This is a genomic window from Mycetocola manganoxydans, from assembly GCF_003667545.1.
Taxonomy (GTDB): domain Bacteria; phylum Actinomycetota; class Actinomycetes; order Actinomycetales; family Microbacteriaceae; genus Mycetocola_A; species Mycetocola_A manganoxydans.
The window spans coordinates 56,453-171,201 of record NZ_RCUV01000009.1; the positions used below are offsets into that span (position 1 = coordinate 56,453).

106 protein-coding genes, 3 tRNA genes, 1 other RNA gene, 1 pseudogene and 2 riboswitches (1 of these 113 cut by a window edge) are annotated in these 114,749 nt (G+C 65.5%); of the genes and pseudogenes, 47 read left to right on the forward strand and 64 right to left on the reverse strand.

The genetic code is table 11. The annotated features are described in order from the left end of the window. Positions 1–15: 15 nt before the first annotated feature. Positions 16–91 (reverse strand) — tRNA-Lys (locus D9V29_RS09545). 125 nt (positions 92–216) lie between these two features. Between D9V29_RS09545 and D9V29_RS09550 the strand changes: the two genes are divergently transcribed. The 3 genes from D9V29_RS09550 (at position 217) to D9V29_RS09560 (ending at position 2,589) form a co-directional block, all read left to right on the forward strand. After that, the gene (locus D9V29_RS09550) at positions 217–1,011 is read left to right on the forward strand and encodes an inositol monophosphatase family protein (RefSeq protein WP_121673191.1); all 795 of its coding nucleotides are present in this window, start codon (positions 217–219) and stop codon (positions 1,009–1,011) included. A 61-nt stretch (positions 1,012–1,072) separates the two neighbouring features. Then, positions 1,073–1,849: a lysophospholipid acyltransferase family protein gene (locus D9V29_RS09555; protein ID WP_121673099.1), complete on the forward strand. Its 777-nt coding sequence runs from the start codon at positions 1,073–1,075 to the stop codon at positions 1,847–1,849. Next, on the forward strand, positions 1,846–2,589 hold the full coding sequence (locus D9V29_RS09560) for an alpha/beta hydrolase (RefSeq protein ID WP_229790508.1): 744 nt from the start codon (positions 1,846–1,848) through the stop codon (positions 2,587–2,589). The genes D9V29_RS09555 and D9V29_RS09560 overlap by 4 nt, the downstream gene beginning before the upstream one ends. 19 nt (positions 2,590–2,608) lie before the next feature. On the opposite strand, the gene D9V29_RS09565 is transcribed toward D9V29_RS09560, so the two are convergent. Together D9V29_RS09565 and ssrA are read right to left on the reverse strand one after the other, a co-directional pair. Then, positions 2,609–2,896, reverse strand: coding sequence for a hypothetical protein (locus tag D9V29_RS09565; protein WP_121673100.1), 288 nt, complete (start codon positions 2,894–2,896; stop codon positions 2,609–2,611). A 99-nt stretch (positions 2,897–2,995) separates the two neighbouring features. Continuing rightward, positions 2,996–3,371, reverse strand: a transfer-messenger RNA (tmRNA) gene (gene ssrA, locus D9V29_RS09570). Positions 3,372–3,532: 161 nt separating this feature from the next. Here ssrA and D9V29_RS09575 point away from each other — a divergent pair. Then, positions 3,533–4,207: an SIMPL domain-containing protein gene (locus D9V29_RS09575; RefSeq protein ID WP_121673101.1), complete on the forward strand. Its 675-nt coding sequence runs from the start codon at positions 3,533–3,535 to the stop codon at positions 4,205–4,207. A gap of 18 nt (positions 4,208–4,225) precedes the next feature. On the opposite strand, the gene smpB is transcribed toward D9V29_RS09575, so the two are convergent. From smpB to prfB, 4 genes are all read right to left on the reverse strand, one after another. Further along, positions 4,226–4,702 carry an SsrA-binding protein SmpB gene (gene smpB / locus D9V29_RS09580; protein WP_121673102.1) on the reverse strand — a complete coding sequence of 159 codons (477 nt, stop codon included), beginning with the start codon at positions 4,700–4,702 and terminating at the stop codon, positions 4,226–4,228. 112 nt (positions 4,703–4,814) lie between these two features. Then, complete coding sequence (ftsX, locus tag D9V29_RS09585; protein WP_121673103.1) at positions 4,815–5,729, reverse strand: permease-like cell division protein FtsX; 915 nt, start codon at positions 5,727–5,729, stop codon at positions 4,815–4,817. Beyond that, positions 5,726–6,766, reverse strand: coding sequence for a cell division ATP-binding protein FtsE (gene ftsE / locus D9V29_RS09590; protein ID WP_121673104.1), 1,041 nt, complete (start codon positions 6,764–6,766; stop codon positions 5,726–5,728). Before ftsE ends, ftsX begins: the two co-directional genes overlap by 4 nt. A gap of 73 nt (positions 6,767–6,839) precedes the next feature. Continuing rightward, positions 6,840–7,949 carry a peptide chain release factor 2 gene (gene prfB / locus D9V29_RS09595; RefSeq protein WP_121673105.1) on the reverse strand — a complete coding sequence of 370 codons (1,110 nt, stop codon included), beginning with the start codon at positions 7,947–7,949 and terminating at the stop codon, positions 6,840–6,842. Between the two features lie 62 nt (positions 7,950–8,011). Between prfB and D9V29_RS09600 the strand changes: the two genes are divergently transcribed. After that, positions 8,012–9,256 carry an MFS transporter gene (locus tag D9V29_RS09600; protein ID WP_121673106.1) on the forward strand — a complete coding sequence of 415 codons (1,245 nt, stop codon included), beginning with the start codon at positions 8,012–8,014 and terminating at the stop codon, positions 9,254–9,256. Here D9V29_RS09600 and D9V29_RS09605 read toward each other — a convergent pair. From D9V29_RS09605 to D9V29_RS09650, 10 genes are read right to left on the reverse strand one after another with little or no spacing between them, the layout of a single operon-like run. Continuing rightward, positions 9,253–9,591 (reverse strand): hypothetical protein, encoded by a 339-nt coding sequence (locus D9V29_RS09605; protein ID WP_121673107.1) that lies wholly within the window; start codon positions 9,589–9,591, stop codon positions 9,253–9,255. The two genes, D9V29_RS09600 and D9V29_RS09605, sit on opposite strands and share 4 nt — an antisense overlap. Then, positions 9,588–10,385 carry an SDR family oxidoreductase gene (locus tag D9V29_RS09610; protein ID WP_121673108.1) on the reverse strand — a complete coding sequence of 266 codons (798 nt, stop codon included), beginning with the start codon at positions 10,383–10,385 and terminating at the stop codon, positions 9,588–9,590. The genes D9V29_RS09605 and D9V29_RS09610 overlap by 4 nt, the downstream gene beginning before the upstream one ends. 56 nt (positions 10,386–10,441) lie before the next feature. Beyond that, positions 10,442–12,073 carry a S8 family peptidase gene (locus D9V29_RS09615; RefSeq protein ID WP_147436252.1) on the reverse strand — a complete coding sequence of 544 codons (1,632 nt, stop codon included), beginning with the start codon at positions 12,071–12,073 and terminating at the stop codon, positions 10,442–10,444. A 43-nt stretch (positions 12,074–12,116) separates the two neighbouring features. Then, positions 12,117–12,563, reverse strand: a complete 447-nt coding sequence (locus tag D9V29_RS09620) for a pilus assembly protein TadG-related protein (RefSeq protein WP_121673110.1) — start codon at positions 12,561–12,563, stop codon at positions 12,117–12,119. Further along, positions 12,560–13,048, reverse strand: a complete 489-nt coding sequence (locus tag D9V29_RS09625) for a TadE family protein (RefSeq protein ID WP_121673111.1) — start codon at positions 13,046–13,048, stop codon at positions 12,560–12,562. Before D9V29_RS09625 ends, D9V29_RS09620 begins: the two co-directional genes overlap by 4 nt. After that, the gene (locus D9V29_RS09630; protein ID WP_121673112.1) at positions 13,020–13,415 is read right to left on the reverse strand and encodes a TadE family protein; all 396 of its coding nucleotides are present in this window, start codon (positions 13,413–13,415) and stop codon (positions 13,020–13,022) included. Before D9V29_RS09630 ends, D9V29_RS09625 begins: the two co-directional genes overlap by 29 nt. Positions 13,416–13,418: 3 nt before the next feature. After that, positions 13,419–13,604 carry a hypothetical protein gene (locus tag D9V29_RS09635; protein ID WP_121673113.1) on the reverse strand — a complete coding sequence of 62 codons (186 nt, stop codon included), beginning with the start codon at positions 13,602–13,604 and terminating at the stop codon, positions 13,419–13,421. Between the two features lie 33 nt (positions 13,605–13,637). After that, positions 13,638–14,576: a type II secretion system F family protein gene (locus tag D9V29_RS09640; RefSeq protein WP_121673114.1), complete on the reverse strand. Its 939-nt coding sequence runs from the start codon at positions 14,574–14,576 to the stop codon at positions 13,638–13,640. Further along, a complete protein-coding gene (locus tag D9V29_RS09645) occupies positions 14,573–15,439 on the reverse strand; it encodes a type II secretion system F family protein (protein ID WP_308428571.1) in 867 nt (288 codons plus the stop codon). The genes D9V29_RS09640 and D9V29_RS09645 overlap by 4 nt, the downstream gene beginning before the upstream one ends. Next, a complete protein-coding gene (locus D9V29_RS09650; RefSeq protein ID WP_121673115.1) occupies positions 15,436–16,665 on the reverse strand; it encodes a TadA family conjugal transfer-associated ATPase in 1,230 nt (409 codons plus the stop codon). Before D9V29_RS09650 ends, D9V29_RS09645 begins: the two co-directional genes overlap by 4 nt. 115 nt (positions 16,666–16,780) lie before the next feature. On the opposite strand from D9V29_RS09650, the gene D9V29_RS09655 reads away from it, so the two are divergent. Beyond that, positions 16,781–16,862: transfer RNA gene (locus D9V29_RS09655), tRNA-Leu, on the forward strand. A 55-nt stretch (positions 16,863–16,917) separates the two neighbouring features. Beyond that, positions 16,918–17,676, forward strand: coding sequence for a DedA family protein (locus D9V29_RS09660; RefSeq protein WP_121673116.1), 759 nt, complete (start codon positions 16,918–16,920; stop codon positions 17,674–17,676). An 11-nt stretch (positions 17,677–17,687) separates the two neighbouring features. Here D9V29_RS09660 and D9V29_RS09665 read toward each other — a convergent pair whose 3' ends face one another. The 5 genes from D9V29_RS09665 to murI form a co-directional block, all read right to left on the reverse strand. Continuing rightward, positions 17,688–18,596 (reverse strand): cation diffusion facilitator family transporter, encoded by a 909-nt coding sequence (locus tag D9V29_RS09665; RefSeq protein WP_121673117.1) that lies wholly within the window; start codon positions 18,594–18,596, stop codon positions 17,688–17,690. 85 nt (positions 18,597–18,681) lie between these two features. Beyond that, positions 18,682–19,695 carry an LLM class flavin-dependent oxidoreductase gene (locus D9V29_RS09670; protein WP_121673118.1) on the reverse strand — a complete coding sequence of 338 codons (1,014 nt, stop codon included), beginning with the start codon at positions 19,693–19,695 and terminating at the stop codon, positions 18,682–18,684. A gap of 109 nt (positions 19,696–19,804) precedes the next feature. Then, a complete protein-coding gene (gene rdgB, locus D9V29_RS09675) occupies positions 19,805–20,410 on the reverse strand; it encodes an RdgB/HAM1 family non-canonical purine NTP pyrophosphatase (RefSeq protein ID WP_121673119.1) in 606 nt (201 codons plus the stop codon). Then, positions 20,407–21,150, reverse strand: a complete 744-nt coding sequence (rph, locus tag D9V29_RS09680) for a ribonuclease PH (RefSeq protein WP_121673120.1) — start codon at positions 21,148–21,150, stop codon at positions 20,407–20,409. Before rph ends, rdgB begins: the two co-directional genes overlap by 4 nt. A 42-nt stretch (positions 21,151–21,192) precedes the next feature. Continuing rightward, positions 21,193–22,041, reverse strand: a complete 849-nt coding sequence (gene murI, locus D9V29_RS09685; protein ID WP_121673194.1) for a glutamate racemase — start codon at positions 22,039–22,041, stop codon at positions 21,193–21,195. A 42-nt stretch (positions 22,042–22,083) separates the two neighbouring features. On the opposite strand from murI, the gene D9V29_RS09690 reads away from it, so the two are divergent. Beyond that, the gene (locus D9V29_RS09690) at positions 22,084–23,418 is read left to right on the forward strand and encodes a nicotinate phosphoribosyltransferase (RefSeq protein ID WP_259462894.1); all 1,335 of its coding nucleotides are present in this window, start codon (positions 22,084–22,086) and stop codon (positions 23,416–23,418) included. Between the two features lie 4 nt (positions 23,419–23,422). On the opposite strand, the gene D9V29_RS09695 is transcribed toward D9V29_RS09690, so the two are convergent. Genes D9V29_RS09695 through D9V29_RS15135 form a run of 3 tightly spaced genes read right to left on the reverse strand, consistent with a single transcriptional unit; the run spans position 23,423 to position 27,890 of the window. After that, positions 23,423–23,713 carry a DUF3039 domain-containing protein gene (locus D9V29_RS09695; protein ID WP_121673121.1) on the reverse strand — a complete coding sequence of 97 codons (291 nt, stop codon included), beginning with the start codon at positions 23,711–23,713 and terminating at the stop codon, positions 23,423–23,425. Positions 23,714–23,751: 38 nt separating this feature from the next. After that, complete coding sequence (locus D9V29_RS09700) at positions 23,752–25,323, reverse strand: hypothetical protein (RefSeq protein WP_229790507.1); 1,572 nt, start codon at positions 25,321–25,323, stop codon at positions 23,752–23,754. Further along, entirely contained in the window at positions 25,299–27,890 is a 2,592-nt protein-coding gene (locus tag D9V29_RS15135; RefSeq protein WP_229790506.1) for an ATP-binding cassette domain-containing protein, read from the reverse strand. Before D9V29_RS15135 ends, D9V29_RS09700 begins: the two co-directional genes overlap by 25 nt. Before the next feature lie 257 nt (positions 27,891–28,147). Here D9V29_RS15135 and D9V29_RS09710 point away from each other — a divergent pair, with 257 nt between their 5' ends. From D9V29_RS09710 to D9V29_RS09725, 4 genes are all read left to right on the forward strand, one after another. Next, entirely contained in the window at positions 28,148–28,840 is a 693-nt protein-coding gene (locus tag D9V29_RS09710; RefSeq protein ID WP_121673122.1) for a phosphocholine cytidylyltransferase family protein, read from the forward strand. Between the two features lie 66 nt (positions 28,841–28,906). After that, the gene (locus tag D9V29_RS09715) at positions 28,907–29,719 is read left to right on the forward strand and encodes an ABC transporter permease (protein ID WP_121673123.1); all 813 of its coding nucleotides are present in this window, start codon (positions 28,907–28,909) and stop codon (positions 29,717–29,719) included. Then, positions 29,719–30,456 carry an ABC transporter ATP-binding protein gene (locus D9V29_RS09720; RefSeq protein WP_121673124.1) on the forward strand — a complete coding sequence of 246 codons (738 nt, stop codon included), beginning with the start codon at positions 29,719–29,721 and terminating at the stop codon, positions 30,454–30,456. Before D9V29_RS09715 ends, D9V29_RS09720 begins: the two co-directional genes overlap by 1 nt. A gap of 91 nt (positions 30,457–30,547) precedes the next feature. Further along, positions 30,548–31,384, forward strand: coding sequence for a hypothetical protein (locus tag D9V29_RS09725; RefSeq protein ID WP_308428570.1), 837 nt, complete (start codon positions 30,548–30,550; stop codon positions 31,382–31,384). On the opposite strand, the gene D9V29_RS09730 is transcribed toward D9V29_RS09725, so the two are convergent. The 7 genes from D9V29_RS09730 to D9V29_RS14940 form a co-directional block, all read right to left on the reverse strand. Further along, positions 31,385–32,725 carry a hypothetical protein gene (locus tag D9V29_RS09730; protein WP_121673125.1) on the reverse strand — a complete coding sequence of 447 codons (1,341 nt, stop codon included), beginning with the start codon at positions 32,723–32,725 and terminating at the stop codon, positions 31,385–31,387. A gap of 18 nt (positions 32,726–32,743) precedes the next feature. Beyond that, positions 32,744–33,619 (reverse strand): glycosyltransferase family 2 protein, encoded by an 876-nt coding sequence (locus D9V29_RS09735; protein ID WP_121673199.1) that lies wholly within the window; start codon positions 33,617–33,619, stop codon positions 32,744–32,746. Further along, positions 33,612–34,427, reverse strand: a complete 816-nt coding sequence (locus D9V29_RS09740; RefSeq protein WP_121673126.1) for a CDP-alcohol phosphatidyltransferase family protein — start codon at positions 34,425–34,427, stop codon at positions 33,612–33,614. Before D9V29_RS09740 ends, D9V29_RS09735 begins: the two co-directional genes overlap by 8 nt. Then, positions 34,408–35,496: a glycosyltransferase family 2 protein gene (locus D9V29_RS09745; protein ID WP_229790505.1), complete on the reverse strand. Its 1,089-nt coding sequence runs from the start codon at positions 35,494–35,496 to the stop codon at positions 34,408–34,410. Before D9V29_RS09745 ends, D9V29_RS09740 begins: the two co-directional genes overlap by 20 nt. A gap of 114 nt (positions 35,497–35,610) precedes the next feature. Then, positions 35,611–37,215, reverse strand: a complete 1,605-nt coding sequence (locus D9V29_RS09750) for a S1C family serine protease (RefSeq protein WP_121673127.1) — start codon at positions 37,213–37,215, stop codon at positions 35,611–35,613. 153 nt (positions 37,216–37,368) lie between these two features. Beyond that, positions 37,369–38,169 (reverse strand): hypothetical protein, encoded by an 801-nt coding sequence (locus D9V29_RS14935; protein WP_183084971.1) that lies wholly within the window; start codon positions 38,167–38,169, stop codon positions 37,369–37,371. Next, entirely contained in the window at positions 38,145–38,717 is a 573-nt protein-coding gene (locus D9V29_RS14940; protein ID WP_183084972.1) for a hypothetical protein, read from the reverse strand. Before D9V29_RS14940 ends, D9V29_RS14935 begins: the two co-directional genes overlap by 25 nt. 113 nt (positions 38,718–38,830) lie before the next feature. Between D9V29_RS14940 and D9V29_RS09765 the strand changes: the two genes are divergently transcribed. Then, positions 38,831–40,036, forward strand: coding sequence for an aminotransferase class I/II-fold pyridoxal phosphate-dependent enzyme (locus D9V29_RS09765; protein WP_121673130.1), 1,206 nt, complete (start codon positions 38,831–38,833; stop codon positions 40,034–40,036). A 4-nt stretch (positions 40,037–40,040) separates the two neighbouring features. Here the strand turns inward: D9V29_RS09765 and D9V29_RS09770 are convergent, their stop codons facing one another. Beyond that, entirely contained in the window at positions 40,041–40,868 is an 828-nt protein-coding gene (locus tag D9V29_RS09770; protein WP_121673131.1) for a carbon-nitrogen hydrolase family protein, read from the reverse strand. An 82-nt stretch (positions 40,869–40,950) separates the two neighbouring features. Here D9V29_RS09770 and D9V29_RS09775 point away from each other — a divergent pair, with 82 nt between their 5' ends. The 5 genes from D9V29_RS09775 to D9V29_RS09795 all read left to right on the forward strand — a co-directional run bounded on the left by D9V29_RS09775 (position 40,951) and on the right by D9V29_RS09795 (position 44,588). After that, positions 40,951–41,277 (forward strand): DUF7882 family protein, encoded by a 327-nt coding sequence (locus tag D9V29_RS09775; protein ID WP_121673132.1) that lies wholly within the window; start codon positions 40,951–40,953, stop codon positions 41,275–41,277. 534 nt (positions 41,278–41,811) lie between these two features. Beyond that, complete coding sequence (locus tag D9V29_RS09780) at positions 41,812–42,933, forward strand: M23 family metallopeptidase (protein WP_183084973.1); 1,122 nt, start codon at positions 41,812–41,814, stop codon at positions 42,931–42,933. A 158-nt stretch (positions 42,934–43,091) separates the two neighbouring features. Then, a complete protein-coding gene (locus tag D9V29_RS09785; protein ID WP_229790504.1) occupies positions 43,092–43,469 on the forward strand; it encodes a DUF7882 family protein in 378 nt (125 codons plus the stop codon). 133 nt (positions 43,470–43,602) lie between these two features. Next, complete coding sequence (locus D9V29_RS09790; RefSeq protein ID WP_121673134.1) at positions 43,603–43,830, forward strand: hypothetical protein; 228 nt, start codon at positions 43,603–43,605, stop codon at positions 43,828–43,830. Continuing rightward, the gene (locus tag D9V29_RS09795; protein ID WP_121673135.1) at positions 43,827–44,588 is read left to right on the forward strand and encodes an SDR family NAD(P)-dependent oxidoreductase; all 762 of its coding nucleotides are present in this window, start codon (positions 43,827–43,829) and stop codon (positions 44,586–44,588) included. The genes D9V29_RS09790 and D9V29_RS09795 overlap by 4 nt, the downstream gene beginning before the upstream one ends. 89 nt (positions 44,589–44,677) lie before the next feature. Here the strand turns inward: D9V29_RS09795 and D9V29_RS09800 are convergent. The 4 genes from D9V29_RS09800 to D9V29_RS09815 form a co-directional block, all read right to left on the reverse strand. After that, positions 44,678–44,751: transfer RNA gene (locus D9V29_RS09800), tRNA-Met, on the reverse strand. Positions 44,752–44,833: 82 nt separating this feature from the next. Then, entirely contained in the window at positions 44,834–45,736 is a 903-nt protein-coding gene (locus tag D9V29_RS09805) for a class I SAM-dependent methyltransferase (RefSeq protein ID WP_121673136.1), read from the reverse strand. A 22-nt stretch (positions 45,737–45,758) separates the two neighbouring features. After that, a complete protein-coding gene (locus tag D9V29_RS09810; protein WP_121673137.1) occupies positions 45,759–48,668 on the reverse strand; it encodes a UPF0182 family membrane protein in 2,910 nt (969 codons plus the stop codon). 69 nt (positions 48,669–48,737) lie between these two features. Further along, a complete protein-coding gene (locus tag D9V29_RS09815) occupies positions 48,738–49,835 on the reverse strand; it encodes a YlbL family protein (RefSeq protein WP_121673201.1) in 1,098 nt (365 codons plus the stop codon). Positions 49,836–50,024: 189 nt separating this feature from the next. On the opposite strand from D9V29_RS09815, the gene D9V29_RS09820 reads away from it, so the two are divergent. From D9V29_RS09820 to D9V29_RS15140, 3 genes and pseudogenes are all read left to right on the forward strand, one after another. Further along, on the forward strand, positions 50,025–51,389 hold the full coding sequence (locus tag D9V29_RS09820; RefSeq protein ID WP_373294826.1) for a zinc-dependent metalloprotease: 1,365 nt from the start codon (positions 50,025–50,027) through the stop codon (positions 51,387–51,389). Between the two features lie 145 nt (positions 51,390–51,534). Beyond that, positions 51,535–53,508 carry a cell wall-binding repeat-containing protein gene (locus D9V29_RS09825; protein ID WP_121673138.1) on the forward strand — a complete coding sequence of 658 codons (1,974 nt, stop codon included), beginning with the start codon at positions 51,535–51,537 and terminating at the stop codon, positions 53,506–53,508. Between the two features lie 376 nt (positions 53,509–53,884). Then, a pseudogene (locus D9V29_RS15140) lies at positions 53,885–54,322 on the forward strand (TOMM precursor leader peptide-binding protein); the annotation flags it as partial. Here the strand turns inward: D9V29_RS15140 and D9V29_RS09835 are convergent. Then, entirely contained in the window at positions 54,258–56,000 is a 1,743-nt protein-coding gene (locus D9V29_RS09835; RefSeq protein ID WP_121673140.1) for an ATP-dependent helicase, read from the reverse strand. The pseudogene D9V29_RS15140 and the gene D9V29_RS09835 overlap by 65 nt on opposite strands. Then, complete coding sequence (nudC, locus tag D9V29_RS09840; protein ID WP_229790503.1) at positions 55,997–56,938, reverse strand: NAD(+) diphosphatase; 942 nt, start codon at positions 56,936–56,938, stop codon at positions 55,997–55,999. Before nudC ends, D9V29_RS09835 begins: the two co-directional genes overlap by 4 nt. A 145-nt stretch (positions 56,939–57,083) precedes the next feature. Here nudC and D9V29_RS09845 point away from each other — a divergent pair, with 145 nt between their 5' ends. Next, positions 57,084–58,430: a phosphotransferase gene (locus tag D9V29_RS09845; protein ID WP_229790502.1), complete on the forward strand. Its 1,347-nt coding sequence runs from the start codon at positions 57,084–57,086 to the stop codon at positions 58,428–58,430. Here the strand turns inward: D9V29_RS09845 and D9V29_RS09850 are convergent. Next, the gene (locus D9V29_RS09850; RefSeq protein WP_121673143.1) at positions 58,334–61,609 is read right to left on the reverse strand and encodes an ATP-dependent helicase; all 3,276 of its coding nucleotides are present in this window, start codon (positions 61,607–61,609) and stop codon (positions 58,334–58,336) included. The two genes, D9V29_RS09845 and D9V29_RS09850, sit on opposite strands and share 97 nt — an antisense overlap. After that, positions 61,606–64,722 carry a UrvD/REP family ATP-dependent DNA helicase gene (locus D9V29_RS09855; protein ID WP_229790501.1) on the reverse strand — a complete coding sequence of 1,039 codons (3,117 nt, stop codon included), beginning with the start codon at positions 64,720–64,722 and terminating at the stop codon, positions 61,606–61,608. The genes D9V29_RS09850 and D9V29_RS09855 overlap by 4 nt, the downstream gene beginning before the upstream one ends. 170 nt (positions 64,723–64,892) lie before the next feature. Here D9V29_RS09855 and D9V29_RS09860 point away from each other — a divergent pair, with 170 nt between their 5' ends. After that, on the forward strand, positions 64,893–65,117 hold the full coding sequence (locus D9V29_RS09860) for a DUF3107 domain-containing protein (RefSeq protein WP_121673145.1): 225 nt from the start codon (positions 64,893–64,895) through the stop codon (positions 65,115–65,117). Positions 65,118–65,127: 10 nt separating this feature from the next. Next, on the forward strand, positions 65,128–65,415 hold the full coding sequence (locus tag D9V29_RS09865) for a hypothetical protein (RefSeq protein WP_121673146.1): 288 nt from the start codon (positions 65,128–65,130) through the stop codon (positions 65,413–65,415). A gap of 30 nt (positions 65,416–65,445) precedes the next feature. Here D9V29_RS09865 and D9V29_RS09870 read toward each other — a convergent pair whose 3' ends face one another. Beyond that, the gene (locus tag D9V29_RS09870; protein WP_229790500.1) at positions 65,446–66,162 is read right to left on the reverse strand and encodes a ferritin-like fold-containing protein; all 717 of its coding nucleotides are present in this window, start codon (positions 66,160–66,162) and stop codon (positions 65,446–65,448) included. A 118-nt stretch (positions 66,163–66,280) separates the two neighbouring features. Here D9V29_RS09870 and D9V29_RS09875 point away from each other — a divergent pair, with 118 nt between their 5' ends. Further along, positions 66,281–67,723 (forward strand): DEAD/DEAH box helicase, encoded by a 1,443-nt coding sequence (locus tag D9V29_RS09875; RefSeq protein ID WP_121673147.1) that lies wholly within the window; start codon positions 66,281–66,283, stop codon positions 67,721–67,723. Positions 67,724–68,269: 546 nt separating this feature from the next. On the opposite strand, the gene D9V29_RS09880 is transcribed toward D9V29_RS09875, so the two are convergent. Next, entirely contained in the window at positions 68,270–69,145 is an 876-nt protein-coding gene (locus tag D9V29_RS09880; protein WP_121673148.1) for a PHP domain-containing protein, read from the reverse strand. A 72-nt stretch (positions 69,146–69,217) separates the two neighbouring features. Here D9V29_RS09880 and D9V29_RS09885 point away from each other — a divergent pair, with 72 nt between their 5' ends. Both D9V29_RS09885 and D9V29_RS09890 read left to right on the forward strand, forming a co-directional pair. Next, positions 69,218–70,246: an endonuclease/exonuclease/phosphatase family protein gene (locus D9V29_RS09885; RefSeq protein WP_121673149.1), complete on the forward strand. Its 1,029-nt coding sequence runs from the start codon at positions 69,218–69,220 to the stop codon at positions 70,244–70,246. Between the two features lie 38 nt (positions 70,247–70,284). After that, the gene (locus D9V29_RS09890) at positions 70,285–71,730 is read left to right on the forward strand and encodes an aminopeptidase P family protein (protein ID WP_121673150.1); all 1,446 of its coding nucleotides are present in this window, start codon (positions 70,285–70,287) and stop codon (positions 71,728–71,730) included. Between the two features lie 31 nt (positions 71,731–71,761). On the opposite strand, the gene D9V29_RS09895 is transcribed toward D9V29_RS09890, so the two are convergent. Further along, positions 71,762–72,259, reverse strand: coding sequence for a YflT domain-containing protein (locus tag D9V29_RS09895; protein ID WP_229790499.1), 498 nt, complete (start codon positions 72,257–72,259; stop codon positions 71,762–71,764). Positions 72,260–72,345: 86 nt separating this feature from the next. Between D9V29_RS09895 and D9V29_RS09900 the strand changes: the two genes are divergently transcribed. From D9V29_RS09900 to D9V29_RS09915, 4 genes are read left to right on the forward strand one after another with little or no spacing between them, the layout of a single operon-like run. After that, positions 72,346–73,632, forward strand: coding sequence for a magnesium transporter MgtE N-terminal domain-containing protein (locus D9V29_RS09900; protein ID WP_121673152.1), 1,287 nt, complete (start codon positions 72,346–72,348; stop codon positions 73,630–73,632). Then, positions 73,625–74,143: a DUF1003 domain-containing protein gene (locus tag D9V29_RS09905; RefSeq protein ID WP_121673153.1), complete on the forward strand. Its 519-nt coding sequence runs from the start codon at positions 73,625–73,627 to the stop codon at positions 74,141–74,143. Before D9V29_RS09900 ends, D9V29_RS09905 begins: the two co-directional genes overlap by 8 nt. Continuing rightward, complete coding sequence (locus D9V29_RS09910) at positions 74,130–75,290, forward strand: P-loop NTPase (RefSeq protein WP_121673154.1); 1,161 nt, start codon at positions 74,130–74,132, stop codon at positions 75,288–75,290. The genes D9V29_RS09905 and D9V29_RS09910 overlap by 14 nt, the downstream gene beginning before the upstream one ends. Positions 75,291–75,297: 7 nt before the next feature. Next, positions 75,298–76,158: a hypothetical protein gene (locus D9V29_RS09915; RefSeq protein WP_121673155.1), complete on the forward strand. Its 861-nt coding sequence runs from the start codon at positions 75,298–75,300 to the stop codon at positions 76,156–76,158. A 2-nt stretch (positions 76,159–76,160) separates the two neighbouring features. Here the strand turns inward: D9V29_RS09915 and D9V29_RS09920 are convergent, their stop codons facing one another. Next, positions 76,161–76,625, reverse strand: coding sequence for a twin-arginine translocase TatA/TatE family subunit (locus tag D9V29_RS09920; RefSeq protein WP_121673156.1), 465 nt, complete (start codon positions 76,623–76,625; stop codon positions 76,161–76,163). Positions 76,626–76,708: 83 nt separating this feature from the next. On the opposite strand from D9V29_RS09920, the gene D9V29_RS09925 reads away from it, so the two are divergent. Next, a complete protein-coding gene (locus tag D9V29_RS09925; RefSeq protein WP_121673157.1) occupies positions 76,709–77,338 on the forward strand; it encodes an O-methyltransferase in 630 nt (209 codons plus the stop codon). 81 nt (positions 77,339–77,419) lie between these two features. On the opposite strand, the gene D9V29_RS09930 is transcribed toward D9V29_RS09925, so the two are convergent. The 3 genes from D9V29_RS09930 to dapE form a co-directional block, all read right to left on the reverse strand. Next, positions 77,420–77,593, reverse strand: a complete 174-nt coding sequence (locus tag D9V29_RS09930) for a DUF3117 domain-containing protein (RefSeq protein ID WP_090712530.1) — start codon at positions 77,591–77,593, stop codon at positions 77,420–77,422. Between the two features lie 94 nt (positions 77,594–77,687). Further along, entirely contained in the window at positions 77,688–78,911 is a 1,224-nt protein-coding gene (locus D9V29_RS09935; protein ID WP_229790498.1) for a putative hexosyltransferase, read from the reverse strand. Further along, the gene (gene dapE / locus D9V29_RS09940) at positions 78,904–80,007 is read right to left on the reverse strand and encodes a succinyl-diaminopimelate desuccinylase (RefSeq protein WP_121673158.1); all 1,104 of its coding nucleotides are present in this window, start codon (positions 80,005–80,007) and stop codon (positions 78,904–78,906) included. Before dapE ends, D9V29_RS09935 begins: the two co-directional genes overlap by 8 nt. A 76-nt stretch (positions 80,008–80,083) precedes the next feature. Here dapE and dapD point away from each other — a divergent pair, with 76 nt between their 5' ends. After that, positions 80,084–81,046 carry a 2,3,4,5-tetrahydropyridine-2,6-dicarboxylate N-succinyltransferase gene (gene dapD / locus D9V29_RS09945; RefSeq protein WP_121673159.1) on the forward strand — a complete coding sequence of 321 codons (963 nt, stop codon included), beginning with the start codon at positions 80,084–80,086 and terminating at the stop codon, positions 81,044–81,046. A gap of 33 nt (positions 81,047–81,079) precedes the next feature. Further along, on the forward strand, positions 81,080–83,623 hold the full coding sequence (locus tag D9V29_RS09950; protein WP_183084974.1) for a penicillin acylase family protein: 2,544 nt from the start codon (positions 81,080–81,082) through the stop codon (positions 83,621–83,623). 42 nt (positions 83,624–83,665) lie between these two features. Here D9V29_RS09950 and D9V29_RS09955 read toward each other — a convergent pair whose 3' ends face one another. From D9V29_RS09955 to D9V29_RS10010, 12 genes are all read right to left on the reverse strand, one after another. Beyond that, positions 83,666–84,523 (reverse strand): hypothetical protein, encoded by an 858-nt coding sequence (locus D9V29_RS09955; protein ID WP_147436255.1) that lies wholly within the window; start codon positions 84,521–84,523, stop codon positions 83,666–83,668. Positions 84,524–84,526: 3 nt separating this feature from the next. Beyond that, complete coding sequence (locus D9V29_RS09960) at positions 84,527–85,834, reverse strand: citrate synthase (RefSeq protein ID WP_121673161.1); 1,308 nt, start codon at positions 85,832–85,834, stop codon at positions 84,527–84,529. Positions 85,835–85,978: 144 nt separating this feature from the next. Beyond that, the gene (dapC, locus tag D9V29_RS09965; protein WP_121673162.1) at positions 85,979–87,091 is read right to left on the reverse strand and encodes a succinyldiaminopimelate transaminase; all 1,113 of its coding nucleotides are present in this window, start codon (positions 87,089–87,091) and stop codon (positions 85,979–85,981) included. 3 nt (positions 87,092–87,094) lie between these two features. Beyond that, a complete protein-coding gene (fdxA, locus tag D9V29_RS09970; RefSeq protein WP_121673163.1) occupies positions 87,095–87,412 on the reverse strand; it encodes a ferredoxin in 318 nt (105 codons plus the stop codon). 38 nt (positions 87,413–87,450) lie between these two features. Then, entirely contained in the window at positions 87,451–87,918 is a 468-nt protein-coding gene (locus D9V29_RS09975) for a hypothetical protein (RefSeq protein WP_121673164.1), read from the reverse strand. A 44-nt stretch (positions 87,919–87,962) separates the two neighbouring features. Next, positions 87,963–88,277, reverse strand: coding sequence for an AzlD domain-containing protein (locus tag D9V29_RS09980; RefSeq protein ID WP_121673165.1), 315 nt, complete (start codon positions 88,275–88,277; stop codon positions 87,963–87,965). Further along, the gene (locus D9V29_RS09985; protein ID WP_121673206.1) at positions 88,274–88,996 is read right to left on the reverse strand and encodes an AzlC family ABC transporter permease; all 723 of its coding nucleotides are present in this window, start codon (positions 88,994–88,996) and stop codon (positions 88,274–88,276) included. The genes D9V29_RS09980 and D9V29_RS09985 overlap by 4 nt, the downstream gene beginning before the upstream one ends. Positions 88,997–89,122: 126 nt before the next feature. Then, complete coding sequence (gene typA / locus D9V29_RS09990; RefSeq protein WP_121673166.1) at positions 89,123–91,030, reverse strand: translational GTPase TypA; 1,908 nt, start codon at positions 91,028–91,030, stop codon at positions 89,123–89,125. Positions 91,031–91,224: 194 nt separating this feature from the next. After that, complete coding sequence (locus tag D9V29_RS09995; protein WP_121673167.1) at positions 91,225–92,973, reverse strand: dipeptide ABC transporter ATP-binding protein; 1,749 nt, start codon at positions 92,971–92,973, stop codon at positions 91,225–91,227. Beyond that, a complete protein-coding gene (locus tag D9V29_RS10000) occupies positions 92,970–93,917 on the reverse strand; it encodes an ABC transporter permease (protein WP_121673168.1) in 948 nt (315 codons plus the stop codon). Before D9V29_RS10000 ends, D9V29_RS09995 begins: the two co-directional genes overlap by 4 nt. After that, positions 93,907–94,836, reverse strand: a complete 930-nt coding sequence (locus D9V29_RS10005) for an ABC transporter permease (protein ID WP_121673169.1) — start codon at positions 94,834–94,836, stop codon at positions 93,907–93,909. The genes D9V29_RS10000 and D9V29_RS10005 overlap by 11 nt, the downstream gene beginning before the upstream one ends. 125 nt (positions 94,837–94,961) lie before the next feature. Further along, positions 94,962–96,584: a peptide ABC transporter substrate-binding protein gene (locus tag D9V29_RS10010; protein ID WP_121673170.1), complete on the reverse strand. Its 1,623-nt coding sequence runs from the start codon at positions 96,582–96,584 to the stop codon at positions 94,962–94,964. A 229-nt stretch (positions 96,585–96,813) separates the two neighbouring features. Between D9V29_RS10010 and D9V29_RS10015 the strand changes: the two genes are divergently transcribed. The 4 genes from D9V29_RS10015 to D9V29_RS10030 all read left to right on the forward strand — a co-directional run bounded on the left by D9V29_RS10015 (position 96,814) and on the right by D9V29_RS10030 (position 101,118). Continuing rightward, positions 96,814–97,581 (forward strand): CPBP family intramembrane glutamic endopeptidase, encoded by a 768-nt coding sequence (locus tag D9V29_RS10015; protein WP_121673171.1) that lies wholly within the window; start codon positions 96,814–96,816, stop codon positions 97,579–97,581. Positions 97,582–97,680: 99 nt separating this feature from the next. Next, on the forward strand, positions 97,681–98,031 hold the full coding sequence (locus D9V29_RS10020) for a DUF485 domain-containing protein (protein ID WP_121673172.1): 351 nt from the start codon (positions 97,681–97,683) through the stop codon (positions 98,029–98,031). Continuing rightward, positions 98,028–99,608, forward strand: coding sequence for a monocarboxylic acid transporter (locus D9V29_RS10025; RefSeq protein ID WP_121673173.1), 1,581 nt, complete (start codon positions 98,028–98,030; stop codon positions 99,606–99,608). Before D9V29_RS10020 ends, D9V29_RS10025 begins: the two co-directional genes overlap by 4 nt. 226 nt (positions 99,609–99,834) lie before the next feature. Beyond that, on the forward strand, positions 99,835–101,118 hold the full coding sequence (locus tag D9V29_RS10030; protein WP_147436256.1) for a CAP domain-containing protein: 1,284 nt from the start codon (positions 99,835–99,837) through the stop codon (positions 101,116–101,118). A 142-nt stretch (positions 101,119–101,260) separates the two neighbouring features. Here the strand turns inward: D9V29_RS10030 and gcvP are convergent, their stop codons facing one another. From gcvP to gcvT, 3 genes are read right to left on the reverse strand one after another with little or no spacing between them, the layout of a single operon-like run. After that, positions 101,261–104,122 (reverse strand): aminomethyl-transferring glycine dehydrogenase, encoded by a 2,862-nt coding sequence (gcvP, locus tag D9V29_RS10035; protein ID WP_121673175.1) that lies wholly within the window; start codon positions 104,120–104,122, stop codon positions 101,261–101,263. After that, positions 104,122–104,496 carry a glycine cleavage system protein GcvH gene (gcvH, locus tag D9V29_RS10040; protein ID WP_121673176.1) on the reverse strand — a complete coding sequence of 125 codons (375 nt, stop codon included), beginning with the start codon at positions 104,494–104,496 and terminating at the stop codon, positions 104,122–104,124. The genes gcvP and gcvH overlap by 1 nt, the downstream gene beginning before the upstream one ends. Positions 104,497–104,499: 3 nt before the next feature. Further along, on the reverse strand, positions 104,500–105,621 hold the full coding sequence (gene gcvT, locus D9V29_RS10045; RefSeq protein WP_121673177.1) for a glycine cleavage system aminomethyltransferase GcvT: 1,122 nt from the start codon (positions 105,619–105,621) through the stop codon (positions 104,500–104,502). Between the two features lie 68 nt (positions 105,622–105,689). Further along, a riboswitch (glycine riboswitch) is annotated at positions 105,690–105,786 on the reverse strand. Position 105,787: 1 nt separating this feature from the next. Continuing rightward, a riboswitch (glycine riboswitch) is annotated at positions 105,788–105,877 on the reverse strand. A gap of 148 nt (positions 105,878–106,025) precedes the next feature. Between gcvT and D9V29_RS10050 the strand changes: the two genes are divergently transcribed. Genes D9V29_RS10050 through D9V29_RS10070 form a run of 5 tightly spaced genes read left to right on the forward strand, consistent with a single transcriptional unit; the run spans position 106,026 to position 111,554 of the window. Beyond that, positions 106,026–106,739, forward strand: coding sequence for an NUDIX hydrolase (locus D9V29_RS10050; RefSeq protein WP_121673178.1), 714 nt, complete (start codon positions 106,026–106,028; stop codon positions 106,737–106,739). After that, positions 106,736–108,034, forward strand: coding sequence for a quinolinate synthase NadA (gene nadA / locus D9V29_RS10055; RefSeq protein ID WP_121673179.1), 1,299 nt, complete (start codon positions 106,736–106,738; stop codon positions 108,032–108,034). Before D9V29_RS10050 ends, nadA begins: the two co-directional genes overlap by 4 nt. A 1-nt stretch (position 108,035) precedes the next feature. Next, positions 108,036–109,556, forward strand: a complete 1,521-nt coding sequence (nadB, locus tag D9V29_RS10060) for an L-aspartate oxidase (protein ID WP_121673180.1) — start codon at positions 108,036–108,038, stop codon at positions 109,554–109,556. Beyond that, a complete protein-coding gene (gene nadC / locus D9V29_RS10065) occupies positions 109,550–110,413 on the forward strand; it encodes a carboxylating nicotinate-nucleotide diphosphorylase (RefSeq protein WP_121673181.1) in 864 nt (287 codons plus the stop codon). The genes nadB and nadC overlap by 7 nt, the downstream gene beginning before the upstream one ends. A 1-nt stretch (position 110,414) precedes the next feature. Next, positions 110,415–111,554, forward strand: a complete 1,140-nt coding sequence (locus tag D9V29_RS10070; protein WP_121673182.1) for a cysteine desulfurase family protein — start codon at positions 110,415–110,417, stop codon at positions 111,552–111,554. A 34-nt stretch (positions 111,555–111,588) separates the two neighbouring features. On the opposite strand, the gene D9V29_RS10075 is transcribed toward D9V29_RS10070, so the two are convergent. Beyond that, positions 111,589–112,413, reverse strand: a complete 825-nt coding sequence (locus D9V29_RS10075; protein ID WP_121673183.1) for a hypothetical protein — start codon at positions 112,411–112,413, stop codon at positions 111,589–111,591. Positions 112,414–112,566: 153 nt separating this feature from the next. Between D9V29_RS10075 and D9V29_RS10080 the strand changes: the two genes are divergently transcribed. The 4 genes from D9V29_RS10080 to D9V29_RS10095 form a co-directional block, all read left to right on the forward strand. Beyond that, positions 112,567–112,914, forward strand: a complete 348-nt coding sequence (locus D9V29_RS10080) for a LysR family transcriptional regulator (protein ID WP_121673184.1) — start codon at positions 112,567–112,569, stop codon at positions 112,912–112,914. A 92-nt stretch (positions 112,915–113,006) separates the two neighbouring features. Then, entirely contained in the window at positions 113,007–113,480 is a 474-nt protein-coding gene (locus D9V29_RS10085; protein WP_121673185.1) for a DoxX family protein, read from the forward strand. Positions 113,481–113,536: 56 nt separating this feature from the next. Next, a complete protein-coding gene (locus tag D9V29_RS10090) occupies positions 113,537–114,187 on the forward strand; it encodes an alpha/beta hydrolase family protein (protein ID WP_121673186.1) in 651 nt (216 codons plus the stop codon). Positions 114,188–114,290: 103 nt separating this feature from the next. Then, on the forward strand, positions 114,291–114,749 hold the 5' portion of the coding sequence (locus D9V29_RS10095; protein ID WP_147436257.1) for a DUF1877 family protein. 24 nt of this gene lie beyond the right edge of the window; 459 of the gene's 483 nt are visible here — the first part of the coding sequence; the start codon lies at positions 114,291–114,293; its stop codon lies off the right edge, out of view.

The window sequence follows — 114,749 nt, forward strand, 5'->3', positions numbered from 1 at the left end:
AGTTTCGTGAGAATGTGGTGCACCCCCCGAGACTTGAACTCGGAACCCACTGATTAAGAGTCAGTTGCTCTGCCGATTGAGCTAGAGGTGCGTTTCCTGGCCAACCGATTGCGCGGTGAACCGTGGAAAACTTTAGCATGCGTCTTGCAGGAATCGCGAATCGAGACACCGGCCGGCCGGCCAGCGCACGGAACCCTCGGCACTATCGTGGAAAGCATGACGACGCCCCTTTCCTCCCTGGCGGATGACCTCGCTCTCGCCCTTCGACTGGCCGATGCGGCTGACGCGATCTCGCTGGCCCGATTCCGTTCGGGAAACCTCGAGATTTCGACGAAGCCGGATGCCACGCACGTCACGGACGCGGACCTCGCGGTCGAGCGGGCACTCCGCGAGATCCTGCAGACCGAGCGCCCGGACGACGGCATCCTCGGCGAGGAATATGGCACAGGCGGCTCGACCCAACGTCAGTGGATTCTCGATCCCATCGATGGAACGGCGAACTTCCTCCGTGGTGTACCCAACTGGGCGACGCTGATCAGCCTCGCCGTCGACGGCGTTCCGGTCGTCGGCGTCGCGAGCGCCCCTGCCTTCCGTAAACGGTGGTGGGCAGCCGAAGGCGCTGGAGCGTGGCTGGCGGAGGATGGTCTCGACGCCCGCCGCCTGCAGGTGTCAGGTGTGGAGAAACTCGAAGACGCCTCGCTGAGCTTTCAGAGCATCGCCCAGTGGGACGAAGCCGGGTACCTCGACCGACTCATCGGCCTTGCGCGCTCGGTGTGGCGTGACCGCGCATATGGGGACATGTGGTCGTATGGTCTGCTCGCGGAGGGACTTATCGACATCGTCGGGGAATTCGACGTCAAGGAGTACGACATCGCGCCCTTCGTCATCCTCGTGCGGGAGGCCGGCGGCCGATTCAGCGCGATCGATGGAACGGACACCATCGCGGGCCGGAGTTCGCTCGCGACCAACGGCATCCTGCACGATCAGGTTCTCGGAGCGCTCGCCCGCTGACTCGCCTATCACACGGGAACATATGCTCGTACCTCACAGTGAGCCCCTCTAACATTCCAGTATGAGCACACGCCCCAGTGAACCCGTGTACAGCACCGCCATTGCAGCGGGTCGCACTTTGTTCGGCGGTCTCGGCATCAAGCAGATCGTCACCGGCGCGGAAAACATCCCCGCGACAGGAGGCGCCGTTCTCGCTATCACGCATTTCGGTTACATGGACTTCGCGCTGACCGAGTGGATGGTGTGGGGTCGCAACCGCCGCCGCATCCGGTTCATGGCGAAGAAGGGTGCGTTCGACAAGCCCGTCGTCGGCTGGCTCCTGCGGGGAATGCGTCACATCTCGGTCGACATGAAGGCGGGCGCCGAAGCGTTCTCCCAGGCGATCGTCGCTCTGCGCAAGGGAGAGATGCTCGGCGTCTTCCCCGAGGCAGGGGTGAACCGGTCGTTCACCGTACGGGAGTTGAAGACAGGCACTGTGCGGATGGCGGCGGAAGCCGGCGTCCCGGTCATTCCGATCGCGGTATGGGGTGGCCATCGTCTGTTGACGAAGGGCCGCAAGCCGTCCCTCCGTGAAGCCTTTCGTACGCCCGTAAGTTTCGCGGTCGGTTCCGCTTTCCTGGTCGACTCGACGGCGGACGCGAAGGAGAGCACGATCGCCCTCCGGAAGACTCTTGAATCTCTGCTCGAATCGGCGCAGGCCGCCTATCCGGTGGATGGCCGCGGCAAGTGGTGGCAGCCCGCTCATCTGGGTGGTGCGGCGCCGACGCCGGAAGAGGCAGCTGTCATGGAAGCGGAGCGTCAGCGCCAGAAGGCCGCCGCCGAAGCCGAATCCAGGTGAGCGGCAGCGGCCGGCGTACCCGGACAGCTTTCCTCTGGGTGGTCTCGATCGTTCTCCTCGTCGTCATCGTGGGAGCGGTCTGGATCAACCAGGTGATGCAGGGAGAGCGGGACGTTGCCCTCGAAGTGTGGCGAAACGACGCCATCACGGTCTCGGACACCGGGAATGCCGTCGTTCTGGAACCCGCGGACGACGGCTCGGGCATCGGCCTGGTCTACGTGCCGGGTGCGAAGGTCGACCCGTACGCCTACATGTACAAGCTCTCAGCCATCGTCGAGGACGGCTACACCGTCGTGATCACCAAGCCGACACTGAACCTCGCGCTCGCCGACCTGCGACCACTTGACGACTTCACGGGTTCCGTTCCCGGGATCTCCCGGTGGGTCGTCGGCGGTCATTCCCTCGGCGGGGTGAAGGCCTGCCAGTATGCGAACGAGAATTCGGTCGTGGGCCTCGCATTGTTCGGGAGTTACTGCGCAACTGATCTCTCGGCAAGCGGCGTTCCCGTCCTGAGCTTCGAGGCAGCCAATGACGGCCTCAGCACTCCGCAGAAGATAGCGGATGCCGCCAGCTCGCTTCCGGAAAGCACCGTCAGGGTTCGCCTCGCGGGAGCGAACCACGCCGACTTCGGTGACTATGGTGTTCAGCCGGGTGATGGCGAATCGCGGGCCGACGACGCTGATATCCGTCGTCAGTTCGCCGAGTCGTTCCGCGCCTGGGTGGTGTCGATCGAGAACTGACGGCACGGCATCCGATCGTTCAGCGCGGAACGGTGTCCAGTTTGCCCGGACCGACCGGAAGCCACGGCGCCCGATAGCGCAACGCCACGGGTGAACCCGGCTCGAGAGTGATCTCCGCGTAACCGAATTTCCACAACCGGTTGAACAGGAAAACGGAGACGACGGTGGACTCTCCCGATGGCACCTGCCACGTACCGGTCCCCCACTGCGCCGGCTGTCCACGACCCCCGAAGACAACGGTGGGCTTCGGGAACCAGCCAACGGGTGGCTTGGTCAGGGTGAATTCGAGACGCGTCGGGTCGGCCATCGCCCCAGCTAACCATGAAGAGATTCAGCTCCAGAAATGCAAGGGAGGCCGCCCACTGGGCGGCCTCCCTTGCGAACGTCACGGTGTGACAGCAACCGATGGTGGAGATGCGGGGAATTGAACCCCGGTCCACTGCTGTGGTCATGTGCCTTCTACGGGTGTAGCCAGTGCAGACGTTCTACTCGGCTCCGGAATTTGCCACTGGCACCTACTCCGACAAGCCCAGCCCGAGTTAAAGTCCCTCTACGCCCTCAGACACAACGCAGAAGCAATCTCTCTAAATGGCGCCAGGGTCCGGGTAGAGAGCATTCCCGGCCTGACGGACTTCTTTAGTGCGCTCGCTTAGGCAGCGAGGGCGAAGTCAGTGCGCTTTGAATTGGCACTTATTGTTTTCCAGAGATCGTTAACGAGATAACCCTGGATCCTCGACCCGCTTCTCACAGTTGCGCAGGCAGTGTCGAAACCGATCATCCCCATGCACACCCTTAAGAGAGTGGGTTGCTGTCACACTGTGAAGTTACCAAACCGGCGAACCGGCATCCGGGCCTCACGACCCAGCTTTTCAGTATACGTGCTCACCGGCCGTTCCACCAGAGCGGGGCCCCGGCGAGGGCGCGCATCCTCTAAGGTCTCAGCATGACCGAACACTCCCCCGCAAGCGATGTCGTGATCTCCGTCCGCGGACTCGCCCATGCCGAGGCCCCGGCGGAAGAGGCGACCGTGTCGCTGTCCATCGTCTTCGATGGCGACAACAGGAACGACGTCCGTAACCGGTCGGCCGCTGCCCTCGCGCTGTGCGTGGATTCGATCGCCGGGCTGCACGATCCCGCAGAAGGGCCGGTCACCGAGTGGAGCGCGAATGACGTTCAGATCTGGGCGGATCGGCCCTGGAACAGCGACGGGGCTCAGCTGCCGCTCGTCTACCACTCCCGGGCATCCGTTTCAGTGACGTTCAACGACGTGCCCCGGTTGAGTGTCTGGCTGGAGGAAAGTTCAGCCAGGGAGGGAACGACCATCGAAGGAATCGAGTGGGCGGTGACGGATCTGACGCGCAGCGAGCTCGAGTCGCGTGCCCAGAGGGATGCCGTCGCGCACGCGCTCGAGAAGGCATCTGTTTACGCAGCGTCGCTCGGGCACGCCGCACCACGACCGCTTGAGTTGAGCGAGCCATCGGTCTTCAGTAGCGCGCCCGCAACACACGACGGTGCGCGGATGTTCGCCATGGCGGGGGCTGCACCCGTGGATCTGTCGCCGTCACCGGTTCGGATCACCGTCGAAGTGCACGCGCGCTTCACCGCTTCACCGGCCTGACGGCGGGTATCGCACCGACTACTCGCCGAGGTGGTTCCTCGCTGAAACCGCACGGGCCGCCTCACGGGTCGCTTCTCGCTCGCGCAGGGTCTGCCGCTTGTCGTACTCTTTTTTACCCTTTGCGATGGCGATCTCGACCTTGGCCTTGCCATCGCTGAAGTACAGCTTCAGGGGGATGATCGTGTAGCCCCCGGGGGCGACCTTGTGACTGATCTTGAGAATCTGCGCTTTGTGCAGGAGGAGTTTACGCTTGCGCCTCGGCGGGTGGTTGTTCCACGTGGCGCCGGTGTATTCGGGGATGTGCACAGCATCGAGCCAGGCTTCGCCGCTCTCGATGTACGCGTACCCGTCGACGAGCGATGCACGCCCGGCACGCAGTGACTTGACCTCCGACCCGCTCAGGACGAGTCCCGCTTCGTAGGTGTCTTCAATGAGGTAGTCGTGGCGCGCTTTACGGTTGGTCGCTACGACGTTCTCGCCACGTTCCCTGGGCACGGTTTCGCTCCGACTCTCGATTTCGCGGCCCTGTGCCGCTGGTGTTGGATGCCGCACCGGCGGCACGGCATCCCATCAGTCTAACAACACGGATGCCGCGCGCGCGGCTGTCCTAGATCTTCAGGTAGCGCTTGATCGCGAAGTTCGCCGAGAAGGCAGCGAGAACCATGCCGACGAGGATGAGAACAGGCACCACGACGAACGCGTCGGAGATGTTGACGAAGTTGACGAACGGCATCCGCGGGGCGAGGTATCCGGTGATGAAGTAGTGAACGATGCCGATCACTGCGGCTCCCGCCAGGATGGAGCCGATCACCGCCGAGAAGACACCTTCGAGGATGAACGGGGTCTGGATGAACCGGTTCGATGCTCCAACCAGTCGCATGATCCCGATCTCCTTGCGCCTCGAATACGCCGACAGACGAATGGTCGTCGCGATGAGGAGGACGGCAGCCACGAGCATGAGCCCGGCGATACCGATGGCGGTGTAGCTCGCGACACTCAGCACCTGGAAGATGGCATCGAGGTATTGGCGCTGATCCGTCACCTCTTCCACTCCAGGCGTCGCGGAGAACGCTTCGACGAGAACCTCGGATTGTGATGGGTCGACGAGGTTGACCCAGTAGGTCTCGTTGAGCTGCTCGGGCACGACGAGGCTGGCGAGTTCGTTGCCCTCGAACTGCTTCTGGAAATTCTCGTACGCGAGCTGGTGGTCCTCGAAGTAGAACTCGTCGATGAACGGGGCGAGGGTTTCGCCCTCCAGCTGGCTGGTGATGCTCGCTTTTTGATCGTCGGTTGCCGCTCCCGCAGTGCACGTCTCGGTCGGAGAGTCTGCCGTACAGAGGTAGACGGCTACCTGCGCGCGGTCGTACCAGTAGTTCTTCATCTCCCCGATCTGCATCTGCAGCAGGACGGCAGTGCCGACGAAGGTCAGCGAAATGAAGGTGACGAGGATGACCGAGATCACCATCGAGACGTTGCGGCGAAGTCCGGTGGTCGCTTCCTGCCAGATCAGTGACAATCTCATCGAACCGGCCCCACACTCTGCTCGTCGTCGGTATCCGGTTGGTCGTCGGCGGCCCGCAGGCCCAGGCGTTCGGCGAGCGACAGGTGGTCGGTGACGTCGCCGAGTTCACCGGACGACGGGAGAGAGATGGCGCCCGTTGCCCCCGTTGGGAGAGGTTCGACTTCGCCGGTTGGAACCGGAAGCGTCCTGCGCGACGTCGGAGCGGGTTCAGGTCGCGGGGCTGGATTGGCGATGAGAACCTGGTGAGCCTGCGTCTCGGCATCCGCCTGCGCCGCTGCTTCGGCAACTTCTTCGCGCGCCGTCTTCGCGGACTGGCCTTTGGCGACCGCCGGTTTCAGTTCCGGGACGATTCCCGTCGTGCCGTAGCCTCCCTCGAGTTCATCGCGCACAATGATGCCGTCGACGAGTTCGATCACCCGGCGCTGCATCTTGTCGACGATGCCGGCTTCGTGGGTGGCCATGAGAACTGTCGTTCCTCCGGCGTTGATGCGTTCGAGAATTTGCATGATCCCGGCGCTGGTCGCCGGATCGAGGTTTCCCGTCGGCTCATCGGCGAGAAGGATCTGGGGTTTGTTGACGACGGCGCGTGCGATGGCGACGCGTTGCTGTTCTCCACCGGAGAGTTCGTGAGGCAGCCGGTCGGCCTTGTTCTCGAGCCCCACCATTTTCAGCACGTCTGGAACGGCTTCCTGAACGTAGCCCCGTGATTTTCCGATCACCTGGAGCGTGAACGCCACATTTTCGAACACCGTCTTGTTCGGGAGGAGACGGAAGTCCTGGAACACGACCCCCAGATTCCGCCGGAAATAGGGGATCTTTCGGCTGGAGATCGACCCGAGGTCGTTTCCGAGCACGAAGATCGATCCCTTCGACGGCTTCTCCTCTTTGAGGATCAACCGGAGGCAGGTCGATTTTCCTGAGCCCGACGCGCCGACGAGAAAGACGAACTCTCCCCTGGCTACCTCCAGGTTCATTTCGTTGATCGCCGGGCGCTTGGTGCCGGAGTATTTTTTCGTGACGTTCTCAAACCGAATCATGACGGTTCGAGCCTAGGCAGCAGCGGCTGTGTTCTGGCCGTGACACGCCTACGCCCGCAAGGTTGGGCCGGCCTCAGTCGTCGGTGGGCTGTTTCCGCCAGCGAATACCAGCGGCGATGAACCCGTCGATGTCGCCGTCGAAGACGTTCTGCGGGTTGTTGACCTCGTGTTCCGTGCGCAGATCTTTCACCATCTGGTACGGAGCGAGAACGTAAGACCGCATCTGGTCACCCCAGCTTGCGGTGATGTTCCCGGCGAGTTCCTTCTTCTTCGCGTTCTCCTGCTCGCGCTGGACGAGGAGGAGCCTCGACTTCAGAACGCGCATGGCGGCGGCGCGGTTCTGGATCTGGCTCTTCTCGTTCTGGCAGCTGACGACGATGCCTGTCGGAAGGTGGGTGATGCGCACCGCGGAGTCGGTCGTGTTGACGGACTGTCCACCGGGGCCAGACGAACGGAACACGTCGACCCGGATGTCGTTGTCGGGAATGTCGACCTCTTCGGTCTCGGGCATGAGCGGAACCACCTCGACGGCCGCGAAGCTCGTCTGCCGTTTGCCCGCCGAGTTGAACGGGCTCATCCGCACCAGCCGGTGAGTTCCGGCCTCGACGCTGAGGGTTCCGAAGGCGTATGGCGCGTCGATTTCGAACGTCGCCGATTTGATCCCGGCCTCTTCGGCGTAGCTCGTGTCCAGAACCTTCGCCTTGTACTTGTGCTGCTCAGCCCACCGCAGGTACATCCGGAAGAGCATGTCGGCGAAGTCGGCGGCGTCGACCCCTCCCGCTCCCGCACGAATGGTGACGACGGCAGCCATCGGGTCGTACTCACCGTTGAGGAGGGTCTGTACCTCCAGATCGCCGATCTGCTTTTGCAAGTCGATCAGCTCAGAGCGGGCCTCGGCAGCGGACTCCTCGTCACCCTCGGCAATCGCGAGACCGACGAGAACCTCGAGGTCGTCGAGCTGGTTCTCGATCGCGGTGATCCGGGCGAGTTCCGATTGACGGTGGCTCAGGTCGCTCGTGATCTTCTGCGCCTTGTCGGTGTCGTCCCAGAGGTCCGGCACTCCCGCCTGCTCGCTGAGGTCAGCGATCTCTGCACGCAGCCGGTCGATACCGACCACTTCGCGGATGTCAGCGAAAGTCGTGCGGATGGCTGCGATCTGGTCGTTCAGGTCTAGATCTAACATGTCTTCACCAGCTTACCGTCCGGCGCGTCACGCCCGCGGGTCGCAATAGACTCGAAGCCACCATGGCAGACGGCAAACAGGACTTCAGCATCCGCTCCGTTGCCATCGTCGTCTTCGTTCCGACACTGTTGTTCTCCATCGGCGAAGGCGCGCTCATCCCGCTCATCCCGATCGCGGCGACGAACCTCGGTGCCAGCCTCGCGATCGCAGGGGTGATCGCGGGCATGCTCATGATCGGAGAGCTCGCCGGTGACATCCCGAGCGGCTGGCTCGTGAGCCGCATCGGCGAACGCACCGCGATGATCGGGGCCGCCTTCCTCTCCATCCTCGCCGCGCTTGGCGCCGTTCTCGCCCCGAACCCGTGGGTGCTCGGAGCATCCGTTTTCGTCCTCGGGCTCGCGACGGCGGTCTTCGCCCTCGCGCGCCACGCTTTCATGACGAGTTACGTGCCCATTCGATACCGGGCACGGGCGCTCTCCACTCTCGGCGGGGTGTTCCGTGCCGGCCTGTTCATCGGCCCACTGATCTCCGTCCCTGTGATCCACGTCACCGGCGGAGCCCAGGGCGCCTTCTGGATCATGGCGGCGACCTGCCTGGCAGCGGTGCTGATTCTTCTGCTCATGCCGGATCCTGAGTCGCTGTTCGGCCGTGTCGATCGATCCCGTCGCGGCGCGAAAGCCGAACAGCCGGCCGACACGTCCCATGGTTTGTTCCGCACCCTGTGGTCCTTCCGCGGCGTGCTGGCCCGGATGGGGTCCGGTGCGGCACTGATCGGTGGGATGCGCGCTGCGAGAACGTTGATTTTGCCGCTCTGGGCGGTGAGCCTGGGCGTGAGCGAAGCGAACACTGCCCTCATCATCGGCCTCGCGGGCGCCCTCGACTTCGCGTTGTTCTATGTGAGCGGTCAGGTGATGGACCGGTTCGGCCGGAGCTGGAGCGCTGTACCGTCCACGCTCGGACTCGGTCTCGGGATGCTGCTCCTCGCCTTCACGCACGACATCCCGAATGCTGTGGTGTGGTTCATCGTCGCCGCCGGGGTGCTCTCGGTCGCGAACGGGCTCGGAAGCGGAATCCTCATGACCCTCGGCGCCGACCTCGCTCCCCCCGGCCGCCCGGCACCTTTTCTTGGCGCGTGGCGCTTCACCGCCGACGCTGGTTCAGCGACTGCCCCACTCGTGGTGTCGGGTCTCACAGCACTCGTGTCCGTGTCGTTCGCGGCGGGAACGGTCGGGATATTCGGCATCCTCGGCGCCGTTCACCTCGCCCGCATGATCCCGCGGTACATTCCCGCTCGTCCCGGTCGTTAGCGCAGCGATTCCCAGGCTGTCCCGCTGAGGATGACGACGCAGATCAGTGTGACTGCCGCGATGCCGGCGAAGCAGCTCGCCATGACCACCAATCTGCGACGACCGGCGGATGTTGTGAACCGGGCAACGACGAGCGCCACGAAGAGCAGCGCCACGAGAACGAGGCCGATCCACGCGACCGCCGGATTCAGCGGAACCAGCGCGAGCAACACCCCGACGCAGATGACGGTGAGGATGGCGCCAAGCACGATCCAGATGGAACCCGACGACGTGGTGAGCGCTGGTTGATTTCGGACCCGGGTCGGGTCGTCGGTCTCGTTACCGCCGGGGGTCATCCTTCCCGCCAGTCGTTGCTCGTGATGTGGGAGCCGCCCTGCGGACCCATCTGGAGCATGCCCCCGTCGACCGCCCACGACGCCCCGGTGACGTATGCGGATGCCGGTGAAGCGAGGAACGCGATGACGGCCGCGACCTCGCGGGCGTCTCCCGGCCGCCCCAGCGGAACTCCTGGGCGTTCCTCGCTGCGCGGGTCCTCATCGGTCTGACCCGTCATCGGAGTGGCGATTTCGCCGGGAGCGACCGAGTTCGCCGTGATCTGGTGTTCGCCGAGTTCCAGAGCCACGGTCTTGATCAACCCGCCGAGCCCGTGCTTCGCGGCGTCGTACGCGCTCGATCCGTAGCGGGGCTGGTGTTCGTGGACGCTCGTCACGGCGATGATCCGGCCACCATTGCCAGCCGCGATCATCCGCTTCGCCGCGCGCTGGATGCAGACGAACGCACCGTCGAGGTCGGCGGCGACGGTGTGACGCCACTGGTCGAGTGTCATCTCGACGAGGGGAACGTTGTCTCCTGTCCCGGCATTGTTGACAAAGACATCGAGGCCACCGAGTTCGTCCGCGAGGCCGTCGAGTGCGTCGCCGCAACCGTTCAGGTCTGTCGTGTCGAGCTGCGCAACGACGGCGTTCCGCCCGAGAGCCCTGACCTCCTTCGCCGTGTTTTCGGCGCCCTCCTTGTCGGTGTGCCAGGTCACGCCGATGTCCATTCCGGCTTCGGCGAGCGCCACTGCTGTGGCTCGACCGATCCCTGAATCTGAACCGGTGACGATGGCGAACTTCGGGTCGAATGTCATGGGAAACCTCCGGAGTTGAGTTGGTTTCCCTACGCAACACCAGCCGGTCAGGCGGCTCAAGTCCCTTGACAGCCGGTCACGAAGGTCGAAGCGAACTGCGGCGAACAGGCGCGCATGTCGGGCCACGCCGCCTGTGTAGCGGAACCGTCCACGCGCTCGCGGGCGAGAAGTTCGCCGGTGAACGCCGGAGAGTCGGCGAGGTGGAAGGCGAGCTCTCGCTCGAAGCGTCCGACCACCGTGTCGACCTCAGCCTCGGGGATCGTCAGTCGCCGTGTGAGGCCCCGCGCCAGCTCGCTCGGGTCCGCATCGACCATGGCGCTGAGCCGCGTCACCGGCGACACTCCACGCTGTGTGTTCCCGTCGAGTTCCGTCTCCGCCGGCAGTGGCGCAGCGAGCAGCGCCCCGGCGTCGACGATCCCCGCGCCGTATGCGTCGGCATCCCACCCCTCCGGAACGCGGGAGCCTGCGGCGCGCAGCAGGAACAGGAACACCTCCTGCACGCGAGCCCCGTAGCGTTCCCGCAGGGCGTCCGCACCGTGGTGCGCCAGCCACAGTGCCGCCACCCCTGCGAGATGCGTCGCGGCATACGACGATCCCGAGGATCGCGCCACCCTCGGCGTCGGGATATCGTCCTCCCACGTGAAGTCCGCGACGTGAACGCCCCACCCAGGCGCGCTGACGTCGACCGTCCGCCCCCGCGATGACAACGGCCACGTCAGATCCTCAGGCCCGGTCGCGGCGGCGGCGAGGCAATTGGCATAGGACGCGGGTGCGACGACGACGCGAACGTTGTTGCCCGCGGCCGCGACCACGATCATGCCGGCGGCTACTGCCCGGTCGATGGCGGCGCGGAGCCCGAAGAATCCGAGACCTCCGACGCTGATCGACGCCACGTGGCATCCCGAGATCCGAGCATGTTCCACCGCTCGAGCGACATCACTGTCGAAGAATTGCACAACGCTCTCGACCGCGCGGAGGGGCACAACCGTCGCGCCGGGTGCCACCCCGACGATCCCGTCCCTTTCGTTTCCCCGCCCGACCATCACGCTCGCGGTCGACGTACCGTGCCCGGGGAACGACGACGGCAGGGGAAGGCTGCCCGGATCGAGCAGTGGGTCGAGGGCATCGTCATTTCCGTCGAGGAAGTCCCTGTCGATCGTGAGGTCGAGTGCATCGGCGCCGAGGTTCGGGTGGAGCGTGTACCCGGTGTCCGGGTGGGCGATCCGGATGCCTGCTCCTCGCGCCGGCGAGATCGCCCAGGCCGCGTCGCACCGGATCGCATCCCGCGCCCATCGCGCGTGCTCACTCCCCGGCGGGTGATCCGAGAGCCCGAGAGACACCTGTTCGGGATTCTCGACAGTGGAGCTCGAGACGATCGACGGAACGTCAGCCTCGGCGTGCTCCACCTGGCCGGAATCGATCAGGTCCTGCGCGAGCGAGTGAGCCCGGCGTGCGTACTCCGGCGTACCCACTCGCTCCTCGGCGGGACCGGTAACGAGCCACATCCCGTCCGCGTCCGCGAAGAGCGGGGCCGCCGTCCATCCGGGGAGCGCGTCGTTCAGGATGCTGGCGAGCGGAACGTCGTCCACTGGCTCGGTGGCGCAGCGCACCCCGATCCGGATCTCGCTCGCTCCCGGCTCCCTCGGTAGCTTCTCCCCTCCCACCTCGCCCCCGCTCTGTCGCTCCACGCCACGTAGCCGGAGCCTAGCGACGCACCGCACCGCTCGGCAATCACTGGAATACGGAGCGCGCGACCGCCGTCACTTCGAGCCGAATCCCGCCGGGAACGAAGAGTGCAAGGACGGGAGGTCGCCACGCGGATGACACGGTGACTGACGCACTCTTACCATCGGGCGAGGCGGCGTCCTCGAGCCTGAGCGCATCGAAGCTTCCGGCCGGATTCTCCTCGAGAAACTCCGTGACTGATGCCCGTACCGCGGGTGACCGGAGGGTGAGCGTCGGCTCTCCGGCATCCAGATCGACCGACGACAGCTCGAACGCTTCAGCGCCCACGAGCGCTGCAGCGTCGGCGAGACTGTAGAGCCGTTTCCGCTCGAGGTAGAGCGAGGTGGCCGCCGTGACCACGAGGATCAGCGAGAGCGACAGTGCGCCGTAGAAGATCGCGAGCAGCAGGGTCGACCCCTCCTCGTCACGCGCGCGCAGCAGCATCCGTCTCATGGCTCAGCCCAGAACCGGGAAACCTGCTGGCGTGCCGTTGCCTCAACGGGGATGGTTGCCGCCCGGTCCAGATTGAGGACGTCCGGCACGAGCGGCAGAGGGACTTCGACTCTCACGGTGATGGTGACGACCGCGTTGCGCGCGGGACACGCGCGTGCCGGTTCGCTGCACGACACGGAAACGGACGCGGAGTCCGCGGGAATCCCGTAATCGGACAGCCCGAACTCGATCGCTCGCGCGGCGCGTTCCTCCGCTTGCCCAGGGTCCTGCGCCTGGACGAAAACCCGTGCTGCCTGCCTCGCCGCTCCCTCGACGGCGAGGGCACCGCCCTGAACGGCGGCGAGCGTGACGACAAGATATACGAGGGGAACGAGGAGGATGAGACCCGCGGTCACGAACTCGAGGGCGGCAGACCCCGCGTCGTCGCGGGCATACCGTTGAACGAGCCGGAGTGGTTCAGTCCTCGAGCGTTTCAACCGCGGCATGCCCGCTCACCTCCAGACCGTTCTCGACGCCGATCAGACCCAGCACCGGGAGTTTGGTCACGACACGGATGTCGATGCTCGGATGGCCGAGGAATGTCCCGGATCGCGCCGTCACGTCACCCGCATAATCCGGTCCGATCGCGGTCGTGATGAGTTCTTTCGTTCTCGCTACCCCGTCAGCAGGTTCGTTGTCGGCGAGGGCCGCGAACCGGGCACCCTCCGCTGCTGCGTCGATGATGGTGTTCCGGATGTGTAGGGCCAGTCCCAGTTGGAGCACCGAGAGTGTGAGCGCGGTGAGGAGCACGGCGACGAAGGTGAATTCGACGACGGCGGACCCGTCGTCGCGCTCCCAACGCTCCCGGAACATCCGTCACATCCCCGACACCCTCGCGATGGCCTGCTCGAAGATCTGACTGAGAGCCGGACCGGCGAGACTCCAGATCAGCACGACAAGACCCGCTGTCATCAAAGTGATCAGCACCCAGCCAGGCACGTCTCCGTCGTCTTCGCTCACACGGGTGGTCAGGTACCGACGCCAGGTAGTGAGGCTGTTCATGGGATGCTCCTTCTTATCGTGGAGGGATAGTGGTCAGAATCCGGACTGCAGGACGAATACGCCGGGATAGATCGCGAAGAGGATGGATAGCGGGAGGATGAGGAAGACGAGCGGCACGAGCATGGCGACTTCTTTCTTGCCGGCGACCTCGAGCAGACTCCTTTTTGCTTCGTCACGAGCGTCCTGAGCCTGCGCACGCAGAACTTCCGCCAGTGGGGAGCCACGTTCAAGGGCGGCCGAGAGTTGCTCGATGCAGCGGGTCAGCGCAGGGAGATCGACCCTCCTCGCTAGTTCGTCGAGCGCTGTTGCGACGGGGATGCCGGTGTTCACCGCCCCGACGACCTCACGGAACTCACCGCTCAGCTCGCCGGATCCGACCCGTCCGACGCGGCGAAGGGAATCGAGGATGCCTTCACCGGCAGACAAGCTCAGGCTCAGGAACTCGAGAACGGTGGGCAGCTCCGCGGCAATCCGGCTCAGCCGTGCTTTGGCAGCGCGTTTCACCATGCTGTCGCGTGCGACAGCTCCCGCCAATGCGCCCAGAAAGGGAGCGGTCGCGATCACACCACCCGGGAGCGTGCCGTTCACTGCTCCCAGCGTGGACACGAAAACTCCAGCCGCCGCTCCTCCGAGCGCACAGGCGAGTTGCTCTCCCCGGAACCGGTGGACGTTCGCGGCGCTTCCGGCTTGCGCGAGCCGGTGCTCGATCACCGCGTTGCCGCCAAGAAAGCGCGCCAGCAGTTCAACCACTCGGTGCGCGGTCGGTGCCAGCAGCGTGCCGAGGATCGGAAGGGGGTCCACCATCTTCTTGATGGTGAACAGCCGCGCCGCTTCCGAGACATCGACGATGTAAGGAGCGACCCGATCGGCAAGGGTGGGACCGCCCATCCTCGGCAGGACGGCGACCACAGACCAGACGCCGACTCCGAGAAGCACCCCGAAGACGATCCCCCATGCGACGGTTGCGCTCACTGGAACCACCGCCTCTCCTGAGGCAGCCGGCCGACAGAAAGCATCACACGATACGCGACGACGGAGACCGCTGCCCCTCCAGCGATGAGGACCGCGCCGCCGGACGAGTTGTACGCGATGGCTGCCTCGGGTCGGGTCGCCAGCAGGAGCAGAATGCACCACGGCGCTGCGACGCCGAGCTTCGCAGCATTCCTGATCCACGATTGACGTGCCTCGACCTCGGCGCGGATCGCAAGGTCCTCCCTCAGGTAGGCAGCGAGGCTCCGCAGCACGACCGTGAGATCCGTTCCGCCGACATCACGTGCCATCCGGAGAGTTTCGAGGATCCGGTCGGGAACCGGGTCGGCGAGAGACTCTTTCAAGCGATCGAGGCACCCACCGAACGACCCGGTCCGGCCATAGTCGGCCTCGAAAGCGCGGAAGTCGGAGCGGAGCGCTTCGGGTCCATTCGACGCCAGGCTCACCACCGCGTCCGGAAGGGCGAGGCCAGACCGCACGGCTCCCACGAGGTGATCGACGACGTCCGGCCACAGTGCCCGGTTCGCCGATCTCCTCGTCCGTGCACGCCAGGCAACGAGAAGTGCGGGGGCGGCGCCGCCCACCACTGACGCGCAGAGCGACAGGGCGCCGACGCCGAGAATCGCCTGCGCCAGCGCTCCCGTGAGTAATCCCAGAACCAGAGATAGCGCGACGAACACCGCTGGCGGGACGCGTCCGAGGCCGGCGAGCGCGAGCGCAGCCTGGAACCTGTCCCTCCGCGGACGCACGCGAACGGCGTCCCTGCTCCTCCGGGGGAACAGCCACGGCGAGACGACGAGCAAAGCGCCTGCAGCCAGCAGACCGCCCAGGGTGAGGGTGATCATCGCGCTCTCCGGAGAATGACGGCTGGGTTGAGGCCGGCGTTCTCGAACTTGACGAGCCTTGTCGGGTGGCTGCCGGTCGCTTCGAGCAGACCGTTGCGCATCGAGAACAGCTCACTCGCCTCGATCACCGAACCGTTCAGCGTCCCGCTGAGCGCGAGGATCTGGGTGACACGTCTGGAGCCTGCTCGGTCCATCTCGCAGTGCACGACGATGTCGATGCATGCCGCGACGGTTGGTTGCACGAAGGACGAGTCGATGTTGCGGCCGGCGAGGAGTGGAAGGGTGCACAGCTTGACGAGTGCATCACGGGCGGAGTTGGCGTGGATGGAGCACATTCCCGGGATGCCGCTATTGAGCGCGATCAGCAGGTCGAGGCTCTCCGCCTCGCGAACCTCCCCGACGATGAGCCGGTCTGGCCGCATCCGCAATGCCTCCTTGATCAGCCGTCGAAGGGTGATCTCACCGGTGCCCTCCAGACTTGGTTGCCGACACTGCATCGCAACGACGTCGGGAGCGGTGAGGTCGAGCTCAAACGTCTCCTCCACCGTGACGATGCGTTCGGTGGAGCGCACGCTCGAGAGCAGTGCCCCCAGCAGCGTCGTCTTGCCGGCCTGTGTGGCGCCGGAGATGAGAATGTTCTGCCCGGCGAGGACACAGCATCGCAGGAACTCGGCAGACTGCACGCTCAGCGAACCGCCTTCGACGAGGCTGGCGAGGTCGCGCACCCTCCTGCTGAACTTGCGGATGTTGACCGCCATGTGGCGTCGGGTGACATCCGGGATGACGACGTGCAATCGGGACCCGTCGGGCAACGACGCGTCGACGAACGGTGAGCTGAGGTCCACCCGTCTGCCGGTGGTCTGCAGCATTCGCTCGACGAGGTCGCGCACGCCGCTTTCGGTCAGGACGGTGTTCGTGAGCTCGGGGATGCCGTTCCGTGCGACGAAGACGCGGGTGGGTCCGTTGATCCAAATCTCTTCGACCTCGGGGTCATCGAGATACGGCTGCAACGGGCCGAACCCGGTGAGGGATGCCACCACCTCGCGTTCGGTTCCCGCCTCATCGTTGAGCAGCGGCAGAGCGCTGCCGAGGGCTTTCTCGCTGTACCGCCGCACTTCCTCCTGCACGTAGTGCTCGGCCAGGCCCTTCCCTCCCGCGAGGTCGACACCATCGCGCCGCACCCGATCGCGGACGCGGTTGGTGATGATCTCGGCGGCCGACGTCATGGGAAAAGTCTGCCGAAACGATCCGCGGCCCGTTCTGGTTATCCACAGGACGGGATGATCCCCAGTTTTGGGTCACAAGTTGCTGGGAGTGGTGCCCCTAAACTGGTTATCGTTCGCGGGAGTGGTGAAATTGGCAGACACGCAGGATTTAGGTTCCTGTGCTTTCGAGCGTGTGGGTTCAAGTCCCACCTTCCGCACGACTGGTGGCGATCCGGCCACACCGAGTGACGACCGACGGAGTAGCGGCTGCCCATGATTTCGACAGGACTCATCCCCTGGCTCGACCCCGAGAGCATCATCAGCGCCGCCGGCCCCTGGGCCCTCGTCGTCGTGTGCTTCATCGTCTTCGCCGAGACCGGCCTTCTCGTCGGTTTTCTCCTGCCCGGCGACACCCTTCTCGTCATCACCGGCCTCCTGACCTTTCATGGCATGCACACGGCGGGCGGTGGCGGCCTCGACCTCGACATCTGGTGGGTGGCCCTGGCGATCGGGCTCTCCGCGTTCGTCGGAGGCGAGGTCGGTTATCTGATCGGCCATAAAGCGGGCCCCCGGGTATTCGAACGCAAGGAATCCGGGGTTTTCAGCATCAAGAATGTTGAACGCACCAACGCGTTCTTCACCCGTTTCGGTGGCCTCGCCGTCATTCTGGCTCGCTTCGTGCCCATCGTCAGGACGTTCGCACCCGTCGCGGCGGGCGTGGGCCACATGGACTACAGGAAGTACACCTTCTATAACCTCGTCGGTGCGATCATCTGGGGCGTTGGCCTCACCTACTTCGGGTATTTCCTCGGCTACATCCCGCCGGTCGCGACTTTCGTGCAGGAGTACATCGACGTCATCCTCATCGGCGCCGTCGTTGTGACCCTCATCCCGACGATCTGGCACTACATCCAGTCAAGCCGCAAGGCCAGGCGGGCAGCTGCCGCCGGCGAAGACGTCATCACCGACTCTGATGAAGCCCGCCAGATGGTGCTCGACGCCGAGACCTTCGAGAAGAAGCCTGAACTCTAAACCACCCCGGTCTACGAGTGCTGCTGGTGCTCGTGCCCGGCGTGCTGCGCCGGCTCGAGCTGGAACGTCGAGTGGTCGACGTCGAAGTGGTCGGCGAGACATTCCGACAGCGTGTCCAGCATGGGGCCGGTCCGCCCTTCGGCGAAAACATCGGCTTCGACGACAACATGGGCGGTGAACACGTGCTGCCCGCTCGTGATCGACCAGACGTGCACGTCGTGCACGTCCAGCACTCCCGGGGCGTCGCGGATGTGGCGCCGGATCAGGTCGACGTCCGTCTCGACCGGCGTTGACTGGTTGAGCACTCGCCAGACATCGCGGAGCAGGACCCACGCGCGCGGAAGAATTCCGGCGGCGATGACCAGCGAGGCGATGGCATCCGCCTGGACGAAACCGGTGGCGAGGATGACGAGCGCGGCGACGATGACCCCGATCGAACCGAACAGGTCACCGAGTACCTCGAAATAGGCGCCGCGCATGTTGACCGACGTCTTTGCCGACGCCCGGAGGATGATCATCGACACGACGTTTGCGACGAGGCCGACGACGGCGACGAGAAGCATCGGTACGCCGAGTACCTCGATCTGCGACGGATCGAGCAGGCGGGAGACGCCGCTGATGCCGACCGCAACGGCGACCCCGAGCAGGATGAGGCCGTTGAGCAACGCCGCGAGCACCTCGACCCGGCGATAGCCGTAGGTGTGCCGCTGTGTGGCTGGGCGAGACGCGATGCCGAGCGCGACGAGCGCGATGATGAGACCGGTGAGGTCGCTGAACATGTGCCCGGCGTCAGCCAGCAACGCGAGCGACCCGGTGAGGATGCCGCCGATCACCTCGGCGACGAGGACGACGGCGACGATGGCGATGACGACGCCGAGCTTGCGTCGGTCGGTGGTGTGCTGGGCGTGATCGTGTGACATGGTTCTTCCACGCTAAGCCCGGCGGCTCGTTCCGGCCAGTTGAGGGCTCAGATAGGAATGATGGCCATTCTCACTCCTCCGCCGACTACCGGAGAGCCGGACTCACATCCCGGACGATCGACTCGAGGATCCGGGTGTTGAACTCGACGCCGAGCTGGTTGGGTACCGTCACCAGGAGGGTGTCGGCGGCTGCGACGGCTTCGTCCTGCGCCAGTTCCGCCGCGATCTGGTCCGGTTCCCCGACATAGCTCCGCCCGAAGCGCGCGAGTCCGCCGTCGAGGATCCCGACCTGGTCTTTCGCCTCGGCCTGCGCCCGGATACCGAAATAGTGCCGAGTCTCGTCGTCGATGAGCGGGATGATGCTGCGGCTCACCGAGACCCGTGGTTCCCTCGCGTGACCGGCCGCCTGCCAGGCGTCCCGATACATCCGGATCTGTTCCGCCTGAAGCTGATCGAACGGCACACCCGTGTCTTCCGTGAGCAGAGTGGAGCTCATCAGATTCATACCTTCCTCAGCAGCCCACACGGCCGTTCGGCGTGACCCTGCTCCCCACCAGATTCGTTCGTCCAGTCCCGGCGAGCGCGGCTCCACAGCGAGGGGTTGGGAGAAACCGGTCATCTTCGGATCAGAGGTTGCGACCGCGTCACCCGCGATCGCGGCGCGGAACAGGGCGGTGTGCCTGCGCGCCAGGTCGGCATCCGTCTCGCCGTCGCGGGGTACGAAGCCGAACGACTCCGCCCCGCGAAGCGCCGTCTCGGGTGATCCCCTGCTGATGCCGAGCTGGAGTCGTCCGCCGCTGATGAGGTCGGATGCCGCGGCCTCCTCGGCCATGTACAGCGGGTTTTCGTAGCGCATGTCGATCACGCCGGTGCCGATGTCGATGGTGCTGGTCCGAGCCGCCACCGCGGCGAGCAGGGGGAACGGTGAAGCCAGTTGCCGAGCGAAGTGGTGCACCCGGAAGTACGCGCCGTCGACACCCACCTCTTCCGCGGCAACAGCGAGGTCGATCGACTGCAGCAGCGCGTCACGAGCGGTTCGCACCTGCGATCCGGGAACGGGCTGCCAGTGGCCGAAGGAGAGAAAACCGATGCGCGTCATACCGGGTGCAGCGCGTGGCGAGCCGAAGGTATTCCGACCACGCACATTCCAGTTGCCCGGCTTGGCGGGTGCGGATGCTGTAACACCCGCGATATCGGGCAACTCGCGATCAGACCAATGTGCGCAGCGTCGGGATCAGATCGCCGAACGCTCGAGCGCGGTGGCTGATCTCGTTCTTCGTCTCCGGAGGCAGCTCGGCTGCTGAGACGTCGTAGCCCTCCGGCACGAAGATCGGGTCGTAGCCGAAGCCGTTCTCCCCGCTCGGCGCCGTCGCGAGGCGCCCACGCCAGATCCCCTCCGACACGTGCTCGAATCCCGCGTGAGGCAAGCCCTCCGGGACGACGAGTGCGATCGTGCACCGGAAGCTCGCCGCTCGATGTTCGGGAGCGATGTCGGCGAGCTGGGCGAGCAGCAGCTCGAGGTTCGCCCGGTCTCCGGCCTTCGGACCTGCCCAGCGCGCGGAGAAGATGCCCGGCGCGCCACCGAGAAGGTCCACAGAGATCCCGCTGTCGTCGGCCAGAGCGATCCGCCCGGTATGAGCGGCCGCCGTCCTGGCCTTGATGAGGGCGTTGTCAGCGAAGCTGATGCCGTCCTCCACCGGCTCAGGCCCGTCGTACGCGACCACGATGAGCTCGGGCATGGCGGCACCGAGAATTCGCTGGAACTCACCAACCTTGTGCTGGTTGTGGGTGGCGAGCACGACCTCGATGGTCATGCCGAATCGCGCCCCAGTGCGGCGACCTGCAGCTTGGTAAGATCCACAGCTCCCCCGAGTGCGAGGTCGAGCAGTGAGTCGAGCTCGCTGCGGTCGAACGGGGCGCCTTCAGCGGTGCCCTGCACCTCGACGAAGAGACCGCGACCAGTCACAACGACGTTCATGTCGGTTTCAGCACGCACGTCCTCGACGTAGGCGAGGTCAAGCATCGGAGCGCCGTCGATGATGCCCACCGAGACGGCTGCGACGCTGTCGATCAGCGGGACGGCCTTCTGACCGATGAATTTCTTTTCGCGAGCCCACTCGATGGCATCCGCGAGCGCGACATACGCTCCGGTGATGGCGGCTGTCCGCGTTCCACCGTCGGCCTGGAGTACGTCGCAGTCGATGACGATGGTGTTCTCGCCGAGGGCTTTGGTGTCGATGACGGCTCGGAGGCTCCGCCCGATCAGGCGTGAGATCTCGTGAGTGCGTCCGCCGATCCGGCCCTTGACCGACTCCCGGTCCATCCGGCTGTTCGTCGACCGGGGAAGCATCGAGTATTCGGCCGTGACCCAGCCTTTACCCTTGCCGGCCAGCCAGCGTGGCACACCGTTGGTGAACGATGCGGTGCACAGCACCTTGGTGTTGCCGAACGAGATGAGCGCGGAGCCCTCCGCCTGGGCGCTCCAGCCGCGTTCGATCGTCACCTCGCGCAATTCGCTCGGGGTACGGCCGTCTTTGCGGGTGATGTCGGTCATGTGGTTCTCCCTGATGGGCGCCGTCGGCGCGGGTGTCGAAAGCTAGATGCTTCGGAAATCGGCGTGCGCGCGGATGGCCGCGAGATCGATCACACCGGTCTGTACGAGGTCGACGTGCGAGATCTCGCGGCCGATGAGCCGGTGAGCGAGATCGAGGAACTCGTTCTCACTTGCGCCGGTTGCCTCGTAGTGGTGCGACGGCGGCACATCGCTCGTGCGTTCGAGCCCCCTCGAGACGAGTTCGCGATACACGTCGTTCGCGGTCTCGGTGTCACTCGACACCAGGGTCACGTTGGGACCCATGACGTACGAGATCGCTCCCTTGAGGAACGGGTAGTGGGTGCACCCAAGCACGACGGTGTCGACTCCGGCGTCCTTCAGTGGCTGCAGGTACAGCTGAGCGGTCGCGAGGACATCGGGGCCGGTCGTGATCCCTTTCTCGACGAACTCGACGAAGCGGGGGCAGGCTTCGGTGAACAATTCGAGGTCAGGAGCAGCGGCGAAAGCGTCCTCGTACGCGCGGGAGTTGATCGTTCCCTCGGTCCCGATCACCCCGACGCGTGCGTTCCTCGTGCTCGAGACGGCGGTGCGCACAGCAGGCTGGATCACCTCGATCACCGGCACCGTATAACGCTCGCGAGCGTCGCGCAGCATCGCGGCGGATGCCGTATTGCACGCGATCACGATCATCTTCACGCCTTGGGCGACAAGATCGTCGAGCACCTCGAGGGCGAAACGGCGGACGTCGGCGATGGGCCTGGGGCCATAGGGCGAATGGGCGGTGTCGCCGATGTACAGGATCTCCTCGTTGGGGAGCTGATCCTGGATGGCACGAGCCACCGTGAGCCCGCCGACGCCCGAGTCGAAGATTCCGATTGGCGCGTCATTCACTCCCCCAGCCTACCGCCCCGCCCTCGTCGCTATGCTGACGGGGTGAACCCAACGTCGCATCCGCGGGCCTCGACCGCACTGCACACCGATCGCTACGAACTGACAATGGTCGACGCGGCCATCGAACACGGCACAGCCGACACGGAGTGCATGTTCGAGGTCTTCGCCCGCCGGCTGCCGGGGGCCCGACGCTACGGCGTGGTGGCGGGTACCGGGAGGCTTCTCGAACTGATCCGGGACTTCCGGTTCGACGAGCCCGAGCTCGAATGGTTGCGAGAGAACGACGTCGTCACGGCGCGGACGCTCGACTGGCTGGCGAACTACCGCTTCTCGGGCGACATCTGGGGATATCGCGAGGGCGAAGCCTATTTTCCGAACTCACCGCTCCTCGTCGTGGAGTCCGGATTCGCCGAAGGCGTGATGCTGGAAACCCTCGTGCTCAGCGTGCTCAATTACGACAGCGCCGTGGCCAACGCGGCGACTCGAATGGTGACCGCCGCGCGCGGGCGTCCCCTCGCCGAGATGGGTTCCCGCCGCGCCCACGAGCACAGCGCCGTCGCCGCAGCCCGTGCGGCGTACATCGCCGGATTCGATGCGACGAGCAACCTCGAAGCCGGCCGCACCTGGGGCATCCCCACGATGGGCACCGCCGCTCACGCCTTCACTCTCCTGCACGACAGCGAAGAAGAAGCGTTCCGTGCGCAGGTCGCCTCGCTCGGCGCCTCCACCACTCTCCTCGTGGACACGTACGACGTCGAAGAGGGCGTCCGCACCGCTGTTCGTGTCGCCGGCACCGGCCTCGGTGCGGTTCGGCTCGACTCTGGCGACCTCCCCACCCTCGTTGTCGAGGTGCGTGAGCTGCTGGACTCGCTCGGTGCGATGGACACGAAGATCACCGTGACCAACGACCTGGACGAACATGCGATCGCCGCGCTCGCTGCTTCCCCCGTCGATTCCTACGGTGTCGGGACATCCGTCGTCACCGGTTCGGGGTCCCCCGCCGCCGGGATGGTCTACAAGCTCGTGGCGCGACGCGGCCTCGACGGCGAGTGGATCTCGGTGGCCAAGAAGTCGCCGGACAAGATCAGCGTCGGTGGCCGCAAATACCCGGTACGCCGGCTCAACTCCGCTCAGATCGCCGTCGAGGAACTGATCTACGTCGGTGACGGTCCCGAAGACGACGACTCCGGTTCACGCTCTGAACGGCCGTTGTTGGTTCAGCTCGTCGACTCGGGCGCGATCGACGAACAATTCATCGGCGCCGAAGGAACCAGGCGCGCCCGCGAGCACCGAGCCACGATCCTCAAGGAACTGCCGGCGGATGCCGCGCGGCTCGGTCGCGGGGATCCAACACTTCCGACGACCTTCTCGAGCTGACCGCCTATTCGGCCTTCATCTTCTCGTAGATGGCTTTGCAGCTCGGGCACACCGGGAACTTCTCCGGATCACGGCCCGGCGTCCACTTCTTGCCGCAGAGCGCACGAACCGGCTTCCCGCTCAGCGCGGACTCCATGATCTTGTCCTTCTTCACGTAGTGGGAGAAGCGTTCATGGTCGCCGGGCTCGACTCCCTCGTTGTTGAGGAGTTCTTCGAGTTCACGGTCGAGGACCGAGGTACCACCGGCATCCGGGGTCGATCCCGGATCTGCAATGCTCACACGTGCGTCAATCATGCGTAGATTCTACCCGCGCGGGGAATCGACGACGACGGTCAGTGGCTGAGAGCGAACTCCATGATCTCCGGACCGCGGCGGTCGAAGACCCGTCCCCCGCTCCACACCCCGAAGACGAGCGCAACGACACCGGCGCCGACGCCTGCGATCAGGGCCGGGAGGTGCCATCCAGGGTCCCCGGTGATCCCGAACCAGGCAAATGCGAGTGCAGGCGCGGCGACGAGCAGTGATCCGGCCAGGCCGACCGCCTGCGAAAGCCCACCGAACGTCCCGGAGGACTGAGGCTGCTGGAACGGGCTGTCGCCGGGGAGCGCGGCCGGATACGGCAACCGCGCGGAGATGTAACTCGACAGTCCGACGCCCCCCAGGAAGAGCGCCGTGGAAACGCCGATCATCGAGGGCAATGCCGCCCAGTCTCCATAGAACTGGATGCTGATCATCGAACCGATGACGATGAGGGGAACGCCGATGAGCAGCACCGGGAACATCCGTCCGACCCGGTCGGCCGCTCCCTTCACTCCGGAGACGACGTGCAGCCAGATCGCGGTGGAGTCGAAAGCCAGGTCGTTGTGCAGCGACCATCCGAGGAAGATCGCCATCACCGGCAGCGGAAGGAGCGCGAGAGTCTGGATCGGAACGCCGATGACGAGGAAGGGAAGGATCATGATGATCGGGACGATCGGGATGATCACGATCGACACGAGGTAACGGGGGTCGCGGGCCCAGTACGCCATGCTGCGGGCGGCGATGACGGATGCCGGTCGGCCGGGAAGCACGTCGAACCAGCCCATGCCGCCATACGTCCGGACGGCCTGCTCGCGTTCGGGAGTGACAAGCATGTGTGCAACGAGCCTGTCCCAGGCCAGCCAGAGCAGGGCAGCGGTTACAGCGGCGATCACCAGCTTGAGAAGCGCAGCTCCGACGTTGCCCATCGCAGCGTCACCGGGAATCGACCAGACGGCCCCGAACGGCGTCCAGCTCACGACGTCTGCCGCGTCGCCGAGCACACCCAGGCCGTCACGGGTCCAGTCGACGCTCGAGAGCAGGATGATGGCGGGCGCGAGGAGCACGAGAACGAGGGTGCCGATCACTCCGGTGAGCTCGCGTGAGCGCCGCGTGGCGAGCAGAAGAGACGCAAGCGCAGTGGTGACGCGAGCCGCGAGCACGCACGTCGCAACAGCGATGAGGGCGGACACCGCCGCGAGGATGACCGTGAACACGCTGCGGGACCAGGTGACCACGGTCAGCACACTCAGGACCAGGATGACGACGGACGGCACGCTGACGAGTGCGGCAAGCAGAAGGCCAGCTGAAAGCCTTCGCTGTGGAAACCCGACGAGGGCGAACCGTCTCGGATCCATGTCGTCGTCGACCCCGAACACCAGTGGGAGCAGCACAAAACCGAGGACGACGAACGAGCCGACGATGACGAGGAGGTTGCGCGCCAGTTCATCGGGAGCGAAACGCAGAGCGATGAGGCCGCTGCCGATCAGTACGACCATTGCCACACCGGCGGCCGTTCCGAAGACGATGCCGATGAGTTGCCACACGCTCCGCCGGAACCCGTTGGCCAGCAATCGCAGCCTTAGTCCGAGAAGCTGTGCAACCATTCCATTCCTTCTGCGGCCTTACGACCGCCGGCAAGTTCAACGAAGCGTTCCTCGAGCGTGCCAGCACCACGAACGTCATCCACGGCACCGGATGCGAGCACCTGACCGTTGACGATGATCGCGACGTGGTCGCAGACGCGCTGAATGAGATCCATGCCGTGGCTCGACAGGACGACCGTACCGCCGTGCGCGACGTACTTTTGAAGGATCTCGATGACGTTGGCCGCCGAGACAGGATCAACCGACTCGAACGGTTCGTCGAGGACGAGCAATCGTGGCGAGTGAATCATCGCAGCGGCAAGAGCGACCTTCTTGGTCATCCCTGCCGAGTAGTCGGTGACGAGGCGATTGAGAGCATCCTCGAGGCCGAAGGCTCGGGCAAGGTCCTTGACCCGTGCACGTACCGTCGCGCTGTCGAGGCCACGGAGAACTCCGGCGTAATACAGCAGCTGTGCGCCGGTCAGCCGGTCGAAGAGCCTCAACCGGTCGGGCAGGACCCCGATCGAACGCTTGGCGGCATCGGGATCGCTCCACACGTCGATGCCGTGGACGGTGATGTTCCCGGCATCGGGCCTGAGCAGCCCGGTCACCATCGAAAGCGTGGTCGTCTTGCCGGCGCCGTTCGGACCGACGATCCCGTAGAACGAACCTTCGTGAACCTCGAGGTCGATGCCGTCGACCGCGACGGTGTCGCCGAAGCGGCGAGAGAGTGCGGAGATGCTGAGCACGACAGGAGACGTCGTCGGGTCAACAGCGGTCGGTCGGCGTTCGACGCGCACTTCGGCTTCCTCGGTCTCGGCAGCTGAAGCGACGGCGCTAATCGGGTCGGCTTCGGCGACAGGGGCCTCCGGTTCCGGAACGATCTCGACCGCGGGCGGAACGGATACCTCAGGCTCGAGCTCACGATCGGCACCGGCAGCTGTGTCAGGCGCAGCGTCGGTCATTGCGGGATCGTCATCCGTCGGTTCAGGCGCGAGCGCGGGCTCGGGCTCAACGGCGAGCGCCGGCTCGACCGGAGCTGCGGTCACATCCTCAGCGACGGTGAGGGCGTCGAGTGACTCTGTTTCGGGTGCTGTGTCCACCGCAGGAGCCGCTGATGCACTCTCGACGGTCGACACGGATGCCGGATTCGCGGAGGCAGGAGCGAGGGCCAGGAACGGCCAGCGTTTGCTCCAGACGAATCGCATGGGCTCCTGGTCATCGAGGACGGAGCGAGTCTCGGGTGCTTCCGGCATTGCCTCGAACTTCAGCGCGGCGTCATCCGGGCTGAGCGTTGGCAACGGCGGTGGCGTGAAACCTGACGCGGGCACGGCCGGAGCGTCTGATCCCTGCGGCTGCCCGGTCGGGTCATCGGTAGCTGTCTCACCGCTCCCCGCCGGGGCGGTGATGGCGAAGTCTCCGGACACCTGCGAAGCAAGCGTCAGGGCAGGCCGTTTCGATGCGGGCCGTTTGGAAGGACCCTTCCGTGGGCCGGACGCGGGAGTCGTCACAACGTCCGCCGTCTCGCCAGCCGAGCCTCCCGTTGTCGTGTCTTCCGGGGCCGGACGCGCTGGCCGGGCATCTGCCGCAAAGAGTGCGTGCAATTCAGCGACTGCCGTTTCTGCGACGCTCGGGTTGCCCTCACCCGCGTCCGTGGTCGACCCCGACTCGGCGTCAGGGGCTGGAGCGGGGTCGGCCGCCAGAGACGTCTCCTCAGGCCCTGCCGCAGGAGCGGCACCGTTAGGGGCAGCTCCGCTCGCGCCACTCGGCGAAGAAACGTCATCCGGTGCCGCGGGGCGATCCTGCATTGTCGGGCCGTGCTCAAACTTGAGATCCGACTCCGGCTCGACCGGCTTCGCTGCAGCCGGCTTCGACGCGGCGGAGTTTGCTGCAGCAGACTTGGATGCAGCGGACTTCGGTGCAGCAGACTTGGACGCAGCGGACTTCGTTGCAGCAGACTTCGCCGCAGCGGACTTGGACGTCGTTGCTTGGGAAGCGGCGGGCTTGCGGGCCGCGGGCTTCGTTGACGCCGGCTTCAGGTTTGTGGGGTCCTCGACGGTCTGGGGCTCTCCCGCCGGCGTCGCCGGCTGGTCGACGGGGTCGGGCGTCAAGGCGTTCGGCTGAGCGCCCGCCTTCGAGGCCGTGCCCGATTTCGCGGCGGCCGGTTTGGCCCCCGCCGTCTTGCTCGTTGTGGATGGAGTGCGTGGGGTCGCTGCCCGGCCGGCGCCTGCCTTCTTCGTCGCCGCCGCTCGCGCAGGTGTCTTACGCGGGGTCGCAGCGGGTGCGTCACCGGTCGCTGTATCGCCGGATGCGTCCGCCTTTGCCGATTCCGCAGCCGTCCCGGTCGCTGGCTTGCGTGGGGCGGCCGGCTTCTTCGCTGCCGGCTTACGCTTCGGTTTCGCCGGGGCAGGGCCTGTGCGTGTTGAGTCGTCCTGAACCGATGCGTCCTCCCCCGATCCGGCGGTGACCGCGCTCACGTCAGCCGATTCGGTCAATGGAGCGGAGGCATCCGTCGACGGCCCAACGGGCGATGCGTTCTGCATCTTCCGGTCGGGCGCGTCCTGGGGAGAATCGAGCGCTGGAGTCACTGGTCTAACCTACCAAGTGACCACTGTCTATTCGAGGCCGAAGCCGGTTTCTGGCCACCGGCGAACCTGTTAATAGACCGTACGCCTTATTACGATCCGACAACAGAGAAGCAATCCACTAGGCCCCCAGTAGGGGTGTCGCGATAACGTAGGCAATGGCATAACGGGGTGTCATTTCATCGACTTACAGGTAAATTCCGCAGAAACACCGCCAACACGGCGATCGGACAGGCCTGAACAACCTTGAGGAGAATCTCGTGACGACCCAGGTAGTAATACTTGCAGCGGGCATGGGTAGCCGACTCGGTCGCTCCCTTCCGAAGCCGCTCACCGAACTGGCCGACGGCCGCACGATCATGCAGCAGCAGTTCGACAACATCCACCACGCGTTCGGCAAGAACGTCAAGGTGACGATCGTCGTCGGTTACAAGCTCGAGCACATCATCGAGGCGTTCCCCGAGGCATCATTCGTCTACAACGAGCAGTACGACCAGACCAACACGTCGAAGAGCCTCATGCGTGCGCTGAGCGCCTCGCAGCCCGGTGGCGTGTTGTGGATGAACGGCGACGTCGTCTTCGACCCGGCTGTTCTCGACCGTGCCGCATCGATGATGGCGCGCGACCAGTCGTTCGTGACCGTCAACACCTCGAAGGTCTCTGACGAAGAAGTCAAGTACACGACAAGCGCTGAGGGCTACATCAAGGAGCTGTCGAAGACCGTCAAGAACGGGCTCGGCGAGGCCGTTGGTATCAACTACATCTCCCGCGACGACAAGGCGACCCTGCTTCGCCAGCTCGCCCGCGTCGGCGACCAGGATTACTTCGAGCGCGGGCTCGAATTGGCCATCGAACAGGACAACCTCCTGATCGAACCGGTCGACATCTCGGATCTCTACGCAGTCGAGGTCGACTTCGCCGAAGACCTCGAGCGAGCGAACCTTTTCGTCTAGAACACACAGCAACACAGACCGGCACGTGTCGCCTGACCGTGCCGGTCTTTGTTTGCCGATAGGTTTATGGTCGTGAGTTCACCCGCCAACGTTCGACCGCCGAAGCGTTCGTTCGTCACTCGCTACCGCCACGCCCTCTGGCTCCTGACCAAACGCGACCTGCGCGTGCGGTACTCGACGAGCGTGTTGGGCTATCTGTGGTCGATCCTCGATCCACTCGTGATGGCTGGGATCTACTGGTTTGTCTTCGCCGTCGTCTTCGACCGCGGTGACAACATCGGGCAACAGCCGTACATCGTCTTCCTTCTCGTCGGTCTCCTGCCCTGGATGTGGTTCAACGGTGCCGTCTCAGACAGCACCCGAGCCTTCCTCCGCGAAGCGAAACTCGTGCGGTCCACCTCCATCCCGCGAACCATCTGGGTCAACCGCCTGGTGCTCTCCAAAGGGATCGAGTTCGTCGCTGCCCTCCCGGTCCTCGCCCTCTTCGCAATCGTCTATGGCGCTGGGCTCAGTTGGCAGGTCGTGTTCTTCCCGCTCGCCATTCTCATTCAGTGCGTGCTCACCGTGGGTATCGGCCTGATCGTCGCTCCGCTCGTCGTCTTCTTCCGCGACCTCGAACGTGCGGTGAAACTCATCCTCCGATTCCTCTTCTACGCCTCCCCCATCATCTACGGGCTCAGCGACCTGCCCGAGAATCTGCAGCCGTTCGCGGTGTTCAACCCGCTCGCCGGGATCTTTTCGCTCTACCGCTCCGCGTTCTTCCCGGAACAACTCGACTGGTACGCCGTCGTCGTTTCCGCCGGGATGTCGCTTCTCTTCCTTGCGATCGGCGTGTGGGTCTTCAAGCGCTCCGAGCGCACCGTGCTGAAGGAACTGTGATGCCGGAACCCGTTATCCGCGTCGACAATGTCGGCATCCGCTTCCGCCGCAATCGCGGTGGACGACGTAACTTCAAGGATCTGTTCTCGAACCGCGATCGGCGCTCACGGCCGAACGAGTTCTGGGCCTTCCGCAACGTGTCCTTCGACGTCCAGGCGGGCGAGGCGATCGGAGTGGTTGGCCGCAACGGACAGGGCAAATCCACACTGCTCAAGCTTGTTGCCGGCGTCGTGCTGACGGACGAAGGAAGCGTGGAGGTGAACGGCGGAGTAGCTCCGCTCATCGAGATCACCGGAGGCTTCGTCAACGACCTCACGGTGCGCGACAACGTCTTCCTCACAGCCGGTCTGCACGGTATGACCAAGTCGGAAATCGAGGCCAGATTCGACGAGATCATCGACTTCGCCGAGATCAACGACTTCGTCGACACGCCGTACAAGCACCTTTCGAGCGGCATGAAGGTCCGCATCGCCTTCAGCGTCATCTCCATGCTCGAGGAACCCATCATCCTCGTCGACGAAGTCCTCGCGGTCGGAGACAAGGGATTCCGCGAGAAGTGCTATCGCCGGATCGAGGAGCTTCTCGAGGGTGGCCGCACCCTGTTCTTCGTTTCACACAACGAGAAGGACCTGCGACGGTTCTGCACCCGCGGCCTCTACCTCGACAAAGGTGTGCTCCAGCTCGACGGCCCCATCTCAGACGTCCTCGACCGCTACAACGCCGAATACCACCGCTGAGCCGATAGCGGAACCCTCGACGCTCCCCTGCGTCTTCACAGCGCTGAAACCTAGACTGGTGCGGCACCACCGATCTCCCAGGGGGACCCTCTTGACCGCATCAGACGAACGACTACGGATTCTGGATGCCGCGACGCAGGAGACTGCGCCCGAGCAGCCGCCACTCTGGCTCCGCACCATCGACCGGGCGCTTTCTGTCCAGCGGCCCGTCGTCGTCGCGCACATTCGCGCCCTCCGACGGTCCCACCCGAACGCATCGCCCGCGCAGCTCGTGCGAATCCTTGAGCGCCGCTACCTCACCGCGATCACGACCGGAGGCGCTGCGGTCGGTGCGACGGCTATGGTCCCCGGGTTCGGCACGGGGCTGACCCTCACACTCGCCGGAGCGGAGACCGCAGGGTTCCTCGAAACCACCGCCCTGTTCGCCCAGTCGGTCGCCGAAGTGCATGGCATCACCGTCGACGACCCGGTACGGGCGCGCGCACTCGTCATGACTCTCATGCTCGGCAAAGCTGGAACGGACCTCGTCCGCCAGTTCACAGGGCAGGCCTTTCGCGGGGGCCCGCCCCGCAAGGTTTTCTGGGGGGAGATGGTCACCAGCAAGGTTCCCCAGGCTGTCATGGGACCGGTCGCCGACGAGCTCAGGCGCCGGTTCCTCAAACACTTCGTCAAGAATCAGGGGACATCGCTCGTCGGCAAGGCGATGCCATTCGGCATCGGTGCCGTGATCGGCGGCGCAGGAAACAACTTTGCGGGCCGCCAGGTGGTCACAGCGGCCAGGAGTGCGTTCGGACCTCCCCCGGTCTGGCTGCCGCTCGAACTCGAGCCGCGCGAGCGCAAGGCGCTTCCGACCATCCGGCAGTTGCGGGAACGCCTGCCGTCGCCGCGCAAGGCGGGCCGCCGTGACGCCGAAGACCCGACGCTCTAGCTAGCGCAGGTCGTCGTCATCTTCGCCGGTCTCCTGGGACTGGTCGTCCTGGCCTGCCTGTGACGAGGCGGGAACGGCGACCGGGATGGATGCCGTCGCTTGCGCCGGCTCGTCACCCGCGTGTAGCGCCGCATAGCGTTCCCATTCCGCCATGAGATGCCCGACGGCATTGTGGAAGCGCTCCGTTGCCGCGCCGGGAGTCGGGTCGCCGAAATAGCGGCGTACCCAGTAGTCCAGTCGCCCGACGGTCTCCGGGTCGTGGAGAACGCGATCGGTCTCCGCAACGACGGACGCGGCATCCGCTGCGTCGAGCCACTCGCACGCCGACAGGTAACCCGTGAGATCCACCTGTGCCTCCGGGTGGGCCGGGCGGGTGATGAGCAGTGGCTTGCCACTCGCGAGCCGGTCGTAGACCATCGCCGAGATGTCAACGATGGCGACGTCTGCTGCGGACAGCTGCCAGCCGAGCTCTGATCCGGTGTCGTGGACGTGGTTGGCCGCAGGGTCCGCCGTGTTGGCGGCCGCGAGCATCCCGATGATTTCGCGGTTTGCTGCCCCGTATTCGTGATCCACCACGCCGCTGCGCGGGTGCGGCCGGTAAATCACCCGGTGGGTTCCGGTGGCGATGAGGGCGCGGACGATCTCGACACCGTGGCTGGCGATCGACCCGTATGCTGCCGCGCTCCGATCGCCCTCCCAGGTTGGGGCGTAGAGCACGACGGTGCGCTCGTCCGGTGTGTACGGCAGTGTGCCGGAGTAGTGGTCGGCCTGGGGCCGGCCGATCGGGATGGCGCGCTTGTCGAAGTCGTAATCCCAGAGGACCTTGTCGAGTCGTGCGCGGGCCGCGTCACCAGCGATGAAGCTGTAGTCGTACGCCTTGAACTGGTTCGTCGTCATGTACATCTTGTCGCTCTCACCGTGGTTGATGAAAACGTGCCAACGCTGCCCGTACCGGAACATCTGGAAGTTCTTGGTGTTCTGGTTGACGTAGAAGACGATCCGGATGTCCTGCTCGGCGAGTGTGCGTTCGAGCGCTGATACCGTGCGCACGTAGGCGACCGGCAGCGGTGATTCCTCGAACAGTTTGGTTGCGGCGGTTGCACCGCGGCTCAACACGACGACGGGCCAGGTGCGGCCAAGTACTTCGAGCGGTTTGTACCACTGACGAAGCTGGTACATGTTGACCTGGCCGTCAGCGAAATAGACGGCGATCTTGTACTTGTTCGGTTCGAGAGGAGGGAGCTGCGCCAGCCGTCCGGACAGGGCGGCCCGAGCGCGTCGGTTGGCGAGCAGGTCCCGCCCGATCTTCACCGCTTTTCGCGCATCCCGCAATACACCCATGGATACCAGTTTAACCACTCAAATCACCGGCGGTCGGCCAGCGCGCGTCATCCGCCACACGGTCGACCAGCGGATCGGACGCCGTTCGCCCGGGTTGGTCGACCAGCCTTCACGCCAGCCGCCAAACCAGGCACGAAGCGCCGCCGGTTGACGCCACCAGCGAAGAACATGGACCCCGGTCCACGCTCCAACGTAAACCGGAACAAAGGGTGCCGGAAGGTTCCTGCGGGCAAGCCAGACCCGGTTCCTGGCGTTGAGGCGGTAGTACTCGGGGTGCCTGGTCTGGACCACAACCGGGTGGTGAGCCTCGAGGTCTCCTGCGTACCAGGCGCGCTTGCCCTGGTCCCAGACCCGCCAGGCCAACTCGATGCCCTCGTGGGCGTAAAAGAACGGTGCTGCCCAGCCGCCGGTGGCGTCGAAGACTGCGCGCGGCAGGAACACCGCTGCCTCGAGGCAGGAGAAGACGTTGCCTGGATGTCTCGCGTCGCCCTTGCGAATCCTCGGGATCCAGCGTCTCGGAGCGGGCGTTCCCGTTGGATCGGTCAGCCGGGGCTGGATGAGTCCGATTCCGGGGTCACCTGAGACGAGAGCGATGCAGGATGCCAGGAAGCCGGCATCCGGGAGAAAGGCATCGTCGTCGAGAAAGAAGATGTACTCACCGGACACGACCGCAGCGCCGCTGTTACGCCCCGCAGGAATGCCGACGTTCTTCGGCAACGCGTGACCTCGGACGCCGTCAGGCAGGCCTTCGGGCTCCCATCCGTTGCCGACGACCACGACGTCGAGGTCTACATCGCGCTGATCGAGGACGCTCCGGATGCCGCGGGCGAGGTCGTCCGGTCGGGATCCCTGGGTAAGGATCACGACGCCGACGCTGGAAGTGACTTCAGGCACGGACACGCTTCGACGACATGATCGCGACGAAGTGCCCCAGGAGCGTGATGACCCCGAGGACCAGAAGAATGACAAGCACTCCGCGCATCGCGGTGAGTTCGCCGATGAACAGTCCGACAACGGCGGCGGCGAAGATGACCATCGTCAATTCCACCGAGTGGAAGATGCGGTGGAACGGGAGGAACTTCGCGACCTTCCGCGCGGCGGCGAGCACTCCCCCGCTCGGCGCCGACTCCCCCTCCGTGTAGGTGAGCTTCGGTGCACCGTAGTTGGCCCTGGCGACGCGGACCATGTCGTTGAGTGCCTTGTTGAGCACGATCACGAGCGCGAGCAGCGCTCCCAGGGTCGTGTAGAGGTAATCCTCGGGCGTTTCGAACGGGTACCCGGCGGCACGGATCGCCAGCGCAAGTGGAATGAGGGACTCGGTCGAGTAGTGGCCGACAGCGTCGAGGAACGCTCCGGCGGGCGAGGAGGTACGGCGCCAGCGAGCAACCTCGCCGTCGCTGCAGTCGACGAGCATCTGCAACTGGCCGAGAACAAGCCCGAGGAGTGCGCCCCAGATTCCGGGGATGAGAAGCGCGCCAGCGACCGACCATCCGGTGAGGATCATCAGGCCGGTGACCCCGTTGGCGGAGATTCGGGTGCGCAGCAGCAGCCAGGTCAGGTATGGCGAGATGTCGCGGAGGTACAGCGACGCCGTCCAGTGTTCCGCGTTTCGGCGCCCCCGAACCTCTGGCGGTTGGGCGACCTCTCTCAGCTCCGCGATCGTGCGGGGCTTGAGTGGTCGATCAGTCGACGCGTCCGACACTCGTGCCTCCGGTTCTTTCGTTCTTCAACGCTGAGATGTTGCTCGCCAGCGAGAGGAAGCCGAGCACGAATCCGACTCCCCAGCAGAAATGGATACAGGGCAACACTACGAGAAACCACAGCTGCGAGCGGATGCCGTCCCGTCGGGCGACGAGGAGAGTCGCTGCGATCACGAGGAGGAGATACACAACGGGCGCCACCCAGCCGAGCAGAAGAAAACTCGGCGCCCCGACGACAGCCTGGACGAGACCGATGAGCCCGACCAGAACGCCGATTCCGACGCCGACGACCATGACCGGAGGAGCGAAGTAGCGGAGGTTGTTTGCGCTGGGGAACCGGCGAGTCAGTTCTCCCCGCCACAGACCGGTCGAGAAGAACTGCCGTGCGAGAGCCCCGAAACTCGGTCGGGGCCTGTAGGTGACCTTGAGCTGCGGAGTGAACCAGACAACACCACCCGCCAGCCGGATACGCCTGTTGAGTTCCCAGTCCTGGCCACGTTTGATTCGTTCGTCGAACATGCCGACTCGCTCGAGCGGCCCTCGGCGGAAGACACCGAGGTACACCGTGTCTGCAGGTCCTTCCGCCCCGCCGACGTGAAGCGGAGTCCCGCCGAGGCCGACCCTGCTGCCGTACGCCCGCGCGACAGCGCGCTCGAATGGCGTGGTTCCCTGCGCATCCATGATGCCGCCGACGTTGTCGGCGCCGGTGCGCTGCATGGTTTCCACTGCGATCCGGGCGTAGTCGCTCGGAAGCACGGAGTGCGCATCGACGCGGATGACGACCGGATACCGCGTTGCCGAGATAGCGATATTGAGACCGGCAGGCGTTGAACCGACCGGGTTGGACAGCACCCGGATGCGCGAATCGGCGCGTGAGAGCTCCTCGACGAGTTCGTTGGTTCCGTCTATGGACGGACCGACCGCGATGGCAACCTCGAACGGACCCGGGTAGTCCTGCCGGAGCAGGCTGTCGACAGCGGCCCGGACATGGGTGACGTCATTCAGGACGGGCATGACGTACGAGACCCCGACGAGTTCAGCGCTTGCGCCAGTCGATGTGCTCTCGGTCATGGTCTCCACTCGATGATTTCGTCGGTCGAGCCTATCAGCGGCGACGTGAGACGGACGTCGCGTGCCAACGCACAACGCCCGCGAGCTGAATGCTCGCGGGCGTTGTGAGTCCGATCAGAGAACGAGTTCTCCGAGGGTCACATCAACGGTTCTCGTGTCACCGTCACGGACATAGGTCACCTCGGCCGTGGCACCGGCCGCGAGTGCGCGTACCTGAGCTGTGAGGTCGGTCGCGCCCGTGATCGGATGCCCGTCGAAGTTGGTGACGATGTCACCTTTCTGCAGGCCTGCGTCAGCCGCGGCGCCGCCCGAGCTGATGTCGCTGATCAACGCGCCGACAACAGGGCTGTCCTGAGCGCTCGAGGCGTCGCCGACGCTCGCTCCGAGGAGTCCGTGGGTTGCCTCGCCGCTTTCGATGATCTCGTCCGCGACACGCTTCGCGATGTTCGCGGTGATCGCGAAACCGACGCCGATGCTTCCGCTCTGGTCGGAACTCTGCGCGCTGCCGGCGCTCGCGATCGCGACGTTCACCCCGATGAGCTTTCCTTCGCTGTCGACCAGTGCACCTCCGGAGTTCCCCGGGTTGATGGCGGCATCCGTCTGGATGACAGCGAGCGAGATCACCGACTGCGTCTGAGGGTCGCTGTTTTCTTCGCCGGGAAGGTTGAAGCCCCACACGTCGTACGGACTTTCGGATCCGTCCTCCTGGGTGGAGTCCTCGGGCACAGCGGAGGACGCGACGGTGATGCTCCGGTTGAGGGCGCTCACGATCCCGTCTGTGACGGTTCCAGCCAGGCCGAGCGGAGCACCGATCGCGACGGCCATGTCACCGACGTTGAGCTTGTCGGAGTCAGCGAACTCCATGGGGGTCATGCCGCTGGCGCCCTCGAGCTTGATCACGGCGAGGTCATAGACCGGGTCGGTGCCGACGATCGACGCCGAGTACAGTTTGCCGTCGTTCGCCGTCACCTGAATCTGCGGGTCAGGGATCTTGCCGTCGAGGGTGACGACGTGGTTGTTGGTGAGGACGTAGCCGTCTTCGCTGAGGACGATGCCGGAACCACTTCCGCCACTGTTCGCGCTCTGGACCGCCAGAGTCACAACACTGGGCGAGGCCGTCGCGGCGATCGCCGTCGCCCGGGTGACATCCGAGGTGTCGTTGATGGTGATGTTCTGAGAACCGCCGGCACCGGCGGTTACGGTAGTTCCCTGGTTTTCGACGAGGAGAGCAGCCGTGCCCGCGCCCGTCGCACCCCCGACCAGAGCGCCGATCGCCAGACCAGCGATGAGGAGGCCAGCGGTGGAGCGGCGCTTCTTCGGTGGGTGTTCCTGCTCGGTAGCCCCGTTCGACGCCGAACCGAATGATGGCCCATAAGCATCTGTGCTCTGGTTGTCGCCCGGGTAGTGCTGGCTCGCGAAAGGAGAGTTCTGGTCGGCGAACGCCGGATAGTCCTGAGTCGGGTACGCGTCGGTGCGTTGTTCTGCACCGTGGTCACCTGACGCCACTCCGAAAGCCGCACCCGATGCATGAGGGTAAGCATTGGTGGGAGCGGTGTCAGTGCGGTGAGCGGCCTCCACACCGGGGAAGTAGGTCGGCACGGGAGGAATGACAGGCGGCGGTGCTTGCCAGGAACCGGATGCCGCGTCGGCGTCCGGGCGCGGAGCAGCGGAGTCCTGGGGGTCCCGGGAGTCGTTGGGGTCCTGCGGGGTTTCGTTCATGGGGTGCTCCTTCCAAGCAAAGCCAGCTTTCACGGTCAAGCTGGGCGTTGACTATGCGCACTCTGTGAACGAACTAGGGCGCGACCGCGATCCTGCCGTTACCCGCGGCTGGTGCTCAGCACCGCGATCACCACCCAGCGTAGCCAGATCCCCTCAGCACCCGGGTCCGCTCGGATTTCGTGTACATTCCCGATCCACCAGCACCGTCTTCGCCGTGCCGGCCACCGCGGCAACGACGGTGGCCGGTCCGGGAAGGGTGCCTGCAATACTGCGCCACGCCAGCGTCGCGACCCGGAATTCCACGGTGTACGACACAGTCACAGACACCCGGTAGAGCCCTTTCTCATCGAACACATGACTGGTGGGGGTCGTTGAGAACTCTGGCAATCCGAGCGACGACCACGTCGCGCCCGGCACGCTCGACCTCGTTGAAGTGCCGTCGCCCCACGACCACGAATAGCTCGACGGGGTGAAACGGACATCCACCGCGTGATCGAAAAGTGTCCCCGAGACCACGTGCGTGCGGGTACCGACGATGAAGTTCGCCGGTAGACCGACGAGCATCCAGCCGTCTGGCTCCATACGTAAGCTCGGTGCGAGCGGCCGGAACGCTGCAAGATCGCTCAGGGTGATCGCATCACTGACTTCGACGCAGGACGTGCATCGCATCGACGTATCGATGACGTCCTCTCCTCCACCGTTCCCACCATCGGTGTCGCGTCCCCCATCTTCCCCATCGGTGTCGCCTCCTCCGCCACCGTTACCCCCGTCGACAATCCCGTCACCGCGAATGACGGCGTCGCCGCCGTCGATGCCGCCCTCGGAGCAGAACCCAGAGACCTTATCTTGCACGTCACAAGCAGCTGCAGTCGCCGGTTCAAGTGCCCCGCCGCTGATCAGTTGGATCGCGACCGCGAGCGATACGACACCTAACAGGATGCGGGATTCAGCCATGTGTCGACCTTTGCTACCAGGAGTGAAGAAGGCTCACTATCGGATGTCACTAAGGAGACAACCAAGGGAACGGAGTCGGGCCTGTTGATCGGAGTCACATCTTGACCAGAGGCGTCAAGGACCCGCACACCGGAGACGTCACGGCAGACGTTGAGAGCGATCGAACTGTCGCTTTCGCCAGATTCGAATGAAGCCACGCTCACCACGGAGAAAGTTGATACCCCCTTCGTGTGCCAACCATTGGAGTTGATCACACCGGGTTTTTCGAGTTCAGTTAAGTGCTGTTGCGTTACCAGCTCCTCCAGCTCGTCCCAATTCTTGGCGCCAGCAGAATTTGCCTTGTCAAATGCTGCGTTATACCGCGTTAGAACATCCGTCGCCGCGGCGAGCGCCTCCTCCTCCGACGCGAATATCGCCGTCGACGTGGGGGTGGGAGGGGCGGTCGGTGGCGGAGTGCAGCCGACGAGGGATGCGGCCAGCAGGCACGTGACGGCGACCGCGGTGCTGCGCCGCGGCATCCGTCGGGGTTGCGCCGACCGAGCACTCATGGCGACAGAGTAGAACAGTCCGGTGGTGTTGCGGGAGGGTTATCCACAGATCAGTTGGGCTCGCGACTAGCCTTGGATCCTCAGGCGGTGACGCCGGATCGGAGGGAGCGCGGATGCTCGAGCATGGAGGCTGGCAACGAACTGCGGCGGGAGCAGGACTCCTCAAACCGGACGGTTCGATCGCCGCCACGATCTTCGCGGAGATGAGTGCTCTCGCCGTGGAGACGGGAGCGATCAACCTGGGGCAGGGCTTTCCAGACGAAGACGGACCAGCCGCCGTCCTCGAAACTGCCAGACAGGCGATCAGCGATGGCGTGAATCAATACCCGCCGGGCCGCGGTTTCCCCGATCTGCGTCTCGCCATCGCCGAACACCAGAAAAGGTTTTATGGGCTCGAAATGGACCCGGACACCGACGTGCTCGTCACCGCCGGCGCTACCGAGGGCCTCGCCGCGGCCATCCTTGCTCTTGTCCAGCCGGGCGACGAAGTTCTGACCTTCGAGCCGTTCTATGACGCGTATGGCGGGCTCGTCGGGCTCTCCGGCGCGGATCACCGCACGGTTGCACTCCAATGGCCGGACTTCCAGCCCGACCATGATGACCTCCGCGATGCGGTTTCGGACCGCACTCGGATCATCCTGGTCAACAACCCGCACAACCCGACCGGCGCGGTATTCGATCGGGCAACTCTCGAGTTGATTGTGGAACTCGCCCACCGCCACGACGCGATCATCGTCACCGATGAGGTCTATGAACACCTCATCTACGACGCGGCTCACATCCCGGTCGCCTCGCTCCCCGGCGCGTGGGAGCGAACCGTGACGATCTCCTCGGGAGGGAAGACGTTCAACACGACCGGCTGGAAGACCGGCTGGGCCACCGGACCCGCGGACCTGATCTCAGCGATAACGACGGTCAAGCAGTACCTCACCTACGTCAACGGTGCTCCGTTCCAGCCCGCCATGGCGACCGGCCTCAGACTGCCTGACGCGTACTTCCATGGCGCCGCTGCTGAACTGCAGGCAAAACGCGACATTCTTGCTGCGGGCCTTCGGAACGCTGGCTTCGCGCTCTCCCTGCCGAGCGCCTCCTATTTCATCGTGGCGGATGCCTCGGCACTGGGAGTGACGGACGCAGCGGATTTCTGCAGGCGGCTCCCACACCTCGCCGGAGTGGTGGGCGTGCCCGTTACCGCCTTCGTGAATCGCGACCGGCACGAGAGCTACCGTTCGCTTGTCCGGTTTGCCTTCTGTAAGAAACGACCGGTGTTGGAAGAAGCTGCGCGTCGGCTTTCCGCTCTTCGTCCTGGAACTCCCTAGGGATCTAGACGTCTCGGGCGTCGTTTGGCACAACGGAGAACCGGCGCAATTCCAACGCCGGGTTGACGGCGCGTACACGTGCGATCGTCGAGCCGGATGCGAAGCCGACGGCGACATCCGTTTCGATTCCGATCCCGGCGATCTGAGTGCCCGTGGGGTCGATCACCATGCTGTTCCCCACGCCGATCGGCGGCGTGTGGTCGGCAGCGGCGAGGTAGACGGTGTTCTCGATCGCCCTCGCGGTCACGAGGGTGCGCCAGTGGTGCTCCTTGAGCGGCCCACGCACCCATTCGGCTGGAACGAGCACGACGTCTGCTCCGGCGTCGACAATTCGGCGTGTCACCTCAGGAAAACGGATGTCGTAACAGGTCTGGATTCCGAACCGCAGACCACCGGTCTCGAACAGTTCGGGCTCATCGAGAGCGCCGGGCACGACCCAGTCACTTTCCTTCTGACCAAAAGCGTCGTACAGGTGTTGCTTCCGGTATCGGGCAACCAGTTCAGCCTCGGGCGACAGGACGACGATCGTGTTTGCGAACTTCGACGCGTCCTCGGTGCGTTCAACGAGCCCCGCGACCACATGGACGCTGAGTTCCTGAGCCAGACCGGCGAGGGTTTCGACGAACGTCCCGTCGAGAGCTTCGGCATGATCGACCAGGTCCTGTCCCATTGGATCACTGAAGTAACTCGAATACTCGGGGAAGACCACGACGGATGCCCCGCGCTCGACCGCGCGCTCCGCGAGAGCGCGAATGGCGAACAGATTTGCCTCAGCGTCGGCCTCCGGCGAGAACTGGGCGACAGCGATTCCGATGGGCGCGTGTTCGGTCATCGCCCCAGCTTAGGCAACACGCGAAAAGAATTGTCGGCTCGGCTTGGCGCGAGAGTGCTCAGTTCTCGTGCAGAATGAGTGCATGGGATACCTGGTCTACGGCGACGGCACGGAATATGAAATTGACGACAGGGCCCTCGCGCACCTCAAGATCGTCATTGGCTCGAAGCTTCGGCGACAGGAGGGATTCTTCGTCAGCTGGGAACACACCCCTGAAGAAGGCTCCGGTCGCGTCTCGGTGTGGGTGTCCCCAGCGATTCCGATCCAGTTCAGGTTCGTCGGCAGCAAGACCCCGGAACTGAACCGCCAGTGGCTCGAAGTGCTCGCTGATTCTTCCTTCGGCCCGCGCGGGCTACACCTCCTGAGCGAGGCAGATGCAACCAAGCAGGCGGCCGCACGCAAGTCCTGATCGGGGCCGACCCGGGCCGTGAGGGCTTGGAAAAACCTGTGCATTCGCATGGATGACGCAGTGCTCACCGGCGCGACGTTCACGAGGAATTGTCACGATTCTTGCGCGTGATCCCATACCGGGTGGCATTTAGCGCATTTTGTATGCAATTACGCCGGGTTTTTGCGTCCTGGGGCGTTACCAATTTGTTAACTTCCCTCAACTCAGGATGAAAAATCGGTTCAATTCGCGTAGTGTCTAGGGAGTCCCATTGGCTCGACCCGGAGCCGAAGGACGCGCGTGAGGTGCCCCCCTCGTCCCTTACGCGGTTCCCCTCTTGCTGAGGACGAGGCAGCGTCATGACCCATGTCGCTGCGGGCTTTCGGAGAATGTACTTTGGCGAACGCTGGTGACTCCCTGTCAGGAAACGGTCATTTGACCCGACGTGACAGGCGAACCTCCCGCGAAGCCGCCGCTACGCCATCCGAGCCCGTTACTCGCCGTAGCCTGCGCGAACGTGCAGCGACCGCCCAGACCGAGCCTCAGGCAGAAGCGATGCACATCGCGGTCCCTGAGCCGACGCCCCTGCGCCGCCGCCGCGATGCGCGCGCCGCCGTCCAGGCGGAGCGCCCCACCGCACCCGAAGACGTCCCCGTCGTCGAAGAAGCCATCCCACCGGTACCCGTGTGGGCCGACCCGATGGACGAAGCGATCGACCAGGCGCCGTCGGCCTCCCCGGAGATGCCCGAAGCAGACGCACAGCAGACGCCAGCGGATGCCGTCAGCCCCGCCCCGTTCGACGCCGCCCCCTCTTCGGTTGCCGCAGCCTTCATCGCGCCGACCAGTGGAATTCACCGTCCGCATTTCCGCGAGACGACGGTGGCCGACTCGGCACCTGTGCCTGCCTCGGCCTTCCGCGCACACTCCTCGGCGCCCCGGCCCGCTCGCTGGCGCTCGCTTCGATCACCCGCAATCATTGCTCTCGCTATCCCCGCGCTGCTCGGTACTGTCGCCCTCCCGGCCTACGCGTTCTCGCCTGGCACCGGCTCGACGGCTCAGATCGCCAATGCGAACGCCGCACTCACCACGGATGCGAAGGCTGCGCAGTCCTTCACCGTCAGTGACGATGTCACTCTTGCCGAAGTCGAGCGCGACGGATACTCGGCGACCAGCGCTGAAGAGCTTGAGCAGACCTACGCAGCAGCCGGTTATATCTACGACAGCGCTTCGGCGCTTGCCGGCTACCTCGCGCCGTCGACCAGCGGCTGGTGGCGCCCGCTGCCAGGAGAGATCACCTCCAAGTACGGTCCTCGCGGCCTCATCTGCAACGGCGCCGGGTGCTCGAGCTCGTTCCACGAAGGAATGGACTTCGGTGGAGCTTGTGGCACACCGATCAAGGCTGCTGCGACCGGAACCGTCAGCTTCACCGGAAATGCCGGCGCATTCGGAAACCGCGTGATCATCGATCACGGCGACGGTCTTCAGACGATCTACGGTCATCTTCTCAGCGGCTCGTACTCCGTGTCCGTCGGTGACGTCGTCGAAGGCGGCACCGTCATCGCAGAGGTCGGAGCGACCGGCGTCGTCAGCGGGTGCCACCTGGACCTCAAGGTCGCGGTGAACGGGGAACACACCAACCCCGCACCGTTCCTGCGCGAACGCGGCGTAACCGTCTAGTTTCTCCCGCTTCTCGTCACGAACAGCACGCTCGGTGCGTTTCGCTTGCCATCCGCCACCGAAACGGCAATGATCGCACTACCCGTTGACACAAGTGACGGGTCGACGGCGATCCGCTCGCGAGGTCGCCGATCGGGCCACCGACGAAAGCAGCGGACATGGGCACCCTGACCTACGACGGCGTCATTGTCGAGTTCGACGACCGGCTCCTTGCACACCTCCAAATCGTGATCGTGCAGAAGCTGCGCTGCGGCGAGAGCTTCCTGCTCTCCTGGAAGGATGCCGTCAGTATCGGCAACGGCCGAAGCTCCGTCTGGTTGCACCCCTCCATCCCGCTGTATTTCAAGTTCTGGGGCAGCAGGCCCCCGACGATCAACCGCCAGTGGATCGCGGAGCTCACCGCTTCGGCCAACAGCGCTCATGGCCTTGTCGTCTTCGGCGAGGATGGATCCCACCAACCGACGGCGGGCCGCGCTCCGGAGAGCAACCCTCAGCATCCAGCGCCGCACCCCGACCAGCGGCCCCACGAACACTGATGCTCCGTTTTGTCGCTGTGAAGTCAAGCCCTTGTTAACGTCAGCTCTATCGCGTTTGCTGTAAGTAACCATTAGCTGAATCACCGGTCGTCCATGACTGCGCTGGCGATTGGTTTCTACTCAGGAGCGACGAATGACCATCGAAGCTATCCGTACCCCTTCGCGGCCGCAGAAGGCCGACAGCGCCGTCTGGGTACCCGTAGCGACCGGGCTGTGGGTGGGCAGTACCGCAGGCGACTTCATCGGCATGATCGAGAAGGTTTCGCCGCGGGCCTACGTCGCCAGAAACGGACGCAGCGAAGCGGTCGGTACGTACGCGAGCCTCCTGGAGGCCAAGCGGTCAATCGAGCGGCGTAGTTGAGAGCGGTTCTGGTTACCGGCGCTTCGACGGGAATCGGGGCCGCAGTAGCGCTCCGCTTCGCCCAGGCCGGCGACCGGGTCGTTGTTCACTACGCCAGCAATCAGGACGCCGCGGGAGAGACGCTTCGCTCGCTCCCGGGCGACGGGCACGCTGCGATCGAGGGCGACCTCAGCCAACCGGGCGAAGCGTTGAATATCGTTGCCGCTGCGACGACCGCGGTCGGGCTGCTGGACGTCCTCGTGTGCAATGCCGGCATCGCGCCAACTGCCGAGAACCGGCATGTCATCGGCGAGGTCGACTACGACGACTGGGCCGCCACCTTTCGGCGGATGATCGACGTAAACCTCATCGGTGCAGCCGATCTGGCGTGGGCGTTCGCGAGGCAGCTCATCGAGCGGAAGGCCCCTGGCGCAATCGTCAACGTTGGATCGCGGGGTGCTTTCAGGGGCGAACCCGAGTTCCCGGCCTACGCGGCGAGCAAGGCCGGCCTGCACGCACTGGGGCAGTCACTGGCGGTCGCACTTGCACCGCACGCGATCTCAGTCACCGCGGTCGCCCCCGGCTTCGTGGCCACGCCCCGCCAGCTCAGCAAGCTCGATGGGGTGGATGGCGACGTGCTCCGCGCGCAAAGCCCCTTCGGGCGCGTTGGGACCCCGGAGGAAATCGCTGCGGCCGTCTTCTGGCTTGCCTCGCCAGAGGCGGCGTGGTCATCAGGCGCCATCCTCGATGCCAACGGGGCTTCTTACCTTCGCAGCTGATGAGTGTGGCGGCAGCCTGCGGCGAGAACGCGGCTGGAGCCCCGACAAAGCAAAAGGCCCGGAATCTCAACGATTCCGGGCCTTCTCTGTTGCGGGGGCAGGATTTGAACCTACGACCTCTGGGTTATGAGCCCAGCGAGCTACCGAACTGCTCCACCCCGCGGCACAAGAAATGACTCTAGCACGGATAAATGATGGGCGCCAATCCGCGCCGTCGATCCATCGACGCGAACGTCGCGGCCTCATCATGAGGCGGGCTTGGCCGCCACGAGGCTCAGCGCGAGAGGCAACCAGCGGTCCTCTGGCCAGCCGTACATTCCGTCTCCGACGGAAACCAGGTACGGAAACATCCGCCACGGCAGTTCGTCGTGTTCGGCGAGGCGGTCGATTCGCAGCCCGGCGTCGAGAAGAGACGTCATCACCTCGGAGAGTGGGTGCATCCACTCCCACGTCCTGGTGTTCTCCAGCACCGCCGACTCGTCGGCGTAGTCCGTGACGTCGTCGAAGATGTCCGGTTCAGTCTGGGCGTACGGATACCGGAACACCGGCAGCGCATTCGGCTCGTCGGGATCGGCATCGAAAACCTGCGCTGACGGGTGGCTGTCGGCGAAGTACAACGACCCACCTGGCTTGAGGAACCACTCGACGATGCGCGCCCACTCCCCCACGTCAGGCAGCCAGCCGATGGTTCCCCAGGTCGTGAAGATGAGATCGAACGAGTCGGGTTCCGGCAGCGCGTGCCTCGCGTCGTAGATGTTCGCCGCGACGAAGCGCGAGCGGTCAGCGAGTCCGATCTCGTCAGCGAGGGTGCGGGCCTCACGGACCGCCGCCATCGAGAAGTCCAGACCGATGACGGATGCGCCGCGCTGGGCGAGCGCTAATGTGTCGGCCCCGAAATGGCACTGCAGGTGCAGCACACGTTTCCCGGTGAGGTCGAATCGTCCATCGTCACCGGGGAACAGCGCCTGGAGCTCAACCTCGTCGATGGGAGTGAGGCGACCGGCACCCGCGCGAAGTAGCCCCTGATCGTAGAAGTCGCTGTGGACGTGGATGGGTACGCGCTCGTCCCACTGCGCCCGGTTGGCTTCGAGCCATTCTCCTGAACGCAGATTAACGCGAAGTGGGGCGCCTGACGAATTCTCGGTCATGCGCCCCACGTTATCGCGTCGGCTACGGGTTGAGCAGAGCCAGCGCTCGTGCGAGAGCGTCGCTCAGGCGGGCGTCCGCCTCGCCGTACGCTGCCCAGTCACCCTCGGCCAGTGCTGCTGCCTTCTCGTCCATCGCTGTCTTCGCAGCAGCCAGCGCTTCGCGCAACTCCTGGTCGGCAACAGGGTCTGTGGTCCCGGGGTCTTCGCCCTCACCGGTGTCCGGTTCGGTCGGAGCATCCGGAGCGTCCGGGCTCTCCGTGTCGGGCGTGTTGCCGTCACCGGCGCTTGCTCCGGAGTCTCCACCGAAGAGCGAGTCCAGAGCTTCGTCGAGGGTGTCCTCGAACGCGATCTGGTCACCGAACGCGACGAGCACCTTCTGCAGAAGCGGGTAGCTCGTCTCACCGGTCGACTGGACGTAGACGGGCTGGACGTAGAGCAGACCGCCACCGACCGGCAGGGTCAGCAGGTTACCGTTGAGCACCTTCGACTGTCCCTGCTTCAGCAGGTTGATCAGGGATGACACCTCGGTGTCGGTGTTGAACGCGTTCTGCACCTGTCCCGGACCGGGAACGGTGACGTCCTTCGGCAGGGTCAGAAGTCGCAGCTTGCCGTAATCGTCTCCGGGCTTGCCGTCCTCGGCTCCGGCGTCTGCATCCACAGCGAGGTAACCGGTGAGCACGCTGGACGCACTGTCACCCGTTCCCCGCGGCACGAACGTCGAGTACAGGGAGAACGACGGCGACTCCTGGCCCGGCATCTGCATGGTCAGGTAGTACGGCGGCTGAAGCTCGGCTTCAGCCGCGTCGGACTGCGGGTCTGCCGGAGTCGACCAGGCGTCGGTCTTGGAGTAGAACTTACCTGCGTCGGTCACGTGGTACTGACCGAGGATCTGGCGCTGCACCTTGAAGAGGTCCGAGGGGTACCGGACGTGGCTCATCAGGTCGCCACTCATCTTCGAGATCGGCTCGAGAGTCGACGGGTAGATCTTCTGCCAGGTCTTGAGGATGGCGTCCTCGGTGTCCCAGGCGTACAGGGTCACCGAACCGTCGTAAGCATCGACCGTCGCCTTGACCGAGTTGCGGATGTAGTTGATGTCGTCGAGCGCGAACCGCTGGTTGTTGGTCGCCGAATCACTGATCGCCGTCGACAGGCCTACCGTGCGCGAGTACGGGTAAGCATCGGACGTGGTGTAACCGTCGACGATCCAGACCACACGTCCGTCGACCACGCTGGGATACGGGTCGGAGTCGAGCGTCAGGTACGGCGCGACCTTCTTCACACGGGTGGCGGGGTCGCGGTCGTAGATGATCTGCGACTCGCTCGTGACGTCATCCGAGAGGAAGATCTGCTCCGACTGGAACTTCAGTGCGTAGACCAACTTGTTGAGGATCGTGTCGAGCTTCGGCCCTCCGTCACCCTTGAAGGTGTTGTAGGTTTCCGACTCGCCTTCCTCGCCGGACGGGTAGTCCAGCTCCACCGGCTTATTCCCCTTCGGGGCTCCGATGATGGAGTACTCCGGTGACGCCTCACCGAAGTAGATACGCGGCTCGAAGTCGCCGAGGTCACCGGATGTCGGGATCCCGGATTCGAGGAAGACCGGCTGACCGTCGACGGAACGCTGGTTTCCGTAGGCGGCGACGAGACCATATCCGTGGGTGTAGACGAAGGTGTTGTTCACCCAGGTGTCTTCGGGATCCTGCCGCAGTTCACGAAGCGCGACGACGGCATCCTGGCTTTCACCATCGATCTGGTATCGGTCGACGTCGAGGTCCTGCGAGAAGGAGTAGTAGTTCTTGAACCGCTCGAGCTGCGAGATCGAGGGGCTGACGAGCGCGGGGTCGATGATACGGATGGATGCCGTGGTCTCAGCGTCCTGACGCAGAGCGCCCTCGGCGGCATCCGTCGTTGCGTTGTACGGGATCTCCTCGACATCCGCCACGTCGTATGCATCTCGGGTGAGATCGATGTTGCGCTGAATGTAGGGCGTCTCGAGCGTCTTGGCGTTCGGGTCGACCTGGAAGCGCTGGACGACCCACGGGTAGGCGGTGCCGACGAGGAGCCCTGCGACGAGGAGAAGCGCTGTTCCCACGACCGGGAGGCGCCAGCGCCCGATGAACGCGGTGACGAGGAAGAGCACCGCGACGAGAGCGGCGATGCCCGCGAGGATGACCCGTCCGGGGATGGTCGCGTTGTCGTCGGTGTAGTTTGCACCGGTGATCAGGTCACCGGTCTGGTTGAGCGTCACGTACTGGTCGAGCCAGATCGACACAGCCTGCAGCGCGATGTAGAGACCTGCGAGGATCGCGATCTGGATCCGCGCCGCTTTGGAGATGCGCAGGTCACGACCGGAGACCCGGATCGAACCGTACAGGTAGCTCACCGCGATGGTGAGCAGGGTTGCGAGGAGGACGACGGCCGACGCGAAGCCGACGAGGCCACGGAAGAACGGAAGCTCGAAGAAGTAGAACGAGACGTCGAGTCCGAATTGCGGGTCGGTCTCACCGACGGGAGTCCGGTTCAGCCACATGAGGACGACTTCCCAGCGGGTGGCTGCCGCGAAACCGGCGAACAGACCGAGAACGACGGGGATGCCGTATGTGGCGAGGCGACGGAGAGGCTCGACGAGCTCCTGGTAACGGTCGAGCTGGCTGCTCAGCTTGGCGTAGACCGGCCGGAGGCGGTAGGCGAGCATGATGCTCGCCCAGACCGGAAGCGCCATGCCGACGAAGCCGATCACGAACATCACCGATGAGGCGATCCATTGCGTGGTCAGAACGTTGGCGAAGCCCAACTGGGCGAACCAGAGGAAGTCGGAATACAACCCCGCAAAGATGAAGAACGCGACCACCAGCACCCCCACGACGGCTGCGGTGATGGCGAGCGGGGCTCGGCTGCGGTTGGGAGTGGAACTGGCTGATGATGCGGATGTCACGTGTGGCCTCTGTCAGTTTTCGGGGTTCACCGTCAAGTCTACGGGGGTCCGGGCACTGGAAGCTGTGAGCTAGCCGCTGCCTTCCGGCCGCTCGCAGGTGGGCAGCGCATCGATCCCGCTGTCATCGGCGACCGCTTCCAAAGCGGTCAGTGCGTCGTCGAGCGTCGCAACGCTGAGAACGCGGATGCCGTCGGGCACGTGACCGACGACTTCGTTGCAATTGGCCTCCGGCGCCAGGAAATAGTCCGCTCCCGCGTCGACCGCACCGAACAGCTTCTGCCGGATTCCCCCGATCGGGCCGACGACGCCCTGCGCGTCGATCGTTCCCGTGCCCGCGACGTTCTCGCCTCCGTTGAGTTCGCCGGGAGTCATCTTGTCGATGATGCCGAGCGCGAACATCATCCCGGCGCTCGGGCCGCCGACGTTGTCGAGCTGGATCGTGACGTCGACCGGGAAGTCGTAGAGCACCTTCGTCGCGATACCGATGATGGATGTCTCTTCGCCGTCGGCAGACTCGGCCGAGACCGGAGTGATGGCGACCGTCACCGGGTCTCCCCCGCGGCGGACATCGAAGTCCGCCGGAGTACCGCTGCCGTTGGCCGCAATCGCATCGCGGAGGGAGTTGAGGTCGGAGACCTCCGTGCCATTGACGGCGAGGATCTCGTCGTCGACCTCGAGCTTGCCCTCTGCCGGCGCGCCATCGGCGACCTGGCCCACCGCGAGCTGAGAAGGGAACTCGAAATCGAGTTCGGAGAGGGCAGCAGCGACGGCATCCTGTTGCGAGTCAACCATCAGCGCGGCGTTCTCCGCCTCACGCTGCTCCGTGGTCACTCCTTCAGGGAACAGTGCGTCGACCGGCACGATCGCCTTGCTGGGCGAGAACCACGCCATCGCGACTTCGAACCAGTTGGGCCTCTGCTCGCGGTTACCGACCGCCTGCACCGTAAGCATGTCGAGCGAGCCGGCGGTTTCATATGTCCTGGCCCCTTCGACGGTGACCATCGGGACCTCGTCGTCCTTGATCTCCACCGAACCGAGCGTGTTGAACACGGGCCCGGGCTGCTGGATCACATAGGAGGTCGGCCAGAGCGCAAGACCGAGAAGAAGCACGAACGAGATCGCGAGTGCCAGCCAGCCTCGGTTTCGCCGGCGGCGGACGCGCTCCATGCTCGCCAGTTCGGCGTCGGAGAACAGCGCCTGCGGTGCAGTGCCGGCGGGGTTATCGGTGAAGAGACTCATCGTGCCTTTCGTCTGTTCGCGACGGGCGGACACCTGCCAGGGGCAGCCACGCGAATCTCAAGGGTTCACCGACTAGCGTAGATCCCGCAACCGAATGCTGTCTGAAAGGTGGCCTCTGTGCCCGACGAATCCGACAAGAACCCCGAGGACGATTTCCGCGACATGCTGCGGCAGTTCCTGGCCGGGAACGCCGGGATCGATCCCAGCCAGCTTGCGGGAGCTGCCGGACTGCCCGGCGATCCGGCAGCCGTCAACGCGATGATCAGCCAGCTTCGCAACGCCCTCCAGGGTGCTGGCGACGGCTCCATCAACTGGAAGGCGGCGACCGATCAGGCGGTCACGCTCGCGACGACCGGCGCCGTTTCGACCTCCCCCGAGCAGCGCGCCGCTCTTGACCAGGCCTTCTCCATCGCCGCGCTGTGGCTCGACGACGTCACTGGCATCAGCGAGCTGACGAGCGTGCCACGACTGGTCAGCCGCGCAGAATGGGTCCGCGCAACCATGCCGGTATGGACTCAACTCGCGGAGCCGGTCGCGACAAGCATCTCCGACGCTCTCACCGGGGTTCTCCGGGATCAGGCACCGGAAGAGTTCCAGGGCATGGTGGAGAACGCCGGCGCCCTTCTCCGCAGCATCGGAGGAGCCCTCTTCGCCATGCAACTCGGCCAGGTCGTCGGACAACTGTCGACCGAGGTCGTCTCGGGTGGAGACATCGGCATTCCCCTCCTCGACGACAACCAGGCCGCGATCCTCCCCCAGAACGTCACGGCGTTCGGTGAGGGTCTCGACATCCCCGAGGATCAGATCCACCTGTATCTCGCTGTGCGGGAGATCGCCCACGCCAGGCTCTTCCGTCACGCCCGCTGGCTGCGTCTTCACCTCATCTCATCGATCACGGAGTTCGCCCGTGGCATCCGGATCGACACCGACCGCCTCGAAAGCCTCGCCGAAGGATTCGATCCTTCGAACCCGGAGGAACTGCGACAGGCGATGGTCGACGGCTCGCTCATCCCACCCAAGACCGACGCGCAACTCGCCACACTCGTGCGCCTCGAGACGACGCTCGCGCTCGTCGAGGGCTGGGTCGACGTGGTGACGGCCCGGGCGACCTCGCGTCTGCCCAAGGCGGATGCCATCGCCGAGATGGTCCGCCGTCGACGCGCGACAGGTGGTCCCGCTGAATCAGCGTTCTCGACCCTCGTTGGCCTCGAATTGCGGCCGCGGCGACTTCGCGAAGCCGCAGCGATGTGGCAGCAGATCACGGATGCCGTCGGTGACGACGCGCGGGACGACCTCTGGTCGCACCCCGACGTGATCCCGACCGGCGGCGACATCGACGATCCTGCTGCACTTATCGCGCGCCTGGAGGCTCGTGCCCGCGGCGAGGTCCCCGAACCGGACGACATGGACACCGCTCTCGAAAACCTGCTCCGCGGCGAAGCGGGGTCCGGTCCTGGCGAAGAAACACCCCCCGCCGTCTGACGTGACGGCAGGACTCGTGCTGCTCTGCCGGCTTCACCGCTCGTCGGCGCGCAGTGCGCGCTTGCCGACGGCGATCGGACGCACGGTTATGATCGATAGCGTCTGAGGGGAGACAACTGTGGTCGAGGTCAACCCTCATGAAGGTATGACAACGCTCCCGAACACCAGAGCCAGAGCCTCGGCGCGCATTCGCCGTGCCGGGATCGGCATTGTCGTCGCGCTCGCTGTTGTGGCTGCTCCGAGCCTGACCTCGGTCGCCTCCCCCGCCGCCCATGCGGCGGCGGCCCCGACGGTGACCCGTTTGTTCGGCGCCGATCGTTACGGTACGGCCGTCGAAATATCGAAGGCCGGGTTCCCGGCCGGCGCCTCGACGGTCTACATCACGACCGGTGCAAACTATCCTGATGCTCTCTCTGCCGCTCCGGCAGCGGCAGCGGCAGACGCGCCACTCCTCCTCACCCCCGCGGCGGGCCTTCCTCCGGCTGTCCAGACGGAACTCGCACGGTTGAAGCCAACGTCCGTCGTCATTCTGGGCGGCACGGCAATCGTCTCTGATGCGGTTGCAGCAGCGGCCACAGCGCTCGGAGCGCGAGTCTCGAGGATCGCCGGCACCGACCGCTATGACACGTCCCGGCTGGTGGCCGAGTTCGCATTCCCTCAGGCGAAGACCGCCTACGTCGCAACTGGCGCAGACTACCCGGACGCTTTGGCCGCTTCGGCTGCCGCCGGAGCCATCGGGGCCCCCGTCGTCCTCGTCGACGGGAAGAAGCCGTCGGTCTCTCCGCCGACGGCAACCGCCTTGACCTCCGTCACCACTGCCATCATCGCCGGAGGGACAGCGATCGTCTCCGGCGGTATCGAGGCGGCGCTGAAGCAGTCAGGGAAGACGGTGGCCCGACGGGCGGGTGCGGACCGCTATCTCACCGCTCTCGCGATCAACAAGGCGGCGTTTCCCACTGCCTCCCGCGCACACGTTGCGGTCGGAAGCTCCTTCGCCGACGCCCTCGCCGGCGCGTCACTGGCCGGTAACCGCGGCAACCCCCTGTATCTCTCCCCCAGGGCGTGCCTGAGTGCACCGGTGGCTGCAGACATCTCCACCCGCCTTCAGCCGACCGAAGTCACGCTGCTCGGTGGCCCTCTCGTGCTCAACGATCGAGTGGGTGCCCTCCAGAACTGCGCCGCAGCCAAGAAAAGCTCCGACGCCACCCTGACCTCCCGCCTGAACGCGGAGTTGCCGAAACTGCCCGGCTCGTACGCGGTCTCCGTGCGTGAACTCTCCGGAGTCGGCACCGCTGTCAGCATCCGCGGTGCCGACATGAAAGAACCCGCAAGCACCATCAAACTCTTCGCGGTGTACGCCGCTCTGAAGCGGGTGGACCAGGGCCGGTTGTACTTCTCGAGCCGCACGTCCTCCGGCACCACCGTCGCCGACTGCATGCGCGTGGCAATTCACATCTCCGACAACCCGTGCCACGTCGACCTGATCAATCTGATGGGCGTCTCCAGCCTGAACAGCCAGTTCGCCGCCGAGGGCTACAGCCGGACCCACTACACCGGGAATGTCAACGGAACCTACTACTCCAGCAAGACGAGCAGCACCAACGACCTCTCCCTTCTCCTGTCCCGGCTGGAGAGCGGCACACTGTTGAGCCCGGCGTCGACGAAGTACATGCTCACCCTGATGAAGACGCAACTGTGGAAGAACCGCATCGCCGTCGGTCTGCCCCCCAAGGTCGCCCACGGTTCGAAGATCGGGCTGCTCTGGGTGTCATCGGGCGTCGTCGAGAACGACGCTGCGATCGTTTACGCCCCGAACGGAACCTACGTCCTCTCGGTGCTCGGCAGCAGGAATGCCACCAAGGCGGGCATCGCCCGAATATCACGGGTCGTGTACGAGCACTTCAACGGGACATTCGGCGCGGCGGCCTCCTATCCCGTTTTGAACATGTACGTGCAGAAACCCGTCGTGATGTATTCCCGCCCCGGCAGCGGCGCTCTCCGGACGATCGGATACGGAACCCAGGTCGAAGCGATCGACAGCGTCCGCGTCTGGTACCGGGTCCGCGTCGGCACACAGACGGGATACATCCACTATTCGGGGCTAGCCAACCGCTACTGACCGCACCTGTGGAAAATCCGCGCGCCGTTTCGGCGGGTGCGGCATGATTCCCGGCATGCTCTACAGACTCGACCCCCGGTACCCGATCGTCTGGCGTAACACTACGTCCCTGCAGATCGGCGCCGAGCACCCGCTCGCGCGACTCGAGCAGGTCACTCCAGCGATCGAACATCTGCTCGGCGCCCTCATGGCCGGCGCCAGTCGCCTCCAGCTCGACAGGCTCGCCGAACGAGTCGGTGCGGAACCGTCTGTGGTCGATTCGTTTCTCGCTGCGGTCGCGCCGGCACTCGTACCGGAGGAACGGCAGAGGGAGGTACCCGGCTGGATCGTCGACGGGGAGGGAAAGACGGCCGACGGCATCCGCTCTCTCCTCGCGATGTCCGGTATTCCGGAGGCGACGCCGGAAACGGGTCCGCCCGCCGTTGCGGTTCTCGTGTCGACACATGTCATCGATCCACGCCGCTATGTGCGCTGGCTCAGCCTCGACGTGCCGCATCTGGCCGTGGTTTACACCGACATCGGCGTGCAGATCGGCCCTCTGGTCGAACCCGGTTCCGGCCCCTGCCTGCACTGCCTCGCGCGCGAACGCACCGATACGGATGCCGCATGGCCCGCGATGGCATCCCAGCTGCTCGGTCAGCCGTCGTTCGCGGAGAGTGAGCCGTTGATCAGTGAAGTGTGCGCCCGCGTGACCCGGATCGTGACGGCGCGGATCGTGGACGGCTCGAACGACCTCGTGTCTGCGTCGCTCAGGATCGACGCGTTCCGGGTGTCTGGGAGCCGGACAGAGCACCAGCCGCACCCGGAGTGCGGATGCCGATCTCTGTCAGAAAACGAGACCGTTCCCTGGGTTGCGGCGACCGCGCCGAGCGTTCCGACCACGACATGAACAGCTTTGACCGTGCGCGCGTGATGCCGACGTACATCAGCCGCCGCTCTTCGTCCACCTGATCAAATGTCTTGGCATAGCTGATCGGAACGAGGCCCTCGCTGAGTCCGAGCAGGTAGACGACGTCCCATTCGAGTCCCTTGGCCGAGTGCAGCGTGGCAAGGGTCACCGCGGACACCGTCGGTTCGTGTTGACCCGCCTGCCGTTCAAGCAACTCGTCCGTGAACTGCCGGAAGGTCGTCCCAGGCGGCGCCTGATCGACGAGGGCCATGATCGCGTTGAGCGACTCCCACTTGTCGCGAACGGCCCCAGCGGTCTCGGGTGCCACTTGCGTCCAGCCGAGGGAGCGCAGGACGTCGCTGACCGATTTGAACAGCGGCTCACCGGTGACCGAGACGGATGCCCCGCGGAGCGCCATGATCGCCTGACGAACCTCGGGCAGGTCGAAGAACCGCTTGCTGCCCCGCAGCAGGTACGAGATGCCTGCATCGCCGAGTGCGGTTTCGAGCATTGCCGCCTGCACATTGACCCGGTACAGGATGGCGATGTGCTCCGGTTTGGTCCCCGCGGCTATCTGCTCGAGAACGGACTGGGCGATGGCGCGCGCTTCAGCCATGTCGTTCGGATGGCTCGTGATCTGCGGGAGCGGGTGATTGTCTGCACCGCGGTTGGCGTGGAGGCTGAGCGCACCCGGGCGTCCGCGCATGAGCCGGTTGGCCGTATCGACGATTTGCGGCGTCGAACGGTAGTTCTGTTCCAGACGCACCACGGTGGCATCCGGGTGTCGCGACGGAAAATCGAGGAGGAAGTCGCTCCGTGCGCCTGCGAACGAGTAGATGGTCTGGCTGGCGTCTCCCACGACGCAGACGTCGTTCCTGCCCCCGATCCACAGTTCGAGCAGCTGTTGCTGCAGAGGAGAGACGTCCTGGTACTCGTCGACCACGAAGAACCGGTATTGCTCGTGAACCTGCATCGCCACGGCCGGCTCGGTCTGGATCATGCCCGCGCAGGCCAGGAGCACGTCCTCGAAGTCGAGTTGCCTGCGTTCGTCCTTGAGGTCCTCGTAGGTTCTGAGCATGTCAGCGACCTGATCGATGGCGAGGTTCTGCGGTGTCGGTCGGTTCGCCGCGGCGTACTGTTCGATGCTCAGACCGGAAACCTTGCGCCACTCGACCTCCGCCGCGATGTCACGCAGGGTGGCGGTGTCGAGTTTGAGATGGAGTCGCTCCGCAGCGTGGCCGAGCATCTTGCCTTTGCTCGGGATGAGTGCCGGCATGATGCCGCCGACGGTGTGCGGCCAGAAATAGTTGAGCTGGCTGAGAGCCGCCGCGTGGAAGGTGCGCGCAGCGACTCCCCCGGCACCGAGATGGCGAAGCCTCGAGCGGAGTTCGGCCGCGGCACGGTTGGTGAACGTCAGCGCCATGACGCGATTGGCGGCGTATGTGCCCGTTGCGACGCCATGGGCGATCCGGTGGGTGATCGCCCGGGTCTTTCCGGTGCCGGCGCCGGCAAGGACGCAGACCGGTCCGCGGAGCGCTTCAGCGGCGACGCGCTGATCGTCGTCGAGACCCGCGAGAAGGTCGCCTGGTTCGATTCCGCTCATGCCCGCGAATCAGCCGGTTCGATCGCTGCGAGGTGTGCCGTCTCTGCCAGATCCGGCCCGCCGTCCGCGACGAGCCACAGGTCGATGAGATGCCGGGCGATCGACGTCGACCCTGGGAGAAGGAGCGTGCCGACTTCGCTGCGCAACTGCTCGCGACTGAGCCAGCGCAGATCGACGATTTCCTCCCCGTCGGGCAGGAGAGCGTCCGGGTCTTCGCCCTGGGCGACGCGGGCGGAGAAGCCGAGCATCATCGACCGGGGGAACGGCCACGGCTGCGAGCCCAGGTACTGCGGGTTCTCGACGCGCACCCCGGATTCTTCGGCGATCTCGCGGCAGACGGCACTCTCAAGAGACTCGCCTGCCTCGACGAAGCCGGCGAGGAGTGAATAGCGACCTTCCGGCCAGAGTACGTTCGAGCCGAGCAGGAGCCGGTCGTCGTTGTCCAGAACGAGCACGATGACGGCGGGATCGGTTCGTGGAAAGACCTGGGTGTTGCACGAGGGGCAACGCCTCGCCCAGCCGGCGAGTTCAGGGTGTGTCTCTGCACCGCACCGGTGACAGTGGGGGGTCGATCCGTGCCAGTTGGCCAGCGCCACAGCAGCCGTCATGAGCGCTGAATCTCCCGGTTCGAGCGAAGCGCCGGAGTCCCGGAGGGAGACCCAGCGTTCCGGATCCGGCTCGAGAGCCGTGGCACCGGCATCCGTCACCAGAGCGGCGATGACCGGAGAGCCTGCTTCCGCCGCCGGGCCTTGTTCGACGGTCCTGCCGAGGTAGAACAGGGATGCGGCGTCATCGGTGACGGATGCTCCGGCGAGAGCGAGGCGCTCGCCGCTCATCAGCGTCTTTCCATTCCAGAGCGGCAGCACCCGGCAGGCGGGATCGCCCACCAGTTCGGTGAACAGGTCGGGACGGACGCGGACGTCAGCATCACGATTCACGGCACTTCGAGCGAGCGGAAGGTCCGTGAGCGCACCAAGATCGAACAAAAGCACTCCCACCTGCAAGGGCGTGGCGAATAGCTGCCACAGGGCCGGGCAACCTAACCTAGATGCCATGGCCAGATCGCATCTAACTCTAGCCGCGTTGGCTACTTCAGCCGTCGCGGACCTGCAGATTCTCGGCGCAGGCCCGTTCGGACATGGGACGACCGGGGACTTCGACTCAGCGCTGCTCCGCACCGGAGACGACCGCGAACTGGTGGTGCGGGTTCCCGCAAATGAGCGTGCCGCAAGCGAGCAGTCGGTCGAGCTCATTGCCCTGCAGGCCATGACCGCTGGCATCCGAAGCCGTCTTCCGTTCGAGGTCCCGACCGTCGTCGGGCAGGGCTCGACGCGGGGAACCCGTGTGGTCGTGTACAACCACTTGCCCGGGTACAACGTTGACGCCGCCGACATTCCCGCCGGCGACGGCGCCGCGACCTCGATCGGCGCTGCGATTGCCGCCATTCATACTCTTCCCGGCTCTTTCGTCGCCGAGGTCGGCCTGCCGCACCTCACCGCGGAGGAGTGCCGGAACGAAGCGCGCAGTGTGATCGAACGTGCTGCATCGACGCGACAGTTGCCGACGGCGGTCCGCAAACGGTGGACGGATGCTGCGGCCGATGACAGCCTGTGGCAGTTCCAGCCAACCGTGATCCACGGATCGCTCGGCGCAGATTCCTTCATCCTCACCGATCATGAAGTCGGTCCGATCGTCACCGGCGTGCTCGGCTGGGGTTCACTCCGCGTCGGCGACCCTGCTCGCGACCTGCACTGGCTCAGCGGCGCGGGGGAAGCGGCGGAGAGCGTGCTCGCCGCATACCGCTCGTCCGCGACTCGGTCACCGGATCGCCTGCTCCTGCAGCGGTCGATGCTCCACGCCGAACTGGAACTCGCGCGCTGGCTTCTGCATGGTGTCGACGCGAGGGACCAGGCGATCATCGACGACGCGGTCGGGCTGCTCGACGGGCTCGTTGACCATGTACTCGGCGATCTCATGAACCCGCTCTCGAATACCACCGGTCCGATCCTCGCCGTATCTGACGTCGAAGACATGCTGAGCCGCACGCCGCAATCCAGCGCGCCGGCCGGTTCGAGCGGAATCGGCATGCAGACCGACAGCTACGACCGTTCCGAACTCGAGGCAGTGTTCGGGCGGGATGCCGAAGGCATCGCTGGAGCCGACGAGAAGCGGGACCCCGACTCGGCCGAGCACGATGACGACGAGAACCCTCCCGTGGCCGAGAAGCACGATGGTCACCCGGACACTGTCGAGACGGGGCCCATCACCGTCGTCTCGCCCGAGGATGCCGCATCCGACATCATCGCCGCGCGCGGTGACCGGGGCGACGCCGGCTACACCGCCGAACTCGACTTCTCGGCGCTCGAGCTGGCCGAATCCGGCGAGGTCACTCCCCTGACCCAGCGCCGCCCCAACTCCTCGGCCGAGTAGAGGGTCGCCGGCCGGATCACCCGATCGTCGGTGACGTAGTAGAACACAGCGTCGATGAGCTCGGCGGGCACGTCCTTCCACTGGGCGAATGCGAGCCGGTACAGGGCGAGCTGGTACTGCCGCTCCTCCAGCTCGGCAGCAGTCTTTGGCGCCTTTCCCGTCTTCCAGTCCACGATCTGGTAGCGTCCGTCTCGCTCATAGACGGCGTCGAGTTTGCAGATGATGATCTGCTCGCCGAGGACGAAATTGATCTCACGTTCGACTTCGATCGGCCGGAGGTTCGCCCACTCGGACGCTTCGAAGGTGCGCTGCAGGACCGCAAGCTCATCGAGTTCGCGTTGCTCGAGAGGCAGAAGCGTGCCTGACGCATCGTCCAGGTCCTGCTCCAAAAGACTGGAATCAAGGGATTCCTGGCCGCCGGCGATGCCGGAGCGCTGCTCGACCCAGCTGTGGAACAGTGTGCCGAGCCGGGTCTGGCGGTAGGGCCGTTCCGGAAGCGGACGACGCATGCGCGTGGCCAGCCCCGCGGCATCCGTCACGAAATCCTTGAACCGGGATGCCGGGACCCGGTCGGGCATCGTCACGTATTCGTCGGAAGCGAGCCGGGCCTCGCGTTCGGCGAGGAGCAGCGCAATGTCGTTCGACCACACAGTCGGCAGGGTCGGGTCGGCAGTGCGGACGGCATCAGCCGCCGCCACGACCGACGGTGCACGCGCACCGAGCGGATCGAGCGGCCAGGACACCTCGTTCTGGATGTCGGCGAGCGGGTTCTCCTCGAACTGCGACTCGTCGGGCAGGCCATCGCAACTCGACGGAACAGCGGTGACGATCTCCTGGAGAAATTGCCCGGGCCCACGCGGCTTCGACTGTGTCGCCCAAAATGAGCCGCTTGCGAGGAGTGCGTCTTTCGCGCGGGTGACGGCGACGTAGGCAAGCCGCCTCTGCTCCGCGGCGTTGCGGTCTTCGAGCCCGTCGCCGAACGCTGTGTAGGCAGCGTCGAAGTCGCTTTGCGTCGCTGCTGAGCGCCAGGCGAGGGTCGGCAGCTCTGCACGGTCACCGCGGAACTCGTAAGGAAGCTCGCCGAACGCGGTCCAGCCGCGTTTGCTGCGAAGCGTGCCGGGCAGTTCGTCGCGAACCATCCGCGGGACGGCGACGCTGTCCCATTCCAGTCCCTTCGAGCCATGGATTGTGAGGATCTGCACGGTACCTGGCTCGGGGTCCTCGCCACGGGGACTGAGGTTCTCCCGACGTTCCGCCTCAGCCAGCCACGACAGGAACGGCCCGAGTGTTCCCCCCTCGGAGACGGCGAGGTACGAGGCGATCTGCTCGGAGAACGCGTCGAGACTCGCTTGCCCGAGCGGGTTCTGGTCGTTGGCGGCGACCTCGATGTCGAGCAGGAGTTCCTGCACCATAAGGTTCACGAGGTCGTACAGGTCGAGCCCGGAGCGCCGTCGGAGAGCGGCGAGTTGACGGGAGACGAGTCGCATCCGACGGATGCCTTCGGCACTGAAATCGCGAAGCGCCGTGTGGTTCGCCGGTGCCGTCTGGAGAAAGTCGAGGGCATCGACGATCGATTTGCCGTCGTCGTGGGCGGCTGAGGATGCGATCTTCTCGCGGACGTCTTCGGCGATGAGCCGCTGCGACAGGTCACGGTCGGCGAGCCAGCGGGCGAGGCCGCTGAGCGCTTTGATGTCGCGCGGACCGATGCGCCACCGAGCACCGGTGAGGAGCCGGACCAGTTCTGAGCCCGCTGTCGGATCGTGAAGAACGCGCAGCGCAGCGACGAGATCGACGACGACGGGCTGTTCCAGCAATCCGGCGACGCCGAGAATGTGGAAGGGAACGTTGTTGCGCCGGAGCGCCTCGGTGAACACGTCGACCTTCTTGAGGGAGCGACACAGAAGTGCGGCGCTTCGCTGCCCGCCCCTGCTCGACTCTCGGCTGATCTCAAGCGCGAACCAGCGCGCAACAGCGTCCGCCTCCTCGACGACCGTTTCGGCGAAGACGACCGAGATGTCGCCGGGTCCGGCGTGCGGCGCGCTGGCCAGACGGCGGACCGGCACTCCCGGGGTGGCGGGGAGCGGCCCGACGATGGCGTTGGCCGCGTCGAGCACACGGCCGGAGTTTCGCCAGCTCGTCGACAGGGCGAACGTGTCTGCCGAGCCTGCGGGGGCGAAGTCGGCGGAGAAACGAGCGAGGTTCGCAGCACTCGCGCCGCGCCAGCCGTAGATGGACTGGTTGGGGTCACCGACAGCCATGACAGCGTGCCCGGCGAAGAGGCGGGAGAGAAGGTCGGTCTGCACCACAGAGGTGTCCTGGTACTCGTCGAGAATGACGACTCCGAATCGCGAGCGGTACTCCTCTACCACCCGCGGCACCCTGCGGCAGATCTCGAGAGCGAGAGCGACCTGATCGCTGAACTCGACAAAACCGAGACGCTGCTTCTCGGCCGCGAATCGCTCGGCAAGGTCAAGGATGAGCCCGAGCGAGCCGATGTCGGCGACCGCGTCTGTGACGCACTGGTACGGCACACGTTTCTTCGACGAGCCGTCGTGGAGGGGAAGCTCGCTGAGGCGGAGGAACTCCGCCGCGAATGTCCGGATGTCATCGGTGCGGCCGGTCGCGTCGTTGTCGCTGAGGGCGTGGCTGAGCGAGATCACGGCTGCCGTCACCTGGTCGACGCTCTTGTCGATGCCCACGAGGCGGTCGTCGCCACTGTCGACGACGATCTGCCTCGCCAGTCGCCATGCCGACGCCTCGGTGATCACCGTCGCGTCCGGTTCGCGGCCGATGAGCCGGGCATACTCGCGGAAGAGTCCACTCGCGAACGAGTTATAGGTGGCGATCGTGGGAGCCTCGAGCACATCGATGCTCAGTGTCGGGTCCTCCTCGCGCTGGAGTTCCTGCAGCTGACCGATCCGTTTGCCGACGCGTTCGGCGAGTTCTCCTGCGGCCTTGCGGGTGAATGTCAGACCGAGGATCTCGGGTACGCGGACTTTGCCGTTCGCGAGAAGCCAGACGATGCGGTTGGCCATTGTCTCGGTCTTGCCGCTTCCGGCTCCGGCGACGACGAGCGCCGGGCTGAGGCCGGCTTCGATCACGGAGACCTGCTCAGGGGTGGGCTGGGGCAGGTCGAGCTTCCTGGCGATGTCGCGGGCGGACAAGGCGACGCCGGTCATGCGCTCACCGCCGCGACGAGGTGAATGCGGTACATCGGATCAGCCTTCGGGTCGCGTTCGTCCAGATTCGGGTTACCGGTGAATTCCGCGGCGGCCATGCCGTGACCGGCGGTGACGACTCTCGCGGTGAACGCGTCTCGTTCGTCGTCGGTCATCGGCTGCTGGGTCAGCACCTTGTAGTTCTTGCCGCGGGTGCCACCGGAAACGTACAGCAGGGTTGCGCCGCCGGCCGGGTCGTCCGGAGTTGTCCCCTCGATCGCCCCTGCCGCGAGCGCCAACTGGTAGCCACCGAGCTGCGGGTTCTCGGCGACCTTCGTTTTCGACGGAGCCGTCTTGCCTGTCTTCAGGTCGACGATCACGATTTCACCGGTGGGAAGCCGCTCGACGCGGTCGATCGTCCCCGACAACCGTACCTGGCCGAGCGTCACGCTGAACTTTCCCTCCGCACCGATGGCCTCGCTACCGGCCCGGTGGAAGTCGGTCAGGTAGTCGGACAGACCCTCGACCAGCCGGGACGTGAGCCGGCGCTGTCGCTCAGCAAGCCACGGCGCTTCAAAATACAGTTCGGACCAGTGTTCATCGATATGTTGCCACAGCCGCTCGACGCTGACGTCGTCGTCGGTAAGCTCTGCCGCCGGAATCCGGCCCGCCTTTTCCATGGCGGCATGCACGACGGTGCCGATACCGGCCGCGAGCCCGGACGGTGCGGCAGCCATGGTGTCGATGAACCAGGCGAGTCCGGACTTCTCGAACGTCTCGAGCTTCGATGGAGAGACCGGCACCACCGATTCCGGGTCGGTCAGGTCGACGAGCGGAGCGGTCGTCGACGGCTCGAGCAGCCCGTACCACTCCTCCGGGTCGGCACCGGGCACTCCCTCGGCGCCGAGGCGGGCGAGAGCGGATGCCGCGTGCGGGTCACCCGTCGTGACCAGCCGCCTGCGCAGGCTCCCGACCATGCCCCGGAGAGACAACGGATGCTCCCCGTCGCCGCGGCGCACGGGCTCAACCGCGCGAATGGCCGGGAAACGGAGAAAGGCGGACGGCTGTTCGTCGTCGTTCACCGCTGCCGACAGCACAACCTGCGTTCGTGCTCTCGAGATCGCGAGAGCGAACATCCGCAATTCGTCGGACAAGACCTCTGCGCGAGCGTCGAGATCGGCGACGGGGAGTCCGGCAGCGAGCTGGCTGAGGTGATGCGGGTAGAGCAACGAACCGCGCAACTGCGGGTTGGGCCACGCTCCATCCTGCAGGCCGGCGACAACGACGACGTCGAACTCGCTGCCGACGACGGAACTGGGAGTGCCGAGAAAGACGGCGTCTGCCGCTGACTGCGGGGTGAGTGAGTCCTCGGGGACTTCGGACGCGAGGATTTCATCCACGAACCGTCCGGCAGGCTCGGCGGGGTGCCTCTCGACGAACCGCTTCGCCGCGGTGAACAGCGCCATGACGCTGTCGAGATTACGATTGGCTTCGTCTGCGGCGAGACCGGAGCCGAGCGCGTGCGCCGACCATGTCGCGGCGAGGGAACTGCGCTCCCAGAACAGCCAGAGCAGCTCTTCGATGCTCGCTCCGGCGTCAGCGGCCACCCGTGCGTCTGCGAGGGTGGTGGCGAATCGCCCCGCTGCCCGTGCTGCCGCCGAATCGATGGTTGCGAATCGCCCCGGCTGCTCAAGCGCGTCGACGAGGAGCTCGTCTCCTGAGCGAGTGCCGTCTCCCGCCAGTTCTTCATGCCGGAGCGCTCGTCGGATCCGGCGCAGCGAGATTCCGTCGAGGCCACACAGCGGCCCGGTCAGGAGAGATGTTGCGAGCTCTGCCGACGGTTCGGTGCGGCCGAGGACGAACGCCACGGCGGCAATCAGCTGGGCGGAGGCGTACTCGGCCCGGATGGTGCGCCCTCCCGCCGGTGCAGCCGCGGGAACCTCAGCGAGGGCGAGCGCACGCGCCAGAACGGGAATGGTCGCACCCGACCGGACGATCACCGCCAGCCGCGACCACGGGATGTTTCCGAACAGGTGGTGTTCGCGGAGAGCGCGGGCGATCTGCTGGTGTTCTGCCGCTGTCGATGTTGCCTCGAGGCGGACGATCGCTGGCGACTGGTCGATGGTGAACTCGTCACGTTCGATGGCCTGGGCGGCGCGGTGGGCGATCGCACCGGCTGTGCCCACTCGCTCGGTCACCTGCCGCACAAGTGAACGGATGTCGGCGCCGTGGCGATACGACGTGGAGAGCGTGTGTCGCTCCACCGGAACACCGAGCGCGCTCCCCAGTCCGGCGAGTGCCGCCGGATCAGACCCCCGGAACGTGCTCGACGTGACATCCGGGTCCCCGAAGGCGATGACGGCGACACCTCGGCGAGCGAGGGCGCGTAGGAGCGCGAGAGCAGACGGCCCTTGCTCCTGGAAGTCATCGATGACGACGAGGCGCAGCGATTCGAGTCCGAAGCCGCGCGAAATCTCGGTTGTCGCCTGAGCGACGATCTCAGCCGAGTCGAGGTAGTCGCCACCGAAGCTGTCGACCACTCCCTCGTACTCGGCGATGAACCGGGCAGTTGCAACCCACTCGGGTCTGCCGTGCTGGCGCCCCAGTCTCGCAAGCGAATCCGGGCGCAACCCGGCCTCGACGGTGCGCATCATCAGCTCGCGCAGTTCGGTGCGAAACCCCTTGAGCCGTCGCACATCGGCAACGAGCGGTTCAGGCCAGTCCGGACCTGCGCCGTCTGCTTCATGCCAGGCGAGAAGCTCGGCGATCACCGTGTCCTGCTCGGCACCGGTCAGGAGCCGGGGCTGCTCTCTGCCCTCGAGAGAAGCCCGGGCGCCGACGATCGAGAACGCGACCGAACTGAGTGTGCGGGCGAGCGGGCCTTCGGTTGGGACGCCGACCCTCAGCGCGAGGCGATCACGAAGCGCCGCAGCGGCCCTGCGGTTCGGAGCGAGAACGAGGACCTCGGCCGGGTCATAGCTTCGACGCGCGATTCGTTCGGCGACGAGTTCGACCACCGTCGACGTCTTGCCTGTGCCTGGTGCCCCGCTGATCGCCGCGCTTGCACCGTCCGCGAGATCCAGAACCGCCTGCTGCGAAGCATCCGGGACGAGCAGTTCTCCTGCAACCGTCACACGTCGTGTGCTCTGAAATCCGCGTATCGCCACGACAGTCAAGCTACCGGGCACCACCGACACCACCGGGATGCCGTGCCGCGCCTGTTCGCTCTCGGCGCTCGCGGGCGGTCGAGACCGATCGACCAACTGCCGTAATGTTGCTGGTAACGCAAGGAAAGGTGCTTTACGTGGAGATCCGAATCGGTATTACCAACAGTGGGCGCGAGCTCAGCTTCGAGTCAGCACAGACCGCCACCGAGATCGAACAGACGATCTCTGACGCACTGGGCTCGGACAAGAGCTACTTCACCCTCACCGATGACAAGGGCCGCCTGTACATCGTTCCGTCCGCCGGGCTCGCCTACGTCGAAATCGGCAGCGAAGAGACCCGCCGCATCGGTTTCGTCGGCTAAGGATCCCTTCGTGGAACTCCTCTTCATCATCCTGTTCGGCATCGTCGCAGGAATTGGTGTTCACTACGCGTTGCCGTGGCGCGGCACCCACGGGGTCGCACTGATCCCCGCCGTCGGCGGAATCGTCGCCGCGGTCGTCTGGGTCGGGCTCACCTGGCTCGGCTGGGCATGGGACGGCGGCTGGATCTGGGCCGTCACCCTCGTCGCAGCACTTGCCGTTGCGGCGGCAGTCGACATCGCCCTCGGTCGCTCGCGTCAGGTCTGGGACCAGAAGCGACTGGTGGCGCTCGGAGGCTGAGGCCCGCCTCGATTAGTTTCGCCCAGGCGATCAGGCAGTCAGCCCGAGTGCGTCCATCCGGCGGGTGTGAGTCGCGATGAGTTCGGTGAACACCGGCTCGATCCGCTCTTCATCCGACTTGCTGTGACCCTCGAGGTTGAGCGCCGACTGAGCCAGAAGCAACGTGTCTCCGACGAGCCGCCTGCCGCACATCGCGAAGAAGTGGGCGCGTTTCGGGTCGACCGCGATGGCATCCGTCAGCAGTTCGACGATGCCGGCCGAACCGGAATCCGCTCCGAGAAGGCTCGCGTATCGTGCGCCGATCTCCGATGGCAGGCCGTCCGAGAGCCGGATGAAGAAGTCGTCGAGGAAGCCCTGCGTGACGTACAGGGTGAGCAGGCTCTCGTTGACGGATGCTCCGCGCGTCAACTCGAGGAATCGATCGATCCCGGGAACGAACGGCGCCATCACCTCGGTCGGGTCTTCACCCCGGCGTCGGATCTCGGCGACGAGCCCCTGGTGCTTAGCCAGGGCGAAGCCGGCGGCGGCCGAGAGGGTCTGGGTGGCGTCGAGGTCCTTGGACGTCGCGCTGATGTTCGAGATGGACTGGAAGAAACAGAGCTGCAGGTAGGCGACCTGGCCGAGGTAGCTGGAGGTATCGGGCGCAAGCTCCGCGAAGTCCACCTTGGTGGCCTCGATCGTGCCCCCGCGAGCGCGAAGGCGCGGCAACGGCGCTCGGGACCGGGACGCGCTAAACCATGAAACCACGGCTCCAGTGTAGATGTTCGGTAGGCTAGGCCTTGTCCCCGGCATCGGATCGGGACGCTACGCCTCAAAAATATGCAGGGCGTAGACCGCTTATATGCATTGACAGGCAAGCACACACGTGACTTTTACGGATCTCGGCGTCGACCAGGACATGGCAGACGCTCTCGCAACAAAGGGCATCCTCGAACCCTTCCCCATTCAGGAACAGACCATTCCCCTCGCGCTTGACGGCCAGGACATCATCGGACAGGCCAAGACAGGAACAGGCAAGACGTTCGGTTTCGGTCTCCCCGTTCTCCAGCGCATCGGCACCGACCCGGCTCCCGGTGTCGTCGCCCTCATCGTCGTCCCGACGCGCGAACTCTGCGTCCAGGTCACCGAGGACATCGAACTGGCCGCGTCGAACCGCCCGACGAAGATCGTCTCGATCTACGGAGGCAAGGCGTACGAAGGACAGATCGAGCAGCTCAAGGCCGGCGCACAGGTCGTCGTCGGAACCCCCGGCCGCCTGATCGACCTCAACAACCAGCGGCTTCTCGACCTGTCGAACGTGCGCGAGATGGTGCTCGACGAGGCAGACAAGATGCTCGACCTCGGCTTCCTCGCCGACATCGAGAAGCTTTTCTCGAAGACGCCGACCGACCGGCACACGATGCTGTTCTCGGCGACGATGCCCGGCCCGATCGTCGCCCTTGCGCGTCGCTTCATGTCGAAGCCGATCCACATCCGTGCTTCCGATCCCGACGAAGGCCTCATGCAGGCCAACATCAAGCACCTCGTCTACCGCGCGCACAACATGGACAAGGACGAGGTCATCGCCCGCATCCTGCAGTCCGAGGGCCGCGGCAAGACTGTCATCTTCACCCGGACGAAGCGTTCGGCCGCAAAACTCGTCGAAGAGCTCAACGACCGCGGCTTCAACGCCGCTGCTGTGCACGGCGACCTGGGCCAGGAACAGCGAGAGCGCGCCATGGCCGCGTTCAAGGCGGGCAAGAAAGACGTCCTCATCGCCACGGATGTCGCGGCTCGCGGAATCGACGTCAACGACGTCACCCACGTGATCAACCACACCATTCCCGAGGACGAGAAGACGTACCTGCACCGCGTCGGCCGCACCGGGCGCGCCGGCAAGACCGGTATCGCCGTGACCTTCGTCGACTGGGACGACCTGCACAAGTGGGCGCTCATCAACAAGGCGCTCGACTTCGGACAGCCAGAGCCGATCGAGACGTACTCGTCGAGCCCTCACCTGTTCACCGACCTCGACATTCCTGAGGGCACCAAGGGACGTCTCCGCCCCACGTCGATCGTGGCTCCCCCGAGCCGCGGTGCGCGTGAAAGCGGATCCCGCGATGGTGGCCGCACCCGGAGCGAGGGTAGCTCGCGTGAGTCGTCACGCGGTCGCGGCCGCACTCGCACCCCCTCGACGGATGCTCCGCGCGACGAGACCCCTGTTGTCGCCGCCGGCACGCACGACGGGCAGGGCGCCGAGCACCACGACGGGAACAGTGCGCCGCGTCGCCGCAGCCGCACCCGCCGGCGCACGAACCGCCCGGAGTAGTTCCGGAACCACGAAAGGCCCGCTCGCACCTCGGTGCGAGCGGGCATTTTCGTTGCGCGGGTGCCGCCCATCGGGCCCGAAGGGTTACTCCTGATGCGTCCGAACGTCCCTTATGACCAACCGATGTCGCAGCACATCCAGCACCCGCTCAAGTCACCTCAATTCGCTGCACGACCAGCTCGAATCACCACACTTTGTCGCCCAAACGCCCCGGCACAGACAAAGTTCGGCGATTCGACGCGCACGCAACGACGCGAAGTCCCAGCGGCATCCGCTCGATCGATCGGCCCGAAGGGTCGCTCCCCCAGTCGAATCACCACAATTCGCTGCACGACCGATCGAGTTACCACACTTTGTCGCCCAAACGCCCAGCACAGACAAGGTGTGGCGATTCGACGCGCACGGCGACGCCGCATCCGCACCCGCCCGCATTCGCCCGCATCGGGAAGGCGTTGCTCGGCCAGTTTTGGTCGAAGAATCTCGAACTATATAGCCGAAAGTGACCGAGCAACCGAGGTGTACCGCCATTACCGGCCGAGCAGCGCGTCAGCGTGCCGGATACACCGGCTGTGACCCCGTGCCCGCGTCAATGATCGCCTGCACGACGGCATCCGGGGTGGTGTTCTCGCCCAGCCGATTGGGTTTCCCGTCGCCGTGGTAGTCACTCGACCCGGTGAGCACGAGGTCGAACCGCTCCGCGAGCTCGCGCAGTCGCACCTTGCCGTCCTCGGTGTTCTCACGGTGGTCGATCTCGAGTCCGAACAGTCCGGCGTCGACGAGCTGCCCGAGCTCGCGCTCGCTGATCATGGCGTCACGTCCCCGTGTTGCCGGGTGGGCGATCACAGGCACTCCCCCAGCCGCCTTTACCAGCCGGACCGCCTTGAGCGGGTCAGGGGCATAGTGGGGCAGGTAGTAACCGGTACGCGGGTGCAGGATGCCGGCGAACGCCTCCGACCTGGTGGGTACATGCCCACGCGCCACGAGGGCGTCGGCGATGTGCGGCCGTCCCACGGTTGCGCCGGGAGTCGTCTGCGCGACCACGTCGTCCCAGCTCAGGCTGTAGTCAGCCGCGATCTTCTGCACGATCGACTCGGCACGGCGCAGCCGCGACTCGCGGATCCGTGCCGTCTCGGTGTTGAGATCTCCGTTATCCGGGTCGAAGAGGTATGCCAGAAGGTGCACACTCTTGTAGCCGAGCCGCGCACTGAATTCCATGCCGGGAATAAGGGTGATGCCCACCTCGGTCGCCGCGACGGATGCCTCCTGCCAGCCGGCCGTCGAGTCGTGGTCGGTCAGCGCGACCACTCCCAGTCCAGCGGCGGCCGCTTCACGGATCACGCGCGACGGTGATTGCGTTCCGTCGGAGACCCGGGAGTGCGAGTGCAGATCCGCGGGCCCACTGAAGAGGGGTCGAGCTGGCATCCTCACAGTGTATGGCCGAGGGCGCGTGTTTCCGGCCTCCTCCCAGTCGCGAGTCGATAGTGTGGCTGCACCATGCTCAAAGTCCTCGGCGCCCTCGCCACCGTTGCGATCGCCGTGCTTCTCCTCGTGTGCACGTGGCCGCAGTTCTTCGGTTTGCAAACCACCTGGATCGTCGCGCAGATCACGTCGATGCGGTCCCTCGTCATCGTCGCGTCCGTCCTCGCGGCCGTCATCTTCGCCCTGCTCGCGCTGGCCCGCCCGCTCCGCGCCTTCGCCGGCACGATCGTGCTCCTGCTACTCGTGTTCGCCGGCGCCAACGCGGCGATCGCCGTGAACCGCGGCCTGGGAGACACCAGGTTCGCCGAGGACACCGCCGACTCCATCACGGTGCTGAGCTGGAACACGCTCGGTGATGCTCCTGGAGCGGATGCCGTCGCGCGGCTCGCGGTGGAATCCAGCGCGGACGTGCTCTCACTGCCAGAGACCACCCAGGAAACCGGGATCGAGATCGCCGAACGGATGCGGGACCTCGGGCGCCCGATGTGGGTGCTGACCGAGTGGTTCGACCAGATCTCCCCCGCGCGGTCGACCACCATCCTGATCAGCCCCGAACTCGGCGACTACGTCAAGGTCACGAGCAACGAAGAACGCGAAGAGAACACCACCGTGCTCCCGACGATCATCGTCGAACCGGTCGACGGGGACGGACCGACCTTCATCGCGGCGCACGCCGTAGCGCCCATCACCGGGCAGATGGAGAACTGGCGAAACGACTTGAGCTGGCTCGCCGAGCAGTGTGCAGGCGGCAGCGTCATCATGGCCGGGGATTTCAACGCCACCCTCGACAATATGGCGGGCCTCGGCGCAACGGATGCCGCGACGCTCGGTGAGTGCGTCGACGCGGGGGAAGCATCGGGGAACGGTGCTGTCGGCACCTGGCCGACCGGCATCCCCGCCCTCGTCGGCGCCCCGATCGACCACGTCATGGCGACGCCAGACTGGGATGTGACCGGCATGAGGGTGATCACCGAAACAGACGACAGCGGGAGCGACCACCGCCCGGTGCTCGTTCAGCTCAGCCGGGCACCCCAGACCGGCTGATCCGGGCCGCCCGCGTGAATCGGTGGGACAATGGGGTCATGCAGACTCCGAGCGACACCACCACCACGGCAAGCACCGGCATCGCCCCGGCCAGCGAAGAGACGACGAGCGAAGAACCGCGCGGCACCTCGAACCGGTCGACCACACCGGCGTCGACGCAGTTCCAGGACTTCATCGGCTCGAACTGGGCCGACCGCGTCGACGAACTTCCCGCCCCACGTGAGCAGGCACGCTACGCCGCGGAGCGCCGTGCGCGCGTCTCGGCGGCATTCCCCGGCCAGCGCGTCGTGATCCCCGCTGGGAGCCTCAAGCAGCGCTCCAACGACACCGACTATCCGTACCGTGCTCACTCGGCGTTCTCGCATCTCACTGGCTGGGGTTCCGATTCGGAACCCGACGCGGTCCTCGTCCTCGATCCGACCGACGACGGTCACGACGCAACGCTGTACTTCCGTGAGCGTGCCGACCGCACGTCCAACGAGTTCTACGCCAACCCGGCCATCGGCGAGTTCTGGATCGGCGCACGCCCCTCCCTCGCCCAGGTCGCTTCCGACCTCGGCGTCCAAACAGACCACATCGATTCCTTCGCTCCGACAGGGTCGGATGTCACGGTAGAGGAGCACGAAGAACTCACCACGTTCCTCTCCGAGCTCCGGCTGGTGAAGGACGAGTTCGAGATCGCCCAGCTCAGGCTCGCTGTCGATGCCACTGCGCGCGGTTTCGACGACGTCATCGCCGACTTCCCCCGCATCACCACCCACGAGCGCGGTGAACGGGCAGTCGAGGGCGTCTTCTACACGCGCGCACGACTCGACGGAAACGCGGTCGGCTACGACACGATCGCGGCCTCAGGACCGCACGCGTGCATCCTGCACTGGACCCGAAATGACGGGCCGGTCTCGCCGGGCGACCTCATGCTCCTCGACGCCGGCGTCGAGGTCGACAGCCTGTACACCGCCGACATCACGAGGACCCTGCCCGCAAACGGACGATTCACCGACGTCCAGCGCGCCGTCTACGAAGCCGTTCGTGAGGCAGCGGATGCCGCGTTCGCCATCGTCCGGCCCGGGATCATCTTCCGTGATGTCCACGCCGAGGCGATGAAGGTCATCGCGAAGCACACGGCGGCGTGGGGGCTGCTGCCCGGTACGGCGGAGGAGTCGCTCGACCCCGCGAACCAGTTCCACCGCCGCTACATGGTGCACGGCACGAGCCACCACCTCGGCATCGACGTTCATGACTGTGCTGCGGCCCGCAGGGACATGTACCACGATGGCGAGGTGAAGGCGGGAATGGTCTTCACCATCGAGCCCGGGCTCTACTTCCAGCCCGACGACCTCACCGTTCCCGAGGAGTTCCGTGGGATCGGAGTGCGCATCGAGGATGACATCCTCGTCACGGAGACCGGCGCCGAGAACCTGTCTGCGGCAATCCCGCGCAGTGCGGATGACGTTGAAGCGTGGATCGCCCGACTGAACGGCTGAACGACTGAACGGCTGAACGACTGACGGGCTGTTACTCGGATGTCCCGCCGTTGAGCACGTTTCGTGCGCGGTTCGCGAGGTCGGGGGCGACGAGAACGGTGTAGCTCGTCGCGATCACCTGCATGACCGAGGTGAAGTCGCGGCGCCTCCGATTGAGGGAGTACGAGACGATCGTGAACATCATGCCGAATGCGGCACCGATGAGAATGGCGGCCCCGACGAAGACGAGGTCGGATGCCGGGTTGATGATCACCAGCAGCAAACCGAAGAACAGGCCGAGCCAGGCGCCGCTCAGTGCGCCGGCGCCGGCCGCGCGACCGTAGCTGAGCTTGCCGGTGACCCGCTCGACGCTCTTGAGTCCGTCGCCGACGATCGACACCTGCTTGACCGGAAAATCGGCCTGGGCCAGGAGGTCGACAGCCTTTTGCGCCTCCCCGTACGTTTCGAAGCTCGCGACGGTCTCGCCGCGGGGAATCACGATATCGAGGGGCCCGCGGGACATGCCGCGACGCTGCTGTTGATTGCTCACACGCCTATTCTCCCACCCGCGTCCTGAATCCGCCCGGAACGGTGCCGCTCCACCCCGCATCCGGGTTGGAGCGCTAAGTTAGGGGGGTGAGTGGCACAAGAGTTTTCGTCGCCCGGCTGGCCGGGTGCACCGTCTTCGACCCCGCGGGCGACCGTGTGGGCAAGGTGCGCGACGTCCTCGTCGTGTACCGCAAGAACGATCCGCCACGCGTGGTCGGCCTGATTGTCGAGATCCCGGGCAAACGTCGCGTCTTCGTCTCCATCGGTCGCGTGACGTCCATCGCATCCGGACAGATCATCACGACGGGGCTCATCAACGTGCGCCGGTTCGAGCAGCGCGGCGGCGAGGTTCGCGTCATCGCCGAGCTCCTCGGGCGCAAGGTCGAGTTCGTCGACGGCTCGGGCGAAGCCACCATCGAGGACATCGCGATCGAAGAAGTCGGTCCAGGTGCGTGGTCGGTGAGCCAGTACTTCGTGCGCAGGCCCAAGCTGTCACCGAGCCCGTTCGCGAAGGGTGCGACGACGTTCGCGACCTGGCGGGAGATCCGCGAGAAGCAGACCGGCAGCGAAGCCCAGTCGGCTGAGCAACTCATCGCCACCTACTCGGACCTCAAGCCCGCCGACCTCGCCAACACACTGCTCGACCTGCCGCAGGACCGCATGATCGAGGTCGCCGAAGAGCTCCCCGATGCCCGTCTCGCCGACGCTCTCGAGGAGATGCCCGAATCGGACCAGGTCCACATCCTCGCCGAACTCGGTGACGAGCGCGCGGCAGACGTGCTCGACCAGATGCAGCCGGACGACGCAGCGGACCTCATCGCCCAGCTGCCCGTCGACCGCGGTGAACGCCTCCTCCAGCTGATGGAGCCTGAAGAAGCAGAAGACGTCCGGATGCTCCTCGCATTCGCGCCGGACACCGCCGGCGGTCTGATGACGACAGAGCCGGTCATCCTCTCCGCGGACTCCACCGTCGCCGAGGCTCTCGCGCTGATCCGACGCCCGGAGCTTCCCCCCGCCCTCGGTGCAGCGGTGTGCGTCACCCTGCCGCCGTACGAACCGCCGACCGGTCGATACCTCGGCATCGTCCACTTCCAGCGGATGCTCCGGTACCCGCCCCACGAACGACTCGGTTCGATCATGGACCAGAGCCTCGACCCGGTCACAGCGAAAGCATCCGCCGCCGAAGTGTCGCGTATCCTCGCCAGCTACGACCTCGTCTCGGTTCCCGTCGTCGACGACAATCACCGACTCGTCGGGGTGGTGACGATTGATGATGTCCTCGACTACCTGTTGCCGGAAGACTGGCGAAGTCAGAACGACGACGAACCGGTGACCACGCACAGACCACAGGGAAGGAGGGCAGCTCGTGCCTAAGACGCGCAAGAGCGGGGTCCGCCTCGACGCTCCCAAGGGCCGCCGTTCCTCACTGCTCCCCGGCCGCAGTCGCGAGTCGAGCGACCGGTTCGGCCGGTTCACCGAGTGGGTCGCGCGGGCAATGGGAACCCCGGCGTTCCTCGCCGGCCTGACGCTGTTCTGCCTCGCCTGGATCGCGTACAACACGTGGGGTCCTGAGGACTTCCGCTTCGACTCCGCTGCCCTCGGGTTCACCGCGCTCACCCTGATCCTCTCGCTGCAGGCCTCGTACGCGGCTCCGCTCATCCTGCTCGCGCAGAACCGTCAGGACGACCGCGACCGCGTGCAGATCGAGCAGGACCGTCAGCGCTCCGAACGCAACCTCAACGACACCGAGTACCTCGCACGCGAGGTCGTCGCACTCCGCCTCGCGATGAAGGACATGGCCTCGAAGGACTTCATCCGTCAGGAGCTCCGCGGGCTGCTGGAGGAGCTCGACAAAGACAAGGGTTCCGACGATGCCCGGCGCTGACCTCGAAGCCCGCATCACCACAGCGCTGGCTGGTGTGATCGACCCGGAGATCCGCAAACCGATCACCGAACTCGGCATGGTGAAAGAGGTATCGGTCGATGACGGCGGCGCGGCATCCGTCGGCATCGTTCTCACCATCGTCGGCTGCCCTGCCGCAACCGCGATCGAACGCGACGTGACGGCAGCCGTTGCATCCGTCCCCGGTGTCACATCCACGAGCATCGCTGTCGGGGTGATGACGCCCGACGAGCGCAAAGCACTCACAGACAGGCTTCGTGGCTCGAAAGCGGCGAGGGTGATGCCGTTCGGCCCGAACTCGCTCACCCGCGTGATCGCCGTCACGAGCGGCAAGGGCGGCGTCGGAAAGTCCACCATCACCGCGAACCTCGCCGTCGAGCTCGCGGGTCGCGGCCTCTCCGTGGGCATCGTCGATGCGGACGTGCACGGTTTCTCGATCCCGGGACTGCTCGGACTGACGGATGCCGCAGCTGCGGCAGGCGCGATCACTCGCCCGACGCAAGTGGGAGACATGATCCTCCCGCCCATCGCCCACGGCGTGAAGGTCATCTCCATCGGCATGTTCGTCGAACCGGGTGCCTCCTCCGCTGTCGCGTGGAGGGGCCCGATGTTGCACCGCACGATCACCCAGTTCCTCACCGACGTGTATTTCGGTGACCTCGACGTGTTGCTTCTCGACCTGCCTCCCGGAACCGGTGATGTGGCGATCTCGATCGGCCAGATCCTGCCGCACGCCGACGTTCTCGTCGTCACCACTCCCCAGCCCGCCGCAGCCGATGTCGCCGAGCGCAGCGGGATCGTCGCCCGCCAGACCGGACAGCGGGTGATGGGGGTCGTCGAGAACATGGCGGGCCTCGTCCAGCAGGACGGAACCGTGCTCTCCCTCTTCGGTGAAGGCGGCGGCGCCGAGGTCGCCCGGCGGTTGAGCGAAGGCGACGTCCCGCCCGTTCCGCTGCTCGCCTCGGTTCCGATCAGCGTGCCGCTGCGGACAGGCGGCGACACAGGACTACCCGTCGTTCTCTCGGATCCGGCCGACCCGGCCAGCGTCGCCATCCGGAGCATCGCCGATAGGGTGACGCAAGCGGGGCGCGGTCTCGCCGGCCGCAAGCTCGGTCTCGCCCCGGTGTAACAGCGCCATGAACCGCGTCACCAGACTGCTGACCGGCACCGGAACTGTTCTGCTGCTCGCCGCTCTTCTCGGCTGCGGTGGTGAGCAGCCCGCTGCGTTGTCCGGTGAGGTACGCGTCGAGATCCAGCAGGGCAGGACGGATTACTCGAGCGGCGCCATCGTCATCCGTGTCGTGAACGAGTCAGAGAACGACGTCGCCCTGCGGCAGGTGACCCTGGTCACACCGGCGTTTCCGGAGTCACCGCCCTGGGATCGGGGCACAACGGTGAGGGCTGGGACGACCGTTGACCTGCGAACCCCGCTGCCCGAGCCGGACTGCTCGGAATCAACCGACGCTCCCCGGGTGTCGCTCGAGTTCCGTTCGCGGGAGGGGGCCGGGACCGTTCAGCTTCTCGCATCCGATCCGCTGGGCACGCTTCTCAGACTCCATGACGAGTCGTGTGTCGCGGAGGAGGTCGAACGATTGGCGACGATCACGGTCGGTGCACCACAGGTCACCGGAACTCTGGCGACCTCGGTCGCCTCTCTGCCGATAACCTTCGCCCCGACCGGCGCCGACGGGACACTCAGCGTGACGGGCGTGGCATCCACTCCCCTGCTCAAACCGGCCCCACCGGCTACGGGAGCCGCGGCGAAGGACTGGACGTTCGCCCTCGCCCTGACTTCTTCTGGCGATGCGGTGACCGAGCACCTCGAGATCGTACCCGCCCGCTGCGACCCGCACGCCATCGCCGAGGACAAAGTCGGCACGGTCCTCTCGCTCAGCGTCGATACGGGGAGCCGAACCGGCAGCTACCGCCTCGTTCCGCCGACGGACGTGACGGATGCTCTCCTGGCGTTCGTCCACGACGCCTGTGGGATGCCCTGACGTCAGGTCGATTCGGCATCGAACGGTGGTGGATCCACCGTTTCACCCGCCGCGAGACGACGCGACCGGTCGACCGCTCCCGCGGAGATGAAAGGGTTCGACGACACGCCGACCGTCGGCTCAGCTGCCGTCGACACGACCGCAGCCCCCTCTGCCGCGGCTGCCCCTGCCTCACTGGACGGTGGCTTGATCACCGGAGCGGGGCCGGGTGAGTCGTCGAGAAGTGCTTCGCGGATGATCCGGCGCGGGTCATACTGCCGCGGGTCGAGCTTCTGCCAGTCGACGTCGTCGAACTCCGGGCCCATCTCGTCGCGCATGCGGTCCTTGGCTCCGCGTGCCATGTCACGTAACGACCGGATCAGCTGCGCGAGTTTTGCGGCGTATCCCGGAAGCCGGTCAGGGCCCAGCAGAAAGACAGCAATCACTCCGATCAGGAGGAGCTTCTCAAACGTCAGGCCGAAGAACACAAGTTCAGACTATCGCGCCGCGCCTCGCAAAACGCCGCACCATGCGCCGGTACTGTTATCCCAACCACCACCGGGAGCTGCAAGTGTCTGAACAAGATTCGAACTGGAAGTACGCCGACTACATCGTCACCGAATCTGAGGCGATCGCGAAAGCCCGAGCACAATCACTCGAACTCGGGATCGAACCGCTGTCACCGGCGATGGGTGCCCAGGTCGCCGTTCTGACCGCAGCAACGAACGCCCAGAACATCGTCGAGATCGGAACCGGGGCGGGTGTGTCCGGTTTGTGGCTGCTGCGCTCGTCTCCCCGCTCGGTGCTGACATCGATCGATTCGGAGGTCGAACATCTCGGCTATGCACGCCAGGCGTTCTCCGACGCTCGGATCGCTCCCAATCGCATCCGTCTCATCACCGGTAAGGCCCTCGAGGTTCTTCCCCGCATGAACGAAAACTCCTACGACGTGGTCTACGTCGACGCCGACCCCGCCCAGGTCATCGAGAACGTCGAGCACGGTCTCCGGCTGGCTCGCGTCGGTGGCACCGTCCTCGTGCCTCACGCGCTCTGGCGTGGCCGCGTCGCCGATCCCGCGCAGCGCGATGACATCACGAGCGCGTTCCGCACTCTCGTGCAGGAGATCGCCTCGTCGAACGCAGTCGTCAGCGCGCTCTCCCCCGTCGGCGACGGTCTGCTCCAGATCACCAAGCTCGGCTGAGGCCGCTTCCGGCGCAAAAAGAAAGACGCGGATGCCTGTGGTCGACTGACCACCTGCATTCGCGTCTTTCACAAAGAAGGACTAGCTCGGGGAAACGACCCCGGCCAGTGCATCGTGGAGTTCCTTGGCTTCAGCATCGTTCACGGAGACGACGAGTCGTCCGCCGCCTTCGAGCGGAACCCGCACGATGATCAGCCGACCCTCCTTTACGGCCTCCATCGGCCCATCCCCAGTCCTCGGCTTCATCGCGGCCATTCGGCTCCCCTTTCGTGGCTTTGATCTCTATTATCCCGCATTCGGGCGAGACCAGCGAAATCGATGACATTCGGGTCCCGGACTGGGGGCATCATCACGGGGGTGTCCAGTCGTAACCGTCGACCCGCCACGCGATGAGAATCCAGCCCAGTTGTGCGGCGATGCTGAGAGCCACAACGGCCCAGCGGTAGACGACGGATCGCGGTTGGGCGACCACTCCAGCGAGGGGGAAGAGGGGCATCAGCAACCGGAAGGTACTCGACTGCGGAAAGAAGACAGCGAAGAGGTAGAGCAGGTAGCTGGCGACCCAGAGCCGGAGGTCCACGCCAATGCGTTTCGCCGGCCGCGAGAGCAGGAGCGCAACACTCGCCGCGACGAGAAGGAGGACGCCCGCCGCCCCCCACCACATCGGTGCGGGCAGGCCGAGGCCGTTCTCGGCCCACCAGCCGAGGCCCTGGAACCAGCCAGCGAAAGGCACGAGGGGGTTGTGGCCGATGTATGCGGAACGCCAGGCGAGCTCGGTGTCGGTGTATGCGGTGAGCGACCCGGTCACTGCCCACGCGATCAGCAGCCAGCCGAAGCCGAGGATCCCGCTCGCCACGGCAACGACGGATGCCGCTATCGCTTCGTTCCTGGGGAACGGGCTCCGGTCGCGCGTCCACCAGCGGTACCAGACGTGGAGCACGAGGAACAGGGCGAAGGCGAGCCCGCTCGGCCGGGTGAACGACGCGACCGCCAGGACGGGCAGGACCAGCCAGTATCGACGCCGCATCACGAGGTAGAGCGCGCTGGCGAGCAGCAGCAGGTGCATCGACTCCGCGTATGCGACCTGCATCACCGGAGACAGGGGCGACACCGAATAGCAGACGACGGCGAACATCGCGGTGCCTGGCGAGAGGACGAGGCGGAACAGTCTCGCAACGACGACAGCGGCGGCGAAGCCGCAGGCGAGGGAAACGACAACGGCAGCTGGCGCCCAGGGCAGACCGGTGAGCACCATGAGCATTCTCACGACCGCCGGATACACCGGCATGAACGCCCATGCGTTCTCGCCGACGTGACCATCGTCCGTGAGAGGGAGGACGCTCGGGTAACCGGATTCGGCGATGATGTTGTACCAGCGGCCGTCCCAGATCGAGGCGAAATCCGCGTACCCGGGGCTCGCCCCCGTCCACGCGTTCGCGGGCTGTCCCGCGGCGACGACGAGCAGGATCGCGGTCGTTCCCAGTCGGGCGGCGCCGAAGATCAGCAGCGCCTGGGCCCACCACGGGAAGCGCCGCCACAGGTCGGCGACCGGACGGGCTCGCGTGTCAGTCACGCCCGCCGGTCAGCCAGGTGCGCAGAGCGTTTTCGCATCCGGTGATCTCGTCGAGAGCGACACGCTCGTCGTCGGCGTGCGCCTTGAGCGGATCTCCCGGTCCGTAATTGACGGCGGGGATCCCGAGTGCCGAGAACCGGGCGACGTCTGTCCAGCCGTACTTCGGCAGCGCTGTTCCACCGACTGCGGCGAGGAATTCCCGGGCGATCGGAGCGTCGAGTCCCGGGCGGGCGCCGTCCGCAGCATCCGTCACGGTGACATCGAATCCGTCGAAGAGCGCGCGGACCTCTGCCTCGGCGTCTGCTGCGCTCTTGTCGGGCGCGAACCGGTAGTTGACCTGCACGACACACTCGTCCGGGATGACGTTTCCCGCGATGCCGCCGGAGATCCCGACGGCGTTGAGCCCCTCGCGGTAGGCGAGTCCGTCCACCTCTATCGTGCGCGGCTCGTGCGCGGCGAGGATGTCGAGTATCGGTGCCGCTTTGTGGATGGCGTTGTCCCCGACCCAACTGCGCGCGGAGTGAGCACGGAGGCCGGAGGTGGTGAGGTTCACCCGGAGGGTGCCGTTGCACCCGCCTTCGATGTCGCCACGGGTCGGCTCACCGAGGATCGCGAAGTCCCCGACGAAGAGGTCCGGACGTTCCTCGGCGAGGAGGCGGAGACCGTTGACCTCGCTTGCCACCTCTTCGTTGTCGTACCACATCCACGTGACGTCGACGCTCGGGTCGATGATCTCCGCCGCGAGCTTCAACTGGACGGCAACGCCCGCTTTCATGTCGACGGTCCCCCGGCCCCAGAGATAGTCGCGGCCGTCGACGGTTTCGAAGCGGGTGGGAAGGTTGTTGTTGAGCGGAACGGTGTCGATGTGACCGGCGATGATCACGCGCCGCTCACGCCCCAGACGCGTTCGGGCGACGACCGTGTTGCCGTGCCTGAGCACCTCGAGATGAGCGGATCCGGCGAGTGCCGCTTCGATGGCATCCGCGATGGGTTTCTCGTTGCCTGACACCGATTCGATGTCGCAGAGTGCTCGCGTGAGTTCCACCGATCCGGCGGAGAGGTCGAGCGGGGGGACGTCGAGGCGCGAATCCGGCATGCCTCCAGTCTAGAGGCGGCTCTCCCGCCCGGCCGGGCGTGCGCCCTGAGCCGCTCGTCTTCGCTAGCCTTGATGCATGACCAGCACCACAGAAACCTCCCCCACCCCGACATCCGCCTGGGGTTACGGCCTTGCAACGGTGAGCGCGAACGGGACGGTGCTGGACACCTGGTATCCGGAGCCGCGCCTCGGAACGCTCCCGGAGGGTCGGGAACGCTGGATCGCCCCCGCCGAGATCGAAGCCCTCGCCATTCCTGACGAGCGCCGTAACGTCCGTGTCGACATCGTCACCGTCGAGATCGACCTGAATGAAGCGCCGAAGAACACGCCGGATGCCTACCTGCGGCTCCACCTGCTCAGCCACCTTCTCGTGCAGCCCAACTCGATCAACCTCGACGGCATCTTCGGCCACCTGCCGATCACCGTCTGGACCAACGCCGGCCCCGTCCACCCCGACGACTTCGACCGTCTGCGCCCAGCACTCGCGCGCCAGGGCATCCACGCGACGGGGGTCGACAAGTTCCCTCGGCTCCTCGACTACGTCACCCCACGGAAGGTGCGGATCGCGGATGCCTCACGCGTGCGCCTCGGTGCCCACCTCGCCCCTGGCACCACGGTCATGCACGAGGGCTTCGTGAATTTCAACGCTGGCACGCTCGGCTCCTCCATGGTCGAGGGGCGTATCTCGCAGGGAGTCGTCGTCGGTGACGGCTCCGACATCGGCGGCGGCGCCTCGATCATGGGAACCCTTTCCGGAGGCGGAACCCAGCGGATCGCCATCGGCGCCAGGGCTCTCCTTGGCGCCAACTCGGGGATCGGCATCTCGATCGGCGACGACAGCGTCGTCGAAGCGGGACTGTACGTCACAGCCGGGACCAAGGTCCTCGTTCTCGACGGCGACGCTCCCCGCACCGCGAAAGCCGTCGAGCTGTCCGGTGTGCCGAACATTCTGTTCCGCCGGAACTCCGTCTCGGGCGCTGTCGAAGTCCTCCCCCGCACCGGCGCCGGCATCCAGCTCAACCAGGCGCTTCACGCCTGATCCGTTCGTTTCCAACCCTCACAAAGGAGTGATGTGGTCCGTTCTGAAGCCCGCCCCCGGCGGTCGCGCGCCTTCACCGTCTTCCTCAGCATCGTCGGCGTGTTCGTCGTCGTCGTTCTCGTCGGTGGCGGCATCGGCGTCTGGACCGTGCAGCGGTCATTCCCCCAGCTCTCGGGGGAACTGACGGTTCCCGGGCTCAAGAACACGGTCACCGTCCAGCGCGATGACGCCGGCATCCCGATGATCGAGGCTGACAGCGCAACAGACCTGTTCATGGCACAGGGCTTCGTACACGCGCAGGACCGCTTCTGGGAGATGGACTTTCGTCGTCACGTGACGAGCGGACGACTGTCTGAGCTCTTCGGTGAGGCCCAGGTCGGCACGGACACGTTCGTGCGCACCCTGGGCTGGCGGGCCGTGGCGGAGGAGGAGGTCGAGCTCCTCGATGAGCAGACCCTCGCCTGGTACCAGGCTTACGCCGACGGCGTGAACGCTTACCTCGCGGAGCGCAGCGGAGCGGATCTGTCGCTCGAGTACGCGGTCCTCGGCCTGCAGAACCCCGGGTACGAGCCGGAGAAGTGGACACCAGCCGATTCCGTCGCCTGGTTGAAGGCGATGGCATGGGACCTTCGGTCGAACCTCGAGGACGAAATCGACCGGGCACTGCTCGCCACCGAACTGACCCCGGAGCAGCTCGCGCAGGTCTACCCCCCTTACCCTTACCCAGACAATCCGACGATTCTCCCCGGCGAGACCGCGACGCCTGCACCGGCATCCGTGGGGATCGCGACGCCGCTCGAGTCCCCGAGCATCGGATCCGCGGATTCCCTCGTCGAGTTGAAGAAGGTGCTCGCCGACATGCCCGCCCTCCTCGGCAGGGCAGGCTCGGACATCGGGTCGAATTCCTGGGTCGTCTCCGGTGAGCACACCGAGTCGGGCAAGCCCCTCCTCGCCAACGATCCCCACCTCGGCCCTGCCCTTCCGTCGGTCTGGTACCAGATGGGTCTGCGTTGCTCGACGGTCTCAGAGGAATGCCCGTTCGACGTCGCGGGGTTCAGCTTCTCCGGGATGCCCGGCATCATCATCGGGCACAACGATCGCATCGCGTGGGGGTTCACCAACCTCGGGCCGGACGTCGCAGACCTCTACCTGGAGAAGGTGTCAGGAGACACCGTCGAGCTCGACGGTGTGGCCGAACCGCTCACGATCCGGGAGGAGACGATCAAGGTTGCCGGCGGAGACGACGTCCCGCTCCGGATCCGCTCCACGTCACGTGGACCGCTCGTCACGGGGATCAGCCCGGATCTCGGCACCGTCGCGTCCGAATACCCGGCGACCGCCGAGTTGCCCGACGGCACGTATGAATTGTCGCTGCAGTGGACGGCACTGACCCCGGGGAAGACGCCAGGCGCAATCTTCGCCGTCAACCGGGCGACGGATTGGGAGAGCTTCCGCGCGGGAGCGACCCTGTTCGAGGTCCCGTCGCAAAACCTCGTCTACGCCGACGTGGACGGAAACATCGGTTACCAGGCGCCCGGCCGGATCCCGATCCGGGCGAGCGGAGACGGCACGATCCCCCAGCCGGGATGGACGAGCGCGTCCGGCTGGTCGGGCTACATCCCGTTCGAGTCCCTGCCCACCCTGTACAACCCGCCCTCCGGGTACATCGTCACGGCCAACAACGCTGTGCAACCCAGCGGGTCGTCGACATTCCTCACGAGGGACTGGGACGCCGGCTACCGCGCCGAACGCATCGTCGAACTCGTCGATGAGGCGATCGCCGGCGGTGGACTCACCAGCGAGGACATGAGCGAAATCCAGGCCGACAACGCCAACGCGATCGCTGAGCGGATCGCTCCGTACATCGCCGACCTCGCTCCATCCAGCAATGCCCGGCTCGGCAAGCAGCTCCTCGACGGCTGGGACCACGCCGATGACGCCGACAGCGCCCAGGCCGCCTACTTCAACATCTTCTGGCGGAACCTGCTCGAGAACACCTTCGCGCCGAAACTGCCGGACACCGTTCCTCCAGCGGGTGGGTCCCAGTGGTTCCAGGTGGTCGGATCGCTTCTCGACGACCCCGGCTCGGAATGGTGGAACGGTCCGGACGACAACATCGTCACCCGGGACGACGCTCTGACTCTTGCCCTCAGTGAGGCCTGGACGGAAGCGGAAAACCTGATGGGGTCACACCCTGAAGACTGGAGCTGGGGCGAACTTCACACCCTCACCATCCGCAACGGGAGCTTCGGTGAGTCCGGCATCGCCCCGATCGAGATGCTCTTCAACCGTGGGCCGTACGAACTGGCGGGCGGGTCGTCCGTGGTCAATGCCGTCGGATGGTACGCCCCGGAGGGCTACGTGGTGGACTGGGTCCCCTCCATGCGTCAGGTGATCGACCTCGCAGACATCGACTCGTCGACCTGGATCAACCTCACCGGCGCTTCGGGTCACGCGTTCCACGCGAACTACGTCGACCAGACACCGTTGTGGCAGAAACAGGAGACGCGCCAATGGCCGTTCACCCCGGACGCTGTGGAGAAAGCCGCGCGCGACACCCTGACGCTCCTTCCGTAGCCGCGCAAGCGGCATCCGCGCTGGAGGGTGTGCTTCCGCTGGTCAGGGCGTGTCGAGGACGAACGTGACGTCCTCGATGGCGGGCCAGGACGTGAGGCTCTCCAGCGGGTCGCCATCGTCGTAGCTCTCGAGTTCGTCCGTTCCAGGCACGACGTCGATCATGAGGGAACGCAGTCGTCCCTCTGACACGAGAAGGGATGCCTCTGCGACGACTCCCGATGGCGCGCGGAAGTGCGCCTTCACCGGGAAGGTGAACGAGTGAGGGACGACGCGAGCCGTGTTCTCATCTACCGAGAATTCCAGCCAGCGGTCGAACTCGTCCGATTCGGGCGGAGTCCAGTGTTCGGCCCGCGCCGTCGCCCATTGGGCGCTGAGGGCCGCCGACGAGTGCTCAGGGGTCGCCTGGAGCATGCCGTCGACGAGCGAGCGGATCGCGGGATCGACCTCGGTGTAGAACGGACCATCGCCGTCGTCGCCGCCGTCGTCATCGTCGGTTGCCGTGCCGGAACGGAATGACGCGAGTGACGCCAGGGTCGACACGACGGCGACGAGCACCCGTGGCGAACGGATGCCGACCCGCGTGAGTGCGGCCATCATCCGGGCGTCAAGCTTCTCACTGACCTCGGAGAGCCCGAACACGGTTCCGGCGACACCAGCGGCGGTGCCGGCGAGGGCGATCGGATTGTGCTTGAGAGCAGGGGTTCGTTTCAGTTCGATCAGCATGAGCCCGCCGACGAGCCCGGCCGTCAGACCCCGGAAGGCGAGGCGACCTCCTGGCCGAAGGCGCGCGGGATCAACGAGGCAGAACGCGCCGGCGACGATGCTCGACGCAACGCCGTACTCGATCCGACCCGGGTCGGTGAGATTCTTCAGCAAACGTGTTCCGGACGGAAACCCCATGGATCAGCGCTGGGGCAGGTCGCGCTCGGCGGCACCCATGTAGAGCTGCTGCGGGCGGCCGATCTTGGTCTGCGGGTCCTCGTTCATCTCGCGCCAGTGGGCGATCCAGCCCGGCAGCCGGCCGATGGCGAACAGCACGGTGAACATGCGCGTCGGGAAGCCCATCGCCTTGTAGATCACGCCGGTGTAGAAGTCGACGTTCGGGTACAGGCGGCGTTCCTTGAAGTAGTCGTCCTCGAGGGCGATCTGCTCGAGCTCCTTGGCGAGGTCGAGCAGCGGGTCGCTGATGCCGAGCTGCGCGAGCACCTGGTCGGCGCTTTCCTTGACGATCTTCGCGCGCGGGTCGTAATTCTTGTAGACCCGGTGCCCGAAGCCCATGAGCTTGACGCCGTCTTCCTTATTCTTCACCCGGTCGACGAAGCGCTGGACGCCTTCACCGGAGTCACGGATGCGGCCGAGCATCTCGAGAACCGCTTCGTTCGCCCCGCCGTGGAGCGGCCCTGACAGGGCGTTGATTCCCGCGGAGACGGAGGCGTAGAGGTTTGCACCGGTCGAGCCGACGAGCCGGACGGTCGACGTCGATGCGTTCTGCTCGTGGTCTGCGTGCAGAATGAGCAACTGCTCGAGCGCCGTGGAGAGGACCGGGTCGATCTCGTACGGCTCCGCCATGTTGCCGAAGTTGAGGCGCAGGAAGTTGTCGACGAAGCTCAGGCTGTTGTCCGGGTACAGGAACGCCTGGCCGAGAGCCTTCTTGTGGGCATACCCGGCGATGACGGGCAGCTTGGCGAGGAGACGGATCGTGGTCAGTTCGACCTGCTCGGGATCGTTGGGGTCCCCAGCGTTCTCGTAATAGGTCGACAGCGCCGACAGTGCGCTGGAGATCACCGCCATCGGGTGTGCCGTGTGGGGAAGGGCGGAGAAGAAGTGCTTGAGGTCCTCGTGCAGGAGGGTGTGACGGCGGATCTTTTCGTCGAATTCACCGAGCTGGTCTGCGGTGGGAAGCTCGCCGTGGATGAGCAGCCAGGCGACCTCGAGGTAGCTGGAGTTCTTGGCCAGCTGCTCGATCGGGTAGCCGCGGTACCGCAGGATTCCGGCATCGCCGTCGATGTAGGTGATGTCCGACTTCGTGGCCGCTGTGTTCACGAATCCGTAGTCGAGCGCGGTGAGACCGGTCTGGCGGGTCAGTGTCGACACGTCGATGCTGGACGCGCCCTGGCTCGATCCCAGGATCGGGAATTCGGCAGTGCCGCCGGGGTAGGTCAGGGTCGCTTTGTGGTTTCCTGCACGGAAGTCCTGCTCGACGTCGCCCACGGCGCCTCCTTGTACTGAGATATTTTCGTCGGACCAGACGCGAGAACCGCTGGTGGCGGTGGTCGGTCCGGATACAGCCTAATCGGGTTGACAGCCTATCGTCGCCATCGTCAACGAGGGCCAGCGATGTCTGGAGGATTTCTCCTAAAGCACGGATGCCCGGAGCCTGGCGGCCGCAGCGGCGATGCGATCGTCTGTCGCTGTCAGCGAGAGTCGAACGTGCTCGGGATAGAAATCACCGTAGAAGACACCGGGTCCTGCGAGGATCCCGAGGTCGGCGAGGCGGTCGATGGACGCCCAGGCGTCGCGACCCTCCGTCGCCCACAGGTACAGTCCCGCTTCGCTCGAGTCGATTCGGAACCCCGCGGCTTCGAGCGCGGGGACGAGCACAGCGCGCCGTGCGCGGTACCGTTCTCTCTGCTCCTCAACATGCCGATCGTCGCCGAGGGCGGCGACCATCGCTGCCTGAAGTGGGGCCGGCAGCATGAGTCCCGCGTGCTTGCGGACCGTGAGGAGGCGGGCGAGGGTTCTCTCGCATCCCGCGGCGAATGCTGCCCGGTACCCGGCCATGTTCGACTGCTTGCTGAGCGAGTAGATCGAGAGGATCCCGGCTGTGTCCCCGCCGGTCACGCGAGCATCCAGGATGCTCGGAATCGGCTCGCTCGCCCACGGCCCGGTCCAGCCGAGCTCCGCGTAACACTCATCGTTCACGATGAGAGCGCCGAGTTCGCGGGCGCGGCGAACCGCAGTACGCAGGTAGTCGACGTCGAGGACCCGACCGTCCGGGTTCCCCGGGGAGTTCAGCCAGATGAGCTTCGTGCCCTTCGGCCACTCCTCAGGCCGATCGGATGCCACGGCGACTGCCCCGCAGAGCGCGGCTCCGATCGCATAGGTCGGGTATGCGGCCGTCGGGTGGACGATCGTGTCGCCGGCACCGATTCCGATCATGAACGGAAGGAGCGCGACGAGTTCCTTGGAGCCGATGCTCGGGAGCACGGAATCGACGGTCAGGCCGGTCACTCCCCTGCGCCTGGAGTACCAATCGACGATGGCCTCTCGCAGGGCCGGGGTTCCCGCGGTCGTGGGATAGGCGTGGGCGTCGGTCGCGTGTGCCAGTGCCGTCCGTACGACCTCGGGGGTGGCGTCGACCGGAGACCCGATCGAGAGGTCGGCTATTCCGTCCGGGTGGGCCCTGGCGCGCTGTGCGTACGGCACCATGGCATCCCACGGGTAATCGGGAAGCGGCTGCAGCGCCACCGGTCAGGCCTGCGGAGGCAGGACAGCGATGACGGGGTGGTCGTACTTGATGACACCGACCTTGGCTGCTCCGCCCGGAGAGCCGATCTCGTTGAAGAACTCGACGTTGGCCTTGTAGTAGTCAGCCCATTCGTCGGGCAGGTCGTCTTCGTAGTAGATCGCTTCGACGGGGCAGACCGGTTCGCATGCACCGCAGTCGACGCATTCGTCCGGCTGGATGTACAGCGAGCGTTCACCCTCATAAATGCAATCGACGGGGCATTCATCGATGCACGCTCGGTCTTTGACATCCACACACGGGAGGGCGATGACGTAGGTCACAGTTGGCTCGGTTCCCTTCGACGACAGGAAACCCCAGTCTACGCCTCCGGTTGACGGGGCAGGTCCAATCGCGGTGCGGTCGGGGGCTTCGTGGTAGTGGAGCGTTGCGGAAGCCGCGGCCACGCGACGATGATCGTGGCGATCAGAACCGGGGCGACCGACCAGAACAGGCCGATGAGTCCCTGCGGGATGAGGATCGAACCTCCGGGGCTCGCGAGCGAGAAGAGGGCGATCATGCCGACCAGCCCGATCGCTGCGCACAGCACGGCCAGACGGTCATCGAAGAGAAGCCGGAAGCCGAGAAGGAGGGCGAGGCTGCCGAGAACAGCGAGGACGAGCCCCACCGGCAGGTCGGTTCCCCCGATCGGCACGACGTTCTGGTGTGCCACCGTTCCGACCGTCCCGTAGATGGCGCCGACGAGGAGGGAGAGTACGGCACCCGTCAGTCGGGTTGACAGCGGGGTGGCCCCTGGTGCCGGAGCGGGCTGGCTGTTGTCGAGGGTCACGGCCTCAAGTTTACCCGCGCGGCATCCCCCGTCTTCGCCGTCCTTCAGGCCATCCCGGTCCAGAGCCTCAGGACTGCCGCCACCGCGGCCGCGGCGATGACAACGACAAGGAATGGCGCACGGAGCCAATACAGCAGACCCGCTACGGCAAGAGCCGGCACGCGAGCGTCGACGACGAGTTGCTGACCGGTGCCGAGAGTCTGCACCGCGATGAGGGCGGCGAGCAAGGCGACGGTGAGCAGGTCGGCGGTTCGGGCTGTGGCAGGGTTCTCCAGCCAGGAGGCGGGTATGGCGTACCCGGCCAACTTGATCGCGACGCACGCGATGGAAGCGAGGAGCACGATGTGCCAGAGCGTCATGACAGCGATGCCTTCCGTCTCGGTGCGCCGAGCCAGTTCGTCAGTCCGAAGACGACGGCGACAACGGCGGCGGCGATCACCGGCACGCCCGGAGCGACGACGGGCGTGAGAGCGGCAGCGATCACGGCGGCCGCTGACGCCACGGCGATGGTCTGGTGGCTTCTCAACCGCGGCCAGATCAGGCCGAGGAACGCCGCGGCTGCGGCAGCGTCGAGGCCATAGGCACGCGTGTCCCCCATCAGATCACCGATGAGAGCTCCGAGAAGCGTGGTGAGGTTCCAGCCGACGTAGACGATGATCCCGGTCACCCAGAAGCCGCGCTTGCGAGCTTCAGGGTCGTCCTGCGCGAGGGCGACCGCCGTCGATTCATCGATGGTCACCCAGGCCGCCGCGACAGTGCGCCACCAGCCTGACACGCCGACGACGGGCTTCATTCGCATGCCGTAGGCCGCATTCCGCACCCCGAGCAACACCGCGCTGGCGATGGCTGTTGACCCTGCCGCCGCTCCCCCCGAAGCGAGGACGCCGACGAGCGCGAACTGGGATCCCCCGGTGAACATGACGAGACTGAGCACACACGCCTGCCAGACGTCGAGACCGGCAGCCACGGCAAGCGCGCCGAACGAGACACCGTACGCGGCCGTGGCGACACCGACGGCAACCCCCTGTCTGGTGGCGACCTGGAGCGGTGATCTGGCCGCTCGAGGCTCCGCGGTCACGAGGGGCGGGATGTCGGCGCGACGCGGACGGACACAGGACACGGGCAGGACATGAAACCCAGAGTAGCGCCAACGACGAAGCGCCCGGAATCCGTGGATTCCGGGCGCTTCGTTCGAGCGGTGCTGCTACTCGTTCTGCTTCTTGAGACGGCTCGTCATACGCGCACGGGCGTTGGCGTCGAGTTCGACCTTGCGGATGCGGACGATGGCCGGGGTGACCTCGACGCACTCGTCTTCGCGGGCGAACTCGAGGCACTCCTCAAGGGAGAGCTGGCGTGACGGCGTCATCGACTCGAACGTGTCCGAGGTCGACTGGCGCATGTTCGTCAGCTTCTTTTCCTTGGTGATGTTGACGTCCATGTCGTCAGCGCGCGAGTTCTCGCCGATGACCATGCCCTCGTAGACCTCTTCGGTCGGGTTGACGAAGAACGTCATCCGCTCCTGGAGGGCGATGATGGCGAACGGGGTGACGACGCCGGCGCGGTCGGCGACGATCGAGCCGTTGTTGCGGGTGACGATCGATCCAGCCCACTCGTCGTACCCGTGCGAGATCGCGTTGGCGATTCCGGTACCGCGGGTCAGCGTCATGAACTCGGTGCGGAACCCGATGAGGCCACGCGACGGAACGATGAACTCCATCCGGACCCAGCCGGTGCCGTGGTTCGCCATGTTGTCCATGCGGCCTTTGCGCGCCGCGAGAAGCTGGGTGATGGCCCCGAGGTATTCCTCAGGCACGTCGATGGTGAGGTGCTCGTACGGCTCGTGCGTCTTGCCGTCGACCTTCTTGGTCACAACCTGCGGCTTGCCGACGGTCAGTTCGAAGCCTTCGCGACGCATCTGCTCGACGAGGATCGACAGTGCGAGTTCACCTCGGCCCTGCACCTCCCACTTGTCGGGCGAGCCGACGTCGAGGACACGCAGAGAGACGTTGCCGACGAGTTCACGGTCGAGGCGATCCTTGACCATGCGGGCGGTGAGCTTGTGGCCCTTGACCTTGCCGACGAGCGGCGACGTGTTCGTTCCGATGGTCATCGAGATGGCCGGCTCGTCGACGGTGATCGTCGGAAGCGGGCGGACGTCGTCCGGGTCTGCGAGCGTCTCACCGATGGTGATGTCAGGGAACCCGGCGACCACGACGATGTCGCCGGGGCTGGCGCTCTCGGCGGGGTAGCGGTCGAGAGCCTTGGTGATGAAGAGCTCGGTGACGCGCACGTTGTGCACGGATCCGTCGTGCTTGACCCATGCCACGGTCTGGCCCTTGTTGATCGTGCCCTGGAAGACGCGAAGCAGTGCGAGGCGGCCGAGGAATGGAGATGCGTCGAGGTTGGTGACGTGAGCCTGAAGGGGGTGCTCGTCGTCGTAGACCGGAGCGGGGATGTGCTTGATGATCGCGTCGAACAGCGGCTCGAGGTCATCGTTGTCCGGCAGGGTGCCGTTCTCCGGCTTGTTCCAGCTCGCGGCTCCGTTGCGGCCGGATGCGTAGACGACGGGAACGTCGAGAACAGCGTCGAGGTCGAGATCGGGAACGTCGTCGGCCATGTCGCTCGCGAGCCCGAGCAGGAGGTCCTGGCTCTCGGCAACGACCTCGTCGATGCGGGCGTCTGGGCGGTCGGTCTTGTTGACCAGGAGAATCACGGGCAGCTTGGCCTCGAGCGCCTTACGGAGCACGAAGCGGGTCTGCGGCAGCGGGCCCTCGCTCGCGTCGACGAGAAGCACGACACCATCGACCATGGACAGGCCGCGCTCGACCTCACCACCGAAGTCGGCGTGGCCGGGGGTGTCGATCACGTTGATGGTGATCGGGCCGTTCGATGCGTGCTTGCCCTTGTACGACACCGCGGTGTTCTTCGCGAGGATCGTGATGCCTTTTTCGCGCTCGAGCTCGTTCGAGTCCATGGCGCGTTCTTCGAGGTGTGAGTGTTCGGCGAATGAGTCCGTCTGCCGGAGCATGGCGTCAACCAGCGTCGTCTTGCCGTGGTCAACGTGAGCAACAATCGCTACGTTTCGGAGGTCGTCGCGCGAAGCAAGCGCCATGAAAAAATTCCTTACAGAAAATGGATGCCGCTCGTCGTTTCGGTCGCGGCGGAAAAGGGATAGATCGGATCAGAGTCCGACCCAACAGATTATCCTACCGCACTGTCCCGGTCCGCTTGCTGGGAGGCATCCCAACAACAAGCGGGGCGGCTCCGAGATGGAGCCGCCCCGCCGTGTTCGTATGGATGAGGCGCCTAGCGGCCGAACTCGAAGTCACCGCCGGGAATCGCCGCGAGCAGCTCCTGCGTGTACAGCTCCTTCGGGTTGTCGAAGACCTCGTCGGTCGTCGCCGCCTCGACGATCCTGCCCTTCTGCATGACACACACGTTGTCGGCCACGAGGCGGACGACGGCGAGGTCATGCGTGATGAAGAGATAGGTCAGGCCGAGGTCCGTCTGCAGCTCGGTGAGCAGGTTGAGGATCTGGCCCTGCACGAGCACGTCGAGCGCCGAGACGGCCTCGTCGAGCACGAGGACGTCAGGTTTGAGCGCGAGGGCACGGGCGATCGCGATGCGCTGCCGTTGGCCACCCGACAATTCGCTCGGGTAGCGGAAGCGCGTCGCCGAAGGCAGCGACACCTGGTCGAGGAGCTCGCGGACGCGGGCCTCGCGCTCCTTGGCCGTTCCGATCTTGTGTGCGAGAAGCGGTTCCGCGATCGTGTTGCCCACGCTGTACTGCGGGTCGAGGGAACCGTACGGGTCCTGGAAGACGGGCTGGACCCGGCGGCGGAACTTGAGCAGCTCTGACCCGCGCAGTCCGGCGACGTCCTGACCGTCGAACTCGATTTCACCGCTCGTGATGCTCTCGAGCTGCAGGATCAGCTTCGCGACCGTCGACTTGCCCGAACCGGACTCGCCGACGATCGCGGTCGTTGTGCCCTTCTGAACACCGAACGACACGTCGTTGACGGCGAGAAGCTCGTCGTGGCGGAATCCCTGCTTGCGGATGCGGTACATCTTCGACACGTTCTTGACGGAGATGAGGTCCTTCGTCGGAGCAGCGTGCTCGCGTTCGGCCGCACGGGCGAGCAGTGCGTCGTCGAGCGAGCCTTCGGAGAAGATCTCTGCCTCGTCGGGCGCCTGGTGCTTGACCGACTGGATGCGACGCGATGCGAGGCTCGGAGCCGCGGCGACCAGTCGCTGGGTGTACGGGTGCTTCGGGTTCGCGAGGATCTCCTGCGACGGTCCTGACTCGACGACCTTGCCCTTGTACATGACGACGAGTTGCTCGGCGCGCTCCGCAGCGAGGCCGAGGTCGTGGGTGATGAACAGCACGCTCGTGCCGTAGTCACGCGTGAGCGTCGCAAGGTGGTCGAGGATCGTGCGCTGCACGGTGACGTCGAGCGCCGAGGTCGGCTCGTCGGCGATGAGCAGCTTGGGGCGCGACGACAGTCCGATTCCGATGAGGACGCGCTGGCGCATACCGCCCGAAAACTGGTGAGGGTACTGCTTGAGCCGGTCGGCGGCATCCGACAGACCCGCCTCCTTGAGCACCTGGATGGTGCGCAGTCGTGCTTCCTTGCCCTGAGCGATGTTGTTGGCCTTGATGGCCTCTTCGACCTGGAATCCGATCGACCACACCGGGTTGAGGTTCGACATCGGGTCCTGCGGAACGTATCCGATGTCGTTTCCGCGGACGGCCTGGATCTCACGTGCTGACAGCTTGGTGAGGTCGCGGCCCTCGAAGAGGATCTGCCCCCCGGTGACCTTGCCCGTGCCGGGCAGCAGGTCGATGATGGCTTGCGCCGTCGTCGTCTTGCCGGATCCTGATTCCCCCACGATCGCGAGGGTCTGACCCGCATACAGCGTCAGGTCGACGCCGCGAACAGCGGGGACGATGCCACGCTGCGTCTCGAATCCGACCTCGAGGTCGCGGATCTGCAGCAGAGGCGCGTTGGCCTCTCCTTCGAGCAGGCTGACGGTTTCGGAGACTGGCTGGCTCATCGGCGTGCCCTCGCCTTCGGGTCGAGTGCATCGCGAACGACGTCGCCAAGCATGAGGAATGAGAGAACGGTGATCGACAGCGCCGCTGCCGGGTACAGCAGGACCTGCGGGCTTGTCCGGATGGAGGTCCGCGCCTGCCCGATGTCGTTACCCCAGGACATGATCGTCGGCGGGAGGCCGATACCGAGGAACGACAGGGTGGCCTCGGCGACGATGAACGTTCCCAGTGAGACCGTTGCGATGACGATCACGGGAGCGATCGCGTTCGGGATCACGTGCCGGAGCAGGATCTTGAACCTCGTCACGCCGAGGGCGACGGATGCCATGACGTAGTCGGAGTTCTTCGCACTCAGGACCGCGCCGCGCATGATTCTCGCGATCTGGGGCCAGGCGAAAAGCGCGAGAACGACCGCGACCGTGATCGGGGTGCGGACCGGGAGGACCGACATGAGGACGATGGCGCCGAGGACGGTCGGGACCGCGAAGAAGATGTCTCCGAGACGCGACACCAGGGTGTCGAGAATTCCGCCGTAGAACCCGGCGAGTGCGCCGATCGCTCCTCCGACGAGGGTGACGAGCAGCGTGGCCATGAGTCCGACGGTGATGGACGCCTGGGTTCCGTGGATGATGCGCGAGAAGACGTCACAGCCCTGTCGCGTGAATCCGAACGGATGCCCCGCGGACGGCGCGCCGTTGCTGTCGGACAGCTGGCACGAGCGGGGGTCGATCGGTGTGAAGAGGCCAGGAGCGACCGCGACGATGAGGATGAGCAGAATCAGGATCGACGAGATCCAGAAGCTGGGACGGCGACGCATCGAGTCCCAGGCATCCGCCCACGTGCTGCGAGCCTTCTGCGTTTCGTCGAGGACGTCCACCGCGGCGACCGGAGTCTCCTCGATCGGCGCGACGTAGTGTCCCTGCGGGGTGAAGTTTTTACTTGGCATAGCGAATCCTTGGGTCAAGCGCCGCGTAGAGGAGGTCGACGAGCAGGTTGGCGACCACGAAGATGATGACCATCACTGCGATGAACGAAACGACCGTCGGGCCTTCGCCGAGAGTGACGGCGCGGTAGACGACTCCACCGACTCCGTTGATGTTGAAGATGCCCTCGGTGACGATCGCACCGACCATGAGCGATCCGAGGTCGACACCGAGGTAAGTGACGACAGGCACGAGCGAGTTACGCAGCACGTGCACCGTGACGACACGTCGCCGGGAAAGCCCCTTTGCCGTCGCCGTGCGCACGAAGTCTGCATTGAGGTTGTCGGCGACGCTGGCCCGTGTGAGGCGCACGATGTAGGCGAACGACACGGATGCCAGCACCAGCGCTGGCAGGATGAGCTCTCCCCACGGGGCGGCGCTCGAGACCGTCGTTCGCGCCCAGCCCAGTTGAACTCCGAAGATGAGCTGCAGGACGAATCCGACGACGAAGGTGGGAACCGAGATGAGCAGGAGGCTGACGACGAGCGCGGTGGCGTCGAACAGCTTGCCCTTGCGAAGGCCGGCGATGAGGCCGACGAGGATTCCGGCGAAGGCTTCGAACGCGAGGGCGAGCATCGCGAGTCGGAAGGTGATCGGGAAGGCCTGAGCCATGACGTCGGCGACCGGTCGACCGGAGTAGGTCGTTCCGAAGTCACCCTGGAAGAGTCCGGCGATGTACAGGAAGTACTGGACGATGAACGGCTTGTCCAGGTTGTACTCGGCACGAATGATCTCGATGACGCCGGGGGCGGGCGGGCGGTCACCGTAGAGAGCGGCGATGGGGTCACCCGGTAGGGAGAAGACCATGAAGTAAATCAGGAAGGTCGCCCCGAAGAAGACGGGGATCATTTGGAGGATGCGTTTGCCTGTGTACCAGAGCATCAGGCAGTCTCACCGGGTTGAATGGGCATTAACGTCGCAATCACTGGAGAAGTCTAATCAATGAAATGTCCGGGGCGTTTCCGCCCCGGACACTTCACTCGTTGTATTTACTGGGCTGGTGGAGCTTAGCCCTTGGTGATCTGGTGATACAGCGGAACGGAGTTCCAGCCGAAGACCACGTTGTCGACGGTGTCAGCGGAGACACCCGTGACGTTGGAGTACCACAGCGGGATGGACGGGAGGTCCTTGAGCAGGACTTCCTGGGCTTCCTGGTACTTCGCGGTCGCGTCTTCAACGCTGGACGCCTGTGCGCCTTCCTTGAGGAGGGCGTCGAACTCTTCGCTCGAGTAGTCCTCGTAGTTCGATCCGGCACCGGTCTGGTACAGCGGAGCGAGGAAGTTGTACATCGACGGGTAGTCCGCCTGCCATCCTGCGCGGGTTCCACCGGTCAGCTTGTCAGCGTCGCGGTCTTCGAGAGCAGCAGCGAACGTCGCGTACGGCTTGCCAACGGCTTCGATACCGAGCGTGTTGGAGATGCTGTTGACGACTGCGTCGACCCAGGCCTGGTGGCCACCGTCGGAGTTGTATGCGAGGTCGAACACGGTGTCGCCGTAAGGAGCGATCGCGTCGGCTTCAGCCCACAGCTTCTTGGCTTCATCCGGGTTGTACGCGAGAACGTCGGCGCCTTCGAGCTTGTCGGTCCAGCCGTCGATCACCGGGGAGGTGAAGTCGGTGGCCGGGGTCCTGGTGCCCTGGAAGATCACGTCGGTGATCTCGTCGCGGTTGATCGCCATCGAGATCGCTGCGCGGCGGAGTTCGCCTTCTTCGCCTGACCAGTGCTCGAGGTAGTACGGCATGTTGAAGCCCTGGAAGATAGCGGCCGGCTGGTTGACAGCGCGGTCACCGAAGGTGTCTTCGTAGGTCTCGAATGCCGAGTCGGGAACGGCGTCAAGCACGTCAAGGTTTCCACCCTCGATGTCCGCGTATGCGGCATCCTGCGTGGCGTAGAAGATGATCTCGAGGCCACCGTTGGCGGGCTTGCGAACACCGTCGTAGTCCGGGTTGGTCACGAGGCTGATCTTCTCTTCGTGAACCCATGCGCCTTCTTCAGCGAGCATGTAAGGACCGTTGCCGATCGGGTTCTCGCCGAAGGCTTCCATGTCCTCGAACGCTGCCTCGGGCAGCGGCGAGTACGCCGAGTAGCCCAGGCGCAGCGGCCAGTCAGCCTCAGGAGCCGCAAGCTCGACCGTGAAGGTCTGCTCGTCGACGACCTTGAGGCCGGTCAGTTCGGAGTCCTTCTCGTAGTCGAAGCCGACGATGTTGTCGAAGAAGTACGAGGAGCCCTGTGCGTTGCTGAACAGCGCGCCGTAGTTCCATGCGTCGACGAACGAGTTCGCGGTGACGGGCTCGTCGTTCGTGAACGTCCAGCCCTCCTCGAGCGTGACGGTCCAGTTGGTGGCGTCGTCGGACTCGATCGACTCAGCGACCTCGTTCTCGATCTCGCCCTCCGCGGTGTAGGAGACGAGGCCCGAGAACAGCGAGTCGATGATCTTGCCGCCACCGGTCTCGGTGGTGTTGGTCGGGATCAGCGGGTTCTGGGGTTCGCTACCGTTCGTGGTGATGATCGCCGAAGCGTCACCCTTGGACTCTTCAGCGGCCGGCTCGTTGCCCGACGCGCAGCCGGTCAGCGCGAGTGCGCTGGCAGACAGCAGCGCAAGGGCGCCGAGGCCAATGCGTGATTTCTTCAATTTTCCTCCTGTGCAAGTGAGCACGGCAGGCAGAATCATGCCCCATCTACCGCGCTGGATACACAAACCCTAAGTATCGTTGAGCGCATCCGCAAAATTACTCGGGCAATCGTTACATACCGGTAACTCAATCTGAAGAATCTTGCACCCGCACATCGAATACCGCGGTTTACTGCGTGCCCGGTGTCGTATTGCACCAAATCAGCCCAGAACACGACCAGGAGTGAGAATGCCCGAGAGCGACCGCGCGCGAGCATGGTGGGAGATCACCATCGTTCTCGGCCTCAGCCTCGGGGCATCCGCCGTCTATTCAGTACTGTCTCTGGTCGCCCGGGTGACGGACGATACTCCCCTCGCAAATCAGTCCGCCCGGCTCAACACGTCGAGGAGCGAGCGGGAGTGGCTCGATTTCAGCTACCAGTTTCTCGGCATCTTCTTTGAGCTGTTCGTCGTTGCTCTCGTGGTCTACCTGTTGTGGCGGCGAGGGCAGAGCGGCTTCAACCGGATCGGACTCGATTTTGCCGGTGGCGGACGCGACGCGGGACGCGGCATCCTGTTGTTCCTCGCCATCGGCATCCCCGGCATCGCCCTGTACGCGATCGGTCGATTGACCGGCATCACCGTCGCTGTCGAGGCCTCTCCCCTCGAAACGTACTGGTGGACCATCCCGGTTCTGATCCTGTCGGCTCTGCGCGCCGGGCTCGTCGAAGAGGTCATCGTCGTCGGCTATCTCTTCACCCGGCTTCGCGAGCGAGGCTGGTCCGACTGGCTGATCATCCTGGCCACGTCACTTCTTCGTGGCAGTTATCACCTCTATCAGGGCTTCGGCCCGTTCGTCGGCAACGTCCTGATGGGTCTCCTGTTCGGATGGTGCTATCGGCGCTGGGGCCGGGTGATGCCGCTGGTGATCGCGCACACCCTGCTCGATGTGGCCTCGTTCGTCGGGTACCCGATCGCCGCAGGCCTGTGGCCTGAGTTGTTCGTCGCAACAAAATGACTCCAGAAACCTTGTCGCTCGAGACGTCGGCCCACTAGGGTTTCCCCCAGCGCACAGAGCCGTGCGTCGCGCAGCGTTGCGCGAACTCTCAGGAGGATCATGGCCCACGACGACACGGGGACAAACGTTCCCAGCACCGCCATCGACTATGTGGCAATCGAAGAATCCCCCGCCTTCATCGAACACAAACGGAGGCATCGAAGTTTCGTCTTCCCCCTCGCCATCGCATTCCTGCTCTGGTACTTCCTCTACGTTTTCCTCGCGGACTACGCTCACGACTTCATGTCGATCAAGGTGTTCGGAAACATCAACGTCGGCCTGCTGCTCGGTTTGAGCCAGTTCGTCACAACCTTCGCCATCACCACCTGGTACGTCTCCTTCGCCAACCGCAAGCTCGACCCGGCTGCCGAGAAGTTCCGCAACGAACTCGAGGAGGCTGAGCGCGCATGAACGTCGGCGACCCCATCCTGAATATTTCCATCTTCGCGGCGTTCGTCGTCGTGACCCTCATCATCGTGCTGAGGGTTTCGCGCACCAACAAGACAGCAAATGATTTCTATGCCGCAGGACGCTCGTTCAGCGGTGGCCAGAACGGAACGGCGATTGCGGGCGACTACCTGTCCGCCGCATCCTTCCTCGGTATCTGCGGCGCGATCGCCATCAACGGCTACGACGGATTCCTCTACTCCATCGGGTTCCTCGTCGCCTGGCTCGTTGCGCTTCTGCTCGTCGCCGAGCTGCTCCGCAACACCGGCAAATTCACGATGGCGGATGTTCTCTCCTTCCGCCTCAAGGAACGTCCGGTTCGCCTCGCAGCGGCGACCGCAACGCTCGCCGTCTGCTTCTTCTATCTGCTCGCTCAGATGGCAGGAGCCGGTGGACTCGTCTCGCTGCTCCTTGGAGTGAACGACCGGCTCGGTCAGTCCGTGGTCATCGCGGTCGTCGGATTCATCATGATCTTCTACGTCCTCATCGGTGGAATGAAGGGCACGACCTGGGTACAGATCATCAAGGCCGTCCTCCTCATCGCCGGCGCAGGCGTCATGACGGTCTGGGTTCTCGCCCTCAACGGGTTCAACCTCTCCACGCTCCTCGGCCAGGCGGCTTCCGTCGCAGGTGAAGGCATCCTGAACCCGGGCGCCCAGTACGGACTGACCGGGCTGTCGAGGCTCGACTTCGTCTCGCTCGCCCTCGCTCTCGTTCTGGGAACCGCCGGCCTGCCGCACGTACTCATGCGGTTCTACACCGTGCCGACCGCGAAGGAAGCCCGTCGCAGTGTCGTCTGGGCGATCTGGTTGATCGGTCTGTTCTACCTGTTCACGCTGGTCCTCGGCTATGGCGCCGCGTACCTCGTCGGCAAGGACGCCATCCTCGCCGCACCGGGCGGCGTGAACTCGGCAGCACCACTGCTCGCCTTCGAGCTCGGCGGTTCCATCCTCCTCGCTGTGATCTCGGCCGTGGCGTTCGCGACCATCCTCGCGGTTGTCGCCGGCCTCACCATCACGGCGGCGACGTCATTCGCGCACGACGTCTACGCGAACGTCATCAAGAAGGGAGCGGTACCGCCGAACGGCGAGGTGAAGGTCGCCCGCATCACCGTCGTCGTGATCGGCGTCCTCGCGATCGTCGGCGGAATCGGCGTGCAGGGGCAGAACATCGCGTTCCTCGTCGCCCTCGCATTCGCCATCGCGGCGAGCGCCAACCTGCCGACGATCCTGTACTCCCTGTTCTGGCGCAAGTTCACCACCCGTGGTGCGCTCTGGAGCATGTACGGCGGTCTCGGCTCGGCACTGCTGCTGATCATCTTCTCGCCGGTCATCTCCGGGGCAGAGACGTCGATGTTCTCGAACGTCGACTTCTCGTGGTTCCCGCTCAGCAACCCCGGCATCGTGTCGATTCCTCTCGGCTTCTTCCTCGGCTGGCTCGGAACTGTCACGTCGTCGGTCAAGGAGGACCCGCAGATCGCGGCCGAAATGGAGGTGCGCTCGCTCACCGGCCACGGTGCGGAGAAGGCTTCTTCGCACTAGTTCGTGTGGCGGGCGGGGAGGTGTTTTCTCCTCAGCTCCGCGAGGCGAAGCCTTGCGAAAGGCGGCAGCCCTAACCAAGGCAATCTCGAATACAAGACGGCGACCCGCAACCATCTCGGTGGTTGCGGGTCGGCTGCGTCGCCGGGGGCGGTCCCTGGGCATCGAGGTGTGTGTAGAGTCGCTTTTTCATGTGGCGTCTCGGGACGCCTGTTCTGAGGGGAACACTGTGAGCACACTCACCACACCCGGAAAGCGCCACCGGTTCATGGTCGCCGCTCTCGCCAGCGCACTCCTGGCATCCGCTCTGGTGGCCGGACCGGTTGCCGCGCAAGCGGCCGAGCCCGTCGTCGGCGGCTACACACTGAGCCAGGCGAGGAAGATCATCCTCGACGAGACCAACGCCATTCGAAAAAGCGTCGGTCTCAAACCGGTCGCCGCTAGCGCCGCCCTGAACACCGTCGCACAGAGCTGGTCAGCCAAGCAGGCAAGCTCCAGGACGATGTCGCACAACCCGTCGTACTCGGCGCAGTATCCGTCCGGATGGTCGACCGCGAGTGAGAACGTCGCTTACGGCTATTCGGTCACGGCGGTTGTCACCGGATGGAAGAACTCTCCGGGCCATTACCGGAACATCACCCAGGCATCCGCGAACGTTCTGGGCATCGGAGTCGCCGCCGCGAGCAATGGCAGCCTCTATTACACGCAGAACTTCGCCACCTACCCGGCCTCCTCGATACCCGTTCCTCCCGCTCCCCCGGCCGACTCGTCGCGTCCGTCGATTCGGACCGCCGGTGACGTGATCGTTGCCGACGGCTCCGGTCGCCTCTGGAACTACGGCAAACAGGGCCAGATCAACGTCACCGCACGCACACTCATCGGCAGCGGCTGGACCGGAGTCAAGGAACTCCACGTCAACGACTGGAACGCCGACGGCACCCAGGACCTCGTGGTCCAGTGGAAAAGCGGCGCCATGCACGTCTATCCGGGGAAGTCCACCGGAGGGTTCGGCAGCCGCTTTCTCATCGGGTCAAGCGGATGGGCATCGGTGGACGTCGACATGGCCCTGTGGTCAACGGGAGACAAGTACCCTTCCGTGATCATGAAGGATGCCGCTGGCAAGCTCTGGCTCTACCCCAACAGCAGGGGCACAACGCTCTCCGCACGCACGGCGATCGGGACCGGTTGGGGTGCGCTCGACGTCAAGATCGCCGATTTCGACGCCGACGGCAAGCAAGACGTGCTCGCGACCACCGCTCGCGGCACCATTCTGCTGTACCGCACGAACGGTGTCGGAAGATTCATCTCCGAGACCCGCACGCAGATCGGATCGGGCTGGGCGGGTTACACCTCCGTCGTCCTGACGGGCTTTGCCGGTACAGGATCGACGGGCCTCATCGCGAAGGATTCGGCCGGTCGTCTGTACTACTACCCGATCGCCGGCGGAAAGTTCGGGGCACGGCAGACCATCGGCACGGGAGGCTGGACTCCGATGCAGTTGAGCAACAACTAGGGATTCACCCCGCCGAGCGCTGGAATTTTGCGGGGTGTCGAGTTATGAGTGGGTCGATGGTTCGGAGGCCGCCCGCGGCCGGAGGACCGTCGACCCACTCATTGTTTGAGCTGAGGAACAAACACTCCTGCGCTCCGCACGTCTAACTCTCGAAAGCCTCCGGCGGCGGGCACGCGCAGACCAGGTTGCGGTCACCGAACGCGTTGTCGACGCGACGCACCGGCGGCCAGTACTTCGTGCGAACCAGCGATTTCACCGGATACACCGCGTCTTCACGGGTGTAGGCGTGATCCCACTCCCCTGCGATGACCGACTGGGCGGTGTGCGGAGCGTGCACCAGCGGATTGTCGTTCGCCGGCCAGGTTCCTGAACCGACGGCATCCGCTTCTGCCTTGATCGCGATCATCGCGTCGATGAACCGGTCGATCTCGGCAAGGTTTTCGCTCTCGGTCGGCTCGACCATGAGAGTGCCCGCCACCGGGAACGACATCGTCGGCGCGTGGAATCCGTAGTCGATGAGCCGCTTGGCGACGTCGTCGACGGTCACTCCCGTTGCCTCCCGAAGGGGACGCAGATCGAGGATGCACTCGTGCGCAACCAGTCCGTTGTCGCCGGTGTAGAGCACCGGGAAGGAGTCGCGCAGTCGCACGGCGATGTAGTTCGCGGCGAGAACCGCGGCTCCGGTGGCCTGCTTGAGCCCCTCTGCGCCCATCATGCGGACATACGCCCACGAGATGGGAAGGATGCTTGGGCTGCCGTATGGCGCGGCCGAAACCGGTCCGCCCGCGTGGGTGAATTCGCCGTGCTCGTCGCGCTGCGCGAGCGGGTGCCCGGGCAGGAACGGTGCGAGGTGTGCCTTCGCGGCGACGGGGCCGACGCCGGGGCCGCCTCCACCGTGCGGGATGCAGAACGTCTTGTGCAGGTTGAGGTGCGACACATCGCCACCGAAGTCGCCGAACCGCGCGTATCCGAGCAGCGCGTTGAGGTTGGCGCCATCGACGTAGACCTGACCGCCCGCCTCGTGCACAGCCTCGGTGATCGCGGTCACCTCGTGCTCATAGACGCCGTGCGTCGACGGGTATGTGATCATGAGTGCGGCGAGTGTCTCGGCGTGCTGCGCGATCTTCGCCCGGAGATCGTCGAGGTCGACGTTTCCGAGTTCGTCGCAGGCTACGACGACGACCTTCATCCCGGCGAGAACAGCGGATGCCGCGTTGGTGCCGTGTGCACTTGACGGAATGAGGCAGACGGTGCGGTCGGCATCGCCGTTCGCCCGGTGGTACCCACGGATCGCAAGCAGCCCGGCGAGTTCGCCCTGGCTGCCGGCGTTCGGCTGCAGGGACACGGAGTCGTACCCCGTCACCTCGGCGAGCCAGCTCTCGAGCTGGTCGATGAGACCGAGGTAACCGCTGACGTCTGCCTCGGGAGCATACGGGTGAAGCGCGGCGAACTCGGGCCAGGTGATGGCTTCCATCTCGGTCGCCGCGTTGAGCTTCATCGTGCACGATCCGAGCGGGATCATGCCGCGGTCGAGCGCGTAATCGCGGTCGGCGAGCTGCTTGAGGTAGCGCATCATGGCGGTCTCGGAGTGGTGCGTGTTGAACACCGGGTGGGTCAGGTACTCGCTCGTCCGGACGAGTTCGCCCGGGAGGTTTCGGATGCCGCCGCCAACGAACGCGAAATCACGGGATTCCGGCCCACCGAATGCGTGCGCGACAGCGCCGATTTCGCTGAGAGTGGTCGTCTCGTCGACCGAGACCGACACGGTGTCGTCGTCGACGAGCCAGAGGTTGATTCCGGCATCGGCCGCGCGGGCGACGATCGTGCCGGCGTTACCCGGCACGCGGACCTGGAGTGTGTCGAAGTATGAATCGTGCACGAGGCTCTGGCCGTCCTCGCTGAGGAAGCGCGCGAGGAGTGCGGCATTGCCGGCGACCTCGGTCGCGATCCTGCGGATGCCGCGCGGCCCGTGGTACACGGCGTACATCGACGCCATCACGGCGAGGAGGACCTGCGCAGTACAGATGTTCGACGTCGCCTTCTCCCGGCGGATGTGCTGTTCGCGCGTCTGCAGCGTGAGCCGGTACGCGGGGTGCCCGGCGGCATCCTGACTCACTCCGACGAGGCGACCAGGCAGCTGCCGTTCCAGCCCCTTCCGCACGGCCATGTAGCCGGCGTGCGGACCGCCGAAGCCCATCGGAACCCCGAAGCGCTGCGTCGTACCGACCGCGATGTCGGCACCGAGCTCACCGGGCGAGGTGATCAACGCGAGCGCGAGCAGGTCGGCGGCGACGACGGCGAGACCGCCGGCGTCCTTCACCGTTGTGAGAACGGATGCCGGGTTCCAGACCCGGCCGGATGCCCCCGGGTACTGCACGAAGACACCGAACGACTCCTCCGGCAGCGGTGCGCCCGCAGCGAAGTCGACCTCGGCGAGCTCGATGCCCACCGCTTCGGCACGGCTCGAGAGCAGCGCCTTTGTCTGCGGGAAAGCGTCGGCGTCGACGACGAACACGTTGCTGGTGAGCTTGGACGCGCGGCGGGCGAGGAGCATTCCCTCGACGACGGCGGTGCCCTCATCGAGCATCGACGCGTTGGCCGTGTCGAGACCGGTGAGGTCGGTGACCATGGTCTGGAAGTTGAGAAGCGCCTCGAGACGACCCTGCGAGATCTCGGGCTGGTACGGCGTGTATGCGGTGTACCAGGACGGGTTCTCGAGCACATTCCGCTTGATGACAGCGGGAGTGATCGTGCCGTAGTAACCGAGTCCGATCATCGAGGTCCGCACGGTGTTCCTGCCGGCGAGCTCGCGGAGTTCGGCGAGCGCCTCACGCTCCGATGCCGCGGCGGGGATGACCGAGTCGACGAGGTCGGCGACATGGATCGATTCCGGAACAGCTGCCTCGACGAGGGCGTCGACGCTGTCGTAACCGACGGATGCCAGCATGCTCGCTTGCGCGGCGGCATCCGTTCCGATGTGGCGTTCGGAGAACAGGTCAGCCATTACTCGCCGACCAGCGCGGAGTACTCGTCCCAGCTGAGCAGGCCGTCGGGCGCTGCATCGAACGACACCTTGACAAGCCAGCCCTCGCCGAGTGGGTCGCTGTTGACGAGCGACGGGTCGTCGACGACGGCCGAGTTGCTCGCGGTGACGGTGCCGTCGACGGGGGCGAAGAGTTCGCCCACCGACTTGGTTGATTCGATCTCGCCGACGACGGTACCTGCGGTGATCGCGGTGCCCTCTCCGGGGAGCTCGACGAAGACGACGTCGCCGAGCTTCTCAGCGGCGAACGCGGTGATGCCCACGGTCGCCGAGTTGCCGTCAATGTCGAGCCATTCGTGCTCGGGGGTGTACTTGAGCGCGGTCTTGTCGGTCATGGCTTACTTCTTTCTTCTGTAGAACGGGAGAGGGGTGACGGTCGCCGGGATGGCCGTGCCGCGCACGTCCACCGCCAGTTCGGTGCCGGGTTCGGTCAGGGTCGGGTCGACGAAGCCCATCATGATCGGATGCCCGAGCGTCGGAGACAGAGCGCCGCTCGTCACGGTTCCGACGACGGTGTCTCCGGAGAGAACGGAGTATCCGGCCCGGCCCGCTCGGCGGCCCTCGGACGCCAGTCCGACGAGCACGCGAGCGTTCTCGGCAGGACCGGCTTCGACGGCCGCGCGACCGGGAAAGTCGTTGTGCTTGGTGAGCGCGACGACGCGGCCGAGTCCGGCCTGGGCCGGCTGGGTCTCGAGGTCGAGTTCGTGGCCGTAAAGCGGCATCCCTGCTTCGAGCCGCAGAGTGTCGCGGCTCGCGAGACCCGCGGGGACAAGTCCGTGGTCCTCCCCTGCCTTCTCGAGCGCACGCCAGAGGGACACGGCCGAGGTGGTGCGCAAGTACAGCTCGAAGCCGTCCTCGCCGGTGTAGCCGGTGCGGGCGATGAGGAGGGGGACGCCCTCGAAGAACGCGTCGGTGGCGCGGTAATACCTGAGTCCGTCGAGAGGAAGCGCGAGTTCGGTGATGCCGGCAGTCGCTTCGAGGATCGCGCGGGAGTTCGGTCCCTGCACCGCGAGAAGGGCGTAGTCGTCGCTCTGATCGTCGACGGTGACCTCGAACCCGCTGGAGCGATCGCGGAGGGCGGTGAATGCCGCTTCGCGGTTGCCCGCGTTGGCGACGACGAGGAACGTCGTGTCGCCAAGGCGATAAACGACGACATCGTCGAGGATGCCGCCGCTCTCGGTGAGAATGAGACTGTACTTCGCCTGCATCAGCTCGATTGCCGAGAGCTTGCCGGCGAGGGCAGCATCGAGGAAGGCTGCGGCATCACGACCGTAGACGAGGATCTCGGCCATGTGGGACAGGTCGAACAGGCCGGCAGCCGTGCGAACGGCGGCGTGTTCAGCGAGGTCGCTGGTGTACCTGACCGGCATCTGCCACCCGGCGAAATCGGTGAAGCTCGCACCGAGTTGGGTGTGGACGTCGACAAGCGGGCTGGTGCGTTCGGGGACGGGATCTGACACGAGTTCTCCAGGTGTCGCCGGGGCGACGGTCGCAGATGCGGCTGCGGCACGCGAGGTGCCTTGGGAACTCCCCCTCTGTCATGAGCCTGAGAGTTTCACGCGCCCGATTGAGAAGGGCGGCTTTCACCGTCGGCGGAACCAGGTTCGGTTCACTTTCCAGAGTGGCCAGTTCGATGCGGTACATAGACCTGAGAGATTGGCAGGGAGGCTTGCTCCTTCGGTGCCGGGGCTAACCCGGCTCTCCCGCATCGCGTGTGCGGCCCGATATTCGATTTGTGCCCAGCCTACCGTGACATCCGGTACTCCCCTGAAAACTTTCTCTTCCAGTTCGAGTCAGGATGACACTAAAATGGAGTCCAGTTAGGGTCACGGTGACTTTAACTAGAGGGAAACGGACGGATGCCATGACCGCACACGCTGCCGCCGTCCAGGTCGCCGTCTCCACGGTCATCTTCGCCCTGCGTCCGCACGAGGACACCGGGCGCATGACCGTGTGGCTTCCGCTCGTCCGCCGCATCCGCGACCCGTTCGGTGGCCGGTGGGCACTTCCCGGCGGCCCTCTCGAACCGGATGAGGATCTCGCCGAATCCGCAGCGCGCACGCTGGCAGAGACGACACTCCTCGCCCCCCAGTACCTCGAACAGCTCTACGCCTTCGGAAACACCGACCGCTCCCCCGGCGAACGCGTCGTCTCCATCGTCTACTGGGCGCTCGTGCGCTCCGACGAAGCGGCCGTCGCCGTTGAAACCGAGAACGTGCGCTGGTTCGAGGCCGATTCCATCCCCGGACTCGCTTTCGACCACAACCTCATCGTCGACTACGCCCTCTGGCGCCTGCGAAACAAGCTCGAGTACAGCCACATCGCGCACGCCTTTCTCGGCGAGACCTTCACCCTGTCCGAACTGCGCGAGGTCCACGAGGCCGTGCTGCAGAAATCTCTGGACCCGGCCAACTTCCGGCGTCAGATCGAGGGCTCCGGCCAGGTCGTCCCCACAGGAGACGTCCAGACCGGCGGGCGACACCGCCCCGCCCGCCTCTACCGATACAACCGCGACGCCGCCGATGGAACCTCAGGTCCCCTCGCCTGGCCCGCCGCTCCCGCCCAAGGAACAACATGACCCTCACCGCCTCCGTCGATACGACACTCACGCGGATTTCCGCCGGAACCGAGCAGGGAGCATCCTGCAGTCCAGCCCTCGTCGAAAAACCGTGGGTCTTCGACCTGCAGCCACCGAGCTATGGCCCCGGCTCGTCGATGGGCGACGTCCTGCCGACGGGCTCGCCCTGCCAGGGTGCCCTCCCCGCCTTCTACCGCGACGCCAGCGCGGAGGAGCTCGACCGTCGCATCCGTGCCGCCAAGGCTGCTCTCGGCGACCGGCTCGTCATCCTCGGGCACTTCTACCAGCGGGACGAAGTGCTCGCATACGCCGACTACGTGGGTGACTCGTTCCAGCTCGCCACCGCAGCGCGCGAGCGCACCGATGCCGAAGCGATCGTCTTCTGTGGCGTGCACTTCATGGCAGAGACCGCTGACCTCCTCTCCACCGCCGAGCAGTCTGTCATTCTGCCCAACCTTGCCGCCGGATGTTCGATGGCCGACATGGCGAACATCGACCAGGTCGAAGAATGCTGGGAACAGCTGACCGAGCTGTACGGCACCGAGCCGGACGCCTCGGGCCGGGTTCCCGTCATCCCGGTCACCTACATGAATTCCTCGGCCGCTCTCAAGGGATTCTGTGGCCGCAACGGCGGCATCGTCTGCACGTCGTCGAACGCGCAGACCGTTCTGGAGTGGGCGTTCGAACGCGGGCAGCGCGTGCTCTTCTTCCCGGACCAGCACCTCGGACGCAACACCGCCAAGGCAATGGGCGTGCCGCTCGAGCAGATGCCGATGTGGAATCCGAACAAGCCTCTTGGCGGCAACGACGCCACGGCGCTCGACGACTCCCGAGTGATCCTCTGGCACGGGTTCTGCTCGGTGCACAAGCGTTTCACGATCGACCAGATCGCGAAGGCGCGCGCGGAATACCCGAGCGTCCGGGTGATCGTCCACCCCGAGTGCCCGATGCCCGTCGTCGACGCTGCCGACGAAGCGGGCTCGACCGACTACATCCGCAAGGCGATCGAGGCGGCGCCCGCCGGGTCCACCTTCGCGATCGGCACCGAGATCAACCTCGTGCAGCGGCTCGCGGCCGAACACCCCGAGCACACGATCTTCTGCCTCGACCCCGTGATCTGCCCGTGCTCGACGATGTACCGCATCCACCCTGGCTACCTGGCGTGGGTGCTCGACGGACTCCTCGAGGGGCAGGTGCTCAACCAGATCACCGTCTCCGACGACGTCGCCCTCCCGGCTCGGATCGCGCTCGAGCGGATGCTTGCCGCGAGGCCCCCGATTGCAGCGGGTGCCTGACATGACACGCGTGATCGTCGTCGGCAGCGGAATCGCGGGCCTGACCGCTGCGCTCCACGCCTCACAACGGCACGACGTGCTGCTCGTCACCAAGTCCTCCCTGGGCCAGAGCAACACCCGGTACGCGCAGGGCGGGATCGCCGGGGTGATGTTCGACGACGACAGTGTCGAGGCACACATCGCGGACACCCTCTCCGCCGGAGCCGGCCTGTGCGATGAGGCGGCGGTGCGCGTTCTCTGCTCCGAGGGCCCCGCGCGAATCCGGCAGCTCATCGCGCTCGGCGTCGAGTTCGACCGGACGGACGGCGAGTTCGCTCGCGGCCGTGAAGCCGCGCACTCGTACCCCCGGGTGCTGCACGCCGGAGGAGACGCGACCGGCGCGAGAATTGAACAGGCGCTCGTCGCCCGCGTCCTGAATAGCGGTGTGCGGATCGCCGAGAACACCTTCCTCGTGGACCTCCTCCTCACGAACGGCACCGTGAGCGGTGTCGCGCTCCGCGACGCCGACGGAATGGAGCGGGACGAACGGGCGGATGCCGTTCTGCTCGCCACCGGAGGCGCTGGCCAGCTGTATCCGTTCACGACGAACCCGTCGGTGGCGACCGGTGACGGCGCAGCGGCTGCGCTCCGCGCCGGCGCGCTCCTTGCCGACCTCGAGTTCTACCAGTTCCACCCGACGGCGCTCACGACGGGCGACCACTTCCTGGTCTCCGAAGCGGTTCGCGGCGAGGGCGCTGTGCTCCGCAACGCCATCGGCGAGCGCTTCCTCCCCGCACTGCACCCGGCCGCCGAGCTCGCCCCGCGCGACGTGGTCGCCCGGGGAATCGCCGCCGAGATGGCCGCGCAGGGCGGCCTGCCTGTCGTGCTTGACGCCACCGCGCTCGGCGCCGAATTCCTGGCACACAGATTCCCGGTCATCGACCGCGCGGTGCGGGCATCCGGAATCGACTGGTCGCGAGAGCCCGTACCGGTGAGCCCGGCGGCGCACTACTGGATGGGTGGCGTCGTCACCGACCTCGACGGGCGCACAACGGTTCCCGGCCTGTACGCCGTCGGCGAGGTCGCCCGCACCGGGGTTCACGGCGCCAACCGCCTCGCCTCCAATTCGCTCCTCGAAGGGGCGGTGTTCGGTGCTCGCGCCGCCGCCGCGCTCGACACCGACAACCCGGCGTCCTGGCCCGTGGCTCCACCCCCGCTCACGCCGGCGCCCGAGCGCACACCGGCGTTGGATGCCCCGTCCTTCTCCCGCGACGCCCTCCAGCGGGTGATGTGGGATGCCGCCGGCCTGCTCCGCGACGACGCCGGACTGACCGCCGCTGCCGGCATCCTCGACGCCTGGTCGGCCGCTCCCGTGCCGACGGGGAGCATCCGCGACCTCGAGGACAGAAACCTGCTCGCGCTCGGCAGGGAGCTCGTTTCCTCTGCGCTCGCCCGCACCGAATCCGTCGGAGCCCATGCCCGCTCCGACTCCCCCGCCCAGGCGCCAGTCGCCGCTACCCGAGAGGTCGCCGCCGCATGCTGACGACATCACACATCGACCGCGTCGTCGGAGCAGCCCTCGAGGAGGATGCGCCATGGGGCGACCTCACGAGCGAAACCCTGATCCCGGCGAAGGCCACCGCGACCGCGGAGCTCACCGCTCGCGAGGACGGCGTCTTCAGCGGAGGTGAGGTGTTCGCCACCGCGTTCCGCCTGACCGACCCCGCGATCACGGTGGATCTTCACGTCGCCGACGGCGAGCCCTTCAGCCGCGGAGACACCCTCGCCACGGTCACGGGACCGGCCCGCGGCATCCTGCAGGCGGAACGGATCGGATTGAATTTCACCCAGCGGATGTCGGGAATCGCGACCCAGACCGCGCGATACGTCGCCGCCCTGGCCGGCACCCGTGCCCGCATCGTCGACACCCGCAAGACGACCCCGCTGCTCCGCGCGTTCGAACGGCACGCCGTCCGCTGCGGTGGCGGTTTCAACCACCGGTTCTCGTTGTCGGATGCCGTCATGGCGAAGGACAACCACCTCGCCGTGCTCACCGCGGGCGGACTGTCGGTCACCGAAGCGCTCCTCGGCGTGCGGGCACAGTTGTCGCACACCACCCACCTGGAGGTCGAGGTCGACCGGCTCGACCAGGTCGAAGCGGTACTCGCCGCCGGCGTCGACACGATCATGCTCGACAACTTCAGCCTCGCCGACCTCCGCGCCGGCGTCGAGCTCGTCGCCGGCCGGGCGATCATCGAAGCCAGCGGCACTGTGACGCTCGACACCGTCGGGGCCATCGCCGAAACCGGTGTCGACGTCATCTCGTCGGGTGCACTGACCCACAGCGTCCGCTCGCTCGACCTCGGACTCGACGTGTCGATCGAGCACCTGGGCCACTGACGTGTTGTACCTCGACTCGGCCGCGACCACGCCCGTGCGGCGCGAGGTGCTCGAGGCGATGTGGCCGTACCTCACCGCCGAGTTCGGCAACCCGTCGAGTTCACACACCCTCGGCGAGCGTGCCGCCGATGCCCTCGCCGACGCCCGTGCGCGTATTGCCGCCGTCCTCGGCGTGCGCGCGAGCGACGTCGTGTTCACGTCGGGAGGCACCGAGGCAGACAACCTTGCCGTCAAAGGCATCGCGCTCGCATCGAGGCGCGGCAGGCACATCGTGACCGCGGCAACCGAACACGAGGCCGTGCTGGAGTCGGTCGACTACCTCCGGCGTCTTCACGGCTTCGAGGTCAGTTTCGTTCCGCTCGACCCCGACGGCATCGTGACAGCAGACGCTCTCGATTCCGTGCTGCGCCCGGATACCGCTCTCGTCACGCTCATGTACGCCAACAACGAGATCGGCACGGTGCAGAACCTGGCCGCCCTCGGCTCGGTGACCTCCGCCCACAAAATACCGTTCCACACCGATGCCGTGCAGGCTGCGGGGTGGCTCGACCTTCGTGTCGCTCGTCTCAGCGTCGACGCCCTCTCGCTCGCCGGGCACAAGATCGGCGCGCCGAAGGGCATCGGGCTGGCTTGGCTGCGAGGGCGCATCCCCGTGGAACCGCTTGTGCACGGCGGCGGGCAGGAACGCGGACGCCGCTCGGGAACCGAGAACGTAGCGGCGGCGGTCGGCCTGGCGACAGCTCTCGAGCTCGCCGAAAGCGAGAGGGCGGATGCCGCTCGGCGCGTCTCCGATCGTCGCGATGAGCTCATCGCCGGCGTTCTCGATCGCGTTCCCGGTGCCGTGCTGACCGGTTCAGCGACGTCCCGGCTTCCGAACTCGGCCTCGTTCTGTTTTCCGGGCACGAGCGGTGAGGCGGTACTGCTCGAGCTGGAACGGCGCGGTGTCGTGTCATCGAGCGGCTCGGCCTGCGCCGCAGGAAGCGACGAGGCGTCCCACGTCCTGACGGCCCTCGGCATGCCCGCCGAGATCGCCCAGACCGCCGTGCGATTCACTTTCGGCAGCGACCTGACCGGTGAGGGGGTGGCATCCGTGATCGACGCGGTCGCGGCATCCGTCACCGCTGTCGGGACCTTCGGCTGAACCGCTCCCCTTCCGGAATGCACCTGCACCGGGGTCAGGGTCGCAGTGTGTTCCACGCGAGCAGATGCTCGACGGTCACACCCTGATACCCCGGTGTTCCCTCGAGCGCCGCGCGCACCTTCGCGGCCTCGGCCTCGAGTACCGCGCTGCCCTCATCGAAGAACGTGTACTGGGCTCCGCCGGCTACCTCGGGGGTGTCCGTTTCGACTCCGATCGTGAACGGGGTACCGGATGCCGCGGCCGCACGAATCGCTGGACCGGCCAGTTCCAGAATTCCCGCCGAGCCATCGGCGGTATCCGAGAAGGCGATGATCGCGACCGAGTCGAGTTCAGCAACGAGCGCGTCGAAGACCGTTCCACCGCCGTACGACGTGCGGGCGAGCCACCAGGGCAGGTCTGCACCGATCGGGAGCGAGCCAGCGGCGTCTCGTACCGCTTCGATGAGCCGGAGGTACCCCTCGGCGAGCAGCACCGGGTCGATGGGTTCCGGCCGGCCAGCCCAGGGTTCGACGTCGAGCTGGACGGAATCGACCTCCGAAGTCGCCCGCGCGGCGGTGAGCCAGGTTGCGGCGAGGTGAGGTTGATCGAACCAGCCTGCGTCGCCACCGAGGACGGAGACGGCGACGCCTGCCTCGGCCAACGTTGAGACGGCATCCGAGAACCAGACGGCCATCGGCCCGACATTGGTGGCCCACGGCGCGTTGAGGAAGACGCGCTGAAGCCCGCGGGTGCGGGCGACCCGCGCGATCGCGGCGGGGGCGAGGTCTGCCTGTCCACGCCCGCGCTCGTCGACGGCGGGGTCGACCGAGTTGCCCCAGGCCCAGACGCCGGTGATCGCAGAAACATGGGTGGAAGTCACAAGGACCCCATCGTGGGCTACCGCGGCGTCGATGGCAAGAGGGAGCTCCGCGTGTTCCCGAGTGCCACGGCGTTCTCTCGATGGGGCCCACAGCCTCCCGACCGCGTACCCTGAACCCTGAGCTGCTTTCTCGCGGCCGACGAAAGGCCGGTCATGGACACCATCGCACTGCGACGCTTCGTGGTCGCTGCCGAAGAGCTGCACTTCGCACGCGCTGCCAAGTACCTCAACATCCCGCGCTCGTCGGTTATCGCCTCCGTTCGTGAACTGGAGAACGAGCTCGGCACTCCGCTGTTCGACATGAACGCGTCGACAACCACGCTCACCCAGGCCGGGCGCGAACTCCTCGCAGCGGAACAGAAGAAGGCGGATGCGACAGCCGCCTCGGTGCAGAATCGTCCCCAACCGGCCGGCGGCAAGGCGAAAGCGTCAAAGGGAAAGGGCCGCGCTCCTGCCGTGAAAGGTCAGCCGCGGCCGGGCAAGCGACGACAGTCCCGCTGACAACGCACGGACCCGCAGCCTCGCTGTGAAAAGGGCCAGCGTCTGCGTGTTCACGCCCAGCAGTCGGCTGCGCCAGCCCTAGGCTGGCGGGCATGACTTCTCCGGAGAACGCCCGACCTGCTCGACGCACCTCCGTCGCCGCCATCATTGCCCAAGTCCTGCTCGGCCTCTTCCTGCTCGTCGCCGGGATCGGGCACCTCACGGTTGCCCGGGACGCGTTCCAGGCTCAGGTTCCCACGTGGCTCCCGATCGATGTCGACTTCGTCGTTGTTGCATCCGGGGTCGTCGAAATTGTCCTCGGACTGTCCCTCCTCGTTCTGTGGCGCTGGCGGCCGTGGGTCGGCTGGGTGGTCGCCGCATTCTTCGTCGCAATCTTCCCCGGGAACATCTCCCAGTTCACCACCGGCACCGACTCATTCGGCCTGAACGACGACCTGAGCCGTGGCATCCGCTTGCTTTTCCAGCCGCTGCTCGTGTTGTGGGCGCTGTGGTCGACGGGCGCGTGGAAGGCCTGGCGCGCGTGGCGTGCCGAGCGTGACGACGCGAAGCACAGCGTCGAGGCATAGGATCTCGTCGTCGTGCTGCCCTGCCGACGACTCGTGTCGCGAGTAACCTCGGAGCCATGATCATCGACGTGCCGACAAGCCTCGGCCCGGGCCGGCTCACCGTAAGCGCTGCGAGCGACCCTCGTGCTGTGGTGTGGCTGGGGCATGGCGCCGGTGGCGGCATCGGTGCTGTCGACCTGGTGGCCCTCGCTGCCCATCTGCCGCAGCGGGGATACACCGTTGCGCGCTACGAACAGCCGTGGCGCGTCGCCGGTAAGAAGATTGCGCCGCGGCCGGCGACTCTCGACGTCGCGTGGCGTGAAACCGCCACGGCGATAGCTGAACTTGCCGCAGGGCTGCCCGTTGTCGTCGGTGGCAGGAGTGCCGGAGCACGGGTCGCCTGCCGAACGGCGGAGGACCTCGGCGCTTCCGCTGTCGTGTGCCTCGCATTCCCGCTGCACCCGCCCGGCAAGCCGGAGTCGTCGCGGCTTCCAGAGCTCCTGCTTCCGCCCGTTCCCGCTCTCGTCCTTCAGGGTGATCGTGACACGTTTGGTAGCGCCGCCGATATCTCGGTTGCACTGGAGCCAAACTCGTCGATCCGGGTGGTCCCTGTCGCCGGCGCGGATCACAGTATGAAGGTTCTCGCGTCGTCGCCCCTTACGGCGAAGGATGTCGCGACGCTCGTGACAGCATCCGTGGCGGAGTTTCTCGATAGGGTTCTCGGCTGAAGATCACCAGCCGAGTCCCCCACAGCCTTTCGTTCGTCTGCGTTTTTCGTCGATCGGCGGATCGGTCGTCACCGCACGGCGACTAGTGCCACTCTCGTCTTTCATGGGAATCCGCTACTACGCCTATCCAGTCGATCCAGAGCTCATCGAGCATGCCAGGCACACCCCATGGGACTTCCTGAGTGACGACCCGCTTATGGACGCGTGGGGGCCCGAAGCAGGGAGACCGGAGATGCTCTACCTCGACAAGAGCTGGTGGGAGCTGCAGCGACTACTCGGTGCTGTGCCAGGCGAAACCGGTAGTCCCGCAGCTGAACTGGTCAGAGGACAGGTTCGAGAGCATGCGATGGGGTGGTACTCCTTCGTCAGGGTGCTCGCTCCTGACGAAGTATCCCGAATTGCCATAGATCTACAAACGGTAAACGAGGGAGACGTTCGAAGATCACTTCAAGAGAATGGCTCGCAATTCGGAAGGCGAGACATCGAGGGTGATGTCCGACACGTCCTCCAATACCTTCAGGACGCAACCTCTTTCACGGGTGAAATGGCACGAACAGGCCGC

Excerpts from the sequence above, each read along its gene's own strand:
- D9V29_RS09650 (WP_121673115.1), bottom strand. The coding sequence starts at position 16,665 with ATGACGTCGGCCGCCGAGATCATCACCAACCGCGTCCGCGATCGGGTG.
- D9V29_RS09645 (WP_308428571.1), bottom strand. The coding sequence starts at position 15,439 with ATGATCACCCTCACCCTGGGCGGTCTGCTGGCTGCAGGCGCTTTGCTC.
- D9V29_RS09605 (WP_121673107.1), bottom strand. The coding sequence starts at position 9,591 with ATGACCCCCGGCGGTAACGAGACCGACGACCCGACCCGGGTCCGAAAT.
- D9V29_RS09610 (WP_121673108.1), bottom strand. The coding sequence starts at position 10,385 with ATGACATTCGACCCGAAGTTCGCCATCGTCACCGGTTCAGATTCAGGG.
- D9V29_RS09630 (WP_121673112.1), bottom strand. The coding sequence starts at position 13,415 with ATGTTCCGGGAGCGTTGGGAGCGCGACGACGGGTCCGCCGTCGTCGAA.
- D9V29_RS09565 (WP_121673100.1), bottom strand. The coding sequence starts at position 2,896 with ATGGCCGACCCGACGCGTCTCGAATTCACCCTGACCAAGCCACCCGTT.
- D9V29_RS09770 (WP_121673131.1), bottom strand. The coding sequence starts at position 40,868 with ATGACCGAACACGCGCCCATCGGAATCGCTGTCGCCCAGTTCTCGCCG.
- D9V29_RS09730 (WP_121673125.1), bottom strand. The coding sequence starts at position 32,725 with ATGGGTGTATTGCGGGATGCGCGAAAAGCGGTGAAGATCGGGCGGGAC.
- dapD (WP_121673159.1), top strand. The coding sequence starts at position 80,084 with ATGACCAGCACCACAGAAACCTCCCCCACCCCGACATCCGCCTGGGGT.
- D9V29_RS09890 (WP_121673150.1), top strand. The coding sequence starts at position 70,285 with ATGCAGACTCCGAGCGACACCACCACCACGGCAAGCACCGGCATCGCC.
- D9V29_RS10050 (WP_121673178.1), top strand. The coding sequence starts at position 106,026 with ATGACCGCACACGCTGCCGCCGTCCAGGTCGCCGTCTCCACGGTCATC.
- prfB (WP_121673105.1), bottom strand. The coding sequence starts at position 7,949 with ATGTTAGATCTAGACCTGAACGACCAGATCGCAGCCATCCGCACGACT.
- D9V29_RS09775 (WP_121673132.1), top strand. The coding sequence starts at position 40,951 with ATGGGATACCTGGTCTACGGCGACGGCACGGAATATGAAATTGACGAC.
- D9V29_RS10005 (WP_121673169.1), bottom strand. The coding sequence starts at position 94,836 with ATGCTCTGGTACACAGGCAAACGCATCCTCCAAATGATCCCCGTCTTC.
- D9V29_RS10080 (WP_121673184.1), top strand. The coding sequence starts at position 112,567 with ATGGACACCATCGCACTGCGACGCTTCGTGGTCGCTGCCGAAGAGCTG.
- D9V29_RS09780 (WP_183084973.1), top strand. The coding sequence starts at position 41,812 with ATGCACATCGCGGTCCCTGAGCCGACGCCCCTGCGCCGCCGCCGCGAT.
- D9V29_RS09910 (WP_121673154.1), top strand. The coding sequence starts at position 74,130 with ATGCCCGGCGCTGACCTCGAAGCCCGCATCACCACAGCGCTGGCTGGT.
- gcvP (WP_121673175.1), bottom strand. The coding sequence starts at position 104,122 with ATGGCTGACCTGTTCTCCGAACGCCACATCGGAACGGATGCCGCCGCG.
- D9V29_RS09880 (WP_121673148.1), bottom strand. The coding sequence starts at position 69,145 with ATGCCAGCTCGACCCCTCTTCAGTGGGCCCGCGGATCTGCACTCGCAC.
- nadA (WP_121673179.1), top strand. The coding sequence starts at position 106,736 with ATGACCCTCACCGCCTCCGTCGATACGACACTCACGCGGATTTCCGCC.
- typA (WP_121673166.1), bottom strand. The coding sequence starts at position 91,030 with ATGGCGCTTGCTTCGCGCGACGACCTCCGAAACGTAGCGATTGTTGCT.
- D9V29_RS10020 (WP_121673172.1), top strand. The coding sequence starts at position 97,681 with ATGGCCCACGACGACACGGGGACAAACGTTCCCAGCACCGCCATCGAC.
- ftsE (WP_121673104.1), bottom strand. The coding sequence starts at position 6,766 with ATGATTCGGTTTGAGAACGTCACGAAAAAATACTCCGGCACCAAGCGC.
- nadB (WP_121673180.1), top strand. The coding sequence starts at position 108,036 with ATGACACGCGTGATCGTCGTCGGCAGCGGAATCGCGGGCCTGACCGCT.
- D9V29_RS09700 (WP_229790507.1), bottom strand. The coding sequence starts at position 25,323 with ATGGTTGCACAGCTTCTCGGACTAAGGCTGCGATTGCTGGCCAACGGG.
- dapE (WP_121673158.1), bottom strand. The coding sequence starts at position 80,007 with ATGCCGGATTCGCGCCTCGACGTCCCCCCGCTCGACCTCTCCGCCGGA.
- D9V29_RS09765 (WP_121673130.1), top strand. The coding sequence starts at position 38,831 with ATGCTCGAGCATGGAGGCTGGCAACGAACTGCGGCGGGAGCAGGACTC.
- D9V29_RS09785 (WP_229790504.1), top strand. The coding sequence starts at position 43,092 with ATGGGCACCCTGACCTACGACGGCGTCATTGTCGAGTTCGACGACCGG.
- D9V29_RS09620 (WP_121673110.1), bottom strand. The coding sequence starts at position 12,563 with ATGAGACGGATGCTGCTGCGCGCGCGTGACGAGGAGGGGTCGACCCTG.
- D9V29_RS09930 (WP_090712530.1), bottom strand. The coding sequence starts at position 77,593 with ATGGCCGCGATGAAGCCGAGGACTGGGGATGGGCCGATGGAGGCCGTA.
- D9V29_RS09790 (WP_121673134.1), top strand. The coding sequence starts at position 43,603 with ATGACCATCGAAGCTATCCGTACCCCTTCGCGGCCGCAGAAGGCCGAC.
- D9V29_RS09600 (WP_121673106.1), top strand. The coding sequence starts at position 8,012 with ATGGCAGACGGCAAACAGGACTTCAGCATCCGCTCCGTTGCCATCGTC.
- D9V29_RS14935 (WP_183084971.1), bottom strand. The coding sequence starts at position 38,169 with ATGGCTGAATCCCGCATCCTGTTAGGTGTCGTATCGCTCGCGGTCGCG.
- D9V29_RS10015 (WP_121673171.1), top strand. The coding sequence starts at position 96,814 with ATGCCCGAGAGCGACCGCGCGCGAGCATGGTGGGAGATCACCATCGTT.
- D9V29_RS09665 (WP_121673117.1), bottom strand. The coding sequence starts at position 18,596 with ATGTCACACGATCACGCCCAGCACACCACCGACCGACGCAAGCTCGGC.
- D9V29_RS10000 (WP_121673168.1), bottom strand. The coding sequence starts at position 93,917 with ATGCCAAGTAAAAACTTCACCCCGCAGGGACACTACGTCGCGCCGATC.
- D9V29_RS09635 (WP_121673113.1), bottom strand. The coding sequence starts at position 13,604 with ATGAACAGCCTCACTACCTGGCGTCGGTACCTGACCACCCGTGTGAGC.
- D9V29_RS09825 (WP_121673138.1), top strand. The coding sequence starts at position 51,535 with ATGACAACGCTCCCGAACACCAGAGCCAGAGCCTCGGCGCGCATTCGC.
- D9V29_RS09850 (WP_121673143.1), bottom strand. The coding sequence starts at position 61,609 with ATGACCGGCGTCGCCTTGTCCGCCCGCGACATCGCCAGGAAGCTCGAC.
- D9V29_RS09550 (WP_121673191.1), top strand. The coding sequence starts at position 217 with ATGACGACGCCCCTTTCCTCCCTGGCGGATGACCTCGCTCTCGCCCTT.
- D9V29_RS09745 (WP_229790505.1), bottom strand. The coding sequence starts at position 35,496 with ATGACCGAGAGCACATCGACTGGCGCAAGCGCTGAACTCGTCGGGGTC.
- D9V29_RS10085 (WP_121673185.1), top strand. The coding sequence starts at position 113,007 with ATGACTTCTCCGGAGAACGCCCGACCTGCTCGACGCACCTCCGTCGCC.
- D9V29_RS09815 (WP_121673201.1), bottom strand. The coding sequence starts at position 49,835 with ATGGAGCGCGTCCGCCGCCGGCGAAACCGAGGCTGGCTGGCACTCGCG.
- D9V29_RS09885 (WP_121673149.1), top strand. The coding sequence starts at position 69,218 with ATGCTCAAAGTCCTCGGCGCCCTCGCCACCGTTGCGATCGCCGTGCTT.
- D9V29_RS10025 (WP_121673173.1), top strand. The coding sequence starts at position 98,028 with ATGAACGTCGGCGACCCCATCCTGAATATTTCCATCTTCGCGGCGTTC.
- D9V29_RS09555 (WP_121673099.1), top strand. The coding sequence starts at position 1,073 with ATGAGCACACGCCCCAGTGAACCCGTGTACAGCACCGCCATTGCAGCG.
- rph (WP_121673120.1), bottom strand. The coding sequence starts at position 21,150 with ATGACCGACATCACCCGCAAAGACGGCCGTACCCCGAGCGAATTGCGC.
- rdgB (WP_121673119.1), bottom strand. The coding sequence starts at position 20,410 with ATGACCATCGAGGTCGTGCTCGCCACCCACAACCAGCACAAGGTTGGT.
- D9V29_RS09805 (WP_121673136.1), bottom strand. The coding sequence starts at position 45,736 with ATGACCGAGAATTCGTCAGGCGCCCCACTTCGCGTTAATCTGCGTTCA.
- D9V29_RS09835 (WP_121673140.1), bottom strand. The coding sequence starts at position 56,000 with ATGAGCGGAATCGAACCAGGCGACCTTCTCGCGGGTCTCGACGACGAT.
- D9V29_RS09915 (WP_121673155.1), top strand. The coding sequence starts at position 75,298 with ATGAACCGCGTCACCAGACTGCTGACCGGCACCGGAACTGTTCTGCTG.
- D9V29_RS09625 (WP_121673111.1), bottom strand. The coding sequence starts at position 13,048 with ATGCCGCGGTTGAAACGCTCGAGGACTGAACCACTCCGGCTCGTTCAA.
- D9V29_RS09695 (WP_121673121.1), bottom strand. The coding sequence starts at position 23,713 with ATGATTGACGCACGTGTGAGCATTGCAGATCCGGGATCGACCCCGGAT.
- ftsX (WP_121673103.1), bottom strand. The coding sequence starts at position 5,729 with ATGAGATTGTCACTGATCTGGCAGGAAGCGACCACCGGACTTCGCCGC.
- D9V29_RS10090 (WP_121673186.1), top strand. The coding sequence starts at position 113,537 with ATGATCATCGACGTGCCGACAAGCCTCGGCCCGGGCCGGCTCACCGTA.
- gcvH (WP_121673176.1), bottom strand. The coding sequence starts at position 104,496 with ATGACCGACAAGACCGCGCTCAAGTACACCCCCGAGCACGAATGGCTC.
- D9V29_RS09715 (WP_121673123.1), top strand. The coding sequence starts at position 28,907 with ATGGTCGTGAGTTCACCCGCCAACGTTCGACCGCCGAAGCGTTCGTTC.
- D9V29_RS09955 (WP_147436255.1), bottom strand. The coding sequence starts at position 84,523 with ATGGGGTTTCCGTCCGGAACACGTTTGCTGAAGAATCTCACCGACCCG.
- nadC (WP_121673181.1), top strand. The coding sequence starts at position 109,550 with ATGCTGACGACATCACACATCGACCGCGTCGTCGGAGCAGCCCTCGAG.
- D9V29_RS09995 (WP_121673167.1), bottom strand. The coding sequence starts at position 92,973 with ATGAGCCAGCCAGTCTCCGAAACCGTCAGCCTGCTCGAAGGAGAGGCC.
- D9V29_RS09980 (WP_121673165.1), bottom strand. The coding sequence starts at position 88,277 with ATGACGCTCTGGCACATCGTGCTCCTCGCTTCCATCGCGTGCGTCGCG.
- D9V29_RS09575 (WP_121673101.1), top strand. The coding sequence starts at position 3,533 with ATGACCGAACACTCCCCCGCAAGCGATGTCGTGATCTCCGTCCGCGGA.
- D9V29_RS09720 (WP_121673124.1), top strand. The coding sequence starts at position 29,719 with ATGCCGGAACCCGTTATCCGCGTCGACAATGTCGGCATCCGCTTCCGC.
- D9V29_RS09750 (WP_121673127.1), bottom strand. The coding sequence starts at position 37,215 with ATGAACGAAACCCCGCAGGACCCCAACGACTCCCGGGACCCCCAGGAC.
- D9V29_RS09670 (WP_121673118.1), bottom strand. The coding sequence starts at position 19,695 with ATGACGCGCATCGGTTTTCTCTCCTTCGGCCACTGGCAGCCCGTTCCC.
- D9V29_RS14940 (WP_183084972.1), bottom strand. The coding sequence starts at position 38,717 with ATGAGTGCTCGGTCGGCGCAACCCCGACGGATGCCGCGGCGCAGCACC.
- D9V29_RS09660 (WP_121673116.1), top strand. The coding sequence starts at position 16,918 with ATGATTTCGACAGGACTCATCCCCTGGCTCGACCCCGAGAGCATCATC.